This window comes from Xanthomonas sp. NCPPB 2922 (genome assembly GCF_041520885.1).
Classification (GTDB): Bacteria; Pseudomonadota; Gammaproteobacteria; order Xanthomonadales; family Xanthomonadaceae; genus Xanthomonas; species Xanthomonas campestris.
In genome coordinates this window covers 1-115,343 of sequence record NZ_JBGOFY010000007.1, presented here as the reverse complement: position 1 = coordinate 115,343, position 115,343 = coordinate 1, and the positions used below count along the sequence as shown (strand labels likewise).

86 protein-coding genes, 1 tRNA gene, 2 other RNA genes and 2 pseudogenes (1 of these 91 running past the window's edge) are annotated in these 115,343 nt (G+C 65.5%); 54 read left to right on the top strand and 37 right to left on the bottom strand.

Annotation, left to right across the window (positions count from 1 at the left end):
• The 4 genes from recG to ACD584_RS10580 all read left to right on the top strand — a co-directional run.
• Nucleotides 1-318, top strand: the final stretch of a protein-coding gene (gene recG, locus ACD584_RS10595; RefSeq protein WP_014508822.1) for an ATP-dependent DNA helicase RecG. 1,824 nt of this gene lie to the left of the window's left edge; 318 of the gene's 2,142 nt are visible here — the last part of the coding sequence; the start codon falls outside the window, past its left edge; the stop codon is at nt 316-318.
• Between the two features lie 130 nt (nt 319-448).
• On the top strand, nt 449-1,387 hold the full coding sequence (locus ACD584_RS10590) for a nucleoside hydrolase (RefSeq protein WP_076037108.1): 939 nt from the start codon (nt 449-451) through the stop codon (nt 1,385-1,387).
• 71 nt (nt 1,388-1,458) lie between these two features.
• A complete protein-coding gene (locus ACD584_RS10585; protein ID WP_076037107.1) occupies nt 1,459-1,701 on the top strand; it encodes a type B 50S ribosomal protein L31 in 243 nt (80 codons plus the stop codon).
• Nucleotides 1,702-1,930: 229 nt separating this feature from the next.
• Entirely contained in the window at nt 1,931-3,220 is a 1,290-nt protein-coding gene (locus tag ACD584_RS10580; RefSeq protein WP_011038338.1) for a citrate synthase, read from the top strand.
• Between the two features lie 122 nt (nt 3,221-3,342).
• Here the strand turns inward: ACD584_RS10580 and ACD584_RS10575 are convergent, their stop codons facing one another.
• Together ACD584_RS10575 and ACD584_RS10570 are read right to left on the bottom strand one after the other, a co-directional pair.
• A complete protein-coding gene (locus tag ACD584_RS10575) occupies nt 3,343-3,993 on the bottom strand; it encodes a hypothetical protein (RefSeq protein ID WP_011038337.1) in 651 nt (216 codons plus the stop codon).
• A gap of 438 nt (nt 3,994-4,431) precedes the next feature.
• The gene (locus ACD584_RS10570; RefSeq protein ID WP_175611674.1) at nt 4,432-6,858 is read right to left on the bottom strand and encodes a penicillin-binding protein 1A; all 2,427 of its coding nucleotides are present in this window, start codon (nt 6,856-6,858) and stop codon (nt 4,432-4,434) included.
• Nucleotides 6,859-7,073: 215 nt separating this feature from the next.
• Between ACD584_RS10570 and ACD584_RS10565 the strand changes: the two genes are divergently transcribed.
• From ACD584_RS10565 to fhuE, 14 genes and pseudogenes are all read left to right on the top strand, one after another.
• A complete protein-coding gene (locus ACD584_RS10565) occupies nt 7,074-8,132 on the top strand; it encodes a pilus assembly protein PilM (RefSeq protein WP_016944654.1) in 1,059 nt (352 codons plus the stop codon).
• Entirely contained in the window at nt 8,132-8,875 is a 744-nt protein-coding gene (locus ACD584_RS10560; protein WP_050912059.1) for a PilN domain-containing protein, read from the top strand. Before ACD584_RS10565 ends, ACD584_RS10560 begins: the two co-directional genes overlap by 1 nt.
• Nucleotides 8,872-9,537 (top strand): type 4a pilus biogenesis protein PilO, encoded by a 666-nt coding sequence (locus tag ACD584_RS10555; protein ID WP_011038333.1) that lies wholly within the window; start codon nt 8,872-8,874, stop codon nt 9,535-9,537. The genes ACD584_RS10560 and ACD584_RS10555 overlap by 4 nt, the downstream gene beginning before the upstream one ends.
• Entirely contained in the window at nt 9,534-10,067 is a 534-nt protein-coding gene (locus ACD584_RS10550; protein WP_011038332.1) for a pilus assembly protein PilP, read from the top strand. Before ACD584_RS10555 ends, ACD584_RS10550 begins: the two co-directional genes overlap by 4 nt.
• A 19-nt stretch (nt 10,068-10,086) precedes the next feature.
• Nucleotides 10,087-12,054 (top strand): type IV pilus secretin PilQ, encoded by a 1,968-nt coding sequence (locus ACD584_RS10545; protein ID WP_070689858.1) that lies wholly within the window; start codon nt 10,087-10,089, stop codon nt 12,052-12,054.
• 276 nt (nt 12,055-12,330) lie between these two features.
• Nucleotides 12,331-13,350 carry a MoxR family ATPase gene (locus ACD584_RS10540; protein ID WP_011038330.1) on the top strand — a complete coding sequence of 340 codons (1,020 nt, stop codon included), beginning with the start codon at nt 12,331-12,333 and terminating at the stop codon, nt 13,348-13,350.
• 20 nt (nt 13,351-13,370) lie between these two features.
• On the top strand, nt 13,371-14,342 hold the full coding sequence (locus ACD584_RS10535; RefSeq protein ID WP_175611673.1) for a DUF58 domain-containing protein: 972 nt from the start codon (nt 13,371-13,373) through the stop codon (nt 14,340-14,342).
• On the top strand, nt 14,339-14,794 hold the full coding sequence (locus ACD584_RS10530; RefSeq protein WP_076037105.1) for a DUF4381 domain-containing protein: 456 nt from the start codon (nt 14,339-14,341) through the stop codon (nt 14,792-14,794). The genes ACD584_RS10535 and ACD584_RS10530 overlap by 4 nt, the downstream gene beginning before the upstream one ends.
• A complete protein-coding gene (locus ACD584_RS10525) occupies nt 14,791-15,798 on the top strand; it encodes a VWA domain-containing protein (RefSeq protein WP_014508812.1) in 1,008 nt (335 codons plus the stop codon). Before ACD584_RS10530 ends, ACD584_RS10525 begins: the two co-directional genes overlap by 4 nt.
• Nucleotides 15,789-17,603 (top strand): VWA domain-containing protein, encoded by a 1,815-nt coding sequence (locus tag ACD584_RS10520; protein ID WP_076037104.1) that lies wholly within the window; start codon nt 15,789-15,791, stop codon nt 17,601-17,603. The genes ACD584_RS10525 and ACD584_RS10520 overlap by 10 nt, the downstream gene beginning before the upstream one ends.
• The gene (locus ACD584_RS10515; protein ID WP_076037103.1) at nt 17,600-19,351 is read left to right on the top strand and encodes a BatD family protein; all 1,752 of its coding nucleotides are present in this window, start codon (nt 17,600-17,602) and stop codon (nt 19,349-19,351) included. Before ACD584_RS10520 ends, ACD584_RS10515 begins: the two co-directional genes overlap by 4 nt.
• Before the next feature lie 566 nt (nt 19,352-19,917).
• Entirely contained in the window at nt 19,918-21,198 is a 1,281-nt protein-coding gene (locus ACD584_RS10510) for a dicarboxylate/amino acid:cation symporter (RefSeq protein WP_170873886.1), read from the top strand.
• Nucleotides 21,199-21,437: 239 nt separating this feature from the next.
• Nucleotides 21,438-23,438 (top strand): transketolase, encoded by a 2,001-nt coding sequence (gene tkt / locus ACD584_RS10505; RefSeq protein ID WP_076037101.1) that lies wholly within the window; start codon nt 21,438-21,440, stop codon nt 23,436-23,438.
• A gap of 337 nt (nt 23,439-23,775) precedes the next feature.
• Nucleotides 23,776-25,832: pseudogene (gene fhuE / locus ACD584_RS10500) on the top strand (ferric-rhodotorulic acid/ferric-coprogen receptor FhuE); the annotation flags it as partial.
• A gap of 249 nt (nt 25,833-26,081) precedes the next feature.
• Here the strand turns inward: fhuE and ACD584_RS10495 are convergent.
• Nucleotides 26,082-27,059: a LysR family transcriptional regulator gene (locus tag ACD584_RS10495; protein ID WP_175611864.1), complete on the bottom strand. Its 978-nt coding sequence runs from the start codon at nt 27,057-27,059 to the stop codon at nt 26,082-26,084.
• A 34-nt stretch (nt 27,060-27,093) separates the two neighbouring features.
• On the opposite strand from ACD584_RS10495, the gene ACD584_RS10490 reads away from it, so the two are divergent.
• Together ACD584_RS10490 and ACD584_RS10485 are read left to right on the top strand one after the other, a co-directional pair.
• Entirely contained in the window at nt 27,094-27,858 is a 765-nt protein-coding gene (locus ACD584_RS10490) for an SDR family NAD(P)-dependent oxidoreductase (protein ID WP_116923737.1), read from the top strand.
• A gap of 330 nt (nt 27,859-28,188) precedes the next feature.
• The gene (locus ACD584_RS10485; protein ID WP_076037099.1) at nt 28,189-28,683 is read left to right on the top strand and encodes a hypothetical protein; all 495 of its coding nucleotides are present in this window, start codon (nt 28,189-28,191) and stop codon (nt 28,681-28,683) included.
• Between the two features lie 167 nt (nt 28,684-28,850).
• Here the strand turns inward: ACD584_RS10485 and ACD584_RS10480 are convergent, their stop codons facing one another.
• The 5 genes from ACD584_RS10480 to ACD584_RS10460 all read right to left on the bottom strand — a co-directional run bounded on the left by ACD584_RS10480 (nt 28,851) and on the right by ACD584_RS10460 (nt 36,973).
• Nucleotides 28,851-29,582 carry a M23 family metallopeptidase gene (locus tag ACD584_RS10480; RefSeq protein WP_076037098.1) on the bottom strand — a complete coding sequence of 244 codons (732 nt, stop codon included), beginning with the start codon at nt 29,580-29,582 and terminating at the stop codon, nt 28,851-28,853.
• A gap of 3 nt (nt 29,583-29,585) precedes the next feature.
• Nucleotides 29,586-30,560 carry a L,D-transpeptidase gene (locus ACD584_RS10475; RefSeq protein WP_014508798.1) on the bottom strand — a complete coding sequence of 325 codons (975 nt, stop codon included), beginning with the start codon at nt 30,558-30,560 and terminating at the stop codon, nt 29,586-29,588.
• A gap of 302 nt (nt 30,561-30,862) precedes the next feature.
• Nucleotides 30,863-33,577, bottom strand: coding sequence for a TonB-dependent receptor (locus tag ACD584_RS10470; RefSeq protein WP_076037097.1), 2,715 nt, complete (start codon nt 33,575-33,577; stop codon nt 30,863-30,865).
• A 134-nt stretch (nt 33,578-33,711) separates the two neighbouring features.
• Nucleotides 33,712-34,890, bottom strand: coding sequence for a phosphatidylinositol-specific phospholipase C1-like protein (locus ACD584_RS10465; RefSeq protein ID WP_076037096.1), 1,179 nt, complete (start codon nt 34,888-34,890; stop codon nt 33,712-33,714).
• Nucleotides 34,891-35,023: 133 nt separating this feature from the next.
• Entirely contained in the window at nt 35,024-36,973 is a 1,950-nt protein-coding gene (locus tag ACD584_RS10460) for an acetyl-CoA hydrolase/transferase C-terminal domain-containing protein (RefSeq protein ID WP_175611672.1), read from the bottom strand.
• Nucleotides 36,974-37,102: 129 nt separating this feature from the next.
• Here ACD584_RS10460 and ACD584_RS10455 point away from each other — a divergent pair, with 129 nt between their 5' ends.
• Genes ACD584_RS10455 through ACD584_RS10445 form a run of 3 tightly spaced genes read left to right on the top strand, consistent with a single transcriptional unit; the run spans nt 37,103 to nt 39,347 of the window.
• Nucleotides 37,103-37,468, top strand: a complete 366-nt coding sequence (locus ACD584_RS10455) for a BlaI/MecI/CopY family transcriptional regulator (protein ID WP_076037095.1) — start codon at nt 37,103-37,105, stop codon at nt 37,466-37,468.
• The gene (locus ACD584_RS10450) at nt 37,458-38,759 is read left to right on the top strand and encodes a TonB family protein (RefSeq protein ID WP_076037888.1); all 1,302 of its coding nucleotides are present in this window, start codon (nt 37,458-37,460) and stop codon (nt 38,757-38,759) included. The genes ACD584_RS10455 and ACD584_RS10450 overlap by 11 nt, the downstream gene beginning before the upstream one ends.
• Before the next feature lie 3 nt (nt 38,760-38,762).
• Complete coding sequence (locus tag ACD584_RS10445; RefSeq protein WP_076037094.1) at nt 38,763-39,347, top strand: hypothetical protein; 585 nt, start codon at nt 38,763-38,765, stop codon at nt 39,345-39,347.
• A 21-nt stretch (nt 39,348-39,368) separates the two neighbouring features.
• Here ACD584_RS10445 and ACD584_RS10440 read toward each other — a convergent pair whose 3' ends face one another.
• The 4 genes from ACD584_RS10440 to modA are packed head-to-tail and all read right to left on the bottom strand — an operon-like array spanning nt 39,369 to nt 42,068.
• On the bottom strand, nt 39,369-39,926 hold the full coding sequence (locus tag ACD584_RS10440; RefSeq protein WP_175611671.1) for a flavin reductase family protein: 558 nt from the start codon (nt 39,924-39,926) through the stop codon (nt 39,369-39,371).
• 48 nt (nt 39,927-39,974) lie between these two features.
• The gene (locus tag ACD584_RS10435) at nt 39,975-40,589 is read right to left on the bottom strand and encodes a molybdenum ABC transporter ATP-binding protein (RefSeq protein ID WP_012437516.1); all 615 of its coding nucleotides are present in this window, start codon (nt 40,587-40,589) and stop codon (nt 39,975-39,977) included.
• Nucleotides 40,589-41,275 (bottom strand): molybdate ABC transporter permease subunit, encoded by a 687-nt coding sequence (gene modB, locus ACD584_RS10430; protein ID WP_029217231.1) that lies wholly within the window; start codon nt 41,273-41,275, stop codon nt 40,589-40,591. The genes ACD584_RS10435 and modB overlap by 1 nt, the downstream gene beginning before the upstream one ends.
• Before the next feature lie 16 nt (nt 41,276-41,291).
• Nucleotides 41,292-42,068 carry a molybdate ABC transporter substrate-binding protein gene (gene modA / locus ACD584_RS10425; RefSeq protein WP_116923738.1) on the bottom strand — a complete coding sequence of 259 codons (777 nt, stop codon included), beginning with the start codon at nt 42,066-42,068 and terminating at the stop codon, nt 41,292-41,294.
• Nucleotides 42,069-42,191: 123 nt separating this feature from the next.
• Between modA and ACD584_RS10420 the strand changes: the two genes are divergently transcribed.
• A non-coding RNA gene (locus ACD584_RS10420) (sX9 sRNA) lies at nt 42,192-42,271 on the top strand.
• A 67-nt stretch (nt 42,272-42,338) separates the two neighbouring features.
• On the opposite strand, the gene ACD584_RS10415 is transcribed toward ACD584_RS10420, so the two are convergent.
• The 6 genes from ACD584_RS10415 to ACD584_RS10390 form a co-directional block, all read right to left on the bottom strand.
• A complete protein-coding gene (locus ACD584_RS10415) occupies nt 42,339-43,151 on the bottom strand; it encodes an MBL fold metallo-hydrolase (protein WP_076037091.1) in 813 nt (270 codons plus the stop codon).
• A 13-nt stretch (nt 43,152-43,164) separates the two neighbouring features.
• A complete protein-coding gene (locus ACD584_RS10410) occupies nt 43,165-43,977 on the bottom strand; it encodes a S1/P1 nuclease (protein ID WP_076037090.1) in 813 nt (270 codons plus the stop codon).
• 92 nt (nt 43,978-44,069) lie between these two features.
• Nucleotides 44,070-44,145, bottom strand: a non-coding RNA gene (locus tag ACD584_RS10405) — sX9 sRNA.
• A 61-nt stretch (nt 44,146-44,206) separates the two neighbouring features.
• Complete coding sequence (locus ACD584_RS10400) at nt 44,207-44,821, bottom strand: OmpW family protein (protein WP_011038302.1); 615 nt, start codon at nt 44,819-44,821, stop codon at nt 44,207-44,209.
• 119 nt (nt 44,822-44,940) lie between these two features.
• Nucleotides 44,941-45,564: an OmpW family protein gene (locus ACD584_RS10395; protein ID WP_050911303.1), complete on the bottom strand. Its 624-nt coding sequence runs from the start codon at nt 45,562-45,564 to the stop codon at nt 44,941-44,943.
• Between the two features lie 218 nt (nt 45,565-45,782).
• Nucleotides 45,783-46,301, bottom strand: coding sequence for an SgcJ/EcaC family oxidoreductase (locus ACD584_RS10390; protein WP_076037089.1), 519 nt, complete (start codon nt 46,299-46,301; stop codon nt 45,783-45,785).
• Nucleotides 46,302-46,832: 531 nt separating this feature from the next.
• Here ACD584_RS10390 and gap point away from each other — a divergent pair.
• The 8 genes from gap to ACD584_RS10350 all read left to right on the top strand — a co-directional run bounded on the left by gap (nt 46,833) and on the right by ACD584_RS10350 (nt 58,052).
• On the top strand, nt 46,833-47,834 hold the full coding sequence (gap, locus tag ACD584_RS10385) for a type I glyceraldehyde-3-phosphate dehydrogenase (protein WP_011038299.1): 1,002 nt from the start codon (nt 46,833-46,835) through the stop codon (nt 47,832-47,834).
• A 211-nt stretch (nt 47,835-48,045) separates the two neighbouring features.
• Nucleotides 48,046-48,516, top strand: coding sequence for a hypothetical protein (locus ACD584_RS10380; protein ID WP_011038298.1), 471 nt, complete (start codon nt 48,046-48,048; stop codon nt 48,514-48,516).
• Between the two features lie 188 nt (nt 48,517-48,704).
• Nucleotides 48,705-51,419 carry a DUF2339 domain-containing protein gene (locus ACD584_RS10375; protein WP_267130875.1) on the top strand — a complete coding sequence of 905 codons (2,715 nt, stop codon included), beginning with the start codon at nt 48,705-48,707 and terminating at the stop codon, nt 51,417-51,419.
• On the top strand, nt 51,419-52,783 hold the full coding sequence (locus tag ACD584_RS10370; protein WP_076037087.1) for a DUF3999 domain-containing protein: 1,365 nt from the start codon (nt 51,419-51,421) through the stop codon (nt 52,781-52,783). The genes ACD584_RS10375 and ACD584_RS10370 overlap by 1 nt, the downstream gene beginning before the upstream one ends.
• A 313-nt stretch (nt 52,784-53,096) precedes the next feature.
• The gene (locus tag ACD584_RS10365; RefSeq protein ID WP_070689910.1) at nt 53,097-54,272 is read left to right on the top strand and encodes a phosphoglycerate kinase; all 1,176 of its coding nucleotides are present in this window, start codon (nt 53,097-53,099) and stop codon (nt 54,270-54,272) included.
• Nucleotides 54,269-54,916: an HAD family hydrolase gene (locus ACD584_RS10360; RefSeq protein ID WP_011038294.1), complete on the top strand. Its 648-nt coding sequence runs from the start codon at nt 54,269-54,271 to the stop codon at nt 54,914-54,916. The genes ACD584_RS10365 and ACD584_RS10360 overlap by 4 nt, the downstream gene beginning before the upstream one ends.
• A 199-nt stretch (nt 54,917-55,115) precedes the next feature.
• Nucleotides 55,116-56,582, top strand: coding sequence for a pyruvate kinase (pyk, locus tag ACD584_RS10355; RefSeq protein WP_011038293.1), 1,467 nt, complete (start codon nt 55,116-55,118; stop codon nt 56,580-56,582).
• A gap of 465 nt (nt 56,583-57,047) precedes the next feature.
• The gene (locus tag ACD584_RS10350) at nt 57,048-58,052 is read left to right on the top strand and encodes a class I fructose-bisphosphate aldolase (RefSeq protein ID WP_012437525.1); all 1,005 of its coding nucleotides are present in this window, start codon (nt 57,048-57,050) and stop codon (nt 58,050-58,052) included.
• Nucleotides 58,053-58,476: 424 nt separating this feature from the next.
• Here the strand turns inward: ACD584_RS10350 and ACD584_RS10345 are convergent, their stop codons facing one another.
• On the bottom strand, nt 58,477-59,016 hold the full coding sequence (locus ACD584_RS10345; protein ID WP_012437526.1) for an O-acetyl-ADP-ribose deacetylase: 540 nt from the start codon (nt 59,014-59,016) through the stop codon (nt 58,477-58,479).
• Between the two features lie 158 nt (nt 59,017-59,174).
• Between ACD584_RS10345 and ACD584_RS10340 the strand changes: the two genes are divergently transcribed.
• Nucleotides 59,175-59,426 carry a hypothetical protein gene (locus ACD584_RS10340; protein WP_139328389.1) on the top strand — a complete coding sequence of 84 codons (252 nt, stop codon included), beginning with the start codon at nt 59,175-59,177 and terminating at the stop codon, nt 59,424-59,426.
• Between the two features lie 95 nt (nt 59,427-59,521).
• On the opposite strand, the gene ACD584_RS10335 is transcribed toward ACD584_RS10340, so the two are convergent.
• The 3 genes from ACD584_RS10335 to cobA all read right to left on the bottom strand — a co-directional run bounded on the left by ACD584_RS10335 (nt 59,522) and on the right by cobA (nt 62,372).
• A complete protein-coding gene (locus ACD584_RS10335; RefSeq protein ID WP_076037086.1) occupies nt 59,522-60,028 on the bottom strand; it encodes an isoprenylcysteine carboxylmethyltransferase family protein in 507 nt (168 codons plus the stop codon).
• Nucleotides 60,029-60,190: 162 nt separating this feature from the next.
• The gene (cysK, locus tag ACD584_RS10330) at nt 60,191-61,150 is read right to left on the bottom strand and encodes a cysteine synthase A (RefSeq protein ID WP_076037085.1); all 960 of its coding nucleotides are present in this window, start codon (nt 61,148-61,150) and stop codon (nt 60,191-60,193) included.
• Nucleotides 61,151-61,166: 16 nt separating this feature from the next.
• Nucleotides 61,167-62,372, bottom strand: coding sequence for a uroporphyrinogen-III C-methyltransferase (gene cobA / locus ACD584_RS10325; protein ID WP_076037084.1), 1,206 nt, complete (start codon nt 62,370-62,372; stop codon nt 61,167-61,169).
• A gap of 161 nt (nt 62,373-62,533) precedes the next feature.
• Here cobA and ACD584_RS10320 point away from each other — a divergent pair, with 161 nt between their 5' ends.
• Together ACD584_RS10320 and ACD584_RS10315 are read left to right on the top strand one after the other, a co-directional pair.
• Complete coding sequence (locus ACD584_RS10320) at nt 62,534-63,514, top strand: LysR family transcriptional regulator (protein ID WP_075285388.1); 981 nt, start codon at nt 62,534-62,536, stop codon at nt 63,512-63,514.
• Between the two features lie 94 nt (nt 63,515-63,608).
• Entirely contained in the window at nt 63,609-63,890 is a 282-nt protein-coding gene (locus tag ACD584_RS10315; protein WP_068574196.1) for a hypothetical protein, read from the top strand.
• Nucleotides 63,891-64,395: 505 nt separating this feature from the next.
• Here ACD584_RS10315 and ACD584_RS10310 read toward each other — a convergent pair.
• Nucleotides 64,396-65,592 carry a GAF domain-containing sensor histidine kinase gene (locus ACD584_RS10310; protein WP_070689920.1) on the bottom strand — a complete coding sequence of 399 codons (1,197 nt, stop codon included), beginning with the start codon at nt 65,590-65,592 and terminating at the stop codon, nt 64,396-64,398.
• Between the two features lie 179 nt (nt 65,593-65,771).
• On the opposite strand from ACD584_RS10310, the gene ACD584_RS10305 reads away from it, so the two are divergent.
• The 3 genes from ACD584_RS10305 (at nt 65,772) to ACD584_RS10295 (ending at nt 69,984) form a co-directional block, all read left to right on the top strand.
• Nucleotides 65,772-66,209: a DUF2946 family protein gene (locus ACD584_RS10305; protein WP_070689922.1), complete on the top strand. Its 438-nt coding sequence runs from the start codon at nt 65,772-65,774 to the stop codon at nt 66,207-66,209.
• Between the two features lie 206 nt (nt 66,210-66,415).
• Nucleotides 66,416-68,419: a TonB-dependent receptor gene (locus ACD584_RS10300; RefSeq protein ID WP_070689925.1), complete on the top strand. Its 2,004-nt coding sequence runs from the start codon at nt 66,416-66,418 to the stop codon at nt 68,417-68,419.
• Nucleotides 68,419-69,984 carry a PepSY domain-containing protein gene (locus tag ACD584_RS10295; protein WP_228438044.1) on the top strand — a complete coding sequence of 522 codons (1,566 nt, stop codon included), beginning with the start codon at nt 68,419-68,421 and terminating at the stop codon, nt 69,982-69,984. The genes ACD584_RS10300 and ACD584_RS10295 overlap by 1 nt, the downstream gene beginning before the upstream one ends.
• 30 nt (nt 69,985-70,014) lie before the next feature.
• On the opposite strand, the gene ACD584_RS10290 is transcribed toward ACD584_RS10295, so the two are convergent.
• The 3 genes from ACD584_RS10290 to ACD584_RS10280 all read right to left on the bottom strand — a co-directional run bounded on the left by ACD584_RS10290 (nt 70,015) and on the right by ACD584_RS10280 (nt 74,399).
• Nucleotides 70,015-70,740 carry a phosphoadenylyl-sulfate reductase gene (locus ACD584_RS10290; RefSeq protein ID WP_076037080.1) on the bottom strand — a complete coding sequence of 242 codons (726 nt, stop codon included), beginning with the start codon at nt 70,738-70,740 and terminating at the stop codon, nt 70,015-70,017.
• The gene (gene cysI, locus ACD584_RS10285) at nt 70,737-72,443 is read right to left on the bottom strand and encodes an assimilatory sulfite reductase (NADPH) hemoprotein subunit (protein ID WP_076037079.1); all 1,707 of its coding nucleotides are present in this window, start codon (nt 72,441-72,443) and stop codon (nt 70,737-70,739) included. The genes ACD584_RS10290 and cysI overlap by 4 nt, the downstream gene beginning before the upstream one ends.
• Nucleotides 72,444-72,551: 108 nt before the next feature.
• Nucleotides 72,552-74,399, bottom strand: a complete 1,848-nt coding sequence (locus ACD584_RS10280) for an assimilatory sulfite reductase (NADPH) flavoprotein subunit (RefSeq protein WP_076037078.1) — start codon at nt 74,397-74,399, stop codon at nt 72,552-72,554.
• Between the two features lie 178 nt (nt 74,400-74,577).
• Between ACD584_RS10280 and cysD the strand changes: the two genes are divergently transcribed.
• From cysD to ACD584_RS10235, 9 genes are all read left to right on the top strand, one after another.
• The gene (gene cysD, locus ACD584_RS10275; RefSeq protein ID WP_011038279.1) at nt 74,578-75,486 is read left to right on the top strand and encodes a sulfate adenylyltransferase subunit CysD; all 909 of its coding nucleotides are present in this window, start codon (nt 74,578-74,580) and stop codon (nt 75,484-75,486) included.
• Between the two features lie 59 nt (nt 75,487-75,545).
• A complete protein-coding gene (gene cysN / locus ACD584_RS10270; protein ID WP_175611670.1) occupies nt 75,546-77,462 on the top strand; it encodes a sulfate adenylyltransferase subunit CysN in 1,917 nt (638 codons plus the stop codon).
• A 262-nt stretch (nt 77,463-77,724) separates the two neighbouring features.
• Nucleotides 77,725-78,810 (top strand): efflux RND transporter periplasmic adaptor subunit, encoded by a 1,086-nt coding sequence (locus ACD584_RS10265; protein WP_076037076.1) that lies wholly within the window; start codon nt 77,725-77,727, stop codon nt 78,808-78,810.
• A complete protein-coding gene (locus tag ACD584_RS10260; protein WP_076037075.1) occupies nt 78,807-81,932 on the top strand; it encodes an efflux RND transporter permease subunit in 3,126 nt (1,041 codons plus the stop codon). Before ACD584_RS10265 ends, ACD584_RS10260 begins: the two co-directional genes overlap by 4 nt.
• A gap of 392 nt (nt 81,933-82,324) precedes the next feature.
• Complete coding sequence (locus tag ACD584_RS10255; RefSeq protein WP_076037074.1) at nt 82,325-85,000, top strand: M1 family metallopeptidase; 2,676 nt, start codon at nt 82,325-82,327, stop codon at nt 84,998-85,000.
• A 60-nt stretch (nt 85,001-85,060) separates the two neighbouring features.
• The gene (locus ACD584_RS10250; protein ID WP_076037073.1) at nt 85,061-85,594 is read left to right on the top strand and encodes a GNAT family N-acetyltransferase; all 534 of its coding nucleotides are present in this window, start codon (nt 85,061-85,063) and stop codon (nt 85,592-85,594) included.
• A gap of 102 nt (nt 85,595-85,696) precedes the next feature.
• Nucleotides 85,697-87,190: a sodium:alanine symporter family protein gene (locus ACD584_RS10245; RefSeq protein ID WP_014508760.1), complete on the top strand. Its 1,494-nt coding sequence runs from the start codon at nt 85,697-85,699 to the stop codon at nt 87,188-87,190.
• A complete protein-coding gene (locus ACD584_RS10240; protein ID WP_070689944.1) occupies nt 87,187-88,089 on the top strand; it encodes a TrmH family RNA methyltransferase in 903 nt (300 codons plus the stop codon). Before ACD584_RS10245 ends, ACD584_RS10240 begins: the two co-directional genes overlap by 4 nt.
• A 20-nt stretch (nt 88,090-88,109) precedes the next feature.
• Complete coding sequence (locus ACD584_RS10235; protein ID WP_372357287.1) at nt 88,110-89,600, top strand: carboxylesterase/lipase family protein; 1,491 nt, start codon at nt 88,110-88,112, stop codon at nt 89,598-89,600.
• A 412-nt stretch (nt 89,601-90,012) separates the two neighbouring features.
• Here ACD584_RS10235 and ACD584_RS10230 read toward each other — a convergent pair whose 3' ends face one another.
• Nucleotides 90,013-91,977, bottom strand: coding sequence for a glycoside hydrolase family 97 protein (locus ACD584_RS10230; RefSeq protein WP_076037071.1), 1,965 nt, complete (start codon nt 91,975-91,977; stop codon nt 90,013-90,015).
• A 172-nt stretch (nt 91,978-92,149) separates the two neighbouring features.
• Between ACD584_RS10230 and ACD584_RS10225 the strand changes: the two genes are divergently transcribed.
• The 3 genes and pseudogenes from ACD584_RS10225 to ACD584_RS10215 all read left to right on the top strand — a co-directional run bounded on the left by ACD584_RS10225 (nt 92,150) and on the right by ACD584_RS10215 (nt 101,067).
• Complete coding sequence (locus tag ACD584_RS10225; protein WP_076037070.1) at nt 92,150-95,614, top strand: glycoside hydrolase family 2; 3,465 nt, start codon at nt 92,150-92,152, stop codon at nt 95,612-95,614.
• A 138-nt stretch (nt 95,615-95,752) separates the two neighbouring features.
• Nucleotides 95,753-98,688, top strand: a pseudogene (locus ACD584_RS10220) (TonB-dependent receptor).
• A gap of 747 nt (nt 98,689-99,435) precedes the next feature.
• Complete coding sequence (locus tag ACD584_RS10215) at nt 99,436-101,067, top strand: glycoside hydrolase family 6 protein (protein ID WP_175611862.1); 1,632 nt, start codon at nt 99,436-99,438, stop codon at nt 101,065-101,067.
• 355 nt (nt 101,068-101,422) lie between these two features.
• On the opposite strand, the gene ACD584_RS10210 is transcribed toward ACD584_RS10215, so the two are convergent.
• The 5 genes from ACD584_RS10210 to ACD584_RS10190 form a co-directional block, all read right to left on the bottom strand.
• Nucleotides 101,423-102,472 (bottom strand): LacI family DNA-binding transcriptional regulator, encoded by a 1,050-nt coding sequence (locus tag ACD584_RS10210; RefSeq protein WP_076037069.1) that lies wholly within the window; start codon nt 102,470-102,472, stop codon nt 101,423-101,425.
• A gap of 51 nt (nt 102,473-102,523) precedes the next feature.
• Nucleotides 102,524-103,942, bottom strand: a complete 1,419-nt coding sequence (locus tag ACD584_RS10205) for a M20/M25/M40 family metallo-hydrolase (protein WP_076037068.1) — start codon at nt 103,940-103,942, stop codon at nt 102,524-102,526.
• A 114-nt stretch (nt 103,943-104,056) separates the two neighbouring features.
• Nucleotides 104,057-104,488 carry a large-conductance mechanosensitive channel protein MscL gene (gene mscL / locus ACD584_RS10200; protein WP_011038263.1) on the bottom strand — a complete coding sequence of 144 codons (432 nt, stop codon included), beginning with the start codon at nt 104,486-104,488 and terminating at the stop codon, nt 104,057-104,059.
• 61 nt (nt 104,489-104,549) lie between these two features.
• Nucleotides 104,550-105,263, bottom strand: coding sequence for a fumarylacetoacetate hydrolase family protein (locus tag ACD584_RS10195; protein ID WP_012437544.1), 714 nt, complete (start codon nt 105,261-105,263; stop codon nt 104,550-104,552).
• Nucleotides 105,264-105,355: 92 nt separating this feature from the next.
• Nucleotides 105,356-105,631, bottom strand: coding sequence for a hypothetical protein (locus tag ACD584_RS10190; RefSeq protein WP_011038261.1), 276 nt, complete (start codon nt 105,629-105,631; stop codon nt 105,356-105,358).
• A 406-nt stretch (nt 105,632-106,037) separates the two neighbouring features.
• Here ACD584_RS10190 and ACD584_RS10185 point away from each other — a divergent pair, with 406 nt between their 5' ends.
• Nucleotides 106,038-106,379, top strand: a complete 342-nt coding sequence (locus ACD584_RS10185) for a Rieske (2Fe-2S) protein (protein WP_050912565.1) — start codon at nt 106,038-106,040, stop codon at nt 106,377-106,379.
• Nucleotides 106,380-106,723: 344 nt separating this feature from the next.
• Here ACD584_RS10185 and ACD584_RS10180 read toward each other — a convergent pair whose 3' ends face one another.
• The 4 genes from ACD584_RS10180 to thiS form a co-directional block, all read right to left on the bottom strand.
• Nucleotides 106,724-108,586: an SLC13 family permease gene (locus ACD584_RS10180; RefSeq protein ID WP_011038259.1), complete on the bottom strand. Its 1,863-nt coding sequence runs from the start codon at nt 108,584-108,586 to the stop codon at nt 106,724-106,726.
• A gap of 66 nt (nt 108,587-108,652) precedes the next feature.
• On the bottom strand, nt 108,653-109,438 hold the full coding sequence (gene trmB / locus ACD584_RS10175) for a tRNA (guanosine(46)-N7)-methyltransferase TrmB (RefSeq protein WP_070689962.1): 786 nt from the start codon (nt 109,436-109,438) through the stop codon (nt 108,653-108,655).
• Between the two features lie 142 nt (nt 109,439-109,580).
• Complete coding sequence (locus tag ACD584_RS10170; protein ID WP_011038257.1) at nt 109,581-110,375, bottom strand: thiazole synthase; 795 nt, start codon at nt 110,373-110,375, stop codon at nt 109,581-109,583.
• Nucleotides 110,376-110,423: 48 nt separating this feature from the next.
• Nucleotides 110,424-110,624: a sulfur carrier protein ThiS gene (gene thiS, locus ACD584_RS10165; protein ID WP_076037067.1), complete on the bottom strand. Its 201-nt coding sequence runs from the start codon at nt 110,622-110,624 to the stop codon at nt 110,424-110,426.
• 188 nt (nt 110,625-110,812) lie between these two features.
• On the opposite strand from thiS, the gene ACD584_RS10160 reads away from it, so the two are divergent.
• The 3 genes from ACD584_RS10160 to ACD584_RS10150 all read left to right on the top strand — a co-directional run bounded on the left by ACD584_RS10160 (nt 110,813) and on the right by ACD584_RS10150 (nt 114,421).
• On the top strand, nt 110,813-112,597 hold the full coding sequence (locus ACD584_RS10160; protein WP_076037066.1) for an autotransporter outer membrane beta-barrel domain-containing protein: 1,785 nt from the start codon (nt 110,813-110,815) through the stop codon (nt 112,595-112,597).
• Between the two features lie 123 nt (nt 112,598-112,720).
• A tRNA-Gly gene (locus ACD584_RS10155) sits at nt 112,721-112,794 on the top strand.
• Nucleotides 112,795-112,861: 67 nt separating this feature from the next.
• Nucleotides 112,862-114,421: a site-specific integrase gene (locus ACD584_RS10150; protein WP_076037065.1), complete on the top strand. Its 1,560-nt coding sequence runs from the start codon at nt 112,862-112,864 to the stop codon at nt 114,419-114,421.
• Nucleotides 114,422-114,547: 126 nt separating this feature from the next.
• Here ACD584_RS10150 and ACD584_RS10145 read toward each other — a convergent pair whose 3' ends face one another.
• Complete coding sequence (locus ACD584_RS10145) at nt 114,548-114,772, bottom strand: hypothetical protein (RefSeq protein ID WP_139328388.1); 225 nt, start codon at nt 114,770-114,772, stop codon at nt 114,548-114,550.
• Between the last annotated feature and the right edge of the window lie 571 nt (nt 114,773-115,343).

Genomic DNA, 115,343 nt, shown 5'->3' with positions numbered 1-115,343 from the left:
GCGGCGGCGTCCAGCTGCGTGCTGCTTTACCAGGGCCCGCTGTCGCTGATGGCGCGCCAGCGGTTGGAGACCATGCGCCAGACCAACGATGGCTTCGTGATTGCCGAAAAGGATCTGGAGCTGCGTGGCCCCGGCGAGTTGCTGGGTACGCGCCAGACCGGCCTGGCGAGTTTCCGCATCGCCGACCTGGCGCGCGATGCCGGCCTGCTGCCGCGGGTGCAGGTGCTGGCGGAGCGCTTGCTCGACGAAGCGCCAGAGATCGCCGACCGCGTGGTCGCGCGCTGGATCGGTGGCGCAGTGCGGTATGCGGCCGCTTGAGTAGCGGGGATTGGGGATTTGGGAGTGGGGATTCGTCAGAGCGGAGGCTGCTGCGGCCTGTGCGTTCGCGTGGCCGGCCGATCCTTGCGAAGATGCGACAACGAATCCCGAATGACCAATTCCGAATCCCATGACAAAAAAGATACCGCTGCTGATCGACACCGACCCGGGCGTGGATGATGCGCTGGCGCTGCTGATGGCGTTCAACGATACCCGCCATGACGTGGTCGGCCTGACCATCGCCGCGGGCAATGTCGGTCTGGAGCACACCGTGCGCAATGCGCTCAAAGTGTGCGAGGTGGCCGGTCGCGCCGATGTGCCGGTGTATGCGGGCTGCCCGCAACCGCTGCTGCACCCGTCGGTGGACGCAGCGCATGTGCATGGCATCGACGGCTTCGGCGATGTCGGCCTGCCACCGGCCGCGCGGGCTGCGGACGCCGAGCATGCGGCGCTGGCCATCCTGCGGCTGTCGCACGTGCATGCAGGCGAGTTGCTGCTGGTGGCACTTGGCCCGCTGACCAACCTCGCCCTGGCGCTGACGCTGGACCCGACCCTGCCGCAGCGCGTGGCGCGGCTGGTGGTGATGGGCGGGGCGCTGACCGGGCACGGCAACATTACCGCCGCGGCCGAATTCAATATCGGCTTCGACCCGGAGGCGGCGCATATCGTGTTCCGCGGGTTTCCCCAGTTCGATGTGGCCGATTGGGAGGCGACCGTCGCGCACGGCCTGCTGCACCGTGATGTGGAGCAGTGGCTGGCGGCCGATTCGCCGCGTGCGCGCTTCTACGAAGAAATCTCGCGCAAGACCCGGCTGTGGTCGGAGGACAGTCGTGGCGAGTACTGGTATGCCGCAGACGCGTTGGCGATGGCCTTCGTCCTGCAGCCGGACGGCGCGCAGCGCCTGGAGCAGCGGCCGGTGCACATCGAACTGTCGGGCACGCACACCCGCGGCATGACCCTGGTGGACTGGAACCGGCAGGGCGGGGCGGCCGACAACGCCACCCTGTTGCTGGACTACGACCGCCAGCGCTTCTACGGCCTGGTCGGGCAGGCGCTGGCGGCCGGCTAGGGCCGGCTTGCACCGGGTGCCGGGCGGTGGCTATAATGCCCGGCTTACCCAGGCAGCCCGGCGCCAAGTCCATGAAAGATAACGTTCATCCCAGCTACAACGACGTCGTCTTCCACGACGTGACCTCGGATTTCAAGATCCTGACCCGTTCCACCATGAGCTCGAGAGAGACCGTGAAGTGGGAAGACGGCCAGGACTATCCGCTGATCAAGGTGGAAATTTCCTCCGCATCGCACCCGTTCTATACCGGCAAGCACAAGGTGATCGACACCGGCGGCCGTATCGACAAGTTCCAGAAGCGCTACGCGCGCTGAGCTTGCAGGACGGGCTGTACCGGCAACGGCCGCGCATTGCGCGGCCGTTGTTTTTTGGGGAATTCCCGCTTCGCTTTTGCGCCCCTCACGGGTGCGTCTACGACTTCTGTCCAAACGACGGCCAAAATGCTGCTGTGCGATAATGACGTGATCCGAGGCGATGCCTTGGACTTCCATCACGTGCCTGCCCATGTGGGATCAGGCGCCTTCCACTGAAGGAGCGTACACAGTGTCCGATCTTGATCAGGTCACGCTCAACGCCGGCGACACGTCGGTCGTTCTGCCGGTTCTCAAGCCCACGTTGGGCAATGATTGCGTCGATATTTCCAAGCTGACCAAAGAAACCGGTCTGTTCACCTACGACTCGGGCTTCACCGCCACCGCCAGTTGCAAGTCGGCCATCACCTACATCGATGGCGACAATGGCGTGCTGCTGTACCGCGGCTACCCGATCGAACAGCTCGCCGAGAAGTCCAGCTTCCTGGAAGTTTCGTATCTGCTGATGAACGGCGAATTGCCGACGGCGGACGAATTCAAGAAGTTCGACCACGAAGTGACGCATCACACGATGATGCACGAGTCGCTGAAGAACTTCCTCGGCGGTTTCCGCCACGATGCACACCCGATGGCCATGCTGGCCGGTTCGGTGGCCTCGCTGTCGGCGTTCTACCACGACACCCTGGACCTCAACGATCCGGAGCAGCGCCGTCAGGCCGCCATCCGTCTGATCGCAAAGGTGCCGACCCTGGCTGCTGCGGCGTACCGTTACTCGATCGGCTGGCCGATCCGCTATCCGCGCAACAACCTCAACTACGTCGACCGCTTCCTGCACATGATGTTCGAAGTGCCGAGCGAGCCGCTGGAGATCAACCCGGTCGTTGCCAAGGCACTGGATCTGCTGTTCATCCTGCACGCCGATCACGAACAGAACGCCTCGACCTCGACCGTGCGTCTGGTCGGTTCGACCGGTGCCAACCCGTACGCGTCCGTGGCAGCCGGTATCACCGCGCTGTGGGGCCCGGCACACGGTGGCGCCAACGAAGCCGTGCTGAAGATGCTGGAAGAGATCGGCACCGCTGACAACGTCGAGTCCGCCGTGGCCAAGGCCAAGGACAAGAACTCCTCGTTCCGTCTGATGGGCTTCGGTCACCGCGTCTACAAGAACTTCGACCCGCGCGCCAAGATCATCCGCGAGATGACCCACAAGGTGCTGGGCGAGCTGGGTGTCAACGACCCGCTGCTGGAAGTTGCGCTGAAGCTGGAAGAAGCCGCGTTGAAGGACGACTACTTCGTGCAGCGCAAGCTGTACCCGAACGTGGACTTCTACTCGGGCCTCATCTACAAGGCGCTCAATATCCCGGTGGAAATGTTCACCGTGATGTTCGCCATTGCCCGCACCGCCGGCTGGGTATCGCATTGGCTGGAGCAGCAGGTCGACCCGGAAATGAAGATCGGCCGCCCGCGCCAGATCTACACCGGTTACGACAAGCGCGACTACACCGACGCCGGCAAGCGCTAAGCGCCCCGAAGTTGGTTGTTTGACCAAACGCCCCGCATTGCGGGGCGTTTTGCGTTGCGGCCTGGAGTGCTGTGGGCAGTGCCGGGCCGGTCCTGGCGCGATGCAATGGTGCGGTCTGCTGCTTACCGCAGTGGCTGCACGTAACCCTGGATCTCTTCGTCCGCCAGCAACTGCCGCAACTGCGCTGCAGAGGCGCGTGCCATCGGTTTTTCGTCCAGCTGCGACAATGGGGCCTGACGCAGTGCGTCGTAGGGCAGCACGGTCAGGTCGAAGGTCAGGTCTTCCGCACTGAACAGCCACACTGGAAACTCGCCGCTACGTTCGCGATCCAGGCGCAGGCGCCGCGTGCGCGCCTCGGCCGGAATACGGTGTTCTTCGAGAAATCGTTGCACTGCATCGGCATCGTCACTGTGCAACTGTACTTGCACCGGCGCGTTGGCGTCGGCGGTGCCATCCAGTACCGGGCCGGTCAGCCGTGGCTGGAAAGGGCTGAGGAAATCCAGCGCGCGCAATGCGGCCTCGCGCCGTTGCCGCAAGCGCACGCCATGCTCGGGGCCGGCGAACAGACGCTGATACTCGCGCAGCGCGTCTTCGATCTCGCGGTTGCGGGGCAGTGATGCATCGTCGTGGATGCCGAGCCGGCTGGCCGCCTTGAGTTTGGCTTGATGGAAATCGCGGATGCCGCCTTCGGCCATCAGTCGGGCGGCCTCATGGGCGAGCCGGTGACGGCGCTCTCGGGTGCGCGTGTCGGCATGTTGGCGTGCGTGATGCATGGCCGGGCTCCCCTGTCTGAACCTGACTTCGACTCTACACGAGCGTAGTGAAGTTGCCGATGACAATCGTTGGGAAGATCGCGCTGCCTGGACATGGCGTTGGCAGGTGATCGGGTACCGCGCTCTGGCATCGCATGGGCGCTGCGCGCGGCGGCGATGAGACCATCCGCTGCGGGTCATAGAAGGCGTGGCGAACGCTGGCGTCCGCAGCACGGATAGGAACTGTGGGGCGTCGCGCAGACGTTCAGTGCCGGCACTGAGTTGGCCCAGGTAGCGTGCATGTCCTGTGCGTCGATAACGCAGCGAGACGCGGCATGGCGGTGGAGGCCATCGCAACCGATCAGCAACGTCCAGCGTCACGCCGCATCAATCGCTTGCCCAAAAAAACAGCGGAGCCACCTGGGCTCCGCTGCTGGCATCACACCGTCTGGAACAGCTTTAGAAGATGTCGAACGCTTTTTCGTCCTGCTGTTCCTGCAGACCGTAGTCGTAATCCTGCAGACGGTCGAGGTCTTCGTTCTTGACCCACTCCACCGCGCCATTGATGGTGGCCTGGGTCATGCCATCGGGCGGGTCGTTTGCCGCGATCGGCTTGTCCTTCAAGGCCACGCGCATGTAGTCGATCCAGATCGGCAGCGCGGCCTTGCCGCCGTATTCGCGATACCCCAGCGAGCGGAAGTCGTCGCGACCAACCCACACCGTGGTGGCGTACGGGCCGCCAAAGCCGGAGAACCAGGCGTCGCGGTGATCGTTGGTTGAGCCGGTCTTGCCACCCACATCCTCGCGTCCCAGCACCTTGGCCGCGGTACCGGTGCCGCGCTGGACCACGTCGCGCATCATCGAGACCAGCTGATACGCAGTGCGCTCGTCGATGGCGCGCGGCGCGATCTTGGTTTCGGCGGTGGCTGCCGGGGCAGTTTCCGCAGGCATGGCAGGGGTCGCGGCGGCTGGCTCGATCGACTTGGGCAGCGCAGGTGCGCCGAAGTTGAAGCCGTCCACCACCTGGCTGACCGGAGCGGCGGTGCCGCCCTGTGTAGCGCAGGTGCGGCAGGCCACGGCGGGCACTTCCTTGAAGACCACATTGCCGTCGCGGTCCTTCACCTCGTCCACGATCCAGGTGTCCACGCGCGAGCCGCCATTGGCGAACACCGCGTAGCCGCGTGCCACCGACAGCGGCGTCAGCGATGCGGTGCCCAGCGACATCGACAGGTTGGGCGGCAGCTCGGCCTCCTGGAAGCCGAACTGGCTGATGTACTTGCGCGCGAAATCGACGCTGATCGCATCCAGCAAACGCACCGACACCAGATTGCGCGACTGCACCAGCGCCTCACGCAGGCGCATCGGCCCACGGAAGCCGCCGCCATCGTTCTGCGGCGACCAGGTCTTGCCGCGGCGGTCGCGGAACACCACCGGTGCATCCAGCACAATCGAGGCCGGGTTGAATCCCTTCTCGAAGGCCGCCGCATACACGAACGGCTTGAAGCTCGAGCCCGGCTGGCGCCGTGCCTGGGTGGCGCGGTTGAACTTGTTGCCGGCAAAGCTGAAGCCGCCGACCAGGGCGCGCAGCGCGCCACTGTTGGCGTCCAGCGACACCAGCGCGGCCTGGCCGCGCGGCAGCTGATCGATGATCCACTCGCCGTCCTTTTCGCCGGCACGGATGCGGGTCAGGTCGCCGCGGGTCAGCAGCTTGGCCGGGGTCTTGTTGGTCCAGCGGCTGGCGCTGGCCGGCAAGGTCAGCTCGGTCTTGTCGCTCTGCACGACGGTCACACCGCCGTCGGCGTTGGTGCGCGCCACGATCACGGCGCGCAGGCCGCCTTGGGTGAACACGCCCGACAGATGCTTGGCGAGGGCCGGCGCATCCGCATCGGCGGCCACGTCGAAGTGCTGCTCCACGCCGTGCCAGCCATGGCGGTGGTCGTACAGGCGCAGGCCTTCTGCAACCGCCGCATCGGCGCCGGTCTGCAAGGTGGAATCGATGGTGGTGGTGACGTGGTAGCCCTTGTTGAGCACGTCGCCGCCGTACTTGGCGATCATTTCCTGGCGCACCAGCTCGGCCACGTATGGGGCATAGACCTCCACCGGCGGCTCGTGCGGCTTGGCGTGCATCGGCACCGCCTTGGCCGCGTCGGCCTCGGCCTGGGTAACGAAGCCCAGGTCGGCCATGCGCTGCAGCACGTAGTAGTCGCGGCGTTCGCGCGCGCGCTCGGGGTTGCTGATCGGGTTGCCGCTGGACGGGAACTTGGGGATGCCGGCCAGCGAGGCCATCTCGTCCAGGCTCAGGTCGGCCATCTTCTTGCCGTAGTAGTACTCGGCTGCAGCACCCACGCCATACGCGCGGTTACCGAAGAAGCTCTTGTTCAAATACAGCTCGAAGATCTCGTCCTTGGTCAGCTCGCCCTCGATCTTGCGCGCCAGCAGGATCTCGGCCAGCTTGCGGGTGTAACTGTATTCGGAATTGAGGAAGAACTGCCGGGCCACCTGCTGGGTGATGGTCGAGCCACCCGGCACGCGCTTGGCGTCGGTACTGGCCAGCAGCCACACCGCGCGGGCGATGCCCTTGTAGTCCACGCCGCCATGCTCGTAGAAGCGCGCATCCTCGGTGGCCAGGAACGCCTGCTTGAGCCGCTCCGGAACCTCCTTCATCTGGATAGGGTAGCGGCGCGTCTCGCCATAGACGGCCATCAGCCGGCCATCGCTCGAGTACACGTACATCGGCTCCTGCAGTTCGACCTGCTTGAGCGATTGTACGTCCGGCAACTTGGAGGAAATGGCGTAGTACAAGCCGCCGGCGGCAATAGCACCAAGCACGGCAAGCACGACGAGCGTGGCCAGGATCCAGCCCAGCCAACGGCGAATACGGGGCATGTAAGAGAGATTCCGATTGCAGATTTCTTGGTCACAGAGTATAGATGACGCCGGGTTTGGCTGGGGCCGAACTCTGGGGATCGCAGAAGACACCACTGGGGTCACGTCATGGAGCCATTGCTTCGTGCGTGAAGGGGTTGTCAACTGTTAAAATTTGATTATTAATGCGAGGACGCAACACATGCGTCCAAGTGCCCGTCGGCAGGGGAGTTTCCGTGGGGCTTTTACCCAAGAGTCAGTCGCCACTTATTGGTGTCGACATCAGTTCCACTGCGGTCAAGCTATTGCAGCTGTCGCGCAGCGGAAATCGTTTCCGCGTGGAACATTACGCTGTGGAACCGTTGCCGCCGAATGCGGTGGTGGAAAAGAACATCGTCGAAGTCGAAGCGGTGGGCGAAGCCATTCGCCGCGCCATCAACCGTTCCGGCAGCAAGGCCAAGAACGCGGCAGCGGCCGTGGCTGGCTCGGCGGTGATCACCAAGCTGATCCCCATGCCGGCGGATCTGGACGATAGCGATCTGGAAGCCCAGGTCGAGCTGGAAGCCACCAACTACATCCCGTACCCGATCGAGGAAGTGAATCTCGATTTCGAGGTGCTCGGCCCGATGCCCAACAGCCCGGACATGGTCCAGGTGCTGCTGGCGGCGTCGCGTTCGGAAAACGTCGAGCTGCGCCAATCGGCGCTGGAGCTCGGCGGCCTGGTCGCCAAGGTGATGGACGTGGAGGCCTTTGCGGTCGAGAACGCCTTCGCACTGGTTGCCAGCGAATTGCCGGTCGCCGCCGATGCGGTGGTGGCGCTGGTGGACATCGGCGCGACCATGACCACGTTGAGCGTGCTGCGCTCAGGGCGCAGCCTCTACAGCCGCGAGCAGGTGTTCGGTGGCAAGCAACTCACCGACGAAGTGATGCGCCGCTACGGCCTGACCTATGAAGAAGCTGGCCTGGCCAAGCGTCAGGGCGGCCTGCCGGAGAGCTACGAGGTCGAAGTGCTGGAGCCGTTCAAGGAAGCGACGGTGCAGCAGATCAGCCGCCTGTTGCAGTTCTTCTATGCGGGCAGCGAATTCAATCGCGTCGATTGCATCGTGCTGGCAGGCGGTTGCGCGGCGTTGTCGCGCCTGCCGGAGATGGTGGAAGAACAGCTGGGCGTGACCACCGTGGTCGCCAACCCCCTGGCACAGATGACGCTGGGCCCGAAGGTTCAGGCTCATGCGCTGGCGCTGGATGCGCCTGCATTGATGATCGCCACCGGCCTGGCCCTGAGGAGCTTTGACTGATGGCAAGAATCAATCTATTGCCCTGGCGCGCCGAGCGCCGGAAGGCGCGCGAGCGTGAGTTCTATTCGATGCTCGGCTTCGCCGCGCTCGCTGGCGTGGTGTTGTCGGCGCTGATCTGGTTCTACTACGACGGGCAGATCAGCGGGCAGACCGAGCGCAACGCGTTCCTGACTACCGAGATCGACAAAGTCAAGGCGCAGAACGAAGAGATCAAGGAACTCGACAAGAAGAAGGACCGCTTGCTGGCCCGCAAGAAGGTCATCGAGGAACTGCAGGCCAACCGCTCGCAGATGGTGCACCTGTTCGATTCGCTGGTGCGCACCATTCCCGATGGCGTGGCGCTGACCAACATCAAGCAGGATGGCGACATCCTCACGCTGGAAGGGCGCTCGCAGTCCAACGCGCGCGTCAGTGCCTACATGCGCAACCTGGAAGGCTCGGGCTGGATGACCAATCCGGACCTGTCGATCATCGAGGCCAAGAGCCAGGACAAGGCCGCCGGCCAGCCTGCGGCTTCGTCGATGGACACCAAGACCTTGCCGTACGTGTTCACGCTGAAGGTCAAGCTGGCCAACCCGAACGAGGCCGACAAGAACGGTACCGCGCCGGTCGACGGCCAGGCACCGGGCGCAACCCCGGCGCCAGCAGCGACACCGGCAACAACGCCTGCGCCGGCCGCACCTGCACCCGCACAAGCGGCACCGGCGCAAGCCACTCGGCCGCAGGAGGGGGCGGCGTCATGAGTAAGAAATCATTCAAGCTCAGCGATCTGGACTTCAACAATATCGGCGGCTGGCCGCAGCAGGCGCGCATCGTGTTCTGCGTGGTCGTCGGCCTGTTCATCATGGTGCTGGCCTGGTTCCTGTTGATCAGCAGCAAGCGCGATGAACTCGAAGGCCTGGAAGGCACCGAAACGCAGCTGCGCACCGAGTTCGAGACCCAGCAGGGCCGTGCGGTGAATCTGGAGCCGCTCAAGCAGCAGCTCGCGCAGATGGAGCAGGTGCTGCAGCAGATGCTGCGCCAGCTGCCCAGCAAGACCGAAATGCCGGATCTGATCATCGACATCTCGCAGACCGCGCTGTCCAGCGGCCTGTCCAACGAGCTGTTCCAGCCGGGTCCGGAATCGCCGAAGGAGTTCTACGCCGAGAAGCCGATCGCCCTGCGCATGGTGGGCAGCTACCACCAGTTCGGCGCCTTCGTCAGCGGTGTGGCCTCGCTGCCGCGCGTGGTGATCCTGACCATGCACGACATCAATCTCAAGCCCAAGGACGCCAAGGCCGGCATCACCCCACGGGGTGCGCTGGAGCTATCCGGCACGGTCAAGACCTATCGTTATCTGGACGATGAGGAAATGGCCGAGCAGGAGAAGGCTGCGGCCGACGCGGCGAAGAAGGGCGGCCAATGACCATGAAATTGCTCAAGATCCTGTCCTGCGTGGCGCTAATTGCAGTGTTGCCGGCGTGCACCCGCGGTGTGACCAGCACCCCGGGCGATGCGCCGAATCTGGAAGCGTGGGTGGCCGAAGTGCGTGCGCGTCCTGCGCCGCCGCTGGAGCCGTTGCCGGTGATGCAGCAGTTCGAAACGTTCGAATATGCGGCGCAAGTGATGCGCGACCCGTTCAGCGATGCCTGGGTCAGCGCGGAAGGCGGCAATGGCACGCGTCCGGATCCGAACCGGCGCAAGGAGCCGTTGGAAGCCTTCCCGCTCGATGCCCTCGACATGGTGGGGACCATTGGAGGTGGCTCGGGCCTGATCGCATTGGTCATGGCACCTGACAAGGTGACCTACCGGGTGCGGCCGGGTGTGTATCTGGGGCAGAGCGATGGCCGGGTGACCGGGGTCTACGAAGACCGCATCGAGCTGATTGAACTTGTACCGGACGGTGCGGGTGGATGGCTGGAACGGCCTGCCGCGCTCGCATTGGATGATCAATAAAGTGATAGGGGATAGCACGATGACTTTTTCCAACGCCCAGCGCCTGCGTCCGGTCCGGCGCCAGGCAATGCTCCGGGCCTGCGCGCTGGGGTTCGCGCTGGCGCTGGCGAGCGGTAGTTCGTTTGCCGCCGCCGCGCTGGCCCAGCCGGCGCAGGATCCGGCCAAGACCGCTCCGGCCAGCCTGGCGGTGTCCAAGATCGACTTCAAACGCGGCGATGACGGTGCAGGCCGCCTGATCCTGCAGTTCGACGGCCAGGGCGCCAGCCCCGATCTGCGCACCCAAGGCGACAACGTGCTGGTCGACATCAGCAACGCCCGCCTGCCTGCCGAACTGCAGCGCCCGCTCAACGTCACCGACTTCGCCACCCCGGTGCAGCGCGTCGAGGTCAAGCCATCCGGTGGCGGCTCGCAGCTGGTGCTGTCGACCAAGGGTGCATTCGACTCGCTGGCTTACCAGACCGGCAACGAATACGTGGTGGAAATCACCCCGCGCAAGGGCCAGCCGGCCGTTGGCGGCGTGAGCGCCAGCGCGGTGACGCAGGCTGCCGCGCAGATCGCCGCGCGCGGTTACAGCGGCCGCCCGGTGACCTTCAACTTCCAGGACGTGCCGGTGCGCACCGTGCTGCAGCTGATCGCCGAGGAATCCAACCTCAACATCGTGGCTTCCGATACGGTGCAGGGCAACGTCACGCTGCGCCTGATGAACGTGCCGTGGGACCAGGCGCTGGACATCGTGCTGCGTGCCAAGGGCCTGGACAAGCGCCGCGATGGCGGCGTGGTCTGGGTTGCCCCGCAGCCGGAGCTGGCCAAGTTCGAACAGGACAAGGAAGACGCCCGCATCGCGATTGAAAACCGCGAAGACCTGATCACCGATTACGTGCAGATCAACTACCACAATGCCGCGGTAATCTTTAAAGCGCTGACCGAGGCCAAGGGCATTGGCGGCGGCGGTGGTGGCGGTGGCCAGGGCGGTCAGGGTGGTGCCGGGCAGCAGGACAATGGCTTCCTCTCGCCGCGCGGTCGCCTGGTGGCCGACGAGCGCACCAACACCTTGATGATCAGCGATATCCCGAAGAAGGTAGCGCAGATGCGCGAGCTGATTTCGCATATCGATCGTCCGGTGGATCAGGTGCTGATCGAAAGCCGGATCGTGATTGCGACCGATACGTTCGCGCGGGATCTGGGTGCGCGTTTTGGTGTCTCCGGCGCAACTGGCCGCGGAATATTGAGCGGCTCGCTTGAAAGTAACGTCAACTACAGCAATACGCTGAATCAACGTAACAACGAGCTCAACAATACGCGCACTCCTGCGACACCTAACGGCACGAGCACTACCCTTCCAACCTTTTTGTTTCCGTCGGGCCTGAACATTGATCTCGGGGCTGGTGGATTTACCAACAGTGGCGCGGCTGGTCTCGCTTATACCCTGCTTGGCTCCAACTTCAACCTCGACATCGAGCTGTCGGCGATGCAGGAAGAAGGCCGAGGCGAGGTTGTGTCCAACCCGCGCATCGTGACCGCCAACCAGCGCGAGGGCGTGATCAAGCAGGGCCGCGAAATCGGCTATGTGACCATCAGCGGTGCCGGCGTTGCAGGTGGTGGCTCGCAGGCCAACGTGCAGTTCAAGGAAGTCCTGCTCGAACTGAAGGTCACGCCCACGATCACCAACGACAACCGCGTCTTCCTCAACATGAATGTCAAGAAGGACGAAGTTGCTCGTTTCATCACCTTGCCGCAATACGGCACAGTGCCGGAAATCAACCGCCGCGAAGTCAATACGGCAGTCCTGGTGGCCGACGGCGAGACGGTGGTGATCGGTGGTGTCTATGAATTTACCGATCGCGAAAGTGTTTCGAAGGTACCGTTCCTTGGCGACATCCCGTTCCTGGGAAACCTGTTCAAGAAGCGTGGACGCAGCAAGGAAAAGGCCGAGCTGCTGGTCTTCGTCACCCCGAAGGTTCTGCGGGTTGCGAGCGCCGCGCGGTAAACGCGTTGGCAATAGAAGAAGGCCGCGAAAGCGGCCTTTTTCTTTTTAGCGGTCTGTGAAGTGCTCTCAAAACACAACTGCAAGTGACGTACTTGCTCTGCCCGCGATACGTGCATCAGGGCCCATCCAACTGCTTGTCCCCATGGCGGCCTGCGAGCCGATGGATGAATGATCACGCAGGCCGGGGCCCTCAGGCGAGCATGACCCCGGTCACTCACTGAACATCTTCCGCCTGCACAGTGAACCAATCGCGTTCGAATCGGTCACACTGGGTCTATGAACGCACCGCCGCTCCTTCCGCCAGAAGCCGCCGCCGCGCCCGCCGAGGACCGGCTGCATGGTCAATTCACCGCGCTGCGCGAGTCGCTGGCGCAACGCATCGTGGGGCAGTCCGCGTTGGTCGAGCGGCTGCTGATCGCCTTGCTGGCCGACGGCCACCTGTTGGTGGAGGGCGCGCCCGGCCTGGCCAAGACCACCGCGATCCGCGCACTGGCCTCACGGCTGGAAACCGATTTTGCGCGCGTCCAGTTCACGCCGGACCTGCTGCCGGCCGATCTGACCGGCACCGAGATCTGGCGGCCGCAGGAGGGGCGCTTCGAGTTCATGCCCGGCCCGATCTTCCATCCAATTTTGCTCGCCGATGAAATCAACCGTGCGCCGGCCAAGGTGCAGTCGGCGCTGCTGGAAGCGATGGGCGAGCGGCAGGTCACGGTGGGCCGGCATACCTATGCCTTGCCGCAGCTGTTCCTGGTGATGGCCACGCAGAATCCGATCGAGCAGGAGGGTACGTTCCCGCTGCCCGAGGCGCAGTTGGACCGCTTTTTGATGCATGTGCGGATCGGGTATCCGCAGGCCGATGCGGAGGCCGAGATCCTGCGCCTGGCGCGTGAGACCGCACGCGACACGCTGGAAAAGCATGCGACGGTGCCGGACAAGATTCCGCTGGAGGATGTGTTCGCCGCACGCCGCGTGGTGCTGGACGTGCATCTTGCGCCGCAGCTCGAGCGCTACCTGATCGAGATCGTGCTGGCGTCGCGCGATGCGCAGCGTTACGACCCTGCGCTGGCGCGGCGTATCGCCTGGGGCGCAAGCCCGCGTGGCTCGATCGCGCTGGAACGCTGCGCGCGCGCACGTGCGTGGTTGGCCGGCCGCGATTACGTGACCCCGGACGATATCCGCGCCATCGCGCCGGACGTGCTGCGCCATCGCGTGCTGCCCAGCTACGAAGCCACCGCCGAAGGCTGGGATGGCGAACGTCTGGTCGCCGCGCTGTTGGAAAAGATTCCGCTGCCCTGATCGGGTAGCGTTGCTGCGGTATGCCGCCCTTTCGCCCGAAGCCGATCGCCTCGATGCCGTCCTCGCCGTCTGCTGCTGCCCCGTTGTCCGTCGCTGGCGATGGCGTGCGTCCGCAGCTGGCCGAGTTGATTGCGTTGCGCGGTGCCGCTCGCCAGCGGCATCAACCGGGCCGTGGCCGGTATGGGTTGGTGGGTCCGGTGCCGGCGGCAACACGCGGGCGTGGCATGGAATACGCCGAGTCGCGCGAGTACGTGGCCGGCGATGATGCGCGGCATATCGACTGGCGCGTCACCGCACGCACCGGACGCGCGCACACCAAGTTGTTTCAGGCCGAACGCGAGCGGTTGAGCCTGATCGTGGCCGACACCGCGCCTGCGCTCTTCTTCGGCACCCGGGTGCGCTACAAGTCGGTGCAGGCGGCACGCGCCGGCGCCGTGGCGGCCTGGCTGGCGCAGCGGCAGGGCGACCGGATTGCCGCGTTGCGTGGCACCGCGAGCGAAGCGCCGATTGCGCCACGCGCCGGGCAGCGCGGGGTGTTGCCGGTGCTGGATGCCTTGGCGCGCTGGTATGCGCAGCCGCCGGCCGATGATGCCGGATTGCAGGTCGGGCTCGACCATGCGGCACGCCTGTTACGCCCGGGCGCGCGCCTCACCGTGCTCGCCGATGCACGCAGTGCCGCCGCGGTGCCCGAGTCGCGCTGGTCGGGGCTCGCCCTGCATCACGAGGTGGTGGTGATCGTGCTGGTGGATCCACTGGAGCTGGCACCGCCCGCGCGTGCGCTCACCTTCGACGCAGGCGGGCAACGGATCACCGTGGACCTCACCACGCAGGCCGGGCGCGCGCAGTGGAATGCCGAATTCGTCGCGCCACTGGAACGGTTGTCCACGCTGCTGCAGGCGCGTGGTGTGCGCCTGCACCGTCTGTCCACGGTTGATGCCAGCGATGCCTGGCTGGGCGGCGGCATCTCTACGGTGCAGGGGTCATCGCGATGACGCCCGACACCCTTCCACTGCGCGATGTGCACCTGCCGCCGTCACCGTCGTGGTGGCCGCTGGCCTTGGGCTGGTGGCTGGTGATCGCGGCAATCGTTCTGGTGCTGGGCACGCTGGCTTTGTGGTGGTGGCGTCGCCGTCGGCGTGCCCAACGCTGGGCGGCGACCTTCGACGCTGCGCTGCAGGCGGCCAGCACGCCGGCGCTGCGGCTGGCGGCGCTGTCGGCGTTGCTGCGGCGTGCGGCGCGTATGGTTGACCCGCAGGCCGATCGGCTGCAGGGCGAGGCCTGGCTGCAATTGCTGGATGGCCGCAAGGGCCATGCGTTTTCGCAGGGGCCCGGCCGTGTGTTGCTGGACGGTGGGTTTCAACGTGACCCGGCAGTGAGCGATCTTGCGACGGTGGAGCAGCTGGCACGCCAACGCTTCCTTCGCCTGATGCAGGGGCGGCGATGAACTGGCTGCAGTGGTCGCAATGGCAGGATGCACTGGCGCACTGCGCGTGGCCGTGGGCGTGGTGGTTGATGCCGCTGCCGTTGCTGATGTGGTTCTGGCCGCAGCGGCGCACCCAGGCATCTGCACTGCGCGTGCCGTATGCGCAGCAGCTGCGCGCGATGGTGAGTGCGCCACGCATTCCATCGCTGCGTGCGCCGCGCTGGCTGGCGTGGCTGGGATGGTTTTTGCTGTGCGCCGCGCTGGCGCGTCCGCAACAACTGGGCGAGGTGATCCAGCCGCCGCGGGAGGCACGCCAGCTGATGCTGGCGGTGGACCTGTCCGGCAGCATGAGCGAACCGGACATGGTGCTGGGCGGCAACGTGGTGGACCGCCTGACTGCGGCCAAGGCGGTGCTCTCGGACTTTCTGGACCGGCGCGAAGGCGACCGGGTGGGCCTGTTGGTATTCGGGCAGCGCGCCTATGCGTTGACGCCGCTGACCGCCGACCTCACCAGTGTGCGCGATCAGCTGGCTGACAGCGTGGTGGGCCTGGCCGGGCGCGAAACCGCAATCGGCGATGCCATTGCCTTGTCGGTCAAACGCCTGCGCGAGCAGCGCCAGGGCCAGCGTGTTGTGGTGCTGCTCACTGACGGCGTCAACACCGCTGGCGTTCTCAACCCGCTGAAGGCGGCCGAGCTTGCCAAGGCCGAGGGCGTGCGCGTGCACACCATCGCCTTCGGTGGCAGCGGGAGCTATTCGTTGTTCGGTGTGCCGATTCCGGCCGGTGGTGGCGACGATATCGATGAAGACGGCCTGCGCAAGATTGCCGAGCAGACCGGTGGGCGCTTCTTCCGAGCCCGCGATACCGAGGAACTGGCCGGCATCTACGCCGAGCTGGATCGCCTGGAACCGGTGAAGGCCGCGGGGCCATCGGTGCAGCCGAAAGTCGAGCGTTATTACTGGCCGTTGGGCGCGGCGCTGCTGATTGGGTTGCTTGCCTACGCATTGCCGCGGAGATGGCGATGAACATGCTGAGTACCGCATTGAACACGCTGCATCTGCTGCGTCCGCAATTGCTGTGGGCGCTGGTGTTGATCGTGCCGGCGTCGGTGCTGTGGTTCCTGCGCCAGCGCGATGCGGACGTGTGGCGGCAAAGTGTCGATGCGCATCTGTTGCCGCAGTTGCTGGTGACTGGCGGCCGCCGTGGGTGGTTCGGTTTTGTGCTCGCGGTTGTGGCCTACAGCGTGGCGGTCGTTGCGATGAGTGGGCCCAGTTGGCGGCAAACCGAGCGGCCGGTGTATCAATCCAACCGGCCGTTGGTGGTGGCGTTGGATCTGTCCTCCAGCATCAACGCCAACGATTTGCCGCCCTCGCGGTTGCTGCAGGCACGCGCCAAGCTGGCCACGCTGTTGCGCGAGCGTGCCGGTGGCGATGTGGCGTTGCTGGCATACGCGGGCGAGAGTTTCACCGTGGCGCCGCTGACCGAGGACGCGGCCAACGTGGCCCTGTTCCTGGATGCGTTGTCGCCGTCGGTGATGCCGGTGGATGGCAAGCGTGCCGATCGCGCCATCGAAGCGGCAGTGCAGCTGCTGTCGCAAGCTGGCTTCAAGCAGGGCGACATCCTGGTGATGAGCGACAGTGCCGATGAGTCGGCCGAAAGCGCGGCGCGGGTCGCGCGCTCGCGCGGTTTTAATGTCTCCACCTTGGGGGTCGGCAACGCGCGTGGTGCGGCCTACCGCGCCGCATCGGGTGAGATCGCGCAGGCGCGGCTGGACGAAGCGAGCTTGCGCGATCTCGCCAGCCAGGGCGGTGGCCGTTATGCACCGCTTGCCGCTGACGATGCCGACCTGCGTGCGCTGGGCGTGCTGGACCCGGCACAACAACCCGCGGCCGCCGCCGCCGCCGCCGCGAACGGCAGCAAGACCTGGCTCGATGAGGGCTACTGGTTGCTGTTCCCGGTGATGGCGCTGGCGTTGTTGGCGTTCCGCCGGCGCGCCGCGGTGATGGTGCTGGCGTTGTTGTGTGTCGGGCCCTTTGTCCAACCGGCGCAGGCGGCAGAAGGGACGCTATGGCAACGCGCCGACCAGGTGCAGCAGCAACGCCTGGACGCCGGCGTGCAGGCCTATCGCAAGGGCGATTTCGCTGCCGCGCAGAAGGCCTTCGAGGCCGTGCCCACCGACCAGGGCTGGTACAACCTTGGCAATGCGCTGGCCCGTCAGGGGCGCTACGACGATGCGATTGCCGCCTACGACCGTGCGCTGCGGCAACAGCCCCAGCTGCAGGATGCCATCGCCAACCGCGCCGCGGTGGACGCGGCGCGCAAGCGTCAGCAGCAGAACAAGGACGGCAAGGGCAAGCCGCAGCAGAACCAGAACAAGGGCGACAAACAGCAGGGTCAGAACAAGGACGGTAAGGACGGCAAGGACGGGAAGGATGGGAAGGATGGGAAGGATGGCAAGGGCGGCCAGGACGGCAAGCCGTCTTCGCAGCCGCCCAAGGACGGCCAGACGCCGGGCCAGCCGTCGCCAGCGGGGCAGGGCGAGCAAAAACAGCCCGACAGCCCGCCGCAGACGCCGGATGCCCAGGCCCAGCAGCAGGCCGATGCAGCGCAACGCCGCAAGATGGAACAGGCCATGGCGCAGGCCGGTGCCAAGGGCGCGCCCAGCAAGGAGCAGCAGGCCGCCGCCGCGGCCGCGGCAGAAACGCCGGAGCAGCGCGAGCAACGGCAGGCGGTGGATGCATGGATCCGGCGCGTGCCGGATGATCCGGGCAGCCTGTTGCGCGCCAAATTCAGGCTGGAACACGAACGCAGGCAACGGGACGGACAATGACGGGCAACGGGCACTGGCGCCGTGTGGCGATATGGCTGCTGAGCAGCAGCGTGGCGATCCTGGCGTTGCCCGCCGGCGCGGTGACGCGCGCCTGGCTGGACCGTGACAGCATCGATGCAGGCGATGCGGTGACCTTGAACATCGAAACCGACCAGCGCGGCGCCGAGCCCGATTACAGCCCGTTGCGCGGTGGGTTCGGGCTGGGGGCCAAGAACGCCAACCAGCAGATGCAGGTGACCAATGGTTCGGTGACCATCCGGGCGTTGTTCGGGGTGGTGATCACGCCACGCCAGACTGGCGAGATCATCGTGCCGGCGATCCGGGTCGGCAACGAGCGCACCGAGCCGCTTCGGCTGCAGGTGGTGGCTACGGCTGTCGATGCCGGCGCTCCTGGGGCCGCTGGCGCAAGCGCGGCGCGCGGCAACGAAGAAGCGTTCGTCGAAACCCAGGTGGACGACCCACAGCCCTACGTGCAGCAGAGCGTGGGCGTGGTGGTGCGGCTGTACTACGCCACCCAGCTGGCCTCTGGCGAACTGGATCTGCAAGCCCCGGACGGCGCGTCGCTGCAGCGCGTTGGCGATGATGTGAGTTCGGCCAGGGCGGTCAACGGGCGGCAGTACAACGTGGTGGAGCGGCGCTACCTGCTGGTTCCCGAGCGCAGCGGCCGCCTGGTGGTGCCGCCGGCACGCTTCAACGGGCGCGCGGTGGGTGGGTTCTTCGACGATTACTTCGGGCGCGGCAATGGCGAATTGAACGCCCGCAGCGCCAGCATTCCGCTGCAGGTGCGCGCGCAGCCGGCCAATGCGCCGCAGCCGTGGTTGCCGTTGCGCAGCCTGACGCTGCGCTACACCTCCACGCCGCAGCGGGCCACCGCCGGCGAGGCAGCGCAGATCGTGGTGGAAGCCAGCGCACGCGGCGCCACCCAGGCACAGTTCCCGGAGCTGCCCACGCCCAGCGTGCCGGACGCGCAAGTGTTTGCCGAACCGGCGCAGTACGAGGAGCGGTTTGTGGACGGCTCGCCACAGCTGCGGCTGACGCGGCGCTATTCGATCGTGCCCAATCGTGCAGGTCCTCTGTTGATTCCCGGCCTGCAAGTGGCGTGGTGGGATGTGGGCGCGGCAGCGGCGAAGACGGCATCGCTGCCGGACCTCACGCTGGATGTGGCCGCAGGCAGCGGTGCATTTGCAGCGCCCGCAGCGGCGCCTTCGCCAGCCAGCCAGCCAGCTGGTGAGGCCGTGGCACCTGCGCCGGCGGCCAGCACGCTGCGCCTGCAGGGTGCCCCTGCAGCCTCGCGCCCGTGGGGCTGGATCGCGGCGGCGGCGGGTTTCGCGGTGCTGTGGATTGCCACTCTGGTCTGGGCGCTGCGTCGTCGTCGCGGTGGAACGCGCACGGTGGCCGCCGGTGCTGGTGCTGGTGCTGGTGCTGCTGCGCCGGCGCCCGGCAAGCGCGCCACCCATAGCGTGGCCGACCTGCGCCGTGCGCTCGATACCGGTGGCATGGACGATGTGGCCACGGTGCTGTGCGGCATGGCCGGCGTTGTCGACATCGACAGTGTGCTGGCAGCCTTGAGCGACCCGGCCCAGCGTGCGGCGGTGGCGCAGATGCAACGCGCCCGCTGGGGTGGCGATGGCGATGTGACTGCAGCCCGCGCTGCCTTGCGCGAAGCGTTCGCCAATGGCCCGCGCTGGCATCACGCCACGGCAGCAGAGCCGGAGGTGCTGGCACCGCTGTATCCGCCTGCGCGTTGATTGCTTGCGCTGCCGCGACAGCGACACGACAGACGAGCCACGGCAAGGTTAAGTCGGGTGCGCAGGACCCGGCCGCTGCCAGCGCTGCCGCGTGGTCTTGCGTGATGACTGATTGAGTTTCGGCTGCGTACGGCGATAGGTGTGCGGGATGAAGAGCGCGCAGAGCGTTATGGCTGCGGGGCTGCTGCAGGGCCCTTGCCCGCCCACCGTCGCGGGACACGCCGCAAGTACGTCCCTGTAGCTCTTTGGCGGCATCCATGCCGCCAAAGGTCCCGCGACGGTGGGCGGGCAAGGGCCTGGCACGCTGGTCGGTGCGTCGTTTCAACACTAAAGACAGGTCGGGTAGGGCACACCGGCGCTGCTGCGGTGCCGCTTGCGCCTTGGCGGCTGCGCTTTGGCGTTGTGCAAGAAGAGCGCTGTTTGCTGCCCGCTCCAGCGTCTGCAGCACATGGTGTCGAGAGGCGGGCCTACCCTAAGGATGCGCGCATGGGGCGCCTTGGGTAGGTGGCCGCGCCGGTGGTGTTTGTTAAGCTCCGGCCTTTGTGTCCAGACCAAGGCCTGTCCCGATGACCGCATCCCCAGCCGCGCGCCGCCCAGGTCTGCCCCTGCATTGGAAGATGGGCATTGGCTTCGCCATCGGCCTGGTGCTGGGTCTGGCCGTGTACTACCTGGCTGGGAGCGACGCCGAGTGGGTGCGGCTGGTGACCAAGTACGTCACCACGCCGTTCTCGCAGATCTTCCTCAATCTGATCTTCATGCTGATCGTGCCGCTGCTGTTTTCGGCGCTGGTGGTCGGCATTGCGGAAATGGGCGACATCCGCGCGTTGGGCCGGGTGGGCTGGCGCACGCTGGGCTACACGGTGGTGTTGTCGGGCATTGCGGTGTTGCTGGGCTTGGTCCTGGTCAATGTGCTCAAGCCCGGTGCAGGTGTGGACCCGCAACTGGCCAACCAGTTGATCCAGGAAAATGCCGACCGCACCCGCGAGATCATCTCCAGCTCCGGCAATCAGCCGCAGGGCATGGACATGCTGCTTTCCATCGTGCCGAACAACGTGATTGCGGCGGCCTCGAGCAATGGCGCGATCCTGTCATTGATGTTCTTCGCGGTGATGTTTGGCGTGGGCATGGTGCTCACCGCCGATGAAAAAGTGGCCACGCTCAAGCGCGGCATCGAAGGCATCTTCGAGATCTCGATGACCTTGATCGGGCTGGTGATCCGCCTGGCGCCGTACGCGGTGGCCTGTTTCATGTTCAATCTGGCCGCGTTGTTTGGCTTCGATCTGCTGATTCGCCTGGGCGCCTACGTCGGGGTGGTGGTGCTGGCGCTGGGCCTGCACATGGTGGTCAGCTACGGGCTGGCGGTGAAGTTCGCCGGGCGTTCGCCGATCGGCTTCTTCCGGCAGACGCAGGAGGCCACGCTGATGGCGTTCTCCACCGCCTCCAGCAACGCGACCCTGCCAACCGCCTTGCGCGTGGCCGACGAGATGGGCCTGCCGCCGCGGGTCTCGCGCTTCGTGCTCACCGTGGGCGCCACCGCCAACCAGAACGGCACCGCGCTGTTCGAAGGCGTGACGGTGATCTTCCTGGCGCAGTTCTTCAATGTGGACCTGAGCATCGGCCAGCAATTCATGGTGATGATCGTCTGCATTCTGGGCGGCATCGGCACCGCCGGCGTGCCCTCCGGCTCGCTGCCGGTGGTGGCGCTGATCTGCGCGATGGTCGGGGTCAACCCGGTCGGCATCGGCATGATCCTGGGCGTCAATCACTTCCTGGACATGTGCCGTACCGCGCTGAATGTCACCGGCGACCTGGCGTTGACGACGCTGGTGGCTAAAGGTGAGAAGTAGGGAATCGGGAATCGGGAATCGTTAGAGCGGGCTGTTGCGATCGGGACATTTACTGCGAAGTCCCGCCGCATCGCAGCGGTAGCGGTGGTGTGAGTGGCGTTAGCGGCCCACTTGCAACACTGCATCCGATTCCCGATTCCCGTTTCTCCATTCCCGGCTGCTGATTCCCCTAACACGCTCTGTGGGAGAATACGGGTCTCCGCTTCCAGCGGTGTTCCCCTCCGCTTCCATAGACGTCCATGACCCAGCCCACCCGCCGCCAGCTGGCCAACGCCATCCGTTTCCTCGCCGCCGATGCGGTCGAAGCCGCAAAGTCCGGCCACCCCGGCATGCCCATGGGCATGGCCGATATCGCCGAAGTGCTGTGGAACGATTTCTTCCGGCACAACCCGAACAATCCGCAGTGGTTCAACCGCGACCGTTTCGTGCTGTCCAACGGGCACGGGTCGATGCTGCAGTACGCGCTGCTGCACCTGTCCGGGTACGACCTGCCGATCGAGCAGCTCAAGCAGTTCCGGCAGTTGCACAGCAAGACCGCCGGCCACCCCGAGCGCAGCGAAACGCCTGGGGTAGAAACCACCACTGGGCCGCTGGGGCAGGGCTTTGCCAATGCAGTCGGGTTCGCGCTGGCCGAGAAGTTGCTGGCACAGCGCTATAACCGGCCTGAGCTGGAAATCGTCGACCACCGCACCTGGGTGTTCATGGGCGACGGTTGCATGATGGAGGGCATCTCGCACGAGGCCGCCTCGCTGGCCGGTACCTGGGGCCTGGGCAAGCTGGTCGCGTTCTGGGACAACAACCAGATCTCCATCGACGGCAACACTGCCGGCTGGTTCAGCGACAACACTCCGGCACGCTTCGAAGCCTATGGCTGGCATGTGATCCGTGATGTGGACGGGCACGACGCCGACAAGATCAAGGCGGCCATCGAGGCGGCGCTGGAAAACAGCGACAAGCCCACGCTGATCTGCTGCCGCACCAAGATCGGCTTCGGTGCGCCCACCAAGTCGGGCAAGGAATCCTCGCACGGCGCACCGCTGGGCAAGGAAGAACTGGAAGGCGCGCGCAAGGCACTGGAATGGCCGTACGGCCCGTTCGAGATTCCCGAAGAGATCTACGCCGGCTGGCGCGCAGGTGGCACCGGCACGCTGCGTCAGGCCGAGTGGGAGCAGCTGTTCGACAAGTACGCCAAGCAGTACGGCGAACAGGCCGACGAGTTGACCCGCCGGTCGCGTGGTGAGCTGCCGGCCGACTTCATCGCCCAGGCCGATGCCTACATCGCCAAGGCGCAGGAAGACGGCCAGACCATCGCCTCGCGCAAGGCATCGCAGCTGGCAATCGAAGCGTTCGCACCGCTGCTGCCGGAGCTGGTCGGTGGCTCGGCCGACCTGGCGCATTCCAACCTCACGTTGTGGAAGGCCAGCAAGTCGGTCGCCACCGACGACCCGAACGCCAACTACGTGTATTACGGCGTGCGCGAATTCGGCATGACTGCCATTGCCAACGGCCTGGCGCTGCATGGCGGCTTCATCCCGTTCGACGCCACCTTCCTGGTGTTCAGCGACTACGCGCGTAACGGCGTGCGCATGAGCGCGTTGAATCCGGCGCATGCCATCCATGTGTACACGCACGACTCGATCGGCCTGGGCGAAGACGGCCCGACCCATCAGCCGGTGGAACACCTGGCCTCGCTGCGCTACATCCCCAACAACGATGTGTGGCGCCCGGGCGATGCGGTGGAGTCGGCGGTGAGCTGGAAGGCCGCGATCACCCGTAAGGACGGCCCGAGCTGCCTGGTGTTCAGTCGCCAGAATCTGCAGCACCAGCCGCGCAGCGCCGAGCAGATCAAACTGATCGAACGCGGCGGTTACGTGTTGGCCGATGCCGAAGGCGGCACGCCCGACGTGATCCTGATCGGCACCGGCTCGGAAGTGGGCCTGGCAGTGGAAGCGAAGAAGACGCTGGATGCGGCCGGGCTGAAGACACGCGTGGTGTCGATGCCGTCCACCGACGTGTTCGATCGCCAGGATGCCGCGTACCGCGAGCAGGTGCTGCCCAATGCCGTGCGCAAGCGCGTGGCGGTGGAAGCGGGCGTGACCGGCTTCTGGCGCAAGTACGTGGGCCTGGACGGTGCGGTGATCGGGATCGACACGTTCGGCGCGTCGGCACCCGCTGACCAGCTGTATGCGTACTTCAAGATCACCGCCGAGCACGTGGTCGAGGCCGCCAAGGCGCTGTAACGCGTTGTAGTGTTGATTGAAAAAAAGCCGGCGAAAGCCGGCTTTTTTCTTGGAAGGTCTGCGCGATGGGTGATGCTGCAGGCAGGCAGCATGCACCGCCACGTGCATTCCAAGGCGTGGCGGCGTGGTGAATCACTGGCGGTGCATGTCGGCGACGCAGAGGTCGATCTGGCGCACACAGGCGGCGGCCCAGATCCATGCATCACTGCGTGGAGGTCACTAGCTGCACAGAGTTACAAACGCGTAAAAACAAGTGCACCCGATAAAGCCGGGCGCAGAGGTGCAAGCGTCTTGGCCCGGCATTGTCGGGGATCAGCGCGCTGCTGAGGCCGCCGCCGCCGCCGATGCCGAGGTCACCACGCTCGATGGCGTGAACGTCACCGGCGAGCGCGGCTACACGGTGGAGAAGACCACCGCCGGCACGCGCATGAACCTGTCGCTGCGCGAGATTCCGCAGTCGGTCACGGTCATCACCCGCGACCGCATGGACGACCAGAACCTGCAGAGCATCACCGACGTGCTCAACAACGTCACCGGCATTTCGGTGGCACAGAGCGACAGCGAGCGCCTGGAGTTCTACGCGCGCGGTTTCTACATCGACAACTATCAGTTCGATGGCATCCCGGCCTACATGGAGCAGGCCTGGAGCTACGGCGACTCGGCGCTGGACGTGGCCCTGTACGACCGGGTTGAAGTGGTGCGCGGCGCCACCGGCCTGCTCACCGGCTCGGGCAACCCGTCCGCCTCGATCAATCTGGTGCGCAAGCATGCGGTGAGCCGCGACTTCACCGGCACCGTGTCGGTGGGTGGTGGCGACTTCAACAAGACCCGCAGCGTGGCTGATGTCACCGTGCCGCTCAGCCCTGAAGGCACGGTGCGCGCACGCGTGGTCGGCGTGTATCAGGACGGCGAATCGGACATGGACCGCTACAACCTGCGCAAGAAGATCGGCTCGGCGATCATCGATGCCGACCTCACCGACAGCACGCTGCTGAGCGTGGGCTACGAGTACCAGAAGAAGGAATCGGACGACGTCACCTGGGGCGGCTTCCCCCTGTTCTTCAGCGACGGCACGCGCACCAATTACGACCGCTCGTTCAATCCGGCCGCCGATTGGACGTTCTGGGATACGCGTCTGCAGCGCACCTTCGCCAGCCTGCAGCAGGGCTTCGATAACGGCTGGACGCTCAAGGCCAATGTCAGCCATGAGAAGACCGAAGCGGCCAATCATCTGTTCTATCCGTTCTATACGATCTTCGGTTTCGACCGCGCCACCGGCGGCGGTGTCGTGCCGTATTCGGGTAACTACCTCACCGAGCGCAAGGCCGACGGCGCCGACGTGTACGCGGAAGGCCCGTTCCAGCTGTTTGGCCGCGAGCATCACCTGGTCGCCGGCGCCAGTTACAACCGCCGCGAATTCACCAACAACGGCACCTTCGATTTCCCGGCGCCGCTGGATACTTACTTCGGTTGGAATGGCGCGTATCCGGAACCCAACTGGAGCCCGCGCACGGTGCAGAGCACCGGCACGATCAAGCAGAAGGCTGCCTACGTGGCGGGCCGTTTCTCGCTGGCCGACCCGCTGACGCTGCTGGTGGGCGCGCGCTACACCGACTGGCAGATCGATGGCGGTAACTTCGATGCCGCGCAGGGGCTTGTACCGTTCTCCGACACCCAGACCGAAGTCACCCCGTACGCCGGCCTGGTCTACGACATCAACGACGTGTGGTCCACCTACGTCAGCTACACCGAAATCTTCAACCCACAGACCTTGCGCGATGCCAACGGCGGCTACCTGGATCCGCTGACCGGCAAGGGCTACGAAGCCGGTGTCAAGGCTGCCTGGTTCGACGACAAGCTCAACGCCTCGCTTGCGGTGTTCCGCATCGAACAAGACAACCTGGGCGTGGCACCGGCGGCTTCGTTCCCGGTAGCAGCGAATCGGCGTATGAGGCCGCCAACGGCGTGGTCAGCGAAGGCTTCGACTTCGAGATCTCCGGCCGTGTGACCGCCGGTTGGAACACCACTTTTGGTGCCTCGCATTACACCGCGCGTGATGACAGCGGCACGTCGATCAATACGCAGCTGCCGCGCACCACCCTCAAGCTGTTCAACAGCTACACCCCGCAAGGTGCGTGGAGCGATCTGACCGTGGGCGGCGGCGTCAATTGGCAGAACCGTTCGTACTACGTTGACCCGGTGTACGGCGCGTTCCAGCAGAGTGCCTATGCCCTGGTCAGCGCGTTTGCGCGCTATCGCCTGTCACCGCAGTTCTCAGTGCAGCTCAATGTCGACAACCTGCTCGACAAGCGTTACTACGCGCAATTCAATGGCGGCTACGGCGCGTGGGGCGCATCGCGCAATGGCATGCTGACCTTCAACTACACGTTCTGATCGAGCGCGACGTCAGGCGGTTCGACGTTCGATCCTGCCGAAGTGACACAGGCACTTGCAAGGGTGCCTGTGTTTTTTTCTGCCTGGTAGATCTGTCGTGCGGTGTTGTGGTTGTTTGCCGCGTTATCGAAGCAACGTTGCATGGTGTGTCATCACTCGGCCGCAGCCGTGCCACGCAGTCGGTGAGCGCGCCGCTGTACGCATGCGCGCGTTTCATCTGTGCCCTGAACGCAGTGCACCTGCACCGCCTCAAGGCAACATCGGCTGCAACTGCGGCGCCATCACGCCTGCGACCCAGTCCATGAAGGCGCGTACGCGCTGCGGCAACTGGCGGCGTTGCGCGTAGAGCAAGGTGACCGGCATCGGCTCGGGTGCCAGCTCGGCCAGCACTTCGATCAGTGCGCCGCTGTCCAGGTGCGTGCGTAACGGGCTGGCCGGCGCCTGGATGATGCCCAGCCCGGCCAACGCCGCAGCCAGATACGCATCGCCATTGTTGACCGTCACCGGGCCGCGCATCGGCAGCAGGCGATAGCGCTGCCCGTCGTGATATTCGAAGCCGGGCGAGCGTTGCCCCAGCGTCGGTACGTAATGCACCAGATCGTGCTGCGCCAGATCGTCCAGGCACGTTGGCATGCCGCGGCGGGCAAGGTACTCGGCGCTGGCGCAACTGACGATGCGAAACGCGCCCAGCGGACGTGCGACCAGGCTGGTGTCTTCCAGTGTGCCGACACGCAGTACGCAGTCGAACCCCTCGCGCACCACATCCACGCGGCGGTCGGTGCCGCTGATTTCCACTTCCAGCTGGGGGTGCCGTGCCAGAAACGCGGGCAAGGCGGGGACCACGAAGTGACGCGCGATGCCCGCCGACATGTCCACCCGCAGGCGACCGCGCAGCTGTCCATGCTCGCGCTGAAACATGGTGTGCAATTCGTCCATGTCCTCGAGCAGGTCGCGGCTGCGCTGATAGAACGCCGCGCCGTCGCCGGTGAGTTGCACGCGCCGCGTGGTGCGATGCAGGAGCTGGGTGCCGAGCGACGCCTCGAGCCGCTGCACGGCGGTCGAGACGCTGGCCTTGGGCAAGCCAAGCGTCTCGGCGGCACGGGTGAAACTGCCCAGCTCGGCCACGCGCAGGAAGGCGCGCAAAGAGTCCATGGTGTCCATCGATTGGTCGATTATCTTGAACGGTGCAATCAGCGTGAGCCGATTTATGTTGCGCAGCAAGCGCAATAGCCTGGGCCATCCCCACTTATGGAGCATGCCGATGTCGACCACAACCACACCCATCACCCTGATCACCGGCGGTAGTCGTGGCCTGGGCCGCAATGCCGCGCTTGCGCTCGCTGCCGAAGGCAATGATCTCGTGCTGACCTACCGCAGCCAGGCCGGAGAAGCCGCCGCCGTGGTGGCCGAGATCCAGGCGCTGGGCCGCCGCGCGCATGCGTTGCCGCTGGATGTGGCGCAGGCCGATAACTTCCCCGCATTCGTCGCGCAGCTGAAGGACGTGCTGGCCGATTGGGGGCGTTCGCAGTTCGATGCGCTGGTCAACAACGCCGGTACCGGATTGCATGCGGCCATTGCCGACACCACGCCCGCGCAGTTCGATGCGCTGGTCGATATCCATCTCAAGGGGCCGTACTTTCTGACCCAGGCGTTGCTGCCGCTGATCGCCGATGGCGGACGCATCCTCAACGTGTCCAGCGGCCTTGCACGGTTTGCGCTGCCGGGCTCGTCGGCCTACGCGATGATGAAGGGCGGGGTGGAAGTGTTCACCCGCTATCTGGCCAAGGAACTGGGCGCACGCGGCATCCGTGCCAATACGCTGGCGCCGGGCGCCATCGAAACCGACTTCAACGGCGGCAGCGTCCGCGACAACGCGCAGGTCAACGCGATGGTGTCCTCGGTCACCGCATTGGGCCGCCCCGGGCTGCCGGACGATATCGGGCCAGTCGTGGCGGCGCTGCTGGCGCCGGGCACCGGTTGGATCAATGCGCAGCGGATCGAGGTATCGGGTGGGATGCTGATCTAGTTCGGGTGGTTGCTTGGTCAGGTAATACCTGGAGTGGCAAGGCAAGAGAATTTCAACAAAACATGTGGATTCAAATCAGCTGTTTAAATTTTGATATCTTTTAAAGCGATAGTTGAAATGTCTTCGTATCGGGTGAGTCGAGATCTGTTGACCGTCAGGACCATCGCGCACGGTACTGATAAGGCTCTACTCAACAGAGGTATGTTTATTGATTTATTCTTTCATGGCTGTTGATCCAAGTGATCTGGATTTTCAGCGAAAAGCAATTGCGCTATGCGTTTTTGTGGGCGTAAATTTTTACCGCCAATCCGGCCAGGATAAGGGAATTCCATGTCGATCCAGCTCAGGTGTCTGCTATTTATCTCAGTGTTGTTCGCAGTTTTTGGTGCAAATCAAACCGGCGCTACGGAGAAAAAGCTAAATCCTTTAAACGTGATTCGTGGGATGGGTGAGCGAATTCCAGCGGGCGCAAAGAATATCAGTCTGTCCCCATTGTTCAAGGCTTACTCGTTCGAAAAAGATGGGCTGAAATATGTTCAGATCAACTCATTGAAAGATGAGGTGCTGACGGTCATTGTGGTAACGCCTGGTGCCCAGCAACAGCTTCCGCTTGGCTCGGCCGCTGAGACGCCAATGGTTCTTGTCGATGATGCAAATGCTAAACCACTGGGGATGGTGACCGCTTTAGCGACCTGTCCTTGCAGTAGCCAGGTCGTCTATGACGATGCTTACGTTCGCATCGTGGTCGTGTACGGGGCAAATGGCGAGTACATCCAAACCATCACGATCAACAAGGGGCGAACACCAAGCCCTCCTGCAACCTGATGTTGCTTGGCCATTCTTGCTCATTGACCGCTCGGCATGACCGAACGGTTTAGTATTTGAAAGGCAAGAGGGCATGATAAGGACACACTTGGAGAATCGCTCGTCACAAGATTTTTTGAGTCGGTATTGCGATCTGAGCGCATGGCAATCAATAGGTACCTGCGATTTCATCGTAAGGGCTGATCGCCATGCAGGATGGGGTAGGGGTTCAACGCCTCGCCCTTCCACCACTGCTTTTCCGGGCCGAGGCGGTGCATCTCGAAATGCAGATGCGGTGCGGCGGGATCGGCATTGCCGGTGCTGCCGACGTAACCGATCAGCTGCCCGCGTTTGATCACCTGCTTTTCGGCCAAGCCGTCCGCATAGCGCTGCAGATGCGCGTAGTAGTAGCAGTACTTGCCGCCGGGCTCGAACTGGTAGACCGTCAGGCCACCGCGTTTGCTGTCGAACAACTTCTCCACGGTGCCGGCGGCCACCGCGAGCACCGGCGTGCCGGCCGGTGCCAGGATGTCGATCGCATCATGCACGCGGCCTTCGCTGCGCGCGTCGGTGAAGGTGTCCTGCAACTGGCTGCTGGTGATGCCTTGCACCGGGATCAGCAAGGCCACGTTGTTGCTTGCCGATGCCGATGCCTGCGCAGCGGACGGATCACCGACCGGTGCCGCCATCGCGCTCGCTGCCTGTGCCGGCGCAGGTGCCGCTGCTAGCGGTGTAGCAGCAGTCATCGCCTCAGGTGCTGCTGATGTAGGCGCGCGTTGCGCAGCAGGTGCAGATGCCGTGGCTGGCGTCGCCACCGCTGGCGATGCAGCCACAGGGCCGGCGGCGTGGCGCAGGTCCAGCCACCAATACCCCGCCGCACCGATCAGCACGCCCACGATCAGCATCATCAGCGTCTTCATGGCTTACTCCTGCATCACCACGGGCACCGAGGCGTCCACCACGCTGGCCAGGTTCACCACGTCCCAGTTGGTCAGGCGTACACAGCCATGCGATTCGGTCTTGCCAACGTGGCCGGGTTCCGGTGTGCCGTGCAGGCCGTAATGCGGCTTGGACAGATCGATCCACACGCGGCCCACCGGGTTGTTCGGGCCCGGCGGCAGCGTGGCCTTGCCTTCGCCGGGCTTGGCATCCCAGAACAGTTTGGGGTTGTAGTGGAACTTGGGGTCGCGCGAAATGCCCAGGATCTTCCAGCGCCCGATCGGCAGCGGATCGTGCTTGCTGCCGGAAGACACCGGGAACTGCGCGTACACCTTGCCCTCTGCATCGAACAGCCGCAGCGTCGAATCGGATTTGTCGATCACCAGCTTGGCCGGCTTGCTCAGCGCAGGCACACCGTCCACGTTGGGCGCCTGGATCACGCTGCCGGCCTTGCTCAGGTCAACGCCGGGGTTGAGCTGGCGCAGCAGGTCAGGGTCAGCGTGGAAACGCTCGCCGAGCGCTTCTTCGATGGAGACATAGCCCAGCGCCGGCAACTTCGCCTGCTCGGCGGGGCGGTCGGGAATCGGCTGGAACGGGCCGGCCACGTCGGCATCGGTCAGCGTGTACTGCACCAGTGCCGGCGTGGTGTCGGCCTGCAAGGCCTGCCAGGTGGCGTCATCCAGCTCGCCGGTGACCTTGATGCGGTGCGCGGCCTGGAAACCGGAGATGGCGCGCTTCTGGTTCGAGCCGCGCTGGCCGTCGATCTGGCCGGGCGAAAAATGGGCGCGGTCCAGCAGCACCTGGGCGTGCAGGTCCGAACGTGGTCCGGTGCCTACCGTGGTCGGTGCGCTGATCGGTGCAGGTGCGGCGGCCGGCTGCTGGGCCTGCGCAACCGAGGACAGCGCCGCGCCCAGGGCCAGGGTCAACAAGCAGGCGCGAGCATGAAAACGTGAGGGCATGGGTGGTTCCAGAGAAGGCGTGCACGCACCTTGCCGCAGTGGGCTGCGTACCCGCCGTGAAATCCCTGCACCCGGAGTAACTGCCATAAATCAACGACGCCTGCGACGCGCGCGTGCGGCAATGCGCCCGTTGCCCAAGCACTGCCGCCAAACAACGCGCGCTCAGGTTGATTGCCGCGATCATAGGCATGCACATGCGACGCGCGGCGGCGCAGCTCTACATTTCCACGCAGACCATTGCCGTGGCCACGGCCCGCACAAAGACGGGAAGACCAGCGCTGCGTCTTCCCGTCGTCGCTCGGTCAATAGGTGTATCCCACCGTCAGCATGTACGCCCGCCCGGTCTGCACGTAGGCGCCGTCGGCACCGGGGTCGTAGGCCATGTAGCGTTTCGATGTGCCCTGCGTTTCGTAGAACGTTGCCGCATTGAGCAGGTTCTTCGCCGACACGCCCACGTCGACATGGTGGGGCAGGTGATAGGTGGCGTTGAAATCCAGCGACTTCACCGGCTGCAGATAGTAGTTGAGCCGATCGGTGGTGAGCCCCAGCAATTGCAGGCCGGTGTAGTTGTAACTCAGGTCGGTACGCAGATGGCTGTCGTCGTAAAACAGATCCAGGTTGTAGATGCGCTCCGGCGCGCGCGGCAGCCAGGTCTTTTCCGGTTGATCCGCCCGTTTGCTGTCGGCTGCACTGTGCTGCAGGGTGAGATTGGCATTGATGCCGAAGTGGCTCCAGATGCCGGGCAATGCCAGCAGCCGTTTGCTCGCCGCCAGTTCCAGGCCGTAGAGCGTGGCGGTGCCGCCGTTCTGCGGCATGGTCACCGGCACGCCGTTCTCGAAAGTGGTGCCGGTCGGCACCAGCCCGCCGAGCGTGTTGTCGTTGCTGGTCGCCGACTGCGAGGTGTAGATGAAACCGGTGATGCGTTTGTAGTAGGTGGATGCACTGAGCACGCCGCCGTCATGGTCGTAGAACTCGGCAGACAGATCGGCGTTGTCTGCCTTGCTCGGTTGCAGATCGGGATTGGGTTTGGAGATGCCAACCACGGTCTGGGTGTCGTCGATCGAATACACGGTTTCGCCGGAAATCAGCCCGAATGCCGGCCGGCTGAAACTGCGCCGCAGCGAGGCGCGATACACGGTGAGGTCGTCGGGCCTGTAATTGATGCTGATGCCGGGTAGAACCTGGCCATAGGTGCTGCCTGTCCCGAGAAACTCACCGGTGCTGCCATCGCCACGCGATTGCCAGGAATCTGCCGCGTAGCGGGTCAGTTCGTAGCGCACACCGGGCAGCACGCTCACCGAGCCGATGTGCAGCGCCGCCATCGCGTAGCCGGAATAGATTGCTTCGGTGCTGGCGGTGGTGTTGGCGTTGTAATCGTTGGCGGTGTAGACGCCGGCGCCGGTGGGGTCGTTGAGGTACTTGTAGGGCAGCGCTTGGGCCAGCATCCAGTTGCGGTCCAGCAGCTTGAACGGCCCCGCGTAGTGGCCGTTGAAGGCGTTGCCGGTCACGCGCCCTGGGATGGCGCTCAGCGGCGGGCCACCGGCCGTGGGAAACGCATAATTGGGGCCACCGAAGTACGGGCCGTTGGTGACGAAGTTGCCATCCTTGTGGAAGAACGGATGGTCGTAGGCGCCGCGGTCGGCGTGGTCGGCAGACAGGCCCAGTTTGACGCTGTCCAGCAGGTCGCCATCGACCTGATAGGCGATATCGGTGTGTGCGTTGACGCGGTTGTCGTGGCTGCCGGCATCATGGCCCTGCACCTTCCACAGCAGCGACGCGTCCAGGTCGTAGAAGAACGCTTTCAACGCAGCGGAGCTGGGGGCGATGCTCGGATACTTCGGGTCGCTCAGATCGAAGGCGAAGCTGCCCGGGGTAAAACCGTACAGGCTCGCCGACACGTAATCCGGGCGGCTGCGGGTGCCGCGCCCGACAGAGGCGCCGTAATCCACATGCAGGCGATCCAGCGTGGTCTTGCCGCCCAGTTGCAAGGTTGCCAGTGTCTCGTCGATGTCGTGCGTGTTGAAGTAGCCGCCACGCACGGCAGTGGGCTGGTTGCGATAGGTTTCCAGGCGCGCGCTGGACTGATCCTGCTGGCCGGTGACGCCGTAGCTGCCGTAGATGGCGCGTGCGTAGAGCGCACTGGTGTCGCCCTGCCAGTCGAGCGAGAGATTGCCGCCGTAGCGTTCGATCTGGCTGGTATAGAGGCTGTACTTGTAGCGGGTGCTGATCAAAGGCCCGGCAGTACGCAGGTCGGTCGCATTGGCCAGCGCCGGATCGGCAGGCACGTATTTGCTGTTGGGCGCAGGCGCCTGCGCCATGTTGTTGTTCTTGCCGTAGTAGGCCGATGCGTAAACACCGAACGCATGGCCATCGCCAAATTTCCAGGCCAATTCTTGTTGCAGCGTACCGCCGCTGTCCTTGCCGCCCAGCGTGGAAGCCAGCGCGTTGAACTGGCCTTGCGCGGTGGTCTTGGCGTAGAGGTCGCGATCGAAGTCGAAGGCATTGGGCGTGCGCATGTCGATCGCACCACCGATCGAATCGCCCGGCATGTCCGGGGTGGGCGATTTGGACACCTGGACGGACTGGATGCCGAACGGCGCCAGCATGTTCAACGAGATCGCGCGCGTTGAAGAGTCGGTCTCCGGCATGCCGACACCGTTGAGCGTGTAGGCGTTGTAGCTGGCATCCATGCCACGGATGCTCACATACGCATTCTCGCCGGTGGTGGCCTGGCCCAGGTGCATGTCGCTATACGCGGACAGCCCCGGCATGTGCGCCACCACATCGGCGATGCCGCCCGAGGGAATGGCATCGATCTGCTGTTTGCTCATCACGCTGTTGACGCTGCTGGACAACCGTTGCTCGTCGAACGAGCCGGGTGTGGCGACGTGCTTGGCCTGCACGGTGACCGCATCCAGGGTCGTGGTGCTGAGTGCAGGCGTTTCGGCGAACACGGGTGCGGACAGTGCCAGCGCAATGGCGCAGGTCAGGCGGTGGGCGGAACGGGGATGCTGCATGCGGTAGCTCACAAGGTGGAGAACGGGAGGGGCGCCCGGCCCGTTCACGCGGACACAGGCAATGCATCGCCGACGCTGTCCATTGCGACCGATGACATGCCACTGCGGTATTGCTGCCGGGCAGGCAGCGCCGGTCAGTGGGTAAGATCGACACCCTCGCAGTGCGCGCGCGACAGCTGCGGTGCGCAGCGCGCAACCGCATCGCCATCGAAGCGCACCACATAGCCGTTGCTGGCCGGCTCGTGTGCAGGGAAGTCCGTGCTGAGCAATTGCGCCCCGCTGGCCAGCATGGCGTCGCGGCGGCGGGTGTCGCCGCGTGCAGGCTCTTTCAGATCGGCATCGGTGCGTGTGCGGACCAGGTAGCCGGCTTGCACCAGGCGGGTGATCTCCTCGGCGGGGCCGTCGTTGCGTTCGGTAAACGCGGCATCGTCCTGCCCAGGCTCGGCGTTGGTGAAGCACACGCGGCCGCGCAGCGACGGGTGCCCCGGCAGATAGCTGGCGCCGGCCGCGCGTTGATCGAGCAGGAACACCACCTTGCCGCGCGTGGCGCGCAATGCTGGCCAACCGTGCGCCAGCACCGCGGCGTTGAGGGTGCGTGCAGAGCCGCGGACAGCATCCGGGCTCACATACTCACCCGGTCGGAAGACCGAGCGCAGTTCGGCATCCAGCGCATCCATGGCTTTGCGATCGAAAGGCTCCGGCTGCACCGTGGGAAACGACAGCCGCACCGGTGACTGCTTGGTTTCCAGCAGGATGAAGATCGGCAGATGTCCCGGATGTTGCTGCGACCACGCGCGCACTTCCTGCAGGCAGGCAATCAGTGGCTGACAGGTGCTGCGTTGGTCCACGTCCTGCACATGCAACACCTTGAAGCCGGGCTTGTTCATGACGCCGGCGGGTGCACTGGCCGGTGCCGGCGGCAGCCCGGCCTTGGCGATTTGTTCAACGATCGCCGGATGCGCATAACGCCCGCCGTGCGCATCGGCAAACACATCCAGCTCCAGTTGCCTGACACCGTCGTCCAACTGTTGTGTCAATGGCGGATGGCGATAGTCTAGCGTCGCGAACGCGGCGGGATCGTGTTGCTTCAGCAACACTGCTTCGCTGGGTGCGAAGCCGGCGTGGTAGCTGTTATGGCTTCCGAGGTACTGCAGATCGGTGAGCCGCGGCTCTGCCTGCGCCGCCGCGCTGGCGAGCAGTAACACGCCAAACACGGCTGTTTTCAGCGTGATTCTTCGCTTCGCGGGCAACCGCTTCGCTTCTGTGTCCTTGCCTGCATTCGGGGCAGAAAACGCATCATGAAAAGAGTGCATGCAGCGGTGCCGGCAAGAAGGTGGTCGCCATCATCCCGGTCGCGCTTGACGCAATGCTTTCCACCGTGTGTCCGTCTTGCGTCAGCGGTCACACGGCCAGCATCGATGCAGTCGCACTGTCAGGGCTGCGTCATCACTGCTGCCTGGTCTGTTGTAGCGCATAGGCCAGGAGCTTGGCCTGCACGCGGTCGCCCAGGCTGCGCGGTGTGGCCAGGTCCATGCGCTGCAGGCAGGCGGCATCACCGGTAGTGCGCGACAGCAGCGCGCGCATCAGCGTTGCCAGTGCTGCGGTCTTTCCGGTGGTGGCGCTTTTGAGCCAGCCAAGCGCCGGCAACAGGCGTTGCTCGGTGTCGGTGAAGTCGCTGCCGAGTGGATAGTCGGGCAGGCTGCCATCGCGGCGGAACGGTGCCAACGCCGCTTCCAGCGCCTGCGGCGTGTTGCGCTGCGCGCGTGCGGCCTGCTCGGGAACATCCCGCAGTTTGCGTGACTGGCTTGCCTGGGCAAGTAACGCGGTCTGAAAGCGCGCATCGCAGATACCAGCCATTTCCAGCACGCAGTCCTGATCGGTCTTGTGGCGCAGATCGGCGATGCCGTATTCGGTGATGTAGATGTCGCGCAGATGGCGCGGGATGGTGTTATGCCCGTAGTTCCAGCGCACGTTACTGGCAGCGTCCTTGCCCGACGCGCGGGTAGCACGCAACATCAAGACGCTGCGTGCCTGCGGCAGAGCATGCGCCATCGCCACAAAGTTGTACTGCCCGCCCACGCCGGAGACCACGCGCCCATCTTCCAGGCCGTCGGAGACCGCCGCGCCCAGGGCGGTGGCCATCATGCACGAGTTGAAGAAACGCGCATCGCGGCGTTGCAGCCGCTCCAGCGCTTCATTGCCGCCGTAGAGCTGGTTGATCTCGCTGATGCGGCGCATGCCAATCGCACTGCGCAGCTTGGGGTCCAGTGCGCGCAGCCAGGCGTAGAACGCCGGCGAGCCAAGATAGAACGCGCCATGCAGGAATTCGCCTTCGTCCGCCAATCGCGCTGCATCGGCAGCGTCGGCGGTGCCGTCGGCCAGGCGCTGCATCAAGCCCAGATCGTCATGGACCTTGCGCCGGATCACACCGCTGTCCACCAATTGTTTGAAGCCTTCGTTGAGCATTTCGCTGCAGCCGTACAGGCCGATCGCAAACGGCTCCAGGCCGCCGCTGGCCTGCACCGCCGGATGCGATGCCAGTGTTGGATCCAATGCCTGCAACACGCGCCGGTAGGTGGCGTTGTCGGTATGTCGCAACACCAGCGCGTGGCTGAGTGCATCGGCGAGCGTGCCGATGCCGATCTGCAACGTGCCGCCATCGCGAACCAGCGTGCTCGCATACAGGCCGATGGCGTAATCGGTGCTGGTGACCGGCTGGCGCGGCAGCCCGAACAGTCGCGGTGACGGGCCGGGTATCTCCAGCACCAGGTCGAAGAACGAGGCATCCACAGCCGCAGTGCCGCCGATCCACGGCAGCTCCGCATCCACTTCGGCCACCAGTAGCGGACGTGGCAGGCCAAGTGCGGCGACCGCATCCAGCGTGTCCTGGGTGATGTCGTTGTTGCACGACAGCGACAACCGCGTGCCACTGGGTTCGCGCGCAACTTTCTGCACGATCAGGTTCGGCGCGCGCTGCGCCACCGCAGCAGCGGCATGGGTGTAATTGAGGCTGGTGTAGTCGGCCTGCGCCTGGGTGGAGTGCAGCAGCCCGCCGGACTGCATGTAGAACTCTTCTACCTGCACATGCGCGGGCAAGGCATCGCGCAGCATGGCATCGACATAGGCCAGGCGCGGGAAGTCATCGCCGAAATGCCGCGAAATGAACGGCCCGGCAAAGCGCGCGGCCAGACCGCTGCCCGGCTTGGGCGGATTGAGCGACAACGCGGTGTACAGCGCAAGCGGACGCGAGGGTTGGTCCACCACATGCGTATACAGGGCATTCAAAAGCCGATGCGGTTTGCCGATGCCCAAGGGCGCGCCCACGCGCAGCGGGCCGTCGATGCGTTGCAGGATCCACGCCACTGTGGCGCTCAGATCGGTCAGGTGTTCAGTCATCCGGCCAGGGTAGCCGAGCCGGATGCGGTGCGTCCGGTGATTTGCAGCGTGTGCCGGGCAAGCCAGACGATCAGGCTTGACAGGGCTTGAAATTACATGCGTAATCGAAAAAATTACGGGTGTAATCGCATGGCAATCAGTGAGTCCGAAGCGATTGTGATGCAGGTGCTGTGGGAGCGCGCGCCGCGCACGGCCGAGGAGGTGGCCGCCGCCCTGGCCCACACCGGCTGGGCCGAGCCCACCATCAAGACCTTGCTCAACCGGTTGCTCAACAAGGGGGCCGTGGCGGCGCACAAGGATGGGCGCAAGTATCACTACGCGCCGGTGCTGCTGCGCGAGCACTGGGTGCAGCAGCAGAGCGAGGGACTGTTGCAGCGGGTGTTCGGCGGCCGTGTCGCGCCGCTGGTGGCGCACTTCAGCGCGCGCGGCAAACTCAGCGCGTCCGATCTGGCGGAACTGAAACAGCTGATCAAGGACCTCGATGATGCTCACTGACCTGAGTGCATTCGCCTGGCGCGTTGCCGTGGCGACCACCATCGCGGTGATCGTGTGCCTGTTGCTGCGCCGGCCAGTGCGCGCCTGGTTGGGCGCGCCGGCGGCGTACGCGGTGTGGAGCTGCGTGCCGCTGGCGATCGTGGCGGCTGTGGTGCCCGGCCCACCTGCCACCACTGCTGCGTTGTCGATGCCCCTGTTGCGCGCCCTGCCACAGCCGCATGGCGCGCCCATCCTCGCGTCCGGATGGGAAGGCGCGCTGGGCATTGCCTGGCTCGTGGGCGCCGTGGCAATGGCCGGGTGGCTGTGGTGGCAGCAGTCGCGCTTTGTGCGCAGCCTCGGGCCACTCCGGGCGCAGGGCAACGCGGTGTGGTCGGCCAGTCATGACTGCGGCCTGCCGGCATCGCTCGGGGTGTGGCGGCCGCGCATCGTGGTGCCGGCCGACTTCGCCACGCGCTACAGCGGCGTGGAGCGTCAATTGATCGTGGCGCACGAGCGGCTGCATCTGCGCCGTGGCGATCTGCAGGCAAACCTGTTCGCCGCCGCGTTGCTATGCCTGGGCTGGTGCAATCCGCTGATGCACCTGGCGTGGCGCGCATTCCGCCTGGATCAGGAGCTGGCCTGCGATGCCGGCGTGCTGGCACGGCATCCACGGTTACGCCGCCGCTATGCCGACGCCATGCTCAAGACCCACTTCGGAAGCGCTGGGGCGGCGACGGTGTGCCACTGGACCACGCCGCATGCATTGGTGCAGCGCATCGCCGCATTGCGCGCGCTTGCCCCGCGTGGCCGCACGGCCGGTGCAGCACTGCGCCGGTGGAACACGCCCTTGGTGATGCTGCTGGCGCTGCTGGCCAGCGCCGCTGCGTGGGCAGCGATTCCCACGCACACGCCTGCCGTCACACACGCCGGATCAACGCCACGTCCGCCGGTGGATTACGCAACGTTGACGGCACCGCGATACCCGAAAGATGCGATGGATGCCGGGCTCGAGGGCAGTGTCGAATTGAAGATCCGCATGGATGCGAGTGGCGTGCCGCAACAGATCGTCATCCTGCGCAGCCAGCCTGCCGGTGTGTTCGATGCCGCGGTGCTCGCTGCCGCCAGGCAATGGCGCTTGGTACCCGACAAGGTGCACGGCAGGCCGGTGCCAACCACCGTAACGGTGCCGGTGCAGTTTGCGTTGGACCCGCCCGACGAAGTCGCTGCACCACCAGGCACTGATGCGCACGCTGCAACGCGCGCGCCGCCTGCGCGCTGCGCCGCGTCCGCATGCGCCGCAAAGAAGGGCTGACAGATGCGGCAGTCTCTGGTCTATGTGGCAGTGATGCTCGTCGCGATCACCGGCTGCGCAAGCCGGCCCGTGCAGATCACCGAACAGACCCAACGCGAAGCCTCGGTGGATCAGCGCATGCTGGCAGCGCAGCCGCCGGCAGAGGGTGCGGCTGCCATTGCTGCTTATGTGCTGGCACCGACGCAGCGGTTTCGCATGCCGCGCGCACTGCGTAGCGAGACTCCCCAATTGGCGCCCGATACCGCACGGACCAGCCTGCCGCCGACCACGGTGTGCGCGCACGTCATTCTCGACGCCAGCGGCGCAGTGCAGCGTGTCGATCCGATGTCCGATCGTGACGCGTGCGCTGCCGGCTTGCTGCCAGCCAACGCAGATCTGCTGCAGGCAGTGCGTGCGACCGTGCAGCAGTGGCAGTTCGTGCCTGCGGCGCTGTGCGCTTTCGCTCCCGGTGTTGCGCAGCCGGCCGACATGGACGATTGCACCGGCGCCGAGCGCCAGGAGCCTGTCCCGGTGACGTTGTCGTTTGCCTTCACCTTCGAGATCCGGCAGGGCAAGGTCAGTGTGCAGACCGGCAAGGTCGGGCGCTGACGGCAAGCCGCTTCAAGGCGGCTAGAGCATCTCCGGTGTGAACAGGCGCCGCCGCGATACCTCCGCGCCAGAGAGCATGAAACGCCCATCGCCACGGTAATGCACGGTCTTCGGTACCGCGGGCCGGCGCGCCACATGCGCGTGCACCACTTCCCACACGAACAGGTTGTGGCGGTTGATCTGTCGCCCGTCATGCAGGCGGCACTCGAAGCTGGCATAACACTCGGCGATGCCCGGCGCGTCCACCTGCGTGCTTGCCGCTGCAGTCAGCCCGAAGTGCGCGAACTTGTCGATCTGCGCACCACTGCTGTTGCCGATCGCAACCACGGTGTCCAGAAGCTCGGCCGTCGGTAGGTTGATCACGCATTGCTTGCTGCGACGGACCATTTCAAAACTGTGGTTGCCGCGCGCGATGCAGCACGCAATCAGCGAGGGTGAGAACTCCAGCACCATGTGCCATCCCAGGGTCATGATGTTGCGCTGGCCGCGGTGCGCCGAGCTCACCAGCACCACCGGCCCCGGCTCGAGAAAACGGCGGACCTGGTCGACTGGAAAATCCTGCTTCTGATAGCGTTTCATGCGTGCTCCGCGTGACCTAGCCAATGCGCGTGTGGCGCGTGGGCTGCGCTAGTCCAGCACATGCACGCTGGAGGCAATGCGCTGCACTTCGTCGGGGTTGTGGCTGACATACAGCATCGGCAGGCCGATCTCGTCGCGCACGCGCTGCAGGTAGGGGATCAACTCCTCGCGTCGCGCCTGATCCAGGGCCGACAGCGGCTCATCGAACAACAGGATCGCCGGCTGCGACAGCAAGGCGCGGCCGATTGCCACGCGTTGCGCCTCGCCACCGGACAGATTGCGCGTGCGCCGCTGCAGCAACGGCGCAATTCCGAGCAAGGCCACCACATCGTCGAAACCGAAGCGCGCCGCAGCGCCTGCGTGGCGCCCGTAATCCAGGTTGCGGCGGACATCCAGGTGTGGAAACAGGCGCGCATCCTGAAACACATAACCGATGCGCCGGCGGTGGGTGGGCAGATCCACGCCGCGTTGATGGTCGTACAGGCAACGCCCGTCGATACGGATATGCCCGGCCTGCGGGCGCACCAGCCCGGCGATCGCATTGAGCACGGTGGTCTTGCCCGCACCCGAGGCGCCGACCAGCGCCACCACGCGTTCGTCGTCCTGGATGACGATGCGTCGGTTGAACTGGCCACGTTGCAACTGCAGATCGATATCCAGCATCAGACCTCCTCGCGCGGATGCGGCCGGCGCACCAGCCACTCGGAGAGCAGCAGCGCGGCCAGCGAGATCGCCAACGCCACGCCGGCCAGCCGCCACACGCCCGATTCCATGCCGGGCACCTGCATCAAGCCATAGATCGCCGACGACAGCGTCTGCGTTTCGCCTGGGATATTGGACACAAACGTGATTGTTGCGCCGAACTCACCCAACGCCTTGGCGAACGCCAGCACCACACCGGCCACCAGGCCCGGCCAGGCCAGCGGCAGGGTGATGCTGAAGAACACTCGCCAGGGGCCGGCACCAAGCGTGGCGGCCGCCGCTTCCAGGCGGCGGTCGGTGGCTTCGATCGACAGCCGGATGGCCCGCACCATCAACGGGAAGCCCATCACCGCGCAGGCCAGCGCCGCGCCGGTCCAGCGGAACGCGAACTGGATGCCCAGGTGTTCAAGCAACCAGCTACCGACCGGGCCCTGCGTCCCCAGCACCACCAGCAACGCGTAACCGGTCACCACCGGCGGCATTACCAGTGGCAGGTGCAGCAGCGCGTCCAGCAGCGCCTTGCCCGGGAAGCGCCGCCGCGCGAGCAGCCAGCCGCAGGCAATGCCGGGCGGCAGGCTCGCCAACGCCGCCACGATCGCGACCTTGAGACTCAGGCCGATCGCGGTCAGCTCTTCCGGGGTGAACATCGCCACGCGGACTGCCTCAGTCCTTCAGCGAAAAACTGCGACGCACGAAGATCGCATTGGCCGGTGCACTGCCCAGCCACTGCACGAACGCCGCGGCCTTGGGATTGCGGCTGTTTTTCAGCGCTGCCACCGGGTAGACGATGGGGGCGTGGCTGTCGGCGGGGAACGTGGCGACCACACGCACCTTGGGCTCGGCGCGGGCATCGGAGCCATACACGATGCCCAGCGGCGCCTCACCGCGCGACACCAGCATCAGCGCGGCACGCACGCTTTCGGACTCGGCCAGATGCGCACTGACACCCTCCCACTGGCCCAGCGCACTCAGCGCGGCGGCGGCGTACTTGCCGGCCGGCACACTCGCGGTCTGGCCCACTGCCAGGCGGCCGTCACTGCCCAATGCCTTGGCGATCGCGCCGGGCTGGCGCAGGTCCACGCGCACCTTGCTGGTTGCCGGCGCGATCAGCACCAGGGTGTTGCCGAGCAGGTTGCGGCGTTGCGCAGGCAGCACCTGCCCACGTTGCTGCAGATAGTCCATCCATTCCAGATCGGCGGAGAAGAACACGTCCGCCGGTGCGCCTTGTTCGATCTGTCGCGCAAGCGCGGAACTTGCGGCATAGGACACGCGGACCGGCGTGCCGGTCGCTTGTTCGTAAGCGGCCGCGGCCTCATCCATCGATTCCTTCAGGCTCGCCGCAGCGAACACCGTCAATGGCGCGGTCTGCGCGCTGGCAAGCACGGGCAGGGCGAGCAGCACGGCGCAAAGGGTGCGGCGCCAGAAACCGGTCATGCGCATCGGGAACTCCGGATGGGGGAAGCCCCCGATCATAACGGCAGGGCGTGCCGCGCCGCGTGCGTGAGGGGGCTGGCGGCATTCACTGGACATGCCAGCAGCGGTGCTGCCAGACGTGCCGCAGTGATGCAGCCGCGTCTGGAATCCACATGTGCCCCCGCGCCATCCGTACCCAGCTGACGATTGCTCGCTACGTTGTGTTAGCCGATCTTAGGAACGGAAGAAAACCATCCGCCCGAAAGAAGCATCGCGCGCAGGCCGCACGCACTGCACTCAGCCGCGCCAGCCCGCCTGCAGATTGGCCTGCAACGCCGGGCCCATCAACTTGGGTTCGGGCAGGCCGGCATCGCGTGCTTGTCGTTGCGCCACATAAGCGTCCACGTCCACACCATCGCGCACATGGATATTGCTGCGGCGCTGCTCGCCGATGGTGGTCGCGTGTGCAATCGCGCGCCCGCCCGGGCCGTAGTCATGGCACACGAACACGCGCGTGGCATCCGGCAAGGCGTACAAGCGCTGGATCGACGCATAGAGCTGGCGCGCGTCACCGCCGGGGAAGTCGCAGCGCGCGGTGCCCGCGTCCGGCATGAACAGCGAGTCGCCCGGGAACAGTGCATCGCCCATCAGGTAGGCGATGCTGTCGCTGGTGTGCCCGGGCACCGCAATCACGCGGCAGGCAATCGCGCCCAACGCAAAGCGCTCGTCATCGGCAAACAGATGGTCGAACTGCGCGCCATCGGCACGAAACCCGGCCGGCAACGCGTAGTGCGGCGCCAGCGTCTGCTGGACCTGTGTGATGCCTTCGCCGATTCCGACCCGCGCGTCCGGCCAGTGCTGCTTCAACCATTGCGCGGCGCTGAGATGATCGGCGTGTGCGTGCGTTTCCAACAACCACTGCACCTGCCAGCCATGCTGCTGTACGGCATCGACAATGGCTTGCGCCGCCTGTGTGGTGATCGCGCCGGTGTCGGCAGCGTAGTCCAGCGCCGGGTCGATCACCGCCGCCGCCCCGGTGCGCGTATCGGCAACCACGTAGGTAAAGGTGTTGCTGTCGGCATGGAAGAACGCAAGGACCTGCGGCTGCATCGGTATCTCCGTCTCAGGGGCTGCGCAGCGCCGCATTGAGCAGCGCGGCCAGCCGGTCCCCCGCGACACGCAGCTGGGTCTCGGCAATCGGGCGATAGGTGGCGATATAGGTTGGTGGCAGTACATGCGTGTCGGGATACACGCCGGGCGTGATCGCGATGCGGCACGACGCCTGTGCCCAGGCCGCGCCCGGCGGTGGCAGCGCTGGCGAGGTGGGCGCGGTTGCCGGCAAGGCCAGCAGCACTTTCAGATAGGCATCGTCGCTGAGGTGGCGGTCATTGAGCATGCCGCTGTCCCACAGCGCGTGCAGATTGCTGCCCTTGCCGGCAACCTGTAGCTGGAAGTCATTGCCGCCCTTGTCGTGCGCATAGCCGGCGTGCATTGGCTGATGGATGTCGCCAACAAAATGCACCACGAACTTCAGCGCCTGCCTGCGTGCGGCCAACGGTTGGTTGCGATCGGCCAGCACGGCGGTCTGCTGCTCCAGCGCAGCGATCACGCAGTTACCATCCGGGCAATCGCGCGGCGGCACATAGCCGCAGTCGTGTTCGCCGAGATTGACGTAATGCCAGGGGCCCGAGCGCTTGCCCAGATCCGGATCATTGGCGCGCAACTCATCGGCCCAGGTGGCCACACCGGCCAGGCTGGGGTCGGCTTCGCCTGCCAGCAACTGACTGACCTGCGCGCGCGCCTGCGGCGTCAATTCGGTTTCGGCAACACGCGCCACCAGCCGGTGGCCCTGCGGGCCCCAGGCCAGTGCGGTGGTGGGCTGCAGCGCGGCTGCACACACGGAGAGCGTCAACAACAACGGGGAGAAGGTCTTCATCCCCGGAATTGTACGCGTCGCATTTGTAAGGCGGATTGCAGCGTTTGCCCATTCGCGCAGGCACCCGGCCTGCGCGACGCGCGGCTTAGAGCGGCTACAAAACGTAGCGCGCAGTCGTCAGGTGGGTGCGGACGGCGCCGAGGAACCGGGGTGTACGGGGGGGTACATGCTGATTCCGAGCACAGGCCGCCCCCGCCTGGCGGGCGCGCAGTCGTTTTGATTGCTGTTCTTAGAAATAGACCAGGTATGACACGCCATAGGTCAGCGGATCGATCTGCGCCTTGCCCAGGCGGGTGCCGTTGAAATCGACGTTGCTGGACGAATCGGTCCAGCGTGCATCCACACGCAGGCCGCTGCGCTCATTGAAGATGAAGTCCACACCCACGTGCGCGGTGGCGCCCACCGAATCGTCGAAGCGGATATCGCCACTGCCCAGCGCTTCGTCTGTGTCTTCACCCAGGAAGGTGGTGTAGTTGATGCCCACGCCCACGAAGGGCGACACCGTGCCATAGCCGTTGATGTGGTACTGCAACAGCACGCTCGGCGGCACCGACCAGTAGCTGCCCACCTTGCCGACACCCGCAAGCTCCAGATCGTGCTTGCCCGAGACGGCGGCGTGCACCTCGATGCCGAGGTTGTTGCGCAGGAAATATTCGTAGGTGAACGACAGCGCGGGCGCGCCCTTGATTTCGCCGCGGACGCCAGCGAAGTCGCCGCTTTCGGACTTGGGCGAGACATATCCCGCGCCATAGCCGGTCGTCCAATGGCCGGCCGACTGGGCAAAAGCAGGAGTGGCCGAAGCGGCCAAAGCGATGGCGAGGGCGGTGCGGATAAGCGTGCTCATGGAATCCCCGGTAAGTCGGACAGGCGGTCGACGTGCACCTACCTGTCCGCAACTCCGGCGGTGGATTCACGTCCCTGGGCGTCAAGTGTGCCAGAGAAGCGCCACGCGCGTCGCCGTCCTCAGAACCGGTGCACGTACGCCACGCCGTAGACCAGCGGGTCGATGTTGACCGTGCCGATACGGTTGCCATTGAGGCTGGCGTCGCTGTCGATGTCGATCCAGCGCATGTCCACGCGCAACGCGCCGCGGTCGCTGATCTTCACGTCCAGGCCCGCATGTGCCGCCAGGCCCCAGGAGGCGTCCAGGTCCAGGTCATTGCCGGCCAGTGCGCCGCTGGTTTCGGTGCTGAAAAAGCGCGTGTAGTTGATGCCCGCGCCGACAAATGGCGACACCTTGCCCTGGCTGTTGAAGTGGTACTGCAAGCTGACCACCGGCGGCAGGTGCTTGGTGCTGCCCACGCGGCCCAGGCCACGGATGTTGATGTCGTGCTCGAATGGCAGTGCCGCCAGCACCTCGATGCCCCAGTTGTCGGCAATGAAGTATTCGGCGGTGATGGTCGGGCGGATATCGGTGCCGACATCCACGTCGAGCGTGCCGCCGGCCAGGCTGCCGTTATCGGACTTGGGCGCCACCTGATGGGCGCCGACGCCCAGCAACCAGTCACCCTTGGATTGGGCCAGTGCGGGTGCGCTGACCGAGGCGGCAGCCAGGGCTGCGAACAGAAGAGTGGAACGCTTGCGCATGATGGTCTCGTGTCGTTGTAGGAGTGAGTGAAGTCTTGAACGTGCGCGCCGTTGCTGCCTTGATCCTGATCAATCAGGTGCAGCGCATGCAGTGACGGCGCGGGTATCTGGTGCAGAAACGCAGGGCATGCGCGCTGCCTGCGCCGGGCGCAGCGTTCGGCGGGGAGGGGGCCGAACGCTGCGGCAATGACGCGACGGGCCGCGTCAATCTGGCCGGCTTACTTGGTCTTGCTGACCGACGCGGTGGCGGTATCCCCTTCCGGCATGGCCGAGCTGTGGTGGTTGATGATCAGCCACTTGCCGTCGCGCTTTTCGTACACGAAGGTGTAGCGGGCCTGCACATCGCTCTTCTTGCCGTTCTTGTCAGTGAGCGTGAAGGTGTACACACCCGCATCCACCGCGCTGTCGTCATCGAGTAGGCGCACGGTGCGGTAGTTGATGACGCCCTTCGGCTTTTTGGTCAGGAACATCTCGAAGTAGTTTTCGATCTGCTCGCGCGAGGCGCGCACTTCGTTGGAGACCGTCGGCAGCAGCACGCCGTCCGGGGCGTACAGGTCGGCCACCTTGTGCGGGTTGCCGGTGGCCAGGGCCGCGTTCCAGGTGTCGAACAGCGCGGCCACTTCGCGCGCTTCGCCATCGGCGGGCAGCGCAGCCTTGTCGGTGTAGTGCATCACGCCGCCAGCCAGCGCCGGGGTGGCAGCCAGAGCCAGAACCAGAGAGAAGAGGGTGCGACGCATGGGGTATCTCCGTTGAGTGATGGGGGGTGCCTCAGTGGGCGAGCCCAGTATCGAAATCCGCGGAGGGTGGAAATTCTGCTGTTCGGCATAGTCGTGAATATGCCGGGCGGCGTATTTTGGAGTGAGCCGTCCGTCTTGGTTGTGGGGCGAATCAGGCGGTTTCTGGGGTGTCGGTCGCAGGGTGGGCTTGGGCGTGGCGACGCGTCGGGTATGCGGCCTCAACTAAAGGACTTTGGAGTTGCCGCTCCCATCTGGCCTCGGCTGCCCGCACTCCCGCCGAGTCCGTTGGCGGCGCAGCGGTGCGTTCCGTCGTCCTGCGTCAGGCAATGGTGCGCACTGGGCGCGTGCCTGCCGGACCACGGCTTGCGGCCTGCGCACCGGTGCCAGCAGAGCGTGTGTTCTGCGTGATGTGCCGCGGGTCGAACGGTGTGTCGCAGCGCCTGTCCGGGCACCGTCGCCGGGGTGGGACGCTGCTAGAATGAACGCCCCTTTCCATCCGCCGCGTTGTCGCGGCCGCAGGAGCTAGTGAACATGGCAATCAAGGTTGGCATCAACGGATTCGGTCGCATCGGACGCAACGTGCTGCGCTCTGCGGTGCAGAACTTCGCCAATGACATCGAGATCGTGGCCATCAATGACCTGCTCGAGCCCGACTACCTGGCGTACATGCTGCAGTACGACTCGGTGCACGGCCGCTTCAAGGCCGAGGTGTCGGTCGACGGCAACACGCTGATCGTCAATGGCAAGAAGATCCGCCTCACCCAGGAACGCGACCCGGCCAACCTGAAGTGGGATGCGGTCGGCGCCGAGGTGGTGATCGAGTCCACCGGCCTGTTCCTGACCAAGGAAACCGCGCAGAAGCACATAGATGCGGGCGCCAAGAAGGTGATCCTGTCGGCCCCGTCCAAGGACGACACGCCGATGTTCGTCTACGGTGTCAACGACAAGACCTACAAGGGCGAAGCGATCGTCTCCAACGCCTCGTGCACCACCAACTGCCTGGCGCCGTTGGCCAAGGTCATCAACGACAAGTGGGGCATCAAGCGTGGCCTGATGACCACCGTGCACGCCGCGACCGCGACCCAGAAGACCGTGGACGGCCCATCCAACAAGGATTGGCGCGGTGGCCGCGGCATCCTGGAGAACATCATTCCGTCCTCCACCGGTGCGGCCAAGGCGGTTGGCGTGGTGATCCCGGAGCTCAACAAGAAGCTCACCGGCATGAGCTTCCGCGTGCCGACCTCGGACGTGTCGGTGGTCGACCTGACGGTTGAACTGGAAAAGCCGGCCACCTACGCCGAAATTTGCGCCGAGGTGAAGGCGCAGAGCGAAGGCGCGCTGAAGGGCATCCTGGGCTACACCGAAGACAAGGTGGTGGCGACCGACTTCCGCGGTGAGACCTGCACCTCGGTGTTCGACGCCGACGCCGGCATCGCGCTGGATTCCACCTTCGTCAAGCTGGTGTCCTGGTACGACAACGAGTGGGGCTACTCCAACAAGTGCCTGGAAATGGTGCGGGTTGTGGCGAAGTAAGCACTCCCGTCTGATGCTGTCGCAAAGGCCCCAGCTTGCTGGGGCTTTTGTTTTTTGCATCTTTCTTTGCCGGCAGCGCTTGGTACAGCGCACATATGTGGCCGCCCGAAGTGGACTTTATCGGCATCACGTGCGCTAATTTGCGGGCACGGCGGCCGTTCCCGTGTCGTGTTGAAGGATCGGGGAACTCCATGGATAGAGAGATACAGACATGAATAAGTTTCTTGCGGGCGCGCTGGCGTTCGGCGTTGTTATTGCGTGTGCGGTACCGTCCACCAGCTGGGCAGCCAAGAAGCAGACCGGTACGCCGGCCTGGATGAATGCCGATGGCGAAGTGATCAAGTCGTCCGATGTCGAGGCGGGCTACGGTGAGACCGTCAAGGGCGTCAACGATTACGAGGGCGAAATCACCGGTAAGCCTGCGCCGGGCAGCAAGTTCACGCAGTTGCAGATCGGCATGCCGATGAAGCAGGTCACCGATCTGATCGGTCAGCCGAACGACCAGGGTTCGTACGTGACTGGCAAGGCGTTCATTCCGTTCTTCTTCGGCGGCGACCGCTACCGGTACGAGATGGCCTACAAGGGCCAGGGCCGTCTGGTGTTTGCCGGCAAGTCGATGGATACCGGCGGCAACCTGATCTGGATCATCCATAACAAGAACGACAGCGGTTACCGCGAATAATCATAAAAAAACGCCCGGTCATCCGGGCGTTTTTTTATGCGTGTGGTTGGCGTTTTATGGTGAGGCGCGCGCTAAGGCCCTGATGTCTCTACGCCGCGTGCGGTGCTGCCAATGCGGGGCGGCAGCCTGTATGGTTCGCGCAGCCGGCCGGATGCCGGGGTGGGGGACAGGTGGAATCGATCATCGTAATGGTGGGCCTTGCGGTCCTGGCCCTGCCGGTTGGGCTGGTGATAGCGCTGGTGTGGGTGGGCAGACTGCAGCGGCGGGTCTGGGAGCTGGAGCAGCGGGTTGCGCAGTGGCAAGGCGTTGCGGCGCCGGCAGCTGCGGCACGTGCAGGCGCGCCCGCGCAGGCAGCGCCCAACGCACCGGTTGACGATCAGCCGGTGCCCTCACAGGTCAGCATGCCGACAGAGGCAGTGGCCCCGGTACCGCGCGCCGCCGCACCGGTCCCGCCACCGTCGCACAGCATGGATCCGTCGCTTGCCGCGCGCAGCAGTGCCAGTGTCTCCGAGGTTGCCGCGCGCACGCCGTCGCCGGTTGCTGCATCGGCGCAGCCAACACAGCCGCCATCCGCACCGACTCCACCACCGGCGCCAAATGCGATCGAGCGCGCCGCCAGTGCGCTGAAGCGCTGGTTCACCGAAGGCAATGTGCCGGTCAAGGTGGGCATGCTGGTGCTGCTGGCCGGCGTTGCGTCGCTGCTGAAATACGCCAGCGATCAGGGCTGGATGCGCATGCCGGTCGAGCTGCGCCTGGCTGGCATCAGTGCGGTGGCCTTGGCCGGCCTGGTCTTCGGTTGGCGGCAGCGCACGGTGCGGCCCGGCTTTGCGCTGGCGCTGCAGGGCGGTGCCATCGGTGGCCTGCTGTTGACCGTGTTCGCTGCGTTCAAGTTGTACGGGTTGCTCGGCGCCGGGCTGGCGATGGGCATCAGCGTGGTGTTGATTGCCGGCATGTGCGTGCTGGCCGTGCTGCAGGATTCGCGCACGTTGGCGGTTCTGGGCGTGCTGGCGGGCTTTTTGGCGCCGATCTGGTTGTCCAGTGGCAGCGGCAATCATGTTGCGTTGTTTAGTTACTACGCGGTGCTCAACGCCGGCATCGTGGCTGTTGCCTGGGTACGCCCGTGGCGGGTGCTGAATCTGCTCGGATTCGCCTTTACCTTCGGCATCGGCACGTTGTGGGGTGCGCTGCAGTACGCCCCGGCGAAGTTCGCCACGACCGAGCCGTTCCTGTTGTTGTTCTTCGCCATGTATGTGGCCATCCCGGTGCTGCACGCGCGGCGTGGCGATGGCAGTGCCGGCAAGTTGATCGATGGCAGCCTGTTGTTCGGCACGCCGCTGGTCGCGTTCGCGTTGCAGGCGCGCCTGCTGGAGGGCGACCGCCTGCCACTGGCGTTGTGCGCGCTGGCCGTGGCCGCCTTGTATGCGGCACTGGCCGCATGGTTGCTGCGCCGCCCGGCGACGCGTCTGCTGGGCGAGGCGCACGCAATGCTGGCCGTGGGCTTTGCCACGCTGGCGGTGCCGTTGGCGTTGTCGGCGCGTGCCACCGCCAGCGTGTTCGCACTGGAAGGCGTCGGCTTGCTGTGGCTGGGTTTGCGGCAGCAGCGGCGGTTCTCGCAGGTCAGCGGTGTGGGCTTGCAGATGCTGGCTGCGATCGGTGTGGCCTTCGGCGTGGATGCGTGGCGCTACGACAGCGTGGCGGTTGCCAATGCCACCTGCATGAGCACCTTGCTGTTGGCGCTGGCTGGCTGGGCCAGTGCCTGGTTCCTGCGCGACGCGGGGCACCCGCGCCGTGCGCTGGTGGCGTATCTGTGGGGCCTGGGCTGGTGGACGCTGTGCGGTGTGCACGAGATCCTGCGCTTTGCCGGCGACCTGCGTAGCGAGCCGGACCTGCTGCTGGGCTTCGTTGCGCTGACCGTCTGGCTGGCGGCCGAGGTGCATCGCCGCCGGCCTGCAGCGGCGTTGGTGTGGACGGTCATGGCCGGGCTGGCGCTGGCTGCGCCGCTGGCACTGTGGCAGAGCCATGCGCATACCCAACCGTTCGCGCACTGGGGCGCGCTGGCGTGGTTGGCGTTCGCCGTGGCCGGCGCGCGTGCGTTGTGGTGCCTGCGCATGCAGCATGGTGCCGGCGCGATCGCTGCGCAGTTCATCTGGTGGTTGCTGTGGCCCTTGGTAGTGTCATTGGGCGCCGCCTGGTTGGCCGACGCTTTCCTGCTGGCCAATGGCTGGCGCTGCGCATTGCTCGCCGCGCCGTGGCTGATCGTGGCGGCGCTTGGCCTGCTGCGTTGGTCCTGGATTGCCTGGCCGCAGGGGGCGAGCTTCGCCCCTGCCCGCACTGCACTGCTGAGTTGCGTGTTCGGCGTGCTGGGCGTCGGCTGGGTGCTGGTGCTGCTGGACCCGGTGAGCGCATCGCCGCTGCCGTGGCTGCCGCTGCTCAATCCGGCCGAATTGGCGCAGCTGGCGGTGCTGGCCTTGCTCGCACGCTGGGCCTGGTCGGCACAGTCGCCAGTGCTGCTGCAGCGTTGGCGCGTCACTGCACTGGGCGTTCTGGGCTGGGCCTTGCTCACCGGCAGCACCTTGCACAGCGTGCATCACTGGGGCGCGGTGCCCTGGGATACGCAATTGCTGGGCGCGACGCTGTCGCAGACCAGCCTGACCATCGTGTGGAGCGTGCTGGGCGTGCTGGGTTGGGTGATCGGCTCGCGTCGCGGGCAACGTGGCCTGTGGCTGGGTGGTGCGCTACTGATGGGACTGGTGCTGGCCAAGCTGGTGCTGGTGGACCGCCAGCATCTGGGCAATCTGCTGGGCATCGGCTCGTTCATGGCCTATGGCCTGTTGTGCACCGTGGTGGGTTATCTGGCACCGGCGCCGCCGCGTCAGGCGCCACTTGCCGAGGAGCGTGTGTAATGCGGATTCGAGGGTGGCTGCCGTTGGCAGTGGCAGGCATCGCCGGGGCGGTGCAGGCCGGCGATCTGCGGAGTGATTTCGTCCAGCAATGGCCGCTGCAGGTCGCGCAGTCCGATGCCGGCATGTATCAGCTGACGCTGGATGGGGTGGTGTACCGGGCGGCGCGCGATGCGCAACTGCGCGACGTGGCCGTGCTCGATGCGCGCGGCGACGAGATGCCCTCGGCGCTGCTACCCGCGGAAGTAGCGGCGCAGGCGGCGCCACGGCGGCAGCGCGTACCGGTGTTTGCGTTGCCGGCCGGCGCCGAAGCGGCCAGGGGCGACCTGCAACTGATTGCCGAGCGCGATGCGTCCGGTGCGGTCCGCCGGCTCGAAGGCCGGGTGGCGACAGGCGCGTCCACGCGCGACGGTGCCGGCCCGGGCTGGCTGGTGGATGCCAACGGTGTGCGTGAGGCGCCACGCGCGCTGTGGCTCGACTGGGACGGCACCACGCCGGTGCAGGCGCAGCTGCGCGTGGAAGGCAGCGACGATCTGCGTGACTGGCGCGTGCTCGCAGCCGACGCCACGGTGATGGCGCTTGACAACAACGGCCAGCGTTTGCAGCAGCGGCGCATCGCGCTGGAACAGGGCGCGCGCTATCTGCGCCTGGTGCCGGTCTCCGGCGCGCTGCCTGCGTTGACGCAGGTGGAACTGGAGCTGGAAGGCGCCGCCGCGCCTGCGCAGTGGCAGCAACTCGACCTGCAGGGCACCGCGCAGGAAACGCGGGTGGTCTACACCTTGCCGGGGCGATTCCCGATTGCGCAGGTGGATGTGCAGGGCGCCCGTGCCGAGGCCGTGGAGTGGGTCGTCGAAAGCCGCGATGGCGACCAGGCGCCCTGGCTGCAGCGTGCCGGGCCGTGGCTGGGCTATCGGCTCGGCAGCGCCGCGGCCGCCTCGCCACCGCAGCCAGTGTCCGGCGGCAGCGTCCGCGACCGCCAGTGGCGATTGCTGGCCGCGCAAGGCCGCCGGACCGGTGTGCCGACGCTGCGGGTGGGCTATCAGCCGGAGCGGCTAGTGTTTCTTACCCAGGGCCAAGCGCCGTACGCGCTGGTAGCCGGCAGTGCGCGTGCGCAGCGCACCGACGCGCCCTTGACCTCGATGCTTGCCGCCTTGCGCCAGGAACGCGGTGCGCAATGGCAGCCGGCCACCGCGCGCATCGCCGGCGCGGCGCAGCCGTTGGCAGGCGAGGCGGCGCTGCAACCGGCCGCGGTGCCGCGTGACTGGAAGCGCTGGCTGCTGTGGGCGCTGTTGGTGGGGGGTGCGGTGGTGGTCGGTGGTTTTGCGGTGAGTCTGTTGCGCAGTGCCAGCGCCAACCGCGATGCCTGATGGCGAGGCGCCGTTGCGGGTTTGCCGCTGCGGCGCGAAGGTCCGACAATGGGCGTCCCCCGTCGCCAAGGCAGCCGCATTGCCCGTCGTGTTCGACCGACCACAGTTCGCGCCACCCGCATCTGCGGCGACGGCGTCTGTGAAACGCACCGCGCGTTCTGCGCGGTGGCGCACCGGCAGCCTGCAACGCGTCATCCGTTCCCTTGCCAGCACAGCGCGTGGTCGTCAGCGCGCTGCATGCCTGCAGCTGTTTCGATTCCCCATTCCCCATTCTCCATTCCCCATTCCCCCAACGACTTAGCGAGCTGAGCCCATGTCCATTGTCCGCATGACCGACCTCGATCTTTCCGGCAAGCGCGTGCTGATCCGCCAGGATCTCAACGTGCCGATCGACAACGGCCAGATCACCTCCGAACAGCGCATCACCGCCTCGGTGCCCACCATCAAGCTGGCGCTGGAAAAGGGCGCTGCGGTGATGGTGACCTCGCACCTGGGCCGCCCGAAGGAAGGCACCTGGAGCGAGGAAGATTCGCTGGCGCCGGTGGCCGCGCGACTGACCACCCTGCTGGGCGTGGACGTGCCGCTGGTGCGTGATTGGGTCGAGGGCGTGGACGTGGCGCCGGGCCAGGTGGTGCTGCTGGAAAATTGCCGCATGAACGTGGGCGAGGGCAAGGATGACGAAGCGCTCGCACGCAAGTACGCCGCGCTGTGCGATGTGTTTGTCATGGATGCCTTCGGCACCGCGCACCGTGCGCAGGCCTCCACGCATGGCGTGATCCGGTTCGCGCCGGTGGCTGCCGGTGGCCCGCTGCTGATGGCCGAGCTCGACGCCCTGGCCAAGGCGCTGGACAACCCGGCCAAGCCGCTGCTGGCGATCGTGGCCGGCAGCAAGGTCTCCACCAAGCTGGAACTGCTGGCCAACCTGGTCAACAAGGTCGACCAGTTGATCGTGGGCGGCGGCATCGCCAATACCTTCATCGCCGCGGCCGGCCACGACGTGGGCAAGTCGCTCAGCGAGCCGGACCTGATCCCGACCGCCAACCAGATCGTCGCCGATGCCAAGGCACGCGGCGCGGAGATTCCGCTGCCCACCGACGTGGTGGTGGCCAAGCAGTTCCTGCCCGATGCCGAGGCGAGCGTGAAGTCGCTCGACCAGGTGGATGCCGACGATCTGATCCTGGACATCGGCCCGCAGACCGCGGCGCACTATGCCGAGCTGATTGCCAACGCCGGCACCGTGGTCTGGAACGGCCCGGTCGGCGTGTTCGAGTTCGAGCCCTTCAGCCATGGCACCGAGACCCTGGCGCGTGCCATCGCCGCGTCCAAGGCGTTCTCGATCGCCGGTGGCGGCGACACGTTGGCGGCCGTGGACAAATACGCCATCGCCAAGGACGTCACCTACATCTCCACCGGCGGCGGCGCGTTCCTGGAATTTCTGGAAGGCAAGACCCTGCCGGCGGTTGCCGCGCTCGAGGCCCGCGGGCAGTGAGTGCAGCCACACTGTTCTTCGATCTGGACGGCACGCTGGTCGACTCGGAACCCGGCATCGTTGGCAGCATCGTGCATGCCTTCGACGAGGTCGGTCAGCCGCGGCCTTCGCCGCAGACGCTGCGCGCCTGGATCGGCCCGCCGCTGCGCGACAGTTTCAGCGAGCGCTTCCCCGAGGATCCGGACCTGGTACAGCGCGCGCTTGCCGCCTATCGCGCCCGTTACGACGCGGTGGGCTGGACCGAACTCAGCGTGTTCGACGGCATTGGCGATGTGGTCACCGGCCTGCACCGCGCCGGCCACCGGCTGGCGGTGGTGACCTCCAAGAACGAGCGCTACGCGCGCCGCATCGTCGAGCACCTGCCGTTCGGGGTGTGTTTCGAAGACGTCATCGGCGCCAGCGAAGATGGTGCGCGCCGCTTCAAGCCGGACCTGATCGCCGAAGCGCTGCGTCGCCTGCAGATCGACAAGACCGGCTGCGTGATGATCGGCGACCGCCGCATGGATATCGATGGTGCCAACCACCACGGCATCCACAGCATCGGCGTGTTGTGGGGCTTCGGCGACGAAGCCGAACTGCGCGCTGCCGGCGCCGGTGCGCTTGCGCACACACCAGCCGAGTTGAGCGGGCTGATCCGCGCCTAGCGCGGCGCGTCTTCACTGCCACCGGCGTACGGTGGCGACCCGCAGCGTGCTGCCGTCCGCGGCAACACGCTGCGAAAGCGTACGTACTGTCCCGCACTGTCTGTAAGACATGCCGGAAAAGGAGGGAGGCTATGCCGCAATGCCATCCTCGGTACGTGACGCGTGTGTTAAGTTTCGCGGCTTTTACAGGGAGGCCATCATGAAAGAACGTCAACGCCGCACCAAGATCCTCGCCACGCTGGGACCGGCCACGGATCCGCCCGGTGTGCTGGACGCCTTGTTCAAGGCGGGCGTCAACGTGGTGCGCCTCAACTTCAGCCACGGCGACCCGTCCGGCCAGGCCAAGCGCGCTGCCGAAGTGCGTGCCGCCGCCGTCCGCGTCGGCGCCGAAGTGGGCATCCTGGCCGACCTGCCGGGCCCGAAGATCCGCATCGAGCGCTTTGCCGGAGGCAAGATCAAGCTGACCATGGGCGATCGTTTCGACCTGGTGGCCGATATCAATGCGCCGGCCGGCGATCAGCATCAGGTGGGCGTGAGCTACCTGGGCCTGCCGCAGGATGTCACCGCCGGTGACGTGCTGCTGCTCGACGATGGCCTGGTGCAGCTGCAGGTCACCGACGTGCAGGGCGCACGCATCGTCACCACCGTGCTCAACGATGGTGTGTTGTCCGACCGCAAGGGCCTCAACAAGCAGGGCGGCGGTCTGTCGCTGGGCGCGTTGACCGAGCGCGACAAGGAGCTGATCGGTATCGTGGCCAAGATCGGCGTGGACTTCATCGCGGTGTCGTTCTGCCGTAACGCGCAGGACATGCACGACGCCCGCCAGATCGCCCAGCAGCACGGCTGCGATGCGCAGTTGGTGTCCAAGATCGAGCGCACCGAAGCGATCGAGAACCTGGTCGAAATCGTCGAAGCCTCCGACGTGGTGATGGTGGCGCGTGGCGATCTGGGCGTGGAAATCGGCGATGCCGAATTGCCGGGCCTGCAGAAGAAGATCATTCGCGAGTCGCTGGCGCAGAACAAGGTGGTGATCACCGCCACCCAGATGCTGCAGTCGATGGTGGAAAGCCCGATCCCGACCCGCGCCGAAGTACTCGACGTGGCCAACGCGGTCATCGACGGCACCGATGCGGTGATGCTCTCGGCCGAAACCGCTGCCGGTGCGTACCCGGTGCGTGCAGTGGAAGCGATGGCGCGCATCTGCCTGGGCGCCGAGCACCAGTTCGAGTTCGATACCGACTTCGAAGCGGCGCAACGCAACCTGCAGCGCGCCGACCAGGCGATCGCAATGGCGACCATGTTCCTGTCCGAGCACATCGGTCTGGGCGGCGTGGTGGCGTTGACCGAATCCGGCGGCACGCCGCGTTACCTGTCGCGCTTCCGTTCCAACATGCCGATCTATGCATTCACCCGTCATGACGGCGCGCGTCGCCAGATGGCGATGATGCGTGGCGTGTTCCCGATCGGTTTCGACAGCCGTGGCCTGACCCCACGCGAAGCCGCGCGCGCAGCGATCCGCCTGCTGGTGGAGAACGAGCGCATGGGGCCTGGCGACCGCGTGGTGTTCACCAGCGGCGAGCACATGGAAACCCATGGCGCCACCAACACGCTGCGTCTGCTGGAAGTGGGCGAAGACGGCCGCGCCAGCGGTCTGGGCGAGCTGTAGAACACCTGGCGGTGTAGGCGTCGTGCATGCAGACATGTGCGACGCGCCCCACGCAGCCTGCAGTGACACGACGGCGGCCATGTGCCGCCGTCGTGCTGTTTGGCCGATGCGCATGGCTCGCTTCCCATGCCGCACCCTGCGCTGTACGTCCCCGCAGCGTGGCTGACGGACATGTGCATGCAATCTCGCGGCCCAGCTGTGGTGAGGCTGCACACGGCATGGGCCGATCAGACGTAAACGCCGCGTTTAATACCCTTCCAGGCCATTGGCGTTTGCATGCCGCGCCCGCCGCATCGACGTGAGATGCGGCATGTGGCCACAAGCGCTGCACGCCACGATGCGAGCCCTGCCACAGATCGCGCAGCGCGCTGCAAGGTGTAATCGGTTGCAGGCATTCCGTGAAGGAATGTCTACGACTTTCGTCGCTATACTTTCGTTCTCCCCCGCAGCTGCCACAGGAACTACATGAGCATCGAACAGCTTGCCGAAACCGCCCAGGCCATGGTCGCCCCGGGCAAGGGCATCATCGCCATCGACGAATCGACCAGCACGATCGCCAAGCGCTTTTCCGGCGTGGGCATCGAGAACACCGAAGAAAACCGTCGTGCCTACCGCGAACTGCTGCTGACCACGCCCAAGCTGAGCGATTACATCTCCGGCGCCATCCTGTTCGACGAAACCATCCGTCAGAAGACCAAGGACGGCGTGCCGTTTGCCAAGTACATGGCCGACCACGGCATCATCCCGGGCATCAAGGTCGACAAGGGCGCGCAGCCGCTGGCCGGCATGCCGGGCGAGTTGGTGACCGAAGGTCTGGACGGCCTGCGTGCGCGTCTGGAGGAGTACTACACCCTGGGCGCGCGCTTCGCCAAGTGGCGTGCGGTCATCAACATCGGCGAAGACATTCCGTCCGGCACCTGCATCGAGGCCAACGCGCATGCGCTGGCCCGCTATGCCGCGCTGTGCCAGGAACAAGGCCTGGTGCCGATGGTGGAGCCGGAAGTGATCATGGATGGCGACCACGACATCGAGACCTGCTACGAAGTCACCGAAGCCACGTTGCGTTCGCTGTTCGGTGCGCTGTATGAGCAGAACGTCGTGCTCGAAGGCACCATCCTGAAGGCCTCGATGGTCATCTCCGGCAAGAGCTGCGAAGAGCAGGCCAGCGTCGAAGAAGTGGCCGAGTCCACCGTGATGTGCCTGAAGTCGACCGTGCCGGCAATCCTGCCGGGCATCGTGTTCCTGTCCGGCGGCCAGACCGACGAGCAGTCCACCGCGCACCTCAACGAGATGCATCAGCTGGGCAACCTGCCGTGGCCGCTGAGCTTCTCGTATGGCCGCGCGATGCAGCAGGCTGCACTGAAGCTGTGGTCCAAGGACATGACCGGCAACTATGCCAAGGCGCAGCAGATCATTTACGAGCGCGCCAAGGAAAACGGCCTGGCTGCACTGGGCAAGTGGAAGGGCTGATCCGCCGCTGAGGCTGCATCACGCATACAAGACGCCGGCCGCCAGGCCGGCGTTTTGCGTTTGGGTTCGCCAATTTGGATGGCCGGCAGCTTTTGTCGCGACGCTTGCATGTGCAGCGTGCGCCCGTCGTTGACGCGCGACCGTTGTCCGTACTGACAGACACGCGTGCGAACTACGGCACCTGCACCTGCACGCAAGGTACGTCTCAAGTAAGACGGCGCCTGCACGACGCAAGACACACGCCTGTGCCCCATCTTTGGGAAGCAGCTCGCTTGCACTCTTCTCGCTCACACCGCAGCTGTTTCCTGCGTGCATGTGCATGGGGCAGCACAGAGTGCATCACAAGCAAGCCTGTGCCGTGCACAAAGCAAGACAGGCGCCCTGTGGCGCCTGTCTGAAAACATTACGCTTGCAGTCGTTCCACTCAGGCAGCAGCGGTTTCCTGCGTGGCGAGCGCCTGCTGATAGGCCTTGTAGGTCGCTTCGTTATAGGCCACCAGCACGATGTGCTTGGGCACTTTGTGCGAGCGCTGCCAGTCGCGGGTTTCAGTGACGGCAATGCGTGCCGCCTGGTACAGCGGGTAGCCGTAGATACCGCAGCTGATGGCCGGAAACGCAATCGAGTGCAGCATCATCTGCTCGGCCAACTTCAGCGACTGCCAATAGCAGTTGGCGAGCTGTTCCGGTTCGTTGTGCTTGCCGTCGCGCCATACCGGTCCCACTGTGTGGAAGATGTGCCGCGCTTTCAGGTCGAAGCCATCGGTGATGCGGATTTCGCCGGTGGGGCAACGCACGCCTGGGCGCACTTCCGGCAACGCCTCGCAGGCCTCCAACAGGCGCGGGCCTGCGGCGCGATGGATCGCGCCATCGACGCCACCACCGCCCAGCAGTGATTCGTTGGCCGCGTTGACGATGACGTCCACGTCGAGTTGGGTAATGTCGCCTTGCCAGACTTCGATTCTCATAGCGCGATAGTTATGGGATTTGCATGATGAGCGCGTGATGGATCAGGCGCTGCGGGACGCTCACGCTATGGGCCATTCATCTCACACGATGCGACCACATGGCGGGCTGCGCCGAAGGACCTGCAGCGTGCCAAACGCGCTGTCTGCAACGTGTCGCGATGACGATTGGTCTGGCCTATGACAGGCATCGAAGCGGCATGCTGAAACGTGCCAACTACGACGAAAGGCAGGCTTCAATGCGCCATGGGACGTGCGGAGTTCAGGCGCTGAAAGAATGCGATGCCGGAGTGCTTGTCGTGCGTCGACTGTCGGCGTCATCGCTAACAGCGCTGGCAATCGGTTCGCTCAATCGGAACCGGTTTGGCGTGCGCCCGCAGGTTCAAGGCCAATGGCGAACGCATGCGCAGTAATCGCCACAGACGCAGCCGAACTCGTCGCGCACGCGCGCTTGTCCGATGGAATTACAAACCGTCGCGAGACTACACGGCAGCGTGCGCCGGTAGGCTCAAAGCCAGCGGCGTACGCGGGCGCAATAATCGCTGTAGGCGCGGCCGAATTCGTCGCGCAGGCGTGCTTCTTCGAACGGGATGACCAACCACTGCAAGGCCAGCCAGGGTAGCGGCACCAGCGCCACCGCCCACAGCAGGCCCAGTTGCAGGCACAGGCCGATGTAGCTGAGGACCAGCGCCAGATACATCGGGTTGCGGGTGAAGCCGTACGGGCCGTCCAGCACCAGCCGCGAAGGATGGCCGCTGGGCATGATGGTGGTGCGTCGGCGCGCGAACAGGATGAAGCAGCTCACCGCCAGCGCGAGCCCGGCGCAGGCGATGACGCCGCCGGCCAATTCGATCCACGCCAGCGGTGTGGGGGCAGGCAGCGGCAGCGCAAAGGCTTGCTGTAGCCAGGCGCCGGCGCCCAGGGCAAGCGCGAAATGCGCCGGGGAGGTCATCTTCACCAGCCATGGCGCCCGCCCGCTGCGGGTATCGCTGTGTCCATACGGCCGGTTACTCACGCCTTCTCTCCCTGCAGAACAACCGCCATCGTAACGTTTCCTTGACATCGGCGGGAGGCGGCCGCGCCGCAGCGCGACGCAAATTGCAGGACACTTCATGCCAAAGGCCGCGCTGGCGGGCGCGGCCTTTGGGAAGAAACGCTGACGTCACGCTGCCTGCGATCAGGGCAGGCCGGCCAGCCAATCGTCGTCGGAGCCTTCGTTGATGTCGGCGAACAATGGCGTGGAGAAGTAGCGCTCGCCGGTATCCGGCAGCATCGCCAGGATCACCGCGCCCGGCACCGCGGTTTCGGCCACCCGCAGGGCAGTGGAGACGGTGCCGCCGCCGGAGATGCCGGTGAAGATGCCTTCTTCCGCGGCAAGCCGCCGGGCCACGCTGATCGCGTCGGTGTCTTCCACGCTGAGGATTTCGTGGGCGATCTCGCGGTTTAGCACCTCCGGCACGAAGTCCGGGGTCCAGCCCTGGATCTTGTGCGGCTTCCAGTCCTGGCCTTGCAGCAGCGCGGCGCCGGCCGGTTCGGTGGCGGTGATGCGCACTTCCGGGCGGGCCACGCGCAGCACTTCGCCCACGCCGGTGAGGGTGCCGCCGGTGCCCCAGCCGGTGACGAAATGGTCCAGCCGGTGGCCGGCGAAGTCGCGCAGGATCTCGGCGGCGGTGGTGTTGCGGTGGTAGGCCGGATTGGCGGGGTTGGCGAACTGGCTGGCCAGGAACCAGCCGTGTTGTTCGGCCAGTTCCTTGGCCTTGCGCACCATGCCGCTGCCGCGCTCGGCGGCCGGGGTCAGGATCACCTTGGCCCCGTAGGCGCGCATCAGCTTGCGGCGCTCGATCGAGAAGGTTTCCACCATGGTGGCGACGAACTTGTAGCCACGCGCGGCAGCGACCATGGCCAGCGCCACGCCGGTGTTGCCGGAGGTGGCTTCCACGATGGTGTCGCCGGGCTTGAGCAGGCCGCGTTGTTCGGCGTCCAGGATGATGGCCAGCGCCAGCCGGTCCTTGACCGAGCCGCCCGGGTTGAACGACTCGACCTTGACGTACAGGGACACGTGGTCCGGGGCGAGGCGGTTGAGTTTGACCACCGGGGTGCGGCCGATGGTGTCGAGGATGTTGTCGTACAGGGCCATGGGGTCTCCGTCGGAATCAGGCTGCGTGGGCGAGTGTGGGCGCGTGGGGCGTTGCGATGGGTGAGTGCGCGGGCTGGCCGGTGAGCGGCGCGGCGCCGAACCAGTGCAGCGACTGCGACAGCGCGGCGACGTCGCCCAGGATCAACAGTGCGGGCGAGCGCACCGCATGCAAGCGCGCGGTGGCGGCCAGCTGCGACAAGGTGCCGGTGACCACGCGCTGTTCCGGGCGCGAGCCATTTTCGACCAGCGCAAATGGCGTATCCGCGGCGCGGCCGGCCTGCAGCAGGCGCTGCTGGATGCTGTCCAGGCCGGCCACGCCCATGTAGAAGGCCAGCGTCTGCCGCTCCTGGCCCAACGCGTGCCAGTCCAGCGTGTCCAGCGAATCCTTGCAGTGCGCGGTGATCAGGCGCAGCGATTGCGCATGGTCGCGGTGGGTGAGCGGGATACCGGCGTAGGCGGCGCAGGCCACTGCGGCGGTGATGCCGGGCACCACCTGGAAACCGATGCCGTGCGTGTGCAGGAATTCGAGCTCTTCGCCGCCGCGGCCGAACACGAACGGGTCGCCACCTTTCAGGCGCACCACGCGCCGCCCGGCGCGCGCATGTTCGAGCATCAGCGCATGGATCTGCTCCTGGCGCGTGCTGTGGCCTTGGGCGGATTTGCCCACTTCGATGCAGCGCGCTTTGCGCTGCGCAAGGCGCAGGATCTGCGGGCTGACCAGGCGGTCGTACAGGATCACCTCGGCCTGCCGCAGCGCGCGCACCGCATTGCGGGTGAGCAGGCCGGGGTCGCCCGGGCCGGCACCGACCAGCGCCACGCTGCCGGGCGTGAGGGTGAGGCGGCTTGCTGGAGGCGATGGTTCGCTGGCGATGGGCGGCAACGCTGCGGCTGCGGGAGCGGCCTCATGGGTCAGCAGCCGTTGCGCACCGGCGGCGCTGCGCAGGGCAGCGTTCACTGCCGGCACATCGCTGGCGGCGATGGTCAGCCAGACCGGCTGGTCCGGCAGCGCCAGCCACTGCGGGTCAAAGCTGCCCACCAGCCAGCGCACCTGCCCGGACTGTGCCCAGCCGCGCAACGCGGGTGTCAGTTCCGGCGCGCCCACCAGTGGCACTGCGCCGGCCTGCAGCAGGCTGGCGGTGGCGCGTTCGGCAGCGCGACCGCCGCCAACCACCAGGACGGCACGGCCACGCAGATCGGCAAGGAGCGGGAACAGGACAGTCACGGACCGGGCTTCGAGGAGAGGGCCAGACCGTAACGCCGGGCTTATAGCCGTCGGAAATGACTTCATGCGTCCTAAAAATAGCGTTCGGTTATAAGCTGGCCCGCCGAACTCCTCTACAGTCGAAGCCCTTGTAGCGCCTCGCGCTTTTTGGACATAAGCCCATGACGCTGACCCAACTTCGCTACCTGGTGGCCATCGCCGATGCCGAGCTGAACATCACGCTGGCCGCGGCGCGTGTGCACGCGACCCAGCCGGGCCTGTCCAAACAGCTCAAGCAGCTGGAGGACGAGCTGGGCTTTTTGCTGTTCGTGCGCAAGGGGCGCAGCCTGGATGCGGTGACCCCGGCCGGCGTGGAAGTAATCGAACGTGCCCGCGCGGTGCTGTCCGAAGCCAACAACATCCGCACCTACGCCGCCAACCAGCGCCGCGAAAGCCAGGGCCAGCTGACCTTGACCACCACCCATACCCAGGCGCGCTTCGTGTTGCCGCCCGCGGTGGCACAGATCAAGCAGGCCTACCCGCAGGTGAGCGTGCATCTGCAGCAGGCGGCCGAGAGCGCGGCGCTGGATCTGCTCAGCCAGGGCGATGCGGACATTGCCGTGGTCAGCACCGCGGGCGGCGAGCCCACCGCCGGCATCGCGGTGCCGCTGTACCGCTGGCGCCGGTTGGTAGTCGTGCCGCGCGGGCATGCACTGGACACGCGCGTGGCGCCGGACATGCAGGCGCTGTCTGCGCACCCGCTGATCAGTTACGAATCCTCCACGCGTCCCGGCTCGTCGCTGCAGCGGGCGTTTGCGCAGGTGGGCCTGGAGCCGAGCATTGCGCTGACCGCGCTGGATGCGGACCTGATCAAGACCTACGTGCGCGCCGGTCTGGGCGTGGGGCTGGTGGCCGAAATGGCCGTCAGTGCCAACGACGAGGATCTGCGCGCGTGGCCCGCACCGGCGCCGATCGCCGAGTGCATCGCCTGGGCGGTACTGCCGCGTGACCGCGTGCTGCGCGATTACGCATTGGACCTGGTGCATGTGCTGGCACCACAGATCGACAAGCGCGACCTGCGCCGGGTGCTGGACGGCAACCAGGCGCCGAACTGGCCGCTGCCGCCGACCTGGGAAGCGCTGACCCAGACCATCACCAGCTGATGCCGGAATAGGGCCGTGTCGCTGCACGCGAACGCGTTGCGGCAGACGCGCGCGGCCGGTGGCATGCTAGCTGCCTCAACCAACGAGGTGCGCCATGACAGCAGTGCTTCGCCCGGCGCTCAGCCGTGTGTGGTCACCCGATGCGGACGGCGGCATGCAGCTGGAGCTGTGGGCCCATGTAGAGGGCCGCGACCAGACCGTGCTGACGGTGTTGGCCGATCCGCAGGACGAATCGCTGTGGGTGGGCGTGCAACTGGGCGACACGCGCCTGCAACTGCCGTTGGTGGTCCTGCGCCAGGCACTGGAGGCCGCCGATGCCGAAGTGCATTCGGCGGCGTGGTTCGCGCGTCAGGACGAGGGCGTGTCGGAGATTTAGCCGGCAAGCAGGAGGCGTTGCCTGCGGGTGTCGCGGCAGCGGATGGAGTGATTGCGCGGCCAGTTGGCGACGATCGCATCAGGCCGCGGCGGTCCGTGCCAATGCTGCACTGCAGCGCACTAGCGAATCGCAATCGCTTTCGAAATCAATGGTCTGCAAACACCGTGCTGGATCAGCACAGCCTCGCTGTCGGTGATTTCCCCTCGCGCTGTCAGGGCCGTCAAGGCGGCGTCGGCCAGAGCCATCAAGTTGGGCGCGGCGATGTCGTAAACCCTTATAGCAACCATGCACGACACTCCCGGACGTCTAGGGGTGGACGGCGCAGGGCCGGCCCGGCATCCATCGCTTGGCCGGTCTGTTCGGAAGGTCGTAGAGGTTGCTGGCGCTGTCGTTCGCCATCGCGTGTTGCGCGACTTGAACGACTGGCGCACCCGGGTCCCTGGGGAGAGACCTGGCGTGCTTGGTGGCGGATCCGGGACGGGAGCCCGGGTCCGCCATTTTTTGTTCAGGCCAGTGGAATGGTGACTGAAAAGCGCGTGCCGCCACTCGGGCGCGGGCGCACCTCGACCTGGCAGCCCAGCGTTTCGGCAGTGCGATGCACGATCCACAAGCCGATGCCCAAGCCGTCGCTGCCCGGGTCGGCCTGGCGGAACGCCTGGAACACGTCTTCGGGGTGCTCCAGATTCAAGCCGATGCCGCTGTCGATGACTTCCACCACCGCGTGGCCGGGACGGCGCCGGCAGCCCACCAGCACCTGGCCGCGTTCGGTGTACTTGACTGCATTGCCGACCAGATTGCCGATCAAGGTGGTCAGCAAGGTGGAATGGCTGCGCACGCGCAGGGAGGTGGGCACATGCCGCAGCGACAGGCACTTGTCCCTGGCCGGCTGGCGCCACACGCAGAGCACTGCGTGGATCACGTCTTCCAGCGCCAGCGGCTGCAGATCCGGGCTGGCCGACTTGCTGGCCGCCGCCAATGCGGCCAGTTCGTCCAGGCTGCGCGCCACGGTGCCGATGGCATCGCGTGCGGTGACCAGGGTGGGAATGGTGTCCACGTTGGCATGCCGGCGCATCTTGTCGATGGCATAGGCGGCCGTGCGCAGGGGGGTCTTGAGATCGTGGCCGGCGATGGCCATCAGCCGGCTGCGGTAACGGTTGGACTCTTCGGCGATCAACAACGCGCGGCGCAACTCCAGCTGGGCCATGGTCTGGCGCGCCAGCGCGCGCAGTGCATCGACCTGTTCGTCGGTGAGCTGGCGTGGTTGCCGGTCCAGCACGCAGACCGTGCCCAGCGGCAGGCCGTCCGGAGTCTTGAGCAGCGCACCGGCATAGAAATACAGCGGCGATTCGCCGGTCACCAGCGGGTTGCGCGAAAAGCGCGCGTCTTCGCGGGTGTCGGGCACCACCAGTACGTCGTTATCGAGCAGGGCGTGCGCGCACATCGACTTGAACAACGGTGTCTCGCGTTCGCCCATGCCACGCTCGCTCTTGAACCACTGCCGGTCCGCATCCACCAGGCTGATCAGCGCGATCGGGGTCTGGCAGATGATCGAGGCCAGCTTGGTGATGTCCTCGAAGGCGGCCTCGCGCGGGGTGTCGAGGATGCCGTAGCTGCGCAGGGCCTGCAGGCGCAAGGCCTCGCTCGGCGGCTTGGGCGCACACGGCAGGGGCTCGGCCGCTGGATCGGACAGGACAGTACTCATGCGCGCACGGGTCAAAGTGATAGGCGCCAAGCATAGGCTATGGCTGTGCCCGGATTGTGTGCACCGCAGCCCGTCCAGGCGATCGCTGCCGGTGGCGGCCGTGTGTGAAGGGTGCGACATCGCGTCGCGCACCGGCCGCGACCATCGCCGGTTGTGATGCACCGGCTTACACTCGCCAGATGCTCCGTTTTCTCCGCCACCACCGCGTGTTGCAGTCGCTTGCCGTGCTGGCGGTTGCGCTGATGCTGGTGGCGCCGCTGATCAGCCGCTGGTGCCAGCTGCCACTGGCGCAGCCGATGTGCACCAGCCAGGCCGGTGACGCTGCGGCATCTGTGCATGGCGCGCACCACCCGATGCCGGGCATGGGCGCAGCGCAGCACCACGCCATGGACGCGCCCGCGTCCCATCACGCGGCGCCTGCGCAGGACGCCGGTGCGCATGCGGACGCGTGTGACTACTGCGTGCTGGCAGCGCGTCTGTTGGGCGCGCTCGCGCTGGTGGTGCTATGCCTGTTGCAGTTGCGGCCAAGCAAACCCGCTGCCCCGACGCGGACGCATGCATGGCGCGCGCTGCGCTGGCCGGCGCTGGGCGCACGCGGGCCGCCGCTGCCCGCCTGAGGCTGGGCAACGCGCGAGCGTCCGCTGTTCTTTCCGTATTGGCGTGCGCCACCTGCTGGCGTGCGCGAGGCGTGCTGTGCACGCGATGGCGGCTGCCGCGCTTTCTCTTCCGTTGACCGTGCGGCCCTTGCGGGTGTCGCGTGCGGTGGCGTTGTCCGTGCACGCACGGCAAAGGGTGTGACATGCGAGTGTGGTGGTTGAAAGCGATGTGGTCCGCGCCGTCGTTGGCGATGGCATGCGGGATGGCGGGTCATGCACAGGCGCAGGACGCCGCATTGACCCTGGGCAAGGTGCAGGTGAACGAGCACACCACGCGCGGGCAGAGTGCGGCGAGCGTGTTGAGTTCAGTGGACGTGATCGGCGGCGCGTTGCTGCACGATCAGCATGTGGATTACAGCTGGGAGCTGCTGATGCGTGCGCCCGGCGTACAGGTCACCCCGTTCCGCATGGGCACCGACGCAGGGCGGTTTTCGTTCCGCGGCTTCAATGGCGAGGGGCGGATCAATGCGGTCAAGCTGCTGATCGACGGGATTCCCAGTAACGACAATGCCGGCGGCATGCCGTACCTGGATGCGGTGTTTCCGCAGGATATTTCGGCTATCGAGATCGTGCGCGGCACCAATGACGCGCGCTACGGGCTGCATGCCATCGCCGGCAGTGTGGACGTGCTGACCCGCACCGGTGGCAATGATGGGCGACTGAGCGTGACTGCCGGCAGTTTCGGCGCGCGCGAAGTGCAGCTCGGCAAGGGCATCGAGCATGGCGCCTGGAGCCAGAATTACGTGCTGGCCTGGCGCGATTCCGACGGTTACCGCGATCACGCCGATGCACGCAAACGCAGCGTGGCCGGCAAATGGTTTTACACCGACCCGGGCGGCGCGTTTCGTGCCGGGCTGACCACCCGCTATTACGACAACCACGCACTGGAGGCCGGGTATCTGGATGCGGCCAGCGCACGCGCCGCGCCACGCAGCTCGCCCGCGTATGCGCAGGACGATCGCAGCGAACGCACGCTGCGCCAGACCGCGCTGCATGCGGACGGCACGCTTGGCAGTGATGCGCAGTGGAGCGCCAAGGCCTACCGCAACGCGTACCACAACCAGCGCTGGGTGCGTTTTTCCGAAGCCGGCCTGCAACAGGAACGCGACACCGACGAGACCCACCAGGGCATGCTGCTGCGCGGCAACTGGCAGCCGGGCTGGCAGGCGCTACCGACCACGCTGGAGGCCGGCCTGGACGCGCAATGGCAGGACAACCAGTCGCAGCGCTACCGCACCGTGGCACGCGTGCGCAGCGCGCAGTTGCGTGACTGGGATTACGACCTGCGCACGCGCGGCGCCTACGTGCAGGCCGTGTTGAAACCGACCGAGCGATTGCATTTGGTGCCCGGCTACCGCATCGACCGCGTCGATGGCGAGCTGCGGGATCTGCGCGCCGGCATCACAGCACCAAGTTACGACTACGGCACCATCAAGCAGCCCAAATTCAGTGCCAGTTACCGGCTTGCCGGGCAGAGCAGCGCCTATGCGAATTGGGGCCGTACCTTCCAGATCGGCACCGGTGATGGGGCGTACCGCCGGCAGCCCGGCAACCTGGGTCCGTCGATCAACGATGGCTGGGAAGCGGGCTTCAAGTTCGCGCCCACCGCCGTGCTCGATGGCCGGCTGGCGTATTGGGAACAACGCGCGTCCGGCGAGGTGGCCACCATTCTGGGTGTGAATGGTGTGGCCGGCGTGGGCGATGTGGCCAATGTCGGGCGTACGCTGCGGCGCGGCTGGGATGCGCAGCTCAACCTGCAGCCGGCAGAGCACTGGCGTGCGTGGTTGTCGTATTCGCGGCAGAAGGCGAGCATCGCCACGCCCGATCCCAGCGCGCCAGCCACGCGCGGCCGCGAGATCGAAAACGTGCCGCATTGGCTGGCCACCGCGGGCGTGGAGTGGCAGCTCACCCCGGCGGTGCAGCTCAGTGCCTGGGGCAATGCGCAGGGCGACTATTACCTGGAGCGCACCAACACGCTGGGGCGTACCGGTGGCTATGCCCTGCTCAATCTCGGCGCGCGCTGGGCCGTGGATGCGCGCAATACGGTGTCGCTGCAACTGCGCAATGCCACCGACCGCAGCTATGTCTATGCCTGGTACGACAGCGGCAGTTCGGGCTATTCGCCGGGTGACGGCCGTGCACTGTCGCTGTCCTGGGATTGGAGTTTCTGATGTCGGTCTCTGCGACCCAGCACGTTGCCCCCGTGGCCGCTGCCGGCGAGATCGCGCAAGGGCGTCGTTGGCGCGTGTACCGCGCGGTGTGGCGCTGGCATTTCTACGCCGGATTGCTGGTGCTGCCGTTCATTGCCTGGCTGGCGCTGACCGGTGCGGCATTCCTCTATCACGATGCCATCGACCGCACCGCCCATCACGCATTGAAAGTGGTGCCGGTGGGCCCGGCGCGTTTGTCGGCGCAGCAGTTGGTGACTGCCGCGCAGCGTGCGCAGGCGGGGACGGTGTTTCGCTACACCACGCCCGACCGTGCCGATGCCAGCGCCGAGATCGGCGTGCTACGCACCGATGGTGCGCGCGAGGTGGTGTACGTGGACCCGTACAGCGCGCATGTGCTGGGCATGCTGCCCGAGCATGGCACGCTGGCCTGGACCATTCGCCGGCTGCACAGCCTGGACCTGCTCGGTCCCCTCGCGCGTGGCCTGATCGAAATGGCCGCGGGGTGGGCGATTGTGCTGGTGCTGACCGGGGTGTACCTGTGGTGGCCACGCGGCCGCCGCAGCGGGGTGGTGAGCGTGCGTGGCCGTCCCGCGCAGCGGGTGTTCTGGCGCGACCTGCACGCGGTCACCGGTGCCGGGGTTGGAGCGGTGCTGCTGTTTCTGGCCCTGACCGGCATGCCGTGGTCGTGGCTGTGGGGCGCGCAGGTCAATCGCTGGGTCAACGGACACGACTTCGGTTACCCGGCCGGGTTGCGCGTGCAATTGCCGATGTCGCAGCAGCGGCTCACCGACAGCGGCGAGCCGAGCTGGTCATTGCGCCAGGCACGGCTGCCGCAATCGACGCTGCCACCTGACAGGCCGATGCCGATGGCCATGGGCGCAGCGGATGCCATGGCACCGGCGATGGCGCATACCGCGCGTGCCGCGCATTCCGAACACAACGAACACGCTGCACATGCCGCACACGTTGCGCGTGCCTCACAAACCGATACCGCGCATGCCGAGCACGCCGCGCATGGTGGCGGCAGCGGTTTGGGCGAAGCGCCAGGTGTCGGTGCACTGGGGCTGGATGCGGCGCTGGCGCGTTTCGATGCGCGTGGCATCGCGGCCGGCTATAGCGTGGCGCTGCCGCGTGGTGCCAGCGGCGTGTATACCGCTTCGGTGTATCCGGACGATCTGCAGCGGCAGCGGGTGATCCATCTGGATCAATACAGCGGCGCGGTGTTGCTGGACATGCGCTACCGCGATTACGGACCGCTGGCGCAGGCGCTGGAATGGGGCATCAACGTGCACCTGGGCCAGCAATACGGCACCGCCAATCAATTGCTTTTGCTGCTGGCGTGTGCGGCCATCGTGTTGCTGTGTGTCAGCGCGGCGGTGATGTGGTGGAAGCGCCGCCCGGTCGGCGGTCTCGGTGTGCCGCCATTGCCGGCCGATCCGCGCACGCTGCGCGGCGTGCTGGCGCTATTGGTGCTGTGCGGGCTGCTGTTCCCGCTGATGGGCGCATCGTTACTGCTGTTGTGGGCGTTCGATCATTACTGGAGCGTGCGCAGGCTGCGGCGGTGAGGCGCTGGCCTGCGCACTGCTGCGCGCGGCTCAGATGTCTTCGTGGATGCCGCACTCGCGCTTGAGTCCGAAGAAGCGCGTGTCTTCTTCGCGCATGCCCGGCTCCCAGCGACGGGTGGTGTGGAAGTCACCGATCGACACATAGCCTTGTTCCCACAGCGGGTGATACGGCAGTGCATGCGCCTGCAGGTATTGCCAGACGTCGCGGTCGGTCCAGTCGGCGATCGGGCTGATCTTGTAGCGGTCCCCGCGCTTTTGCACGATCGGGGTCTGCGCGCGCCCACCGGACTGGCTGCGGCGCAGTCCGGTGAACCAGGTGCCGACGTTGAGTTCGTCCAGTGCGCGGCGCATCGGTTCGACCTTGCGCAGATTGTTGTACTGGTCGATGCCCACCATGCCCTGTTCCCACAAGCGGCCATGGCGTGCCTCCATCCAGGCGCGGCTGACCAGCGGGCGATACACCTGCAGGTTGAGCGAAAGGCGTTCGGTCAATGCATCGGCAAAGCGGTAGGTTTCCGGGAACAGGTAGCCAGTGTCGATCAGGATCACCGGGATGTCCGGGCGCTGCTGGGTGAGCAGGTGCAACGTCACCGCCGACTGCGCGCCGAAGCTGGACGACAGCGCCGCTTGTTGGGGGCCGTGCTGCAGCGCCCAGGCGACGCGTTCGTCGGCGCGCAGCGTCTCCAGGTGCGCGTTGAGCGTGTCCAGGTCGTCCAGCGAAGGAGCGGCGATCGATGTGGCAGGCAGCGCGGTCATGCGAGCAATTCCAGGTCGAGATGACGGTGGGTGGGGTAGGACGGCAGGGCGATCAGGCCGCTGCGATGCAGGAAGTCGCCGAAGCCTTCATCGGTGTGTTGGTCGCGCTCTGCGGCATAGCGCGCCAGCAGTGGCTTGAGCGCGGCGAGGATGTCGGCTTCGTTGATGTTTTCGCGGTACAGCGTGTTCAAGCGTTGGCCGCGGCGGTCGCCGCCCAGCATCAGGTTGTAGCGGCCCGGTGCCTTGCCGACCAATGCGATTTCAGCCAGATACGGCCGCGAACAGCCGTTCGGGCAACCGGACAGGCGCAGCACGATCGGCGTCTGCGCCAGCCCGTGGCGTTCCAGCAGCGGCTGCAGCGCAGCACTGAAATCCGGCAGATAGCGCTCGGCCTCGGCCATGGCCAACCCGCAGGTCGGCAAGGCCACACAGGCCATTGCGCCGCGCGCCAACGCGGTGGGCGCCAGGTTGCCGGCATCCAGGCCGTACTGCGCCACCAGTTGGTCGATCTGCGCGCGCTGGTCGGACGGTACGCCGGCAATCACCAGGTTCTGATTGGGCGTCATGCGGAACTCGCCGACCTGCAACTGCGCGATGGCGCGCAGCCCGCTCAGGTGCGCGGCGGTGTCGGTGTCGGCAATGCGCCCGGCCGGCAGCGACAGCGTCAGATGCCAATCGCCCTGTTCGCCCTCCACCCAGCCGTAGCGGTCGCCGTTATGCGCGAATGCAAACGGCTGCGCAGGTTGCAAGCTGAATCCCGCGCGGCGTTCGATCTCCGCCACGATGGTGTCCAGGCCGTGGTCGTCGATGGTGTACTTGAAGCGCGCGCGCTTACGCACGGCGCGATTGCCGAGGTCGCGCTGGGTGGTGACCACGGCCGTGGCGATATCCAGCAACTGATCGCGAGTGACGAAGCCGATCACGTTGGCCACGCGCGGCCAGGTCTCCGCATCGCCGTGGCTGGCGCCCATGCCGCCGCCGATGCTGACGTTGTAGCCGAGCAGCTGGCCTTCGCGCAGGATGGCGATGAAGCCCAGGTCGTTGGCGAACACGTCCACATCGTTATGCGGTGGCGCGGCAAAGCCGATCTTGAATTTGCGCGGCAGGTAGCGGTCGCCGTAGATCGGCTCGTCCTCGGCGCCCGAACCGGACACGCGCTCTTCATCCAGCCAGATCTCGTAATAGGCACGCGTGTTGGGCAGCAAATGCTCGGACACGCGCGCGGCATCGGCATACAGCGTGGCATGCGCCTGCGACAGCAGCGGGTTGGCCGCCACCTGCACATTGCGATTCACATCGCCGCAGGCGGCCAGCGTGTCGATCAAGGTGGCGTTGATCGCCTGCATCGTGGCCTTGAGCTCGCGCTTGATCACGCCATGGAACTGGAACGCCTGGCGCGTGGTGATGCGCAGCGAATGGTTGGCATAGCGCGTGGCGATGCCATCCAGTGCCAGCCACTGGCTGGGCGAAATCACTCCACCTGGCGTGCGCGTGCGGATCATGAACTGATATGCCGGCTCGAGCTTTTGCCGCCGCCGCTCATCGCGGATGTCGCGGTCGTCCTGCTGGTAGCTGCCGTGGTATTTGATCAGCGTCTGATCGTCCTCGCGCAACGCCCCGGTGACCGGATCGGCCAGGCTCTGCTCCAGCGACCCGCGCAAGCGGCGGCTGGTGGATTTGATGTCTTCGACGGAGTGGGTCATGGGAATCGGGAATCGGGAAAGGGGAATCGTGAAAAACGGCGTGGTCGCTCGCGACAATTCGGGTGCAGGCCGTACCCATTCCCGATTCCCCACTCCCGATTCCCGGCACTAGTAGACATCGCGCGCATAGCGTCCCTCCACCTGCAGGCGGGTGAGATACGCCGCGGCCGCTTCTGCATCGAGTGCGCCGTGGGTGGCGACGATGTCCAGCAGCGCGGCGTGTACGTCCTTGCCCATGCCGATCGCGCCGCACACATACACATGCGCGCCGCCTTGCAGCCAGGCATAGACCTCGGCGCCGCGGGCGCGCAGGCGGTGTTGCACGTACATCTTCTCTGCCGCATCGCGCGAGAACGCCAGTTCCAGTGCATGCAGCTCGCCGCGCTGCAGCGCCTGCTGCCATTCGGCCTGATACAGGAAGTCGGTGTTGAAATGCTGCGCGCCGAAGAAAAGCCAGTTGCGTCCCTTGGCGCCGGTTTCGGCACGTTCCTGCACGAATGCACGGAACGGTGCCACGCCGGTGCCCGGGCCGATCATCAGGATGTCGCGGTCCGGATCTGCCGGCACGCGGAAGCGCTCGTTCGGTTCGATATACACCGGCGCGGTGTCGCCTTCGGCCAGTGCCGCCAGAAATCCGCTGGCCGAACCCACGTGCCCATGGCCGTGCGCCTGGTAATGCAGTTCATCCACCACCAGGTGCACTTCCTCGCCCACGCGCTTGCGGCTGGAGGCGATGGAATACAGGCGTGGGGTGAGCGGACGCAGGGCGGCCAGCAGGCCGCCGTGGTCCCAATCCGCCGGCCAGCGTCGCAGCACGTCGATCAACTGGTGATCGGAGAGCAGCGACGCCAGGCCGGCAGTCTGGGTCGGGGTGAGCAGCGCCTGCAGATCGTCTGCATGTGCACGCTCGGCGTGCGCAGCCAGGAAGGGCCGCGAGAGCTTGGTCAGCTCGCGCCGCGTGGCAAGCCACTCGTTCAAGGCCAGAGTGTCCTCGCCGATGGTGACCGATGCATGACCATCCAGGCGCAGGCTCTCCAGCACCGCATCGACCAGCGCCGGCGGGTTGCGGTGACGGATGCCGAGCGCATCGCCGGGCTCATAGCTGAGCCCGCTGCCGTCCAACGAGAACTCCAGGTGGCGCACCCGCTTGATCGCCGGGCCATAGACACGGAAGCCCGGGCCCTTAAAATCGCGCCCGCTGATGATCTGGTTAGCCAGCAACTCGGCGGCGAACGGGTGCTGCTGCGACCACACCGGCGCGGCCGGCTGGCTGCGCAGCGGCGTGACCGTGGCCGATGGCTGGGCACTCTTGAGCTGCTCGCGCGCATGCCGCAGCGCGTGCGTGCGCCAGGGTGTGGCGACGCTGTCGATGTCCAGGTCGGCTTCGCCGCGCGGTTGCACGCGGCTGCCGCCGAGTTCGGCCAGGCGCTCGTCGATCCGCCGCGCAATGCCGCAGAAATCGGCGTAGCTGGAATCGCCCAGGCCCAGCACCGCGTACTTGAGCTCCGGCAGCTTGGGTGCGCGGCGCCCGCTCAGGAACTCGACCAGGCCAATCGCATCATCCGGCGGATCGCCTTCGCCCTGGGTGCTGATCACCACGTACAACAGGCGTTCGCTGGCCAGCTCGCGGATGGGGTAGGCGTCGGCACGCAGCAGGCGCACGCTCACGCCGGCGGCCTCGGCCTCGGCGGCCAGCTGTTCGGCCTGCCGCCGGGCGTTGCCGGTCTGGCTGCCGTACAACACGGTCAGGCGCTGGCTTTCGTGCGCCACCGCATGCACCTGGCCACCCGGCAGTACCGCCAGCGAGCGCGGCGGGTGACCCTGCGCCAAGCCGGCGGTATACCCGGACAGCCACCACAGGGACGGGGCGTCCAGACCGTCGACCAGACGCTCCAGCAGCGCCTTGCGCTCGTCGGGCAAGGGGCTGGGCGGCACGGCGGGGCTGGCGGCGGTCATTCGGTTCCAGGGAGGGGAATGGATGAACGATGTTAGGGAAGCGTTCGCTCCGCCAGAAAGGATCAGCCGTTATCGCGTTATGCCGGGTGCTTATTTCGGCCCAGCATGGGCCCGCCACACACTGCGCTGCCTTGCCCTTCCATCGGCTGGTCTCGCCGCCGATGCCAACGACACGCTGATGACCCTGCCACCCCTGTCCCATCTCGACCGTCTCGAGGCCGAGAGCATCCACATCCTGCGCGAGGTCGCCGCCGAGTTCCGTGCGCCGGTGATGCTGTATTCGGTCGGCAAGGACAGCTCGGTGCTGCTGCACCTGCTGCTCAAGGCCTTTGCCCCCTCGCCACCGCCGATCCCGCTGCTGCACGTGGATACGCGCTGGAAATTCCGCGAGATGATCGCCTTCCGCGACCGTCGCGCGGCCGAGACCGCGGTGGACCTACGCGTGCACATCAACCCGGAAGGCGTCGCGCAGGACATCGGCCCGATCAGCCATGGCGCGGCGGTGCACACCGACGTGATGAAGACCCAGGGCCTGAAGCAGGCGCTGGAGCAGGGCGGCTTCGATGCGGCGATCGGCGGGGCGCGCCGGGACGAAGAGAAATCGCGCGCCAAGGAGCGCGTGTTCTCGTTCCGCAATGCACGCCATCGCTGGGACCCGAAGAATCAGCGCCCGGAGCTGTGGAATCTCTACAACGCGCGCACCAAACCTGGCGAAAGCGTGCGCGTGTTTCCGCTGTCCAACTGGACCGAGCTGGATATCTGGCTGTACATCTACCGCGAACGCATTCCGGTGGTGCCGTTGTACTTCGCCGCGCCGCGCCCGGTGGTGCAGCGCGACGGCGCCTGGATCATGGTCGACGACGACCGCTTGCCGCTGCACCCCGGCGAAACCCCGCAACTGCGCTCGGTGCGCTTTCGCACGCTGGGCTGCTACCCGCTGACCGGCGCGATTGAATCCACCGCCGACACGCTGGAAGCGGTGATCGCCGAGATGCTGGTCAGCACCAGCTCCGAACGCCAGGGCCGCATGATCGACCACGCACCAGGCGCATCGATGGAGCAGAAGAAACTCGAGGGGTATTTCTGATGGGCAGTGAATCGGGAATCGGGAATGGGGAATCGCAACAGCAGTTCGCCGGGAACGAGATGAGGGAGGAGACCGCTTTTGCGATTCCCGATTCCCCACTCCCCAATCCCAGCGCCATCAGCACCTACCTCCAGCAGCACGAATCCAAACCGCTGCTGCGCTTCATCACCTGCGGCAGCGTGGACGATGGCAAGAGCACGCTGATCGGGCGGTTGTTGTATGACAGCAAGCGGCTGTTCGATGACCAGCTGGCCGCGCTGGAAAGCGACAGCAAGCGCCATGGCACGCAGGGCGAAGGCATCGATTACGCCTTGCTGATGGATGGGCTGGCCGCCGAGCGTGAGCAGGGCATCACCATCGATGTGGCGTACCGCTACTTCGATACCGACCAACGCAAGTTCATCGTTGCCGATTGCCCCGGGCATGAGCAGTACACGCGCAATATGGCCACGGGCGCCTCCACCGCCGATGTGGCGGTGGTGTTGGTGGATGCGCGCAAGGGCGTGCTGGTGCAGACGCGGCGGCACAGCTACATCGTCTCGTTGCTGGGCATTCGCCACGTGGTGCTGGCGGTCAACAAGATGGACCTGGTGGACTACGACGCGCAGGTGTTCGCCACCATCGTCGACAGCTACCGCGCCCTGGCGGCGCAGTTGGGCATTGCCGATGTGCAGTGCATTCCGCTGTCTGCACTGGCCGGCGACAACCTGTCCAGCGCGTCCACGCGCATGCCGTGGTACCAGGGGCCGCATCTGCTGCAGCACCTGGACAGCGTGCAGCTGGAGACGCCCGACGCAGTGAGTGGGTTGCGCCTGCCGGTGCAGTGGGTCAATCGGCCCAACGCGCAGTTCCGTGGCTATGCCGGCACCATTGCTGCCGGCCAGGTACGCAGCGGCGATGTGGTGGTGGTGGTGCCGTCCGGGCGCCGCGCGCATGTGGCGAGCGTGCTGGATGCCAATGGCGTGGTCGACAGCGCACGCGCCGGGCAGGCCGTGACGCTGACCTTGCGTGAAGAGATCGACATCAGCCGCGGCGACATCATCGCCGCCGTGGACGACCCGCCAGAAGTGGCCGACCAGTTCGCCGCGCACGTGCTGTGGATGGACGATGCCGCATTGCTGCCGGGCCGCCCGTACTGGCTCAAGATCGGCACCCGCACCGTCACCGCCAGCATCAGCGAGATCAAGCACAAGGTCGATGTGAACACGCAGGAGCGGCTGGCCGCCAAGCGGCTGGAGCTCAACGAGGTGGGCTACTGCAACCTGTCGCTGGACGAGCCGATCGCCTTTGCCCCGTATGCGCGCAACCGGGTGTTGGGCGGCTTCATCCTGATCGACCGGCAGACCAATGCCACGGTCGCGGCCGGTGCGCTGGAGTTTGCGCTGCGCCGCGCCGGCAACGTGCATTGGCAGCACCTGGATGTGGACCGCGCCGCGCGCGCGCGCATCAAGGGCCAGGCGCCGCGCGTGCTGTGGTTCACCGGCCTGTCCGGTGCGGGCAAGTCCACGGTGGCCAACCTGGTGGACAAGCGCCTGCATGCGCTGGGCTATCACACCTTCATCCTGGACGGCGACAACGTGCGCCACGGGCTCAACCGCGATCTGGGCTTCACCGACGAGGACCGCGTGGAAAACATCCGCCGCGTGGCCGAGGTGGCACGGCTGATGGCCGATGCCGGGCTGATCGTGCTGGTGAGCTTCATTTCCCCGTTCCGTGCCGAACGCCAGCTGGCACGCGAGCGTTTTGACTCGGGTGAATTCGTCGAAGTGTTTGTGGACGTGCCTCTGGCGGTCGCCGAGGCACGCGACGTGAAAGGCCTCTACCGCAAGGCCCGCGCCGGGCAGATTCCCAATTTCACCGGGATCGATTCGCCGTACGAGGCGCCCGAGCGCCCGGAAATCCATCTTCACGCCGATGGTGAGAACGTAGAGGCGCTGGCGCGGCATGTCCTGGAATACCTGGGCCTGGAGCGCTGAGGGCAGGCTGCAACAACGCATTAAGCGGTGGTCAGACAGGGCAGCAGCAGGTGCATGGGCGCCGGCACGTACGCAGGTACGGGCCGCTCCGGTACCGGTGATGCCGGTCTGAGCGACGTGCGCGCGCTGTGGTGGCTGCCTGAGCACCGCATCGTGGCGACGAGGACAAGGGTCTTTGGTCATGGTGCAAAGCACGCCCTTTTCGTCAACCGCATGGCGGCTGGGTCGTTAAACTTTCGCCGTACCCCGCCAGGATGTTCTGATGCTTGTTCGACCCAGCGCACGTTTTTGCGTGGCGCTTTTGTTGGCCGTCGGGCTGACCAGTTGCGCCCGCCAGACCAGTGCGCCCGCCGCCAGCAAACCGATTCCGGTCGTCGTGCAAGTGGTGAGCGTGCAGCCATGGAATTCGACCGTGCAGTCGATCGCGACCGTGCGTGCGCGCGAGTCGGTGGCGCTGACCGCCGCGGTGAGCGATGTGGTGGAGCAGGTCAACTTCGACAGTGGCGACGAGGTCAAGGCCGGGCAGCTGCTGTTGCGTCTGCGGGGCAATTCGCAGCGGGCCGCGTTGACCGCCGCCCAGGCCACCTTCGAGGAAACCGAGCAGCTGTATCGGCGCCAGCTGAGCCTGGTCGGCCAGCAACTGGTGGCCAAGTCCACCGTGGACACCCAACGTGCGCTGCGCGACGCCGCCGAGGCGCGCGTGCAGCAGATGCGCGCGGAGATCACCGACCGCGAAGTGCGCGCGCCGTTCTCCGGCGTGCTCGGCATCCGCCAGGTCAGCCCCGGGTCGCTGATCACCGCCAGCACCGTGATCACCACGCTCGATGATGTCGAGCGCATGTATGTGGATTTCCAGGTGCCCGAGTCGCAGCTCGGCCTGGTCGAGCTTGGCAACGTGGTCAACGGCAGCGCCGCGGCTTACCCGGGCGCGCAGTTTGAAGGTGAAGTGGCGGCGATCGATTCGCGCATCGATGAAACCACGCGGTCGGTGACCGTGCGTGCGGATTTCCCCAACGACGACCGCCGGTTGCGCCCGGGCATGTTGCTGGATGTGCGGCTGTTCCAGCCGGCGCGGCAGGCGCTGGTGATTCCGGAGATTGCGGTGGTTCAGGTGGGGCGCGAGTCGTATGTGTTCCGGGTCAAGCCGGACAGCAGCGTGGAGCGCGCCGACGTGCGGCTGGGCGAGCGCCGCGATGGCAAGGTGGAAATCCTCGAAGGCGTCAAAGCCGGTGAGCGCATCGTGGTGGATGGCACCGGCAAGTTGCGCCCGGGCCTGAAGATCGACGCGCAGGCCGCGCCGGCAAACGCCAATGCGACCGCCACCGCCGGCAAGCAGGCCGTACAATGAAGCTCTCCGACCTGTCCATTACCCGCCCGGTGATGGCGGTGGTGATGAGCCTGTTGCTGATCGTGCTGGGCGTGATGTCCTTCACCCGGCTCACGCTGCGTGAATTGCCGGCGATCGACCCGCCCATCGTCTCGGTGGACGTGGAGTACACCGGCGCCTCGGCGGCAGTGGTGGAAAGCCGCATCACCCAGGTGCTGGAAGACGCATTGGCCGGCATCGAGGGGATCGAAACCATCGAGGCACGCAGCCGCAATGGTTCGTCGGACATCAGCATCGAGTTCGTGCCGACGCGCGATGTGGAAGCGGCTGCCAACGACGTGCGCGACGCGGTCAGCCGCGTGTCCGACCGCATGCCGGATCAGGCGCGCCCGCCGGAGATTTCCAAGGTCGAATCCGACGCCGACCCCATTCTGTGGCTCAACATGAGCTCCAGCACGATGGACACGCTGCAGCTGTCCGACTACGCCGAACGCTATGTCGTTGACCGCTTCTCCAGCCTGGACGGCGTGGCGCAGGTGCGCATCGGCGGGCGGCAGCGCTACGCGATGCGCATCTGGCTGGACCGCGACCAATTGGCCGCGCGCGCACTCACCGTGGCCGATGTGGAAACCGCGCTGCAAAACGAAAACGTGGAGTTGCCGGCCGGCAGCATCGAATCGGCGCAGCGCGACTTCACCTTGCGCGTGGAGCGCAGCTATCTCAAACCGGAGGACTTCGCCAAGCTGCCGCTGAGCAAGGGCGAGGGCGGCTATGTGGTGCGGCTGGGCGACGTGGCCAAGGTGGAGCTCACCTCGGCCGAACGGCGCGCGTATTTCCAGAGCAATGGCGTGCCCAACGTGGGCCTGGGCATCGTGCGCAACTCCACCGCCAACGCGCTGGACGTGGCACGCGAAGCACGCGCGCAGGCCGAAGAAATCCAGAAGACCCTGCCGCAGGGCACCAACATCTTCGTTGCCTTCGACACCACCACCTTCATCGATGCGGCGGTGGAGCGCGTCTACCACACGCTGATCGAAGCGGTGGTGCTGGTGCTGGTGGTGATCTGGGTGTTCTTGGGCAGCGCACGCGCGGCCCTGATTCCGGCCGTTACCGTGCCGGTGTGCCTGATTGCCGCGTTCATTGCGCTGTACGCGTTCGATTTCTCGATCAACCTGCTCACCCTGCTCGCGTTGGTGCTGTGTATCGGCCTGGTGGTCGACGATGCGATTGTGGTGGTGGAAAACATCCAGCGCCGCATCGACCTCGGCGAGCCGCCGCTGGTGGCCGCCAAGCGCGGTACCGGCCAGGTGGCATTCGCGGTGATTGCGACCACCGCGGTGCTGGTGGCGGTGTTTTTGCCGGTGGGCTTTCTGGAAGGCAATACCGGGCGGCTGTTCCGTGAGCTGGCGGTGGCACTGGCGGCAGCGGTGGCGATTTCGGCCTTCGTGGCGCTGACGCTCACGCCGATGATGTCGTCCAAGCTGTTGCGCGCGCACGACCAGGCCAAGCCCAATCGTTTCCATCAGTGGTTCAACGGGCGCATGCAGGCGGTGTCGGCCGCCTACGGGCGATCGCTGGAACGGCATGTGCAGCGCACCTGGATCTTCGCGTTGCTGATGCTGTTGGCGCTGGGCGCCAGCGCGTGGTTGATGAGCCGCATTCCGTCCGAGCTGGCTCCGGCCGAGGACCGCGGTAACTTCCAGATCATGATCGACGGCCCGGAAGGTGCGGGCTTCGATTACACCGTGGGCCAGATGCATCAGGTGGAAGACATCCTGCGCCCGTACGTGGGCGCGGACAAACCCATCGTGCGTGCCAATCCGCGCGTGCCCGGCGGGTTTGGCAGCAGCGAGGAAATGCACACCGGCCGCGTGAGTGTGTTCCTGCAGGATTGGGAAAAACGTGACCGCCCCACCACCGAGGTTGCCGACGAGCTGCAGCAGAAACTCAACGTGCTGACCGGCGTGCGTGCGCGCACCCAGGTGAGCGGCGGGCTGGTGCGCAGCCGCGGCCAACCGTTCCAGATGGTGCTGGGCGGCCCGGATTACGCGGAGATCGCGCAATGGCGCGACCGCATCCTGCAGCGCATGGAATCCAATCCCGGCCTGGTGGGCGCGGATTCGGACTACAAGGAAACCCGCCCGCAGATGCGCGTGAATATCGATCGCCTGCGCGCGGCAGATCTGGGCGTGTCGGTCACTGCGATTGGCGGCGCGCTGGAAGCCTTGATGGGCTCACGCCGCGTGACCACCTTCGTCGACAACGGCGAAGAATACGACGTGATGCTGCAGGCCGGCCGCGAAGGTCGCATGTCGCCCGAAGACCTCACCGCCATCCGCGTGCGCTCGATCCGTGGCGAGCTGATTCCGCTGTCCAACCTGGTCACGCTCAGTGAAGTGGCTGAAGCCGGCACGTTGAACCGCTTCAATCGGCTGCGCGCGATCACCATCAGTGCCGGTCTGGCGCCGGGCTATCCGCTGGGCGATGCCATCGCCTGGGCCCAGCAGACTGCGCAGGAAGAGTTACCCGAATACGCGCAGGTGGAATGGAAGGGCGAATCGCGTGAGTACCAGCAATCTGGCAGTGCGGTGCTGCTGACTTTCGGCATGGCCTTGCTGGTGGTGTACCTGGTGCTGGCAGCGCAGTTCGAGAGCTTCGCCCATCCGCTGGTGATCATGCTGACGGTGCCGCTGGCGGTACTGGGCGCGCTGGTCGGCCTGTGGCTCACCGGCGGTACGCTCAATCTGTTCAGTCAGATCGGCATCGTGATGTTGGTGGGCTTGGCGGCCAAGAACGGCATTCTGATCGTTGAGTTTGCCAATCAGCTGCGCGACGAAGGCCGCACTGTGCACGCGGCCATCGTCGAATCGGCATCGGTGCGCCTGCGCCCGATTCTGATGACGTCCATCGCCACGGTGGTCGGTGCAATTCCGTTGGTGGTGGCTGGCGGGCCCGGCTCGGCCAGCCGCGCCACCATCGGCGTGGTGGTGATCTTTGGTGTGTCGTTGTCCACGCTGCTGTCGCTGTACGTGGTGCCGGCGTTCTACAGCCTGATCGCCCCGTACACCAAGTCGCCCGAAGCACTGGCGCGCGAGCTGGATGCCTTGGAGGCACGCACGCCTTCGGTGGGTGGACACGCGTAATCCAGGTGCCGGCAGCGGGTTTCGCTGCCGGCAACAACTGCGCTGCCGAGCGATCGTTTCGGCATCCTGTGACGTAACCGAACCAGTGACTGCGTATAGCCTGCTGCGCCGCGTGCGAGCAGGCGGCACGCGTGGTGCGCGCAGGCGCCCTGCAATGCAGGCCATCCCATGCATGCATGTGGCCAAGCTGCATGCAATGACTCATGAGCTGCGGCACTGCCCCGCGTGTGATGCACAACCGGCGCTGTGTCGCCCCCAGCCATCAGCCAACATGCCGACTTTGGCGGTGCGTGGCCGCGATTGCCTGCACCGCCCCGTGCAATGACTATGGTCACATGACAGCACTGCCTGGCTGTGGTCGACTTCGGCGGTTACCTTGACCGGAATCGCCCATGCGTCGTCTTGCCTGTCTGCTTGCTCCCTCCGTCCTTGCGCTGTGCTGCGGGAGCGCCCTGGCGCAATCCGCCGGCGAGCCGGTGCCCAATGGCCGCCTGCCCACCTGGGCGGTGCCCGAGCACTACAGTCTGGAGATCAAGGTGGATCCGGAGCAGGCGCAGTTCAGCGGCCGCACCACCATCCGCGTGCAGCTCAAGCAGGCATCGGACCATCTCTGGCTGCACGGCAAGGAGCTGAAGGTCAGCAAGGCCACTGTGAAGCCGGCCAAGGGCAAGGCACTCACCGCACGCTATGTCGATGCCGATGCGCAGGCCGGCGTGGTGCGCCTGGACTTCGGCCGCACGCTCAAACCGCAGACGCTCACCGTGGACATCACCTACAGCGCGCCGCTCAATCAGCAGCTGCAGGGCCTGTATCAGGTGAAGTACCAGGGCAAGGCATATGCGATGACGCAGATGGAGCCGATCAGTGCGCGCTACGCGTTCCCCGGTTTCGATGAGCCCTCGTTCAAGACGCCGTTCGATCTGAGCCTGACCGTGCCCGCGGGCGATCAGGCCTTGGCCAACACCATCGCCACCTCCACCAAGCCGGCCGGCAAGGGCTGGAAGACGGTGAGCTTCGCGCCGACGCTGCCGCTGCCCACCTATCTGGTGGCCTACGCGGCCGGCCCGTGGGATGTGGTGGATGTGCCGGCCATGCCGGCCACCCCACAGCGCCCCGCAGCCACACCGCTACGTGGCATCGCCGCCCAGGGCCAGGGCCCGCGCATCACCCCCGCGCTTGACCAGACCCCGGCGATTATTGCGGCGCTGGAGGACTACTACGCGTTCGGTTACCCGTTCGACAAACTCGACCTGGTTGCTGCACCGGACTTCAGTGCCGGCGCCATGGAAAACCCGGGGTTTGTGACTTTCCGCGACTGGCTGTTGCTGCTGGACAAGGACTCGCCGGCCGAAAACGTGCAGCGCTCCTTCAACACCAACGCGCACGAGCTGGCGCACCAATGGACCGGCGACACTGTCACCATGGCGTGGTGGGACGATTTGTGGTTGAACGAAGCGTTCGCCACCTGGATGCAGCAGAAGGTCACCATGCAGCTGCACCCGGAATACCGCGCCAATCTGGACCGCATCGGCGGTGCGCAGCACGCGATGGATAACGACAGCCTGGTCAGCGCACGCAAGATCCGCCAGCCGATCACTGGCAACGGCGACATCGAAACCGCCTTCGACGGCATCACCTACCAGAAGGGTGCGGCGGTGCTGGCGATGTTCGAGGGTTTCGTCGGCGAGGACGTGTTCCGCGAGGGCATGCGCGCCTACATCGCCAAGCACAAGTTCGGCAGCGCCACCGCCGATGACCTGGTCGATGCGATCGCCGAAGCCGCCGGCAAGGGCGAGGATTTCAAGGCCGCATTCCGCAGCTTCCTGAATCAGCCGGGCGTGCCGTACCTGCAGACGCAGGTGGCGCGCGAGGGCGGCAAGACCGTGGTCAAACTGCAACAGCAGCGCTACCTGCCGCTGGGCTCATCCGGTTCCACCGCGCAGCAGTGGGGCGTGCCGGTGTGCGTGAAGTACGGCAAGGGCAAGAACCAGGTGGGCACCGCCTGCCAACTGCTGGAAAGCGGCAGCGGCAGCATCGTGCTGGAAGGTGCCGGCAAGAACACCTGGGTGTTCCCGAATGCGCGTGGCGCCGGCTACTACCGTTTCAGCCTGCCGAAGAAGCAGCTGGCCGCACTCGGCAAGCAGGTCGCACAGCTCGACGAAAACGAAAAGCTCTCCTACGCCGACGCCATCGATGCGGCGTATCGCCACGGCGATGCCGACACCGAAGTGGTGCTGGCGGCGATGAAGCAACTGGCCGGCGCCGAGTCTGCCGATGTGTCCACCGCGTTGGTGGACCGCTTCGTCTGGATCTGGCGCTACCAGGCCACCACCGATGCGCAGCGCGCCAACCTGCGCAAGGCGGCCGAGCAGGCCTACCTGCCGCGTCTGCGTCAGCTTGGCTACACCCGCCGCGCCAAGGAGTCGATCGACGACACCACATTGCGCACGTCCCTGGCCGGCCTGTTCGGCCTGCGGCTGCAGACCCCGGAAGTGCGCAGCGCGCTGTTGGCCCAGGGCGATGCGGTGCTGGCAGGTGGCGCCAATGGCCTGAACTTCGCCGCGGCCAATCCCGACCTGCTCGGCACCGTGCTGGCGGTGACCGCGCAGGAGCGCGGCGCCGCGGCCGTGCAGACGCTGATCCAGGCGCTGCGCACGCATGCCGACCCGGCGCAGCGCAACGCGATGATCGCCGCGCTCGGCGCGGTGCAGGATCCGGCACTGCTCACCCAGGTGCGCGACTTTGCATTGACCGATGCGATCAAGGTCGGCGAGATGAAGAGCCTGCTGACGCGTGGGCATAGCTATGACGCCTCGCATGCCTCGATGTGGCCGTGGTTCACCGCCAACTTCGACCGCATCGTGCAGCGCAGTGGTTCGTTCGATGGCGGCGGCCTGCCGTCGCTGGGCGCATTCAACGGCTGCAGCGTGGAGGAAGCCGATCGTCTGGATGCGTTCTTCAAGCCACGCCTGGCCACGCTCAGCGGCGCCGACCGCGGCCTGGCCCAGACCGGCGAGGCGATCCGCCTGTGCGCCGCGCTCAAGCAGGCGCAGACCGCCAAGCGCTGAGCTTGGCGTGCGGCAATGGTGCAGCAGCGTTGCGACGCTGCTGCACGGTGAGGCCAGTGCATGTTCGATGACCTGCAGTTGCAGGGGGAAGGGTTCTTACTGCGCCGCTGGCGCCAGGACGACCTGGACGCCTTGCTGATGCATGCCAACGACCCGTTGGTGCCGCGCGGGCTGAGCACGCGCTTTCCGCACCCGTATACGCGTGCCGATGGCGAGGCGTTTCTGGCCGGCAAAGTGGTGGATCTGCGCGACCCCGTGCTGGCCATCGTGATCGACGGCCAGGCCTGCGGCAGCATCGCGCTGCGTCGTGCGGGCGGTGGTGCAGACGATGTCGCTGAACTGGGCTACTGGCTGGGCCGCGCGTATTGGGGGCGCGGCTGGATGACCCGCAGCGTGCAGACCTACCTCGCGTGGGCCTTGCACGCGCTGCCACTCACACGCATCGATGCGACCGTACTGGACAGCAACCCGGCCTCTGCCCAGGTATTGCGCAAGAACGGGTTCGTGGCCCAGGGCGTGCGGCGCGGCGCACTGCTGCGCCCCGATGGCACGCACGATCTGCACGTTTTCAGCCGGTTCGCGGCTACACGCTGAGCCTGTGGCGCGCGTGCACGTCGCATCGTGCAGCGCTTTCGGCCAGAATCGGGGCACTCCCCACCTCGCTGGGGTCAACGGTCGGCGCGTCGGGGAGATTGCGTGGAAGCACTCATCAATGGCATCAACGGTATCGTCTGGAGCAAGGCACTGATCTTCATGTGTCTGGGCGCCGGCGTGTACTTCACCATCCGCACCCGCTTCATGCAGGTGCGCGGATTCGTGGAAATGGTCCGCCTCACCGTGGGCGGGCAGAAATCCGATGCCGGCGTGTCGTCGTTCCAGGCCCTGGCGATGTCCATGGCCGGGCGCATTGGCATTGGCAATATCGCCGGCGTGGCCACCGCCATCGCCTTCGGCGGGCCGGGCGCGATCTTCTGGATGTGGGTGATGGGCTTTCTCGGCGCGTCCACCTCGTATGTGGAATCGACGCTGGCGCAGATCTACAAGATCAAGGATGCCGATGGCCGCTATCGCGGTGGCCCGGCGTACTACATCGAAAAGGCCATGGGCCTGAAGTGGTACGCGCTCACCTTCGCAGTGGCCACCATCATCGCCACCGGCTTTCTGATGCCCGGCGTGCAGGCCAATGCCATCGCCGACAGCGCCATCAACGCCTGCCGCGGCACCAGCCTGTGCGGCGCGATGGATGGGCAGTGGATGGGCCTGCCGATGCGCGATGCCGCCAAGCTGGGCATCGGTATCCTGGTGGCCTGCATGCTGGCGGTGATCATCTTCGGCGGCGTCAAGCGCATCGCCAACTTCGCAGAGATCGTGGTGCCGTTCATGGCCATGGGCTACATCCTGATGGCGCTGGTCATCATGGTGCTCAACGCCGAACGCGTGCCGGACATGTTCGCCACCATCTTCAGCAGCGCCTTCGGCAGCCATGCCGCGTTCGGTGCATTGCTGGGCCTGGCGGTGGAATGGGGCGTCAAGCGCGGCATCTACGCCAACGAAGCCGGGCAGGGCACCGGACCGCACGCCGCCGCCGCGGCCGAGGTCTCGCACCCGGCCAAACAGGGCTACGTGCAGGCATTTGCGATCTACTTCGACACCATGATGGTGTGCACCGCCACGGCCTTCCTGATCCTCACCACCGGCAAGTACAACGTGTATTCGCCCGATGGGGCCAAGCCAGGGCTGTATGCGGGCCTGGTCGGCGTGGAAGAGGGCCCGGGCTATGCGCAGGCCGCGGTGGAATCGGTGCTGCCGGGCTGGGGCGCGGGCTTCGTGGCGATCGCGCTGTTCTTCTTCGCGTTCACCACGATCATGGCCTATTACTACATGGCCGAAACCAATCTGAGCTACATCAACGGCAACCGCCGGCGTCCGCTCACCGTGCTGCTGCTGCGCCTGGGCATCCTGGGCATGGTGATCTTCGGCGCGTTTCATAATGCGCAGCTGGCATGGGCCCTGGGCGACATCGGCGTGGGCGTCATGGCCTGGCTCAACATCATCGCCATCCTGATCCTGCACAAGCCGGCGATGCTGGCCTTGAAGGATTACGAACGGCAGAAACGCCAGGGGCTGGATCCCGTGTTCGATCCTGTCTCGCTCGGCATCAAGAACGCGGATTTCTGGACACAACGATGAAACAGCATGATGGGCGTGGCGCACGGCCGCCGCGCGACACCGCCGGCAGCGGCGCAGCGCCGCTCAATCCGTGGGGCCGTGCGGCGCCACGCGCACCCGCGCCGTCTGCTCCGGCGCCGCGCACCAGCGCTGCGGCGCCGGCCGCGGCCAGCGCCAACAACGCGCGCGAGCTGCGGCTGTACGGCATCAATGCGATCCAGGCGGTGTTCAAGGCGCGCCCGCATGCGCTGCGCAAGATCTACCTGACCGAAGCGCGTATCCCGCAGTTCAAGGCCTTGCTGGCCTGGTGCGTGGCGCAGCGCCTGGGCTACCGCGTGGTGGAAGAGGCCGACCTCACCAAGCTGGCGTCCAGCACGCATCACGAAGGCATCGTGGCCGAGGTGTTGCGGGTGCCGCCGCAGCCGCTGCAGGACTGGCTGGCGGCCTTGCCGCAAGGCCCGGTGCTGGCGCTGTGGCTGGATGGGGTGGGCAACCCGCATAACTTCGGCGCCATCCTGCGCTCGTCGGCGCACTTCGGTGTGGCTGGTCTGTTGTTGCCGGCCGGCTCCACGCTGGGATTGTCCGGTGCCGCCGCGCGCGTGGCCGAAGGCGGCGCTGAAGCGGTGCCGCTGGTGCAGCTTCCCGATACCGCGCAGGCGATGGCGCAGCTGCGGCAGGCCGGCTTTGCGGTGGCCGCCACGCTGGTGGACGGCGGGCAGGATGTGTTTGCCACCGCGTTGCCGCAGCGCCTCGTCTACGTGATGGGGGCGGAAAGCGAAGGTATGGACCGGCAGTTCGCCAGCGCCTGCGATCTGCAGTTGTCCATCCACGGCAGCGGCCTGGTGGAAAGCCTCAATGTGGCCTCCGCCACCGCTGTCTTCCAAGCCGCCTGGCGCGCACGCGCGCTGACAGGAGCGTAAGCATGCGCACGCGTGTCTGGATGTTTGCCGCAAGTTGCGCGTTGGCCGTTGCCGGCAACGCTGCTGCCCTCTCGCCGGTTGCGCCGCCGCAGGTGCAGACCGACCACGGCCCGGTGCGCGGCCAATGGCAGGACGATGGCAGCGCGGTGTTCCGCGCGATTCCGTTTGCCGCCCCGCCGTTGGGTGCGCTGCGCTGGCGGCCGCCGCAACCGGCACCGGCCTGGACAGGCGTGCGCGATGCCACGGTGGCCGCCACCCCGTGCGTGCAGCCTGCATTGGGCTGGAACAACGCCATGGCCAAGCGCGGCACCGAAGACTGCCTGTATGTAGAGGTGCAGACGCCGGCGTTGCAGCCAGCCAAACCGCTGCCGGTGTTCGTGTGGATCCATGGCGGCGCCAATGTGGCCGGTGGCGCCGATGGGCATCTGCCGACCAACCTGGTGGCGCAGGACATGCTGGTGGTGACGCTGCAATATCGCCTGGGTGCGTTCGGTTTTCTGTCGCTGCCGGAATTGCGCGATGGCGACAATGCTGCCGCTGGCAATTACGCCTTGCTCGACCAGATCGCCGCGTTGCAGTGGGTGCGCGACAACATCGCCCAGTTCGGTGGCGACCCGGCGCGTGTGACCATCGCCGGGCAATCGGCCGGTGGCCAGGACGTGGGCCTGCTGATGCTCAGCCCGTTGGCGCGTGGCCTGTTTTCCGCGGCGATCGAACAGAGCGGCACCGCCGGCTTTGGCTTGCCGGCGCGGTCGCTGCAAGACAACCGCGCACTGGGTGTCAGCATCGCCGCACGTGCCGGCATCGACGATGCAGCGACGCTGCTGGCACAGCTGCGCGCGCTGCCGGCCGAGCGTGTGATCCAGGCCGCGCAGGGCGTGGACGTGCCCGCGCTGGATGACGATGGCTATCTCTGGTTGCAGGCGGTGGTGGACGGGCGCGTGTTGCCGCGTGCGCCAGCGGCGCTGCTGGCCGACGGCAAACAGGCCAAGGTGCCGCTGTTGATCGGGTATGTGGTGCAGGAGCTCACCTATGGCGGCGAGCAGGGCGCGCAGGCACGTGTGCGCCGCGACTACCCGGCGCAGGCCGACGCCGTGCTGCAACGGCAGCAACGTGCGCAGGCAAAGCGCACCGCGCGCGAAGGTAGCCCCGCGGTGCAGCTGTCCACCGATCTCACCTTCCGCTGCCCTGCGGTCACCGTCGCGCAGCGGCAGGCAGCACTCGGTGCGCCGGTGTGGCACTACGTGTTCGATACCGCCGCACCCGGTGGCCAGGTGACCCATAGTGCCGAGTTGCCATTCCTGTTCAAGGGCCTGCCGATCGGCAGGCCGCCGGTAAACCTGCAGCGTTATTGGGCGGCGTTCGTACAGGGTGGCAACCCCAACGCGGCGGGCTTGCCGGCCTGGCCGGCGTTCGCGCCGACACATGCGGCGCTGCGCTTCGATGCCAGCGGCGTGCAGCCCATCAAGGACGCACGCCCGGCAACGTGTGCCGGGATCAATCTGCCGTAATCGGTCGCATCACCGCCTGCGCTGCGGGCGGTGATGCGCGGTTGTTGCGGGTGAGCTGCAGCCAGCCATGACGGCAAGCTGCATGTGGAACAAGACGAGCCATCGTGTTCTGCAACGTGCGGAAGCAACGATGCCACCGCGTTTTTCGCATGGTCGCAAACAGCGATCAGTGCCCACGTGTCCCGATGCGGTGTTCGTAAGCTTGCATCGGCGCCGAGGCCAATACACCGCTACAACGCTTGTCAGCGTCCGTTGCACTGAGAAAATTTCGCTCGTAGCTGACACGGCCGCGTCGCAATCCCTCGCGGCCGAAATCAGCGCGATAACAATGCGGCCGCAATGCCGGCGCGCGCCAGCGTGCACGTGGCGAAGTGCGCACACGTGCCTTGCTCACGATAGTGCCGCGGCACGACTACTTCTTGTGCAGCCGGATCGCCGCGCCGCCGCTTGCCGCCAGCTGTAGCTGTAATATGTCATTGCGAGTCAGCTTGCGTGTTTCGATGTTCACCTCGGTGGGCGCTGCGCCATCGGCATAGATCGTCGCTGTCCAGGTGCCCTTGTCCAGGAACGTCAACGGCACTTGCAGCGTGCGCGCCTGTTCGTTGGTCATCGCACACACATACCAGTCCTTGCCGCTGCGGCGCGCCAGCACGATGTGCTCGCCAATCGCGCCTTCGATCGCGCGGGTTTCGTCCCAGCTGGCAGGCACATCGCGCAGAAATTGCGCTGCGGGCACGTTTTCGTATTGCTCGGGGCTGTCGGACACCACCGCAAACGGGCTCTCGTACACCACATACATCGCCAGCTGCTGCGCGCGCGTGGTCATCACCTGTGGCGCGATGTGCTGCGGCTTGAACGCGGCCGGGCGCACGTTGCGAAATCCGCCAGGGGTGTAGTCCATCGGCCCGAGCAACATGCGGGTGAAGGGCAGGGTAAGGTTGTGCGTGGCGGTGATGCGCGTGGTCCACTTGTTGTACTCGGCACCGAGCACGCCTTCCTGCGTAAGGTAGTTGGGATAGGTGCGGGTGAGGCCGGTGGGGTGGTAGGCACCGTGCAGATCCACTAGCAGTTTGTGTTCGGCGGCCTTGGCGAGCAGGCGGTGATAGAAGTCCACCATCTGCTGGTCGTCGCGGTCCATGAAGTCGACCTTGATGCCCTTGATGCCGAGTTGCTGATACCACGCAAGCGCCTCGTCCATGTGCGCATCCAGTGCGCGCCAATGCGCCCATAGCCACAGGCCGACACCCCGTTGCCGCCCATACGTCACCAGGCCGGGCAGGTCGAGTTGTTCCACCGGGCGGCGAATGTCCGCATCGCTGTTGTATTGCCCATCGCCGGTACTGCCGTGATACCAGCCGTCATCGATCAGCATGTACTCCAGCTTCAACTGATGCGCGTGGTCGATATAGCGCTGGATGGTGGCGGTATTCATGCCAGGCTGTGCAACGCCACCGGCCAGGCTGCCCGACCACCAATCCCACGCCGATTTACCGGGGCGCACCCAACTGGCATCGAAGGCCGGCGGCGGATTCAATAGCGTGATCAGATTGGAGTCGATCAGCGATGCCGGCGTGTCGCCGAGCATGATCACGCGCCACGGTGTGGCGAAGTCGCGGCCCTGCGCATCGATGCTCACCGCCAGCGCGGGTTGATCCAGCCGTGGCGACAGCTTTGCCGACACGCCCAGCCCGCCATCGGCCCGGCCGGTGAGATACAAGCCGGCGTAATCGCGCAGATTGGCCTCGCCAATCGCCAGTGTCGTGCCCTGTGCATCGGTCTGGCACACCAGTGGCAGTTCGAGCAGGTTGTGCGGGCGCAGTTTCGATGCGGCGATGGCGTCGTATTCGCCCTCGTGGCTGGTGCCGAAGCGGCCAAGGTTCAAGGTCCAGCACGGGTAATCACGTGGAAACGCGAAGCTGGTGAGTTCGTTGCGGATCTCGAGCTTGCCCGCCTTGGGCAGCACATAACGCAGTGCGACACCATCGTCGTAGGCGCGTAGTTCGATCTCAAGCCGGTGTTGTGCGGCGTCGACCAACTGCACACGTAGCTGCCGGTAGTGGTCGCGTGCCTGGCGGGTTTTCCCCACCGTCAGCGTCACGCGGCTGTCGTGATCTTCACTGCTGCTGCCCTGCACGGTCATGCCGTGGCCGAGCTTGTTGTTGCGGCCGAGATCCAGTCCAAGCGGTGCATCGTCGAGCACTACTTTGTTGCGGTACAGCACGCGATAGGTGGGAATGCCGCCCTCGCTCAGCGTGAACTCCACTTGCGTGCGTGCAGTGGGTGATTGCACGCGCAATGGCTGCGCAACAGCAGGAATAACGCTCAAAGACAGCAGCAGCGCCGCTGCCGGTAATGCGGACTGGATCAGGTTTCGCATGATTCCCTCCTCCTGGGTGCGCCAACCCTAACGCAGAACGGTTGTTGTCGATATCCTCCTGGGGTAACGTTACCTCGCACCGTGGCAACCGAAACAGGGGCGGCAGTTACGGGCAACATCGCGTCAGCGATGTTCACCGTTGCTTGGCAGTAGAGCTTGGGAGAGGCCTCTAATGCTGATGGTTCGCAAGGCGTTCCGCCGTGGAGCGCTGTGGCTGTTGTGTGGTTGCGTGGGCTGGACTGCAGTGGAGGCTGCACCCGCCAAGGTCGATCCGCCCGGTCCTTATGACGTGCGCGTGCTCGCAGGCGGCGTTGGCTTGAGCAAGACGCTGGCCGCCGATGCACCGATGCTGGCGGCCGACGCAGACTGGAGTGTGTCCGGTTGGGTGCGTCCTGCCATGGACGTGCCCGGTACCGTGCGCATTGCAGGTCTAGGTGATGCGCACGGCGACGGGCTTTTCTTCGTGATCGACAACGGCCGTCTTGGTTTTGCCCAAGGCGATGCCGTGCTGCGCAGCAAACAGGCGTTGCCGGTAGGTACGTGGACGCAAATTGCAGCGGTGGCGCAAGGTGCACGGCTGACGCTGTATGCCAATGGACGCCAGGTGGCCAGTGGCACGCGCGTGTCACGTGCGGTGGCGCCGGCGCTGGTCTTCGGCCCACGCGTGCCGGCCGATGCCGCGTCGCTGCACTTCGGTGGCGACATCGCCAATTTCACCGCGCGCGCCGGTGCGCTCGATGCAGCCGCTATTGCGCAGCAGGCACGTCACGCGCCGAATGCAGTGTTGCAGCGCTTCGAAGATGCGTCGCCAGGCTGGCGCGTGCAGACCAAACAAATGGCTGGGCAGCTCGAACCGCAACCGGCCGCCACGCTGCCACGCAGCGCCGCACCGTTCTCCGCACCGGTGGCCAAGCCCGTCACCGATGCGCCCGCATTGCAGCCGCTGGATGCGCTGTCATGGCGCGTGGGCGGCTGGCAGCTGGCCGCTGCGCCTGACCTCGGCACGCGTGGTGGTGCCGAGCTGTCGCGTGGCGCTGCACCTTCCAGTAGCGCATGGCATGTGGCCACGGTGCCGGGCACGGTGCTCACCACGCTGGTCGATCGCGGCGTGTATCCAGATCCGGATGTCGGCCTCAACAACATGGCCATTCCCGAATCGCTGAGCCGCCAGGACTGGTGGTACCGCAGCACGTTCGAGCTGCCTGCCAGCACGCAGGGCAAGCGCCTGGAACTGGTGTTCAACGGCATCAACTACGCCGGCGAGATCTGGGTCAACGGCGTGCAGGTGGGGCGTACGCGTGGCGCCTTCGCGCGTGGGCGGTTCGATGTCAGCAGCTACCTCACGCCCGGCCGCAATGCGATTGCCGTGCGTGTTTCGCCGCCGCCGCATCCGGGCATTGCGCACGAGCAGTCGATGACCGCCGGCGTTGGCGAGAACGGTGGCATGCAGGCACTGGATGGGCCCACCTTCATTGCCAGCGAAGGCTGGGACTGGATCCCGGCCGTGCGCGACCGCAATGCCGGGCTCTGGCAGGACGTACAGCTGCATGCCACCGGCCCGCTCGCGGTCGGCGACACGCACGTGGTCACCGCCAAACTGGCGCGCGACCATCGCCGCGCCGAGCTGGAAATTGCCGTGCCATTGCGCAACACTAGCGGCGCTGCGGTGCAGGGCACAGTGCAGCTTGCCTTCGGTGATGTGCGTATCCAGCGTGAGGTCAACGTGCCTGCGGGCGGCACCACGCTCACACTCACCGCCGCCGATACGCCGGAGTTGGTGGTGACCAATCCACGGCTGTGGTGGCCGAATGGGTATGGCGAACCATCGCTGTACACCTTGCAGGTCGGTGTCGCAGCGGGCGGTGCGCAGTCGGATCTGCAGCAACTGCGGTTCGGTATTCGCGAGGTCACTTACGAGCTGTCGTTGTTCGACGAACGTGGCGCACTGCGTCGTGTGCTGGTGGATCTCAATCAGGCCCGGCAGCGTGGCGAGCGCATCGTCGATGTGCGACACGCCGCCATTCGCCCGGTGCCCGGTGGCAATGCGCAATCGCTGTATCCCGGCGCACTCGCGTCGCCAGCGGTGACGCAGCTGGATGACAGTACGTTGGCCCCGCATCTGGTGCTGCGCATCAACGGTGTGCGGATTGCGGTCAAGGGCGGTAATTGGGGCATGGACGATTGGCGCAAGCGCGTCTCACGCGAGCGCCTGGAGCCGTACTTCCGCCTGCAGCGCGATGCGCACTTCAACGTGGTGCGCAATTGGGTGGGGCAGAACACAGAAGCGAGCTTCTTCGACCTGGCCGACGAATACGGCATGTTGGTGTTGAACGACTTCTGGCAATCCACGCAGAACTACAACATGGAGCCGGCCGACGCGGCGCTGTTCCTGGCCAATGCCGCCGAGGTCATCACGCGCTTTCGCAACCATCCTTCAATTGTGCTGTGGTTCGGCCGCAACGAGGGTGTTCCCGCGCCGATCCTCAACGAAGGCCTGGACGCGCTGGTCGCCGCGCTCGATGGCACGCGCTGGTACACCGGCAGTTCCAACGAAGTGAATCTGCAAGGCAGCGGCCCGTACAACTATCGCGAGCCGGTGGCGTACTTCAACAAGCTGGCGCAGGGCTTCTCGGTGGAAGTGGGTACACCGTCGTTCTCTACCCTGGAGTCCTTCAAGGCGTCGGTACCTGCGGTGCAGGATCAATGGCCGATCAGTGACAGCTGGGCGTATCACGACTGGCATCAGTCCGGCAACGGCGATACCGCCAGCTTCATGCGCTCGCTCAGCGACAAGCTTGGCGCACCAACCAGTCTGGACGATTTCGAACGCAAGGCGCAGCTGCTCAATTACGAAACCCACCGCGCCATCTTCGAAGGGTTCAACGCGCAGTTGTGGACGAAGAACAGTGGCCGGCTGCTGTGGATGAGCCACCCGGCGTGGCCCAGCAACATGTGGCAGATCTACAGCCACGATTACGACACCCACGCCGCGTACTACGGCGTGCGCAATGCCGCCGAGCCGCTGCACGTGCAGATGAATCTGCCCGGCCACGAAGTCGTGGTGGTCAACAACACGACTACAGACGTGCGCGGCCTGCGTGTGCGTGCGGAGACCTATGCGGCCGACGGCCGCCTACTGCAACAGCGCGAGCAGGCGGTGGATGCAACAGCGGTGGCGGTGTCTGCACCCGTGCTGCAGCTGGCGCCATTGCTTGCGGACGCAAAGGAACTGGGCTTTGTGCGGCTGCAGTTGCTGGAGCACGACGGCACGGTGCGCTCGCGTAATTTCTACTGGGTGGCGCGCGACGCCGCTGCCATGCGCGGCTTGGACGCATTGGCGCTGGTGCCACTGGAGCTCACCACGCAGCTGCAGGCAGGTGATGCGCCGGTGTTGAGCGCCACTGTGCGGAATCCCTCGCAGCACGTGGCCCTGGGCGCCAAGCTCACCTTGGTGGATGCGCAAGGCCAGCGCATCTTGCCGGCCTACTACAGCGACAACTATCTCAATCTTGCGCCTGGCGAGAGCCGCACCGTGGAAATTCGCGGGCCGGCCGAAGCCAGCTTGCGCGCCGCGCGCGTGCAGTTGCGCGGGTGGAATCTTGCACCGTCTTCGGGCACCGCCAGCGGCAGTCCCTAGCGGCGTCCTTGCAGTTGCTATGCCGTGCCCCCGCACGGAGCTCGCACTGGCGCGTTGCACGCGTCAGACACACCGTGCCGCCCCCCGGCGGCACCATTCGAAATGGTCGTGGAGTGTTGTCATCCCTGGGAGGGGACCATGAACAAGTTGCTGTCGAATACACGTCATACACCGCTGGCCGCCGCGCTCGCGGCCGCACTGACCTTGCTGGCTGGTGGCGCGCAAGCGCAGGACGCCAGTGCCGGCGCAGGTGTCACCGAGTTGGACAAGGTCATGGTCAAGGGTGTGCGCGGTGCGCAGGCCGAAGCCATCGAAAACAAGCGCACTGCCGCGCAATCATCGATTCAATTTCGGCTGAAGACATCGGCAAGCTGCCCGACGTCACCATCACCGATTCGTTGCAGCGCGTCCCCGGCGTACAGATCCGGCGCTCCGCCGGTGAAGGCTCACAGCTCAATATCCGCGGCATGCCGCAGGTGCAGACCACGATGAATGGCGAGCTGTATCTGAGCGCCGGTGGTGGCGACCAATTCGGCCAACCGAACATCGGCCGCGCACAGCCGGATTTCGTCGACATCCCGCCGACGCTGTTCAGTGGCGTGGACGTGATCAAGTCGCCCACTGCCGCCGATCTGGATGGCGGCATCAGCGGCACGGTCTCGCTGAAGACGCGTCGCCCGTTCGATCTGCCCGAAGGCTGGACCTTCAGCGGTCAGGCCGAAGGTTCCTACGGCGACCGCGTGGAAGAACTCAACGAGTTGTACTCGGGCCTGGCCAGCTTCCGCACCGAACGTTGGGGCGCCCTGCTGGCGGTGTCGTATTCCGATGCCACCCTGGAAAACAAGCACCCCAGCGTGTATTCCAACGGCGCGCAAAAATCCACCGAGCAGAACGTGGGCTTCGACTTCAACGGCGATGGCCGCATCGGCAGCAATACCGATCCGTCCAATCTGCCGCGTGATTATTTCTATAACTGGGTCGCCACCGAACTGGATAACCGCAGCACCGACCGCCAGCGCACCGGCGTCAACGGCTCGTTTCAGTTCAACATCAACGACTCGTGGACGGTGCTGGCCGACGCCGCCTATACCAAGCTCGAAGACCAGGACACCTCGGTGGCCGCGCAGCTGCATACCGGCTGGGCCACCAATCAGCTGCAGCCGGGATCGGTGGTCGATTCCAACGGCGTGCTCGAATACGGCCAGTTCCGCTACAACCGCTTCCAGGCGCATTCGATGGCCGGCGTGGCCGATTCGGATTCGCTCAACACCAACCTGGAGCTGCGCTTCGATGACGGCGGCCCGTTCCGTGCATCGTTCCGCTGGGTGCATGGCGATGCGCAGCGCACCTACGACGAAGCGCGTGCCGATGCGGTGGTGACACGCGGCGATCAGATCACCCGCGCCGGCGGCGTGACGCAATGGGCAAACGCCAATGGCTTGCCAACCGTGGATGCCTCGGTGGATTTCCGCGGCACCTACCCGGCGGTCAACCTGGGCACCGATGTGTCCAACCCGGACAACTGGCAGCTGATGTCGACCTGGGCGCAGGGCAACAAGATCGAAGCGACGATGGATGCATTCCGTGCCGATGGCACCTTCGAGTTCGACGAAGGTGTGGTGCGCGGCTTCCAGTTCGGCATCCGCTATGGCGAGCGCGAGGTCAAGCTGGACACCTATCGCTACCTGTCGCCGGTATCGACCACATGCGCAGACCCCAACCGCTCGCTGTACTACTTCAAGGACCCGCTGATCTCCGACACCTGCAGCGGCGTGTCCGAAGCGCGCCTGCTGCCGTTCAATTCCATCCCCGGCTACTGGGCGTACTTCAACGACTTCGATCCGCTCAAGGTTACCGGCCTGGGCAGCCAGGGGTTGCCGGCGATCAATCCGCAGGTCATGAAGGACCCGGTGGGGTATCTCAACAGCCTGTATCCGGGCAACGTGGCCTACCAGCAGGCCGCCGATTCGTACAAGGTCACCGAAAAAAGCACGGCGGCGTATTTCCTGGCGAATCTGGAAGGCGGTACCGGCAGTGCCGTGCCGTGGACGGCCAATATCGGCGCACGCATCGTGCAGACCAAGCTGGCGATCGATCAGTATCTGAGCAGCGGCAACGTGTTTATCGGCAATGTCGAATGGAACGGCGTCAGCCCGGCGATCGGTACCAACCGTCTGAATCGCCAATACACCGACGTGCTGCCCACCGCCAACCTGTCGCTGGACATCACCGACGCGCAGAAACTGCGTTTCGCGTACAACAAGGCGGTGGCGCGCCAGGATTTACCCGATCTGGGTCGCGGTCTGGTGAGCTTCTATGCGGTCAATGGCACGCCACCGCGTAACCCCGCGCTGCCCTCCGATGCGGTGCTGTTCCTCAATGGCCGTTCCGGCAACCCGGATCTGGATCCGTACCGCGCCACCAACTACAACGCGTCGTGGGAATGGTATTTCTCCGATGCGTCGTTGGTCAGCGTGGGCGCGTTCCTGATCGACGTGAAGTCGTTCCCCACCACGGTGACCAACATCGAGCCGCAGCCCGATGCCGACGGTGTGGTGCGGCTTGGCGGCCCGGTGGAGCGCATCGTCAATGGCGGTGGCGGCAAGATCAAGGGCTTCGAAATCGGCTATCAACAGGCCTTCGATTTCCTGCCCGGCTGGCTGAGCGGTTTCGGCACCAACATCAACTACACCTTCTCCGATGCCGATACCGACAACACCGATATCGAAGGCAACACGCTGCCGATCGGCGACAACTCCAAGCACCAGGCCAATGCGGTGCTGTGGTATCAAAAGGACAAGTTGCAGGCGCGCGTGGCCTACAACTGGCGCAGCAAGCGTTTCAGCCAGGTCAATAACGGTGCGTGGGGCGATGAGCTGGCGATCTGGAACGACGACGTCGGTTATCTGGATGCCTCCTTCAGCTACGACGTCAACGACCACCTGACGCTGTACGCACAGGCCACCAACCTCACCGGCGAGAGCGAGCGGCGTTACGCGCAGTGGACCAACCACTATTACGACCAGAACATCTTCGAGCGTCGTTATTACGCGGGCCTGCGTTTGCGTTTCTGATCCGGCTGCACCCCATGCGGCATGGCGCGCATCCGCGTCGTGCTGCATGTTCTTCTATCCAGACTCTCCACGCGATCATTGCGCGTTCTTCCCGTCGCCGTTTTCATGCGGCGCTGCAGTACGCCTGACGGAAACGTCGGGCACCCTCCCATTCGGCCGCATCGTCGGGAAGCGATGTGGCCGTTTTTTGTGCGTGCTGGCACATCCATTTGTGTCGTAATGCCTGGACTGCACCGATGGGTGTAGCGGGTATTCGGATCTGTGTCCGAACGCAATCTTTGGCGATTGCGCCGCTCACAGCTGCGGCGTAGTTTGCGCATGGCGAGCTTGGTCACGCCGCTCGCAAGCACAGCAGTCAATGCTGCTCGCTCACTCGCTCCCTGGAGATCATCCACTCATCACGCAAGTGCCGGAACGCGCTTATCGGCCCGGTACCCTGCCCCTGATACACGCTGAGCGTTATGCGTTTTCGTCTGGATCAAGGCCATCTGGCCTGCCTCCTTGCGTGCGCGTTGCTGATGTCTTGCTCTCGTACGCCGTTGCGGATGTGCGCTGGCGGAGCGTGTCCGATCGCCTTCCAAGGAGTCTTCGATGGGTGCCTTTACAGAAATGGGAGTAGGCCAATACCACCACGGTCGTGCTGAAAGAACATCCGCAATCCCTGAGAACCAACCACGGAAAAAGGTGAATACCATGCGTTCCAATCAAGGCATCCGTCGCAACATCAAGCGCACACTGGCGTTGTCATTGCTGGTTGCAAACCCTTTGCTGATCGCGGCGGTGTCCGCGCAATCGCATGTCGATAATCCCTTCGTAGGCGCAACCGGTTATGTGAATCCGGATTACGCAAAGAAGGTGGATGCATCGATTGCGAAAGTGAAAGGTGTGCCGCTCAAGGCGAAAATGGGCGTGGTCAAAAACACTCCCACGGCAGTCTGGCTCGATCGCATCGATGCGATTGCCGGCGGCTCAAAGAACGCCGGGCGCCTCGGTTTGCGCGCGCATCTGGACGCGGCGCTGGCGCAAAAGAAGGCCAACACACCCATCACCGCCAGCTTCGTCATTTACGATCTGCCCGGGCGCGACTGCCATGCACTGGCATCCAATGGCGAACTGCCGCTCACTCCCGCAGCGCTGGAGCGCTACAAGAAAGAATACATCGACGTGATTGCCGGCATCTTTGCCGACCCGAAGTACAAGGATATCCGCATCGTCAATGTCATCGAGCCCGATAGCCTGCCCAACCTTGTCACCAACTTGAACGACATGCGCTGCGCATTGGCCAACTCCACCGGCATCTACGAGGCCGGCATCAAGTACGCGATCAACAAGCTGCACGCAATTCCCAATACCTACAATTATCTGGATATCGGCCATTCCGGCTGGTTGGGTTGGGATAGCAATCGCGGCCCGACCATTGCGCTGTACACACGCGTGGTGCAGGGCACCGCCGCGGGCCTGTCCAGCGTCGATGGCTTTGTGACCAACACCGCCAATACCACGCCGTTGAACGAGCCCAATTTGCCCAACCCCGAGTTGAGCGTGAATGGCCAGCCGATCAAATCGGCCAAGTACTACGAATGGAATCCGTATTTTGACGAGACCGATTTCACCCAGGCGCTATATAGCGGATTCGTCGGTGCGGGCTGGCCGGGCACGATCGGCTTCATCATCGATACCGGGCGCAATGGCTGGGGCGGGCCGAATCGCCCGACTGCGGCAGTCGGCAGCGACATCACGACCTATGTGAATTCCGGGCGCATCGATCGCCGGCTCCACCGTGGCAACTGGTGCAATCAGAGCAACGCCGGGATCGGCATGCCGCCCGCTGCAGCGCCGGGCGCGCATCTGGATGCCTATGCATGGGTCAAGCCACCGGGTGAGTCGGATGGTTCCAGTACGCTGATACCGAATAATGAAGGCAAGGGCTTCGACCGGATGTGCGACCCCACCTACACCACGGCCGATGGCGTGCTCAGTGGTGCGATGCCGGGCGCGCCGATTTCCGGCGCCTGGTTCCACAACCAGTTCGTTGCCCTGGTCAACAACGCCTATCCGGACATCGCGACCGCCAGCGCTGCATCTGTTGCACTGGCGCCGCGCCAGGTACCGACTGCAACCCGTGGGCTCACCGCTACGGTGGGAGACAGCAACGTCAAGCTGAGCTGGTCGGCCGTCAGCGCCGCAGCCAGCTACACCGTGCAGCGCCGCGCCGGCACCACGGGGGCATTGACGACGGTGAGCAGCAACGTCACCTCAACCACCTATCTAGACCGCGCGGTCGACAATGGTGCCGCGTACACGTACGTGGTGATGGCCAACAACGCGGCAGGTGCGAGCGCGCCATCGGCGATGGTGATCGCCCGGCCGAACAAGTAGCCGTCTTGCTCTTCTCAGTGCAATGAGTTGATCGCAACGCAGTCTGCGGTGATGGCGGTCGTGAACACGACGGCCGCCATCAGCGAGCCCCGCAGCCCTACACATCGTGTCATGCAGCTGTTTTCGCGCTTTGCCTGCAGGGCGTCGTGTGTCAGTACGAAATTGCGAACTTCGCTCTGATCGTCTGAGCCGGATTGCTGTGCTTCCCATCACTGGCATAGGCCGGTGGCTGCAGTTCGCCCGGTCGCAAGCCCGGGCACCCTCCCATTTAGCCGCATCGGCGGGAAGCGATGCGGTTTTTTTTTGTGCGTTGCACGTGCAGCCACACGTTTGCAACCATCACCACATCACCACATCACCCCACCCGCGCAGCCGTCGAGCCGCGTTTCACCAACGTGTACTTCATCACCTGATGCACGCCCTGCACTGGTGCGCCCTTGCGTCGTTCGCGAATGGCGTCGGCCAGCAGCGAGACGGCGGCGCGGCCCATGGCGGTGACCGGTTGATGCACGGTGGTGAGTTCGGGCCAGATGGTGGTGGCCACCGGCGTGTCGTCGAAGCCGGCCACTGACACATCCTCGGGCACGCGCAGGCCCAGCCCGTGCGCCACCGCTACGGTGGCTGCTGCCATGTCGTCGTTGCTGCAGAAGATCGCCGTGGGCGGTGCGGACTGTGCGAGCAACGCGCGCGCGGCGAGCAGGCCCGAGTGATAGGTGAACAACCCCTCGGCGATCAGTGCCTCATCGATCTTGAGCCCCGCCGCCTGCAGGCTGTCGGCGTAGCCACTGGCACGCAGCGCGCTGGGTGTGTGTTTTGGGTCGCCCTTGATCAAGGCGATGCGGCGATGGCCAAGCGCGATCAGATGATCGACAAGCGCGCGCGCGGCCTGGTAGTCGTCGATGCGCACCGAGCTGATCTGCGCCATCGGTGCGCCACTGGCCACCGCCACCACCGGAATGCCGCGTGCATCGAGTTCGGCAATGGTCTGGCGCGAATCGCACAACGGCGGCGGCAGGATCACGCCGTCCACGCCGGCGGCGAGCAGGCGTTCGGTGGCAGCGCGCTGGCTGCGGATGGCGCCGCATTTCTCCACCAGCACCTGGCTGCCATTGAGACTGCTCTGTTCGAGCAGGCCGAGCATGAATTGATTGAGGTACGCCGCGCTCGGGTTGCTGTACAGCACGCCGATGCGCAGCAATCCACTGGTGCGCAGCGAGCGGCCGGCCAGATTCGGCCGGTAGCCCAAGGCCTGCACGGAAGCCTCCACCCGCACCCGCATGTCTTCGCCCACATGCGGGTGGCGGTTGATGACGCGCGAGGCTGTCATCGGCGAGACGCCTGCGTGTTTGGCGACATCCAGCAGGGTTGCTGCCGTGGTCGCAGTGCGTTGCCGCTTGGCCGCCATCGTGTGTGCTCGTCCTGGAGTTGAAGCGCACCGCTGGCAGTGCGCCTCAGCTTACTCGTTCGGCGGCTGCACAGACTTTGCGCGGCTGCCGAAATCGCCATCGGCTTCGGCGGCCAGATACGCGAACACGGTGTAGGCGGCCACGTTCTGCGCGAGCGCCTTCGGGTCGATCTTGTCCAGCGTGTCGTCTGCGGTGTGGTGCAGATCGAAGTAGTCGGTGCCGTCCTGCGCCAGCCACGCCCAGGCACCGCCCTTGGCGGAGATCGGCCCCACATCCGGGCCAGGGCCGCCCTTGCTGGGCTCATACGCGATGCCCAGCGGCTTCAGCACTTCGGCAATCTGCTGGGTGGCCGCGCGCGATTGTTCCGGCGCCGCCGAACCGGTGTTGAAGGCGTAGATGCGCCCGGCACCGAAGTCGCTTTCAGCGCCAATCTGATGCAGCGCCATGTCCTTGGCATCCTTGCCATGCGCAGCCGCATACGCCTTGCCGCCGTACAGGCCCTGCTCTTCGTTGGCGAAGGCCACCACGCGAATCGTGCGCTTGGGCGCTTGCTTGAGCTGGCTGATCAGATGGCCGGCGGCCATGGTGATCGCCACGCCCGCGCCGTCGTCAATGGCGCCGGTGCCCAGGTCCCACGAATCCAGATGCCCGCCGATCACCACCACTTCCTTCGGCTTGCTACGCCCGGTGATCTCACCGATCACGTTGTACGAAGTGGCCGTGCCATCCCAGCCGCAATCCAGCGCCAGCCGCACGCGGGTGCTACCCAGGGCCGCCAGGCGTGCCAACTGGTTGGCATCGGGCACAGACAATGCCGCTGCCGGTACCGGGGTCAGGCCTTCATCGAAACGGGTGATGCCGGTGTGCGGTACGCGATGCGAGTCGGTGCCGGCCGAGCGCATCACAAAGCCGATGGCGCCTTTGCGGATTGCTTCGGAAGGGCTTTTGCTGCGCACTGCGCCGCCGTTGCCGTAGTCCTTGCCGTCGCGCGCCTTGACCATCTGGTAGTCGACAAAGGCAATCTTGCCGGCCAGGGAACCCGCCGGCGCCGCCTGCAATGCGGCCAAGTTCTCGAAGCGCACGATCTCGCCTTCCACAGTGCCGCCCGGGCTGCCGCCCAGCGCAGTGATATGCAAGGGCTGCGCATGTGTGCCGAGGACGGCGGCCTGCTCGCTGCGGCGCTCCCACTTGGGGAAAGTGACCGGCTCGGTCCAGACCTTGTCAAAGCCCAAGGCCTTGAACTTCGCCTTGGCCCAGGCCACCGCGCGTGGATCCGCTTCACCGCCGGCAATGCGCGGGCCCACTTCGGTGGTCAACGATTCCACCACTGCAAAGCCGGTGCTGTCGGCCAGCGCCTGCTCGCGCAACTGCGCGGCGGTGCGCAACGCGTTATCGGGAATGCTGGTGGGCGCGGCAAGCGCTGCGGAGGTGGCAAGCAGGGCGGAGATGGCGACAGCGAGGCGACGCATGCAGGACGGCTCCAACAACAAGGGGGACCCCGAGCTTATCAGCGCGAGGTCCCCCGTCTGCGTGCGAAAAGTCATCCTCGTGTGCGAAGTGCGCGCAAGGATGTGGCCGCTTGCTTACGGCACGGTCGGATTCTTGAGCGTGTCGTTCTTGAGCGAGTCGCGGATCTCGCGCAGCAGCAGCACTTCTTCGCTCGGGCCCTTGGGAGCATCCGGCTTGCGCTGGCTAAGGCGGTTGATCAGCTTGACCACCAGGAAGATCGCAAAGGCAATGATCACGAACTGCACGACGGTGTTGATGAAGTCACCGTAGCCGATCACCACGGCAGGAATTTCCTTGCCGGTGGCATCCACGCCCGCCGGTTTGAGCACCCACGCCAGCCGCGAAAAATCCACGTTGCCGATGGCCCAGCCGATCGGCGGCATGATGATCTTTTCCACCAGCGCGGTGACGATCTTGCCGAACGCCGCGCCGATGACCACACCGACCGCCAGGTCGATGACATTGCCACGCATCGCGAATTGCTTGAATTCGCTGACCATTCCCATAGTGCACTCCAGATGGGGACGCGGACCCACTGCCGCTGCAGCGATCGTAGCCCGGCCGATGTCAGCCCGCGATGATGCCGTGGCGTTCGGCCACATTTTCCAGGCGCGCACTGAAGTGATCGCCCGGCAGCAACGGGCCGACGCCGGCCGGCGTGCCCATGAAGATCAGATCGCCCGCGCGCAATGCATAGAGCTTGGACAGCTCGTGCAGGATCTCCGGCACATTCCAGATCATCTGGTCCAGCAACGATTGCTGGCGCACTTCGCCGTTGACTTCCAGCGACAGGTTCAATGCATCGAGCGCACCCACTTCGCCGGCATGCACCAGCTCGCTGATCGGTGCGGAATGATCGAAGCCCTTGGCGATGTCCCAGGGCAGGCCCTTGGCCTTGGCCGCGGCCTGCAGATCACGACGGGTCAGGTCCAGGCCCACGCCGTAGCCATAAATCAGGGCCTCGGCCTGGTCCACAGGCAGTTCACCGGCGGGTGCATCGCTGCCCAAGGCCACCACCAGCTCCACCTCGTGGTGCAGCTCCTTGGTGCCGGGCGGGTAGGGGATGTGGTCGCCATGACCCACCACGATGGCGTCGGCCGGTTTCATGAAGAACGTGGGCTGGCCACGTTCGGCCTTGGACGCCGGCGCGGTGGCGCCCATTTCTCGGGCGTGATCTGCAAAGTTGCGGCCGACGCAGTAGATGCGGTGCACCGGAAAACTACCGCCACCCACCACCGGAATGCGCGGGACATCGGCAGCGGGAATCACATCGTGGGTCATGCACGCATCCTCAAAGACAGGACGCGTGAGTCTAGCTGCTTGGCGGTGCAGGCGAAAACAACGCTCGCCTCAGGCGCGCTGCAGCGTGCGGCTCAGTGCGAGAGCGGAAGGGCCGGCTTGCGCACTACGTGGTACTCGGCCTCCACCACGCGGGCGTGCTGCGGCGCGCGGCGGTTGGACTTGCTCAACAATTTCCAGGCCACGCCACCAAGGATCATTGCAGCGCCCACGAACACGCTGAAGAAGATCAGCACGGCCAGGATAGCCAGGCCGGCGAGGCCAGCGGCAACGCGCACCAACGGGTGACGCGGCTTGCGCGGCGCAAACAGGTGGTGGAGGTTGCCGAATTGGAAGATGCGTGCGGGCATGGCGGTGGGCTGCCGGAGGAAACGAGGGGGCAGTATCGTTGCGGTTTCATGTCATTGAGTGAAAAGTTCGTTAAATCGAGTGCCGTTCTGTTAAGCCCATCACATTGGTTGTGTTGGGAACCACGCGCTTCGCGTGTTGTTGTTGGGCCTGCACGCGGTTGTGTCTGCTAATTGCGATCGCTTGGCTGGGATTAGCTGGTTGCAGAAGCTGCAGCGTGTAGTGGGAAAGTCGCCGTGCGGGCTGGCTGATAGTCAGATGCGTTAGTTGGTACGACTGCGCGATGGCCGAAGCCGCGCGGAGCCGCAGTTGCGCGGACGCCGCCGCGTTGAAATGGCGCAATGCGCCTGGGCGCAGTCTCCATGGAGCGGCATGGCACAATCAGGTCTGTTCGCAGCGATCGATCCCATGTCGTCACTACCGCCCACCGCGCCGATTCCGTTGGCGCAGATTCCCGATGCCGGATTTTTAGAAGTCGAAGCGCTGTGGGATGGCGGGCCGGAATCGGTGGTGTTGTACCGCGAGGGTGCACAGGTTCGCGCCTGGTTGAACGTGTGCCCGCACGCTGGCCGCCGGCTGGATTGGGCGCCCGGCCAGTTTCTCAAGACCAAGGAAGGCCAGCTGGTGTGCGCCGCGCACGGCGCGGCGTTCGAGCTGGATGCCGGCGAGTGCGTCAGCGGGCCGTGTCGCGGTCAATCGCTGGTGGCGGTGCCGGTGCGCATCGATGGCGAGCAGGTGCTGCTGGGGTGAGCTGGCCTGGGCCTAGAGGGGCCTCATGCGGCATCGCGAGGGCAGCCGTCGCTATGCTGTAGACCGCACGTTTCGAGACTGTTGGACTGCAAGACTGCTGGAGGTAGTGCGCGCAGTGCACCGGCATCCGCCACGCACTGCCAGTGCCAGTCACGCCTATCCGCGTGTTGCGATGCCGTCGCCGGTCAGATGCTCAATGTAAAGAATGCCCATTGATCGCAGCGCCACTGCAATGGATTGCATGCATCGACCGCAGCGCACCGCACGTATTCGAACGTCGGCACGAAGGCGCGCCATCACTCAGCACAGAAGCAGCAACGCTTCGCGCTGCTGCAACAGTGCACTCAGCGCGCCGCCCACCAGAACATCAGGTTGATCATCGTCACCATCACCACGATGTAGATCAGTGACAGCGGTGCGCCCACGCGCCACAGCTCACGCGGCTGGTAGTTGGCCGGGCCGGTCACCATCGAGATCACCGGGTTGGAGGCGGTCATCAGGTTGTTGGATGCCGACAACGCTACGATCAAGGCGAACGCCGTGGGGTTGCCGTTGGCCGCGAGCGCCAGGTTGACCGCGATCGGCACCATCACAATGGTCGCGCCGACATGGCTGATCACCAGCGAGAAAGCGGTCGTCAGCAAGGCCAGGCTGATCTCCAGCGCCCACACCGGCATGCCTTCCGGCAGGCGGTCGATGGTGTGGCCAGCCACCCACGCTGCGGTGCCGCTGCTATCCATCGCCCAGCCGAGCGGAATCAGCCCGGCCATCATGAAGATGGTCTTCCAGTTGATCGAGGCGTAGGCCTCGTCCATGCGCAGCACGCCGGTCACCAGCATGCAGGCCACCCCGGTCATCAAGGTCAGTGCCACCGGCAACTTGGAGGTCAGTGCAATCAGGATGGTGAAGGCGAAGATCGCCATCGCGATCTTGAACTTGTGCGGGCGCTGTTCGCCCTTCGGGAAGTCGGTGACCGGCACGAAGTCGCGGCTTTCCGCGGCCTGCGCCAGGTCCTGCCAGATGCTGTGGAACACCAGCATGTCGCCGGCGCGCAGTGCCACGTTGCGCACGTCCTCGCGAATCACCTGCTTGTCGCGGTTGATCGCCAGCAAGCTGATGCCGCTTTGCTTGCGCAGCCGCAGCTCGGCGGCGTTCTTGCCGATCAGGCGCGAGTTGGGCGGAATCACCGCCTCGGAAATACCAGCCAGGCTTGGGTTGAACAGATCGCCCAGGTTGCGCAGGCGCGAGGACATGCGCAGGAAATGGTTCTGCGCAAAGTCGGTCACGTCCTGGCGCTTGCCCATCGCACCCAGCACGCTGCCGACCCAGATGCGCATGTCAGCCGGCGGGGCCAGGCGGGTGTCGTTGCCGGTCTTCAGCGCCAACAGCAGCGGCGCATCGTGAATGGCTTCGGCCTCGCCCAGGGTCATGCCCACCAGTGGGCTTTCGGCGGTGACGGTGAGTTCGAACACATCGCCGTCGATGCCGTAGGTCTTGGCGAAATAGCTCTCGGTGCGCGAGGGCGTGACGCCCTCATTGATCAGGCGCTCTTCCTCGATCAGCTTGCGGTCGCCGTAGAACCGGAAATACAGCAGGGCAGCCACCAGCAGCGCTAGGCCGATCGGCAGCGGCGCAAACATGGTCAACGGCTCGATGCTGGCCATGCCCGAGGGCAGGTTGTTGTTGGCCGACACCAACAAATCGTTGAGCAGGATCAGCGGCGAATTACCCACCATGGTGAGCGCACCGCCCATCACGATCGCCGCGGCGATCGGCAACAGCATGCGTTGCAAGGTGAGCCCGGTGCGTGCGGCCAGCCGCGAGGCGACCGGCAGGTACAGCGCCATCACCGAGGGGTTCTGCATGAATGACGAATTCAGGCCGGAAATGCCCAGCGTCATCATCATCAGCCGCTGCTCGCTGCCGTGCGAACGCCGCAGCAACCAGGTGGCCAGGCGGTTCAAGGCGCCGGTGCGCTCCAGCCCCGCACCCAGGATGGTGGTGGCGATGATGCTCATCACCGCGTTACCGGAGAAGCCGCCAAACAGTTCCTCCGGCGCCACCAGCCCGGTGACGCCCAACACCACCAACACGATCAACGCCACCACGTCGGCGCGGATGCGCTCGAACAGGAACATCGCCATCGTAAAGCCGACCAGCCCGAGGACGAGCTTCATGTCGTTGGTCAGCGTTAGCGCGGTGTCCATGAGGTGCCGGGAATGGGGAGTCGGGAATGGGGAATGGCAAGAACGGATGGCGCTGACGCGTGCAGGTTATCCGGGCGCCGCTGGCGCCTGCCCTGGCGATTCCCGATTCTCCATTCCCGATTCCCGGTCATACAGCAAATCCCACACGCCATGGCCCAGCTTCTGGCCACGGGTCTCGAAGTGGGTTTGTGGGCGCCAGGCGGGGCGTGCGACGTGGCCGCGTGGGCCGGCGCGATTCACCAGGCCTTCGGTGGCGTCGAGTACGTCCCACATCTGTTCGGCGTAGTCGGCCCAGTCGGTAGCTGCGTGCAAGCGGCCGCCTGCGCGCAGCTTGCGCACCAGCAGCTGCGCGAACGCCGGCTGCACCAGGCGGCGCTTGTTGTGGCGCTTCTTGTGCCACGGGTCCGGGAAATAGATGCGCACTTCATCCAGCGCGCCGTCGGCGATCTCGCGCTCGAGCACTTCCACTGCATCGTGGTGATACAGGCGCACATGCGTGGCGCCGTCATCGTCCAGCGCATTGAGCAGCCGCCCGACACCGGGGGCATGCACCTCGATGCCGATGTAGTCGCGCGCAGGGTCGTGCTGGGCTGCGAAGCGCAAGGCCGCACCATTGCCGAAACCGATCTCCAGCACCTTGGGTGCGGGGCGGCCGAACACGGCGTCGAGGTCGCGCGGGGTGCCGGTGTAGTCCAGGCCGAAGCGCGGCCACAACTCGTCGAACGCGCGCTGCTGCGCCGGCGTAAAGCGGCCCTGGCGCAACACGAAGCTGCGCACCTGGCGGCGGCCCTCTTCGATGGTGAAGGGCTTGGGCGGCATCTTGGCGCCGTCGCTGGTGAAAGGATCAGTCATGAAAAATCAGCCATCGGCGAACAACGCCCTGTCCCGCCGGAAGAGGGGGGTGAGTAAAGGAAAAATGCAAGCCAAGCAGGCGTCGCGCCGCAGCCCGCGCCAGGCGCAGGCCGCGCATGCAAGGCCATCTCGGCGCGCCTGCTCATCCGATCACGCCATCGACCGGGCTCGATGCCGAGGCGTAGCGCTTGCGTGGAATCCGGCCAGCCAGGAACGCCTCGCGGCCGGCTTCGATCGCCTTGCGCATCGCGCTGGCCATCAGGATCGGGTCGCGGGCACCGGCAATGGCGGTGTTCATCAGCACGCCGTCGCAGCCCAGTTCCATCGCAATGGCGGCATCGGAGGCGGTGCCCACGCCGGCGTCGACGATGATCGGCACCTTGGCGTTTTCGATGATTTCCAGCAGGTTGTACTTGTTCTGGATGCCCAGGCCCGAGCCGATCGGCGCGGCCAGCGGCATCACCGCCACGCAGCCGATCTCTTCCAGCCGCTTGGCCAGGATCGGGTCATCGGAGGTGTACACCATGACCTCGAAGCCGTCGGCGACCAGTTGTTCGGCGGCCTTGAGCGTCTGCACCACGTCCGGATAGAGCGTGCGCTCGTCGCCCAGCACTTCCAGCTTGGTGAGGTTGTGGCCATCCAGCAGCTCACGGGCCAGCCGGCAGGTGCGCACCGCGTCTTCGGCGGTGTAGCAGCCGGCGGTATTGGGGAGCAGGGTGTAGCGGTCCGGCGGCAGCACATCGAGCAGGCTGGGCGCGTTGGGGTCCTGGCCAATGTTCACCCGGCGAATGGCCACGGTGACGATCTGCGCGGCAGCGGCCTCGGTGGCCAGGCGGGTTTCGTCCAGGTCCTTGAACTTGCCGGTGCCGGTCAGCAGGCGCGAACGGTAGGGCTTGCCGGCGATCACCAGCGCATCGGAGGGGGCGGAAAGTGTCATGCGGCGATTATCACCGATCGAGCGTGGCTGCGCCGGCACTTGCCGCGATCAACCGCCGCCCAGTGCATGCACGATTTCCACCACGTCGCCCTCGCGCAGCGCATGGGTGGCGTGCAACCCGCGCGGGACGATTTCGCCATTGACCTCCACCGCAACGCGGCGCTGCGCCAGACCTTCAAGTTCCAGGAGCGCGGACAACAGCACGTTGTCGGGAAGCGTGCGTGGAGTGCCGTTGAGTTGAATGTTCATGTCATCATTGTTGCATCGCGTGCCGCCAGGGCGCGCGTTTTGCGTTATGCGGCAATGCAGCGTGAGCGTGGACGGCGAGGGTGAAACGATGTGCCATTCGCCGGCGTACGTATGCAGGCCGGTCCGGTTCCACTCTACCTTGAGCAGGCATTCCCATGGCTTCAACCCTTCGCCCGATCCGTTCCCTGATGGCCGTGGCCATCGCGCTGGCGGCCAGCCCGGCCATGGCCGACTCGGCCTTCGATCAAACCGTGTTCTTCGGTGACAGCCTCACCGACAGCGGTTACTACAACCCGCTGCTGCCGGCCGCCTCGCGCGCGGTCACCGGCAAGTTCACCACCAACCCGGGCTGGGTGTGGGCCGAATACGTGGGCGACCACTTCGGCACCAATGCGGCGCCCAACGGCAATGGCCAGACCGGCGACAACTATGCTGCCGGCGGCGCGCGCATCCAGGCCAGTTCGGTCAGCGAGCTCGGCGCAGCACCGTCGGTGACCAGCCAGGTCAATACCTATTTGGCGGCCAACGGTGGTCAGGCCAACCCGAATGCGCTGTACACCGTGTGGGGCGGCGCCAATGACCTGCTCGCTGCAGCCACCGCGCCTGCCCAGGCGCAGGCCATCATCGGCAGCGCCGTGACCGCGCAGGTGGGCGCGGTTGGCGCGCTGCAGGCCGCTGGCGCACGTTATGTGATGGTGCCGACCATTCCGGATGTGGGCATCACCCCGCGCTTCCGCGCCGGCGGTGCCGCCGCCATGGCGCAGGGCACGGCCGCTGCCACCGCCTACAACACCGCACTGTTCAACGGCCTGCAGTCGGCCGGCCTGCGGGTGATCCCGGTCGATACCTTCCACATCCTGCAGGAAGTGGTTGCCGACCCGGGCACTTACGGTTTCAGCAACGTCACCGGCACCGCCTGCAACCCGGCGCTCGCGCTGCCGGCCTGCAACCCCACCAGCCTGGTCGCCGCGAACGCGCCCAACACCTATGTGTTCGCCGACGGCATCCACCCCACCACGGCCACCCACCAGATCCTGGGCCAGTACGCCATCTCGCTGTTGGAAGCGCCGCGCCTGCAGCAGGTGCTGACGCGCTCCGCCCAGGCCGGCGGCCGCGCACGTGCCGACCAGGTGGCCTGGCACCTTGATGGCAAGCCCGAGGCCGACGGCCTGCGTTGGTGGGGGAGCGTGCGTGGCGACATTCAGCGCTATGACGATGCGGACCTGTACGACGGCATGGCGCCGGCCGGCTTGTTCGGCGTGGATTGGACCGCCGGTGACCTGGTGTTCGGCAGCTTTGCCGGTTTCGGCCGCATGGATGCCGACTTCGGCAACCGCAACGGCAGCTTCAAGCAGGACGACACCACCCTGGGCGGTTTCGTCGGCTGGTACACCGGCCCGGTCTGGGTCAACGCCCAGGTCAGCTACAGCTGGCTGAGCTACGACGTGGACCGCGAAGTCCAGCTGGGGCCGGCCACCCGCGTGCACAGCGGCTCGCCGGACGGCAGTAACCTCACTGCCGCGGTCAATGCCGGCTATTCGCTGGGCGAAGGCAACGTCAAGTACGGCCCGGTGGTTGGCCTGACCTGGCAGAAGCTCAAGCTCGACGGCTACACCGAAAGCAACGAAAGCTCCACCGCGCTGGGCTATGCCGACCAGGACATCGACTCGCTGGTGGGCCGCATCGGCTTCCAGGTGCGCCTGGATGGCGCGCCGGTCAAGCCGTACCTGCAGGCCACCTACGACCACGAGTTCAAGGACGGCACCGAAGCCAGCGCCTGGCTGCAGTCGATGCCGGAAGTGGGCATGTACACCGTCCCGGGCCAGAACTTCGACCGCAACTACGCGACCGTTGTGCTGGGCGCCCGCACCGGCATCTGGGGCCTGCAGAGCAACATCGGCCTGAGCACCACCACCGCCCAGCGCAGCGCCCGCGACGCCACCGTGTTCGTGAACTTCAGCGGCAACTTCTAACCGTACCCGCTGCACCCGCAGCGCTAAGGCTTGTCTACGACAAGGGCCGGGCAACCGGCCCTTGTCATGTACGCCACGCATTGCGCCCAAGGCCTGCCGGCGCATAAACTCTGCCCACGCCACGCGGGCGTAGCTCAATGGTAGAGCTGTAGCTTCCCAAGCTACTGACGTGGGTTCGATTCCCATCGCCCGCTCCAGAGCTTCTACTCAGTCCGTAACTTCTTGATTGAGTTGGATATTCAGGCCGATTGATGATTCCGAGCGATGCCCCTTGAGGTATCAATCGAGGTATCAATCTTGCCCAAGCCTCTGATGATCTCGCGCTCGGCAGGCCTGTATGCGCGCTTCTTTGTTCCCACCGATCTTCGAGCCACGATTGGCTCGCGTTACCTTGTCCGATCGCTGGGAAACCGTCGTGGGGACCACGCCAGGCTGGCGGCGGCCACGATGGGGATGGCACTATCGATTGCATTCGATGCCATGCGGAAAGGGATTGCCGTGGATCTTGAAGAGCTGCTGGAAAAGGTTCGCAGTGGGGACATCAAAGAGCTGACGCTGAAAGATGTGACGCTGCCGGACGGCACGCGCATCGCTCAGGCGCAGCTGGACAACCCTGCCGATGCTGGGATGTTCGGAGACCTCATGGTGCGGTCGCGGCAGACGGAGCCCACTGAGGTCATGGCGGCGAGGGTGGCGAAGCGTCGGCAACAGTTGCGCGAGGGCAGTCAACGCATATCCGGCGATGCCCCCAAAACGCTGATGCTGTCCAAGGCGATGGCTGATCATTTGAGGGACCTGGCCGGGGCCCGCCTGCATCAGAAGACCGTGTTGGAAAGCCGCCACACGCTGCGCCTTTTTGCCGGAATCATCGGCAAGGACGTCCCCGTAGCCTCGCTGACCCAGGATCACGTTCGGGCCTTCTTTGAGGGCGTGCGTTACTGGCCCTCGAATGCGACCAAGCGGCCGGCCTATCGGGACCTGTCGGTGCCCGAGGTCATCAAGCTGGCGAAGAAGAACCAGGAGCCGGAACCGGCGGCGTGGACCATGGCGAAGCACCGGCAACGGCTAAGCGTGTTCCTGGTGTCGCTGGTCGAGGGCAAACACCTGGCGGTGAACCCACTGGCAGGCATCCGAGCGATTTCCACGCCTGACTCGGAAGACACGGGCTCGCCTTTCACGGACGCCGAGTTGAAGGCCATCTTTGACCCGGTGGAGTTCCCGAAGTGGGCGTCGAAATACCCGCATCGGTGGTTCGGGCCGATCCTTGGGCTCTACTCCGGCGCTCGCGTCAACGAGATCGCACAGCTCCGGCTTGAGGACATCGACACCATCGACGGCGTGCCCGGCTTCTTCGTCCGGAAGATCGGGAAGAAGCAGAGCATCAAGAACAAGCACAGCCGGCGGTTTATTCCGCTGGCCCGGCCGGTTATCGAGGCCGGGTTCCTCACCTACGTGGAGGAGGCAAGGGAAGCTGGGGTCGAGCGGCTATTCCCGGACCTGCCCAACTCGACCGGGCTGGGCTATGGGCGGCAGTTGAGCCGCCAGTTTTCCGTCTATATCAAGCGGCAAGGGGTATCGGAGAAGGGCCAGGGCTTCCACGGGTTCCGCCATACCATTGCTTCAAAGCTGGACGAGGCGGGAGTGTCGGCTTCAGCGATCGGAGCGCTCACCGGCCACGGGACTGGTCAGACCGTGCTGGAGAAGTTCTACATTGATCGGAGGAGCTTGCCGGACCGAGTGGCTACGTTGGCGAAGTTGAGCGAGCTTGCGGCGATCCCCGCCTACGAGCCAACGCTGTTCAAAAACAACCTGACAAGACAGTAGGGTGACGGAGAGAGGGGCGGATCGACCCAAACCCTTTGATGCTGCGGCAGATCGCAAAGCGGAAAAGCCGCGATAAAGCGGCTTTTTTGTTCATCTAAAATGCTGGGCGAGATGTGTGACTGACGGCTAGCGCTGACGTGCCTTACCAGCCATGACGCCAAAATTGCTCAGGAGCGGTAGGCCGCCGTTTCGGCTAGAAATCTCCTGCAGCATAGCCTTATCGAAAGCAAAAGCCTCCTTAACAGACTTATGCTGTCCCTTCAGCACAAGGCTCACAGCATCAGCCGTCAGGGCCGCTTTTGCTTTCTGAAGTGCTGGCGACGATGTCTTATAGAGAAGAAAGTTAGCCATAGGGTTACCTCCTAGTTCGTTAGAGCTTAGTCCAATGATCCTTGCTTGTCAAATGCGTCTGTGCTAGGGCAGCTTCCAGACAAGCTTGACAATCCTTTTGCCCTTCCTTACCTCTCTGGTGAAGCCCAAGTTTTTGTAATAGTCGATGAGCGCTTCTAGCGGACGGTCCACCGCTATTTCTTTACAACCCAACTCCTCCGCTAATGCTATTAGAAAAGCGGTGGCGACCCGTCCAAGGGAGATGCCGGGTTGAGGTATTAGGGGGCTTCTCTGAAGATAGTGGATTGTGGCCACTACCCGGCGTCGACTCACCCTGCCAATCGCTAAACCGTAAAGAGAGTCGTCCACCCACACCGCTACGTCTACCCTACAGGCCTTGTTTGAAAAGTCGTTCCAAAGAACTTTCCAGTCCCAGTCCGGCACTTGAGTTGTCGTGGGCGGGTTGATTGGGACCAACCAAGAGTTCGCTTCAGCGCGGGCATGACCGTCAATCTCAGTAAGCCGAACCTCAGAACCTGTTCACGATCTTCTAAGTAATAGTGCCAAGAAGGCCAAATGGATGAACTGCAGG

What these genes read in the sequence shown, in the direction of transcription:
- tkt (WP_076037101.1), top strand. Translation starts at nt 21,438, where the DNA reads ATGACCCAGCCCACCCGCCGCCAGCTGGCCAACGCCATCCGTTTCCTC.
- ACD584_RS10415 (WP_076037091.1), bottom strand. Translation starts at nt 43,151, where the DNA reads ATGCAGCCGCAGGTCCTTGCGTTCTTCCATGCCGACAGCAACACCTTT.
- gap (WP_011038299.1), top strand. Translation starts at nt 46,833, where the DNA reads ATGGCAATCAAGGTTGGCATCAACGGATTCGGTCGCATCGGACGCAAC.
- thiS (WP_076037067.1), bottom strand. Translation starts at nt 110,624, where the DNA reads ATGAACATTCAACTCAACGGCACTCCACGCACGCTTCCCGACAACGTG.
- ACD584_RS10315 (WP_068574196.1), top strand. Translation starts at nt 63,609, where the DNA reads ATGACAGCAGTGCTTCGCCCGGCGCTCAGCCGTGTGTGGTCACCCGAT.
- ACD584_RS10585 (WP_076037107.1), top strand. Translation starts at nt 1,459, where the DNA reads ATGAAAGATAACGTTCATCCCAGCTACAACGACGTCGTCTTCCACGAC.
- ACD584_RS10250 (WP_076037073.1), top strand. Translation starts at nt 85,061, where the DNA reads ATGTTCGATGACCTGCAGTTGCAGGGGGAAGGGTTCTTACTGCGCCGC.
- ACD584_RS10400 (WP_011038302.1), bottom strand. Translation starts at nt 44,821, where the DNA reads ATGAGCACGCTTATCCGCACCGCCCTCGCCATCGCTTTGGCCGCTTCG.
- ACD584_RS10485 (WP_076037099.1), top strand. Translation starts at nt 28,189, where the DNA reads ATGTCGATCCAGCTCAGGTGTCTGCTATTTATCTCAGTGTTGTTCGCA.
- ACD584_RS10570 (WP_175611674.1), bottom strand. Translation starts at nt 6,858, where the DNA reads ATGCCCCGTATTCGCCGTTGGCTGGGCTGGATCCTGGCCACGCTCGTC.
- ACD584_RS10190 (WP_011038261.1), bottom strand. Translation starts at nt 105,631, where the DNA reads ATGCCCGCACGCATCTTCCAATTCGGCAACCTCCACCACCTGTTTGCG.
- ACD584_RS10480 (WP_076037098.1), bottom strand. Translation starts at nt 29,582, where the DNA reads ATGAAGACGCTGATGATGCTGATCGTGGGCGTGCTGATCGGTGCGGCG.
- cysK (WP_076037085.1), bottom strand. Translation starts at nt 61,150, where the DNA reads ATGGCCCTGTACGACAACATCCTCGACACCATCGGCCGCACCCCGGTG.
- ACD584_RS10510 (WP_170873886.1), top strand. Translation starts at nt 19,918, where the DNA reads ATGACCGCATCCCCAGCCGCGCGCCGCCCAGGTCTGCCCCTGCATTGG.
- cysI (WP_076037079.1), bottom strand. Translation starts at nt 72,443, where the DNA reads ATGACCCACTCCGTCGAAGACATCAAATCCACCAGCCGCCGCTTGCGC.
- ACD584_RS10545 (WP_070689858.1), top strand. Translation starts at nt 10,087, where the DNA reads ATGACTTTTTCCAACGCCCAGCGCCTGCGTCCGGTCCGGCGCCAGGCA.
- ACD584_RS10455 (WP_076037095.1), top strand. Translation starts at nt 37,103, where the DNA reads ATGGCAATCAGTGAGTCCGAAGCGATTGTGATGCAGGTGCTGTGGGAG.
- ACD584_RS10560 (WP_050912059.1), top strand. Translation starts at nt 8,132, where the DNA reads ATGGCAAGAATCAATCTATTGCCCTGGCGCGCCGAGCGCCGGAAGGCG.
- ACD584_RS10365 (WP_070689910.1), top strand. Translation starts at nt 53,097, where the DNA reads ATGTCCATTGTCCGCATGACCGACCTCGATCTTTCCGGCAAGCGCGTG.
- ACD584_RS10540 (WP_011038330.1), top strand. Translation starts at nt 12,331, where the DNA reads ATGAACGCACCGCCGCTCCTTCCGCCAGAAGCCGCCGCCGCGCCCGCC.
- ACD584_RS10210 (WP_076037069.1), bottom strand. Translation starts at nt 102,472, where the DNA reads ATGGCGGCCAAGCGGCAACGCACTGCGACCACGGCAGCAACCCTGCTG.
- ACD584_RS10525 (WP_014508812.1), top strand. Translation starts at nt 14,791, where the DNA reads ATGAACTGGCTGCAGTGGTCGCAATGGCAGGATGCACTGGCGCACTGC.
- ACD584_RS10590 (WP_076037108.1), top strand. Translation starts at nt 449, where the DNA reads ATGACAAAAAAGATACCGCTGCTGATCGACACCGACCCGGGCGTGGAT.
- ACD584_RS10345 (WP_012437526.1), bottom strand. Translation starts at nt 59,016, where the DNA reads ATGAGAATCGAAGTCTGGCAAGGCGACATTACCCAACTCGACGTGGAC.
- mscL (WP_011038263.1), bottom strand. Translation starts at nt 104,488, where the DNA reads ATGGGAATGGTCAGCGAATTCAAGCAATTCGCGATGCGTGGCAATGTC.
- ACD584_RS10515 (WP_076037103.1), top strand. Translation starts at nt 17,600, where the DNA reads ATGACGGGCAACGGGCACTGGCGCCGTGTGGCGATATGGCTGCTGAGC.
- ACD584_RS10390 (WP_076037089.1), bottom strand. Translation starts at nt 46,301, where the DNA reads ATGCGTCGCACCCTCTTCTCTCTGGTTCTGGCTCTGGCTGCCACCCCG.
- ACD584_RS10150 (WP_076037065.1), top strand. Translation starts at nt 112,862, where the DNA reads ATGCCCCTTGAGGTATCAATCGAGGTATCAATCTTGCCCAAGCCTCTG.
- ACD584_RS10260 (WP_076037075.1), top strand. Translation starts at nt 78,807, where the DNA reads ATGAAGCTCTCCGACCTGTCCATTACCCGCCCGGTGATGGCGGTGGTG.
- ACD584_RS10445 (WP_076037094.1), top strand. Translation starts at nt 38,763, where the DNA reads ATGCGGCAGTCTCTGGTCTATGTGGCAGTGATGCTCGTCGCGATCACC.
- ACD584_RS10195 (WP_012437544.1), bottom strand. Translation starts at nt 105,263, where the DNA reads ATGACCCACGATGTGATTCCCGCTGCCGATGTCCCGCGCATTCCGGTG.
- ACD584_RS10550 (WP_011038332.1), top strand. Translation starts at nt 9,534, where the DNA reads ATGACCATGAAATTGCTCAAGATCCTGTCCTGCGTGGCGCTAATTGCA.
- ACD584_RS10450 (WP_076037888.1), top strand. Translation starts at nt 37,458, where the DNA reads ATGCTCACTGACCTGAGTGCATTCGCCTGGCGCGTTGCCGTGGCGACC.
- ACD584_RS10205 (WP_076037068.1), bottom strand. Translation starts at nt 103,942, where the DNA reads ATGCGTCGCCTCGCTGTCGCCATCTCCGCCCTGCTTGCCACCTCCGCA.
- ACD584_RS10160 (WP_076037066.1), top strand. Translation starts at nt 110,813, where the DNA reads ATGGCCGTGGCCATCGCGCTGGCGGCCAGCCCGGCCATGGCCGACTCG.
- ACD584_RS10535 (WP_175611673.1), top strand. Translation starts at nt 13,371, where the DNA reads ATGCCGCCCTTTCGCCCGAAGCCGATCGCCTCGATGCCGTCCTCGCCG.
- ACD584_RS10320 (WP_075285388.1), top strand. Translation starts at nt 62,534, where the DNA reads ATGACGCTGACCCAACTTCGCTACCTGGTGGCCATCGCCGATGCCGAG.
- ACD584_RS10235 (WP_372357287.1), top strand. Translation starts at nt 88,110, where the DNA reads ATGTTTGCCGCAAGTTGCGCGTTGGCCGTTGCCGGCAACGCTGCTGCC.
- ACD584_RS10380 (WP_011038298.1), top strand. Translation starts at nt 48,046, where the DNA reads ATGAATAAGTTTCTTGCGGGCGCGCTGGCGTTCGGCGTTGTTATTGCG.
- ACD584_RS10230 (WP_076037071.1), bottom strand. Translation starts at nt 91,977, where the DNA reads ATGCGAAACCTGATCCAGTCCGCATTACCGGCAGCGGCGCTGCTGCTG.
- ACD584_RS10280 (WP_076037078.1), bottom strand. Translation starts at nt 74,399, where the DNA reads ATGACCGCCGCCAGCCCCGCCGTGCCGCCCAGCCCCTTGCCCGACGAG.
- ACD584_RS10225 (WP_076037070.1), top strand. Translation starts at nt 92,150, where the DNA reads ATGCTGATGGTTCGCAAGGCGTTCCGCCGTGGAGCGCTGTGGCTGTTG.
- ACD584_RS10465 (WP_076037096.1), bottom strand. Translation starts at nt 34,890, where the DNA reads ATGCACTCTTTTCATGATGCGTTTTCTGCCCCGAATGCAGGCAAGGAC.
- ACD584_RS10300 (WP_070689925.1), top strand. Translation starts at nt 66,416, where the DNA reads ATGTGGTCCGCGCCGTCGTTGGCGATGGCATGCGGGATGGCGGGTCAT.
- ACD584_RS10475 (WP_014508798.1), bottom strand. Translation starts at nt 30,560, where the DNA reads ATGCCCTCACGTTTTCATGCTCGCGCCTGCTTGTTGACCCTGGCCCTG.
- ACD584_RS10265 (WP_076037076.1), top strand. Translation starts at nt 77,725, where the DNA reads ATGCTTGTTCGACCCAGCGCACGTTTTTGCGTGGCGCTTTTGTTGGCC.
- cysD (WP_011038279.1), top strand. Translation starts at nt 74,578, where the DNA reads ATGACCCTGCCACCCCTGTCCCATCTCGACCGTCTCGAGGCCGAGAGC.
- trmB (WP_070689962.1), bottom strand. Translation starts at nt 109,438, where the DNA reads ATGACTGATCCTTTCACCAGCGACGGCGCCAAGATGCCGCCCAAGCCC.
- ACD584_RS10305 (WP_070689922.1), top strand. Translation starts at nt 65,772, where the DNA reads ATGCTCCGTTTTCTCCGCCACCACCGCGTGTTGCAGTCGCTTGCCGTG.
- ACD584_RS10490 (WP_116923737.1), top strand. Translation starts at nt 27,094, where the DNA reads ATGTCGACCACAACCACACCCATCACCCTGATCACCGGCGGTAGTCGT.
- ACD584_RS10520 (WP_076037104.1), top strand. Translation starts at nt 15,789, where the DNA reads ATGGCGATGAACATGCTGAGTACCGCATTGAACACGCTGCATCTGCTG.
- ACD584_RS10575 (WP_011038337.1), bottom strand. Translation starts at nt 3,993, where the DNA reads ATGCATCACGCACGCCAACATGCCGACACGCGCACCCGAGAGCGCCGT.
- ACD584_RS10255 (WP_076037074.1), top strand. Translation starts at nt 82,325, where the DNA reads ATGCGTCGTCTTGCCTGTCTGCTTGCTCCCTCCGTCCTTGCGCTGTGC.
- ACD584_RS10340 (WP_139328389.1), top strand. Translation starts at nt 59,175, where the DNA reads ATGACGATTGGTCTGGCCTATGACAGGCATCGAAGCGGCATGCTGAAA.
- ACD584_RS10295 (WP_228438044.1), top strand. Translation starts at nt 68,419, where the DNA reads ATGTCGGTCTCTGCGACCCAGCACGTTGCCCCCGTGGCCGCTGCCGGC.
- ACD584_RS10145 (WP_139328388.1), bottom strand. Translation starts at nt 114,772, where the DNA reads ATGGCTAACTTTCTTCTCTATAAGACATCGTCGCCAGCACTTCAGAAA.
- ACD584_RS10410 (WP_076037090.1), bottom strand. Translation starts at nt 43,977, where the DNA reads ATGAAGACCTTCTCCCCGTTGTTGTTGACGCTCTCCGTGTGTGCAGCC.
- cysN (WP_175611670.1), top strand. Translation starts at nt 75,546, where the DNA reads ATGAGGGAGGAGACCGCTTTTGCGATTCCCGATTCCCCACTCCCCAAT.
- ACD584_RS10460 (WP_175611672.1), bottom strand. Translation starts at nt 36,973, where the DNA reads ATGACTGAACACCTGACCGATCTGAGCGCCACAGTGGCGTGGATCCTG.
- ACD584_RS10170 (WP_011038257.1), bottom strand. Translation starts at nt 110,375, where the DNA reads ATGACACTTTCCGCCCCCTCCGATGCGCTGGTGATCGCCGGCAAGCCC.
- ACD584_RS10375 (WP_267130875.1), top strand. Translation starts at nt 48,705, where the DNA reads ATGGTGGGCCTTGCGGTCCTGGCCCTGCCGGTTGGGCTGGTGATAGCG.
- ACD584_RS10240 (WP_070689944.1), top strand. Translation starts at nt 87,187, where the DNA reads ATGAAACAGCATGATGGGCGTGGCGCACGGCCGCCGCGCGACACCGCC.
- ACD584_RS10290 (WP_076037080.1), bottom strand. Translation starts at nt 70,740, where the DNA reads ATGACCGCGCTGCCTGCCACATCGATCGCCGCTCCTTCGCTGGACGAC.
- pyk (WP_011038293.1), top strand. Translation starts at nt 55,116, where the DNA reads ATGAAAGAACGTCAACGCCGCACCAAGATCCTCGCCACGCTGGGACCG.
- ACD584_RS10470 (WP_076037097.1), bottom strand. Translation starts at nt 33,577, where the DNA reads ATGCAGCATCCCCGTTCCGCCCACCGCCTGACCTGCGCCATTGCGCTG.
- ACD584_RS10180 (WP_011038259.1), bottom strand. Translation starts at nt 108,586, where the DNA reads ATGGACACCGCGCTAACGCTGACCAACGACATGAAGCTCGTCCTCGGG.
- ACD584_RS10310 (WP_070689920.1), bottom strand. Translation starts at nt 65,592, where the DNA reads ATGAGTACTGTCCTGTCCGATCCAGCGGCCGAGCCCCTGCCGTGTGCG.
- ACD584_RS10555 (WP_011038333.1), top strand. Translation starts at nt 8,872, where the DNA reads ATGAGTAAGAAATCATTCAAGCTCAGCGATCTGGACTTCAACAATATC.
- ACD584_RS10395 (WP_050911303.1), bottom strand. Translation starts at nt 45,564, where the DNA reads ATGCGCAAGCGTTCCACTCTTCTGTTCGCAGCCCTGGCTGCCGCCTCG.
- ACD584_RS10435 (WP_012437516.1), bottom strand. Translation starts at nt 40,589, where the DNA reads ATGCTGGATATCGATCTGCAGTTGCAACGTGGCCAGTTCAACCGACGC.
- modA (WP_116923738.1), bottom strand. Translation starts at nt 42,068, where the DNA reads ATGCGCATGACCGGTTTCTGGCGCCGCACCCTTTGCGCCGTGCTGCTC.
- ACD584_RS10350 (WP_012437525.1), top strand. Translation starts at nt 57,048, where the DNA reads ATGAGCATCGAACAGCTTGCCGAAACCGCCCAGGCCATGGTCGCCCCG.
- ACD584_RS10370 (WP_076037087.1), top strand. Translation starts at nt 51,419, where the DNA reads ATGCGGATTCGAGGGTGGCTGCCGTTGGCAGTGGCAGGCATCGCCGGG.
- ACD584_RS10530 (WP_076037105.1), top strand. Translation starts at nt 14,339, where the DNA reads ATGACGCCCGACACCCTTCCACTGCGCGATGTGCACCTGCCGCCGTCA.
- ACD584_RS10185 (WP_050912565.1), top strand. Translation starts at nt 106,038, where the DNA reads ATGTCGTCACTACCGCCCACCGCGCCGATTCCGTTGGCGCAGATTCCC.
- modB (WP_029217231.1), bottom strand. Translation starts at nt 41,275, where the DNA reads ATGTTCACCCCGGAAGAGCTGACCGCGATCGGCCTGAGTCTCAAGGTC.
- ACD584_RS10440 (WP_175611671.1), bottom strand. Translation starts at nt 39,926, where the DNA reads ATGAAACGCTATCAGAAGCAGGATTTTCCAGTCGACCAGGTCCGCCGT.